Genomic DNA, 115,343 nt, shown 5'->3' on the forward strand with positions numbered 1-115,343 from the left:
AGACAACGATCCGTTGTCGGCTTTGAGCAGAACATCAACTGAAGAGTGTGCTTGTTCGCTCGAAACCATTAGGGTTTCGGTGGTCATAGCGTAAGGGAAACGCCCGGTTACATTCCGAACCCGGAAGCTAAGCCTTACAGCGCCGATGGTACTGCAGGGGGGACCCTGTGGGAGAGTAGGACACCGCCGAACAATCTTTGGAGGACCCCTGGTCCCAGCGACTCGCTGGGACCAGGGGTCCTTTTCGTTTTTCCAGGGCGCGCCGGGTACCCGGCTGCGCGAGAATGATTTGCGGTACCGAAGACAGGAGTCACCGATGTCCCCCAACTCTCCCGACGAGCGTCCCGAGCGCGACCAACGGCGACGGGACAGCGGTGACCGCGGCGGATACCGCGGGGGGCCGCGCCGCGCTGACGAGCGCGGTGGTTACGGCGACCGCGGCGGTTACGGCCGACGTGACGACCGCCGTGGCGACGACCGCGGCGACCGTGGCGACCGCGGCGACCGTGGTGGCTTCCGCCGCGATGACCGGCGTGACGATCGGCGTGATGACCGTCGTGACGATCGTCGTGACGATCGGCGTGATGACCGTCGCGACGATCGTCGTGATGACCGTCGCGACGATCGTCGTGATGACCGTCGTGGCGACGACCGTGGCGGGTTCCGCCGCGACGACAGCCGAGGCGACCGCGGAGGACGGCCGTCCTTCCGCCGTGACGACCGGTCGGCTGGCCCGCGCCGCGACGACCGTGGCGGGTTCCGCCGTGACGGCGACCGCCCCGCCTTCCGTCGCGATGACGACCGTGGTGGCTACGGCCGTCGCGATGACGACCGTGGTGGCTACGGCCGCCGTGACGACGACCGGGGCGGCTTCCGCCGCGAGGAGCGCCGCGACGACCGGCGTGACGACCGGCGCGACGATCGACGTGACGACCGAGACCGTGGCTTCCGCCGTGACGACCAGCGCGGCGGTTACGGCCGACGCGACGATCGGCGTGATGACCGGCGTGACGACCGCCGCGGCGACGACCGTGGCGGCTTCCGCCGCGACGAGCGCCGTGACGACCGCGGTGGTTACGGCGACCGCGGCGGTTACGGGCGGCGTGACGACCGGCGTGACGACCGGCGTGACGACCGCGGCGACCGCGGCGGCTTCCGCCGGGACGACAGCCGCGGCGACCGCGGAGGCTTCCGTGGACGGGACGACCGCGGTGCGCGCGGCCCCCGTCGCGATGACCGTGGCGGCCGCCCCGGTGGCTTCCGTGGGCGTGACGACCGGCGCGGTGACGAGCGGCGCGGTGACGAGCGGCGCGGTGGTGGCCGGTTCCGGGACGAGCGGGACCGCGACCGCGAGCCGATCAAGCGGCTGCCGATCCCCGAGGACGTCACCGGCGACGAGATCGACAAGGACGTACGGCAGGAGCTGCAGAGCCTGCCGAAGACGCTCGCCGAAGACGTCGCCAAGAACCTCGTGATGGTCGCCAGGCTCATCGACGAGGAGCCCGAGCGCGCATACGGGTACTCCAAGGTGGCGCTGCGTCTCGCGTCCCGGGTCGCCGCCGTGCGCGAGGCGGCCGGCTTCGCCGCGTACGCCAACCAGAAGTACGGTGAGGCACTCGCCGAGTTCCGGGCCGCCCGGCGCATGACCGGGAACATCGAACTGTGGCCCGTCATGGCCGACTGCGAGCGCGGTCTCGGCCGGCCCGAGAAGGCGCTGGACATGGCCGGAGCGCCCGAGGTGTACAAGCTCGACAAGGCCGGTCAGGTGGAGATGCGGCTCGTCGCGGCCGGTGCGCGCCGGGACATGGGGCAGCTCGACGCCGCCATCGTGACGCTGCAGAGCCCGGAGCTGGCGTCCAACGCGGTGCAGCCGTGGACCGCGCGCCTGCGGTACGCGTACGCCGACGCGCTGCTTGCCGCAGGCCGGGAGCCCGAGGCGCGCGAGTGGTTCGCCAAGGCCGTCGAGTCGGACAAGGACGGCAGCACGGACGCCTCCGACCGGCTCGCCGAGCTGGACGGCGTGGAGTTCGTCGACGCGCTCGACGAGAGCCATGACGACGCCGAACCCGGCGAGGAGTCCCAGGATGCCTCCACCGGGAGCGCCACCCGCGAGAGCCCCGGCGCCGAGGACGCCGAGGACGACAAGAGCTGACGGCACCGAGTGAAGGGGCGGGGGCGTGACCCCCGCCCCTTCCCGGCCGTCAGGACGTCAGTGCCCGCAGCACCAGTCCCGACGCGGGCTTGGGGCCGAACGACGTCGACTTGCGCGGCATAGTCACGCCCTGCCGGGCCAGTTCGCGTACGACGTCCTCGCGGACCGGGTGCATCAGCACGGCCGTGCCGCCGTCGCGCTCGGCCTTCTCGACCGTCGCGGCGGTGTCGTGGATGTAGGCGATGTGCTCTGGCGAGTCCTCGGGGATGCGCCAGACATGCTCCAGCAGGGTGGCGTGCAGGACCGTCGCGTCCAGGGTGCGCCAGGCCTCCGGGCGGTCACCCGGGACCGTGCGGGCCAGCAGGTCGGGGGACGGCCGGTCGACCAGATGGAAGGCGCCGTCGCCCGCCAGCAGGAAGGCGTTCCCGGCGCAGGCCGCGTCGGCCAGCGCCGCCAGCGCCTGCTCCAGCGGGACACACAGCCGACGTACGCGGAACAGGCCCGTGAGGGCGGGCAACGCCTCGGACACCGGGAGGCGGTGCAGCAGGCGGTGGATCGCGCGGACCCTCAGGGGGTAGCGGGCGGTGTCCACCAGGAGGACCAGGCCGTAGTCCCAGGGGCTGGGGGAGGAGTGCTCCGCGCGCAGACGCACGTACGTCGCCCAGCGGTGGTGGCCGTCGGCGATCAGAGCCTGGTGCCGGGACAGATCCGCCTGGATCTCCGCGAGGTCGGCCGTATCCGTCACCGTCCACAGACGGTGGCTGAAACCGTCCTCCGTGGTGGTGCACAGCAGCGGCGGGCGCTCGGCGGTGCGTTCGATCACGGCGGTCGCCCCGGCCTCGGCGCCGTTGCCGCGGTAGGTGAGCAGCAGAGGTTCGAGGTTGGCCGAGGTGGCCCGCATCAGGGCCGCACGGTCGGCGACCACATGTGGCATGACGTCCTCGTGGGGCAGAACCACACCCTCAGAGGGCCCCGACACGCGGAGGGCTCCGATGATGCCGCGCTGCAGCAGACCGCTGCCGCGCTGCTCGTAGACGTACAGACCGGGCTCGGCGTCGGTGGTCAGGACGCCCTCGGCGAGCCAGCGGTGGAGGGTGTCGGCCGCCTGCTTGTTGCGGGCGGCGGGGGTGTCCGCCTGGGGAAGGATCAGGCGCACGATGTTGTGCGGATCGGCCGACTCCAGATGGAGTAGCCCGTCCGGGCGCACGACGACGTCGTACGGCGGAGAGGTGACCGCGGCGAGGCTGCCGACACGGTCGGGGTCGTAGCGCAGGCCCCGGAAGGGCACCAGTTCTAGGCCCGTGTGCGTCGTTACGTCCCGGCGACCTGCAGTGTTCATTGATGCATCGTAAGTGCGTCGGTGCCATGCGCGATGATCGGGGGAAAGCGAGTCAACGAGGAGCGATGCGGAATGAGCCAGACCGTCAGGACGCGGCCCGAGGGCAGTGCGCGGCCCTTGAGCGAGGGGTACGACACGGCGCTGCTCGACCTGGACGGGGTGGTGTACGCGGGTGGAAGTGCCATCGCCCATGCCGTGGAGTCGCTCGGTGCCGCCCGCGCGGGCGGGATGCATCTGGCGTACGTCACGAACAACGCGCTGCGCACTCCGGACGCGGTGGCCGCGCACCTCACGGAGCTGGGGATACCGGCAGAGGCCTCGGACGTGATCACCTCGGCGCAGGCGGTCGCGCGGCTCATCGGTGAGCAGGTGCCCGCGGGGGCGCGCGTGCTGGTCGTCGGCGGGGAGGGGCTGCGCGTGGCGCTGCGGGAGCGGGGGCTCGTGCCCGTCGAGTCGGCCGACGACGACCCGGTGGCCGTGGTGCAGGGCTATGGCGGCCCCGAGCTGCCCTGGGGGCGCTTCGCGGAGGCCTGCTACGCCATTGCCCGGGGGCTGCCGTGGTTCGCGTCCAACACGGATCTGACGATCCCCGGCGCGCGTGGGATCGCGCCGGGGAACGGCGCGGCCGTGGAGGTCGTCCGGATCGCGACCGGTGCCGAGCCGGAGGTGGCGGGCAAGCCGTTGCCGCCGATGCACCGCGAGACGATCCTGCGGACCGGCGCCGAGCGGCCGCTGGTGGTCGGGGACCGGCTGGACACGGACATCGAGGGCGCGTTCAACGGAGAGGTGGACTCGCTGCTCGTGCTGACGGGTGTGACGGACGGGGCCCAGTTGCTCGCCGCGCCGTCGCACCAGCGGCCGACGTATGTGGACGCGGATCTGCGTGGGCTGCTGACCGGGCAGCCGGACGTGGCAGCGGCGGGCGACGGCTTCCGCTGCGGTGGCTGGACGGCGACGGCGGGGAAGGACCGGCTGGAGCTGGAGGGCGACGGAGAGGCGCTGGACGGTTTGCGGGCCCTGTGCGCGGCGGCCTGGACGGCGGCCGGTGAGGGATCGTGCGAGCTGGACGGGGCGAAGGCGCTGGCGCGGCTGGGACTGTGAGCCACGAGGGCCACCACATCGAGAGGTGAAGCGAGGGTAGGCTAACCTAACCTCGTGTTGGTCGACAGTCCTCCCGAACCGCGCGCGGAGACCGCCCCCGCGCCCTCAACCCCCTGGGCGATACGGGCCGTTGGGCTCCTGGCCTCGGTCCTGATCCTGGCGCTCGTCGCGTCGGCGAGCATCGCGATCGGTGCGAAACAGCTGTCGCCTGCCCAGGTCTGGCACGGCCTTCTGCACGACTCGGGGACGTATGCCGACGTCGTGGTCGGCGACCGGCTGTCCCGTACGGTCCTCGGGCTGCTCGCGGGTGCGGCGCTCGGTCTGTCCGGTGCCGTCCTCCAGGCGCTCACCCGCAACCCGCTGGCCGACCCCGGGCTGCTCGGCATCAACGCGGGCGCGTCCGCCGCGGTCGTCACCGCCATCACGTACCTCGGTGTCACGAGCCTGAGCGGCTACGTCTGGTTCGCCCTCCTGGGCGCGGCCGCCGTCGGGGCCCTGGTGTGGTTCCTGGGCGGCAGCCGGGGTGCGACGCCGGTGCGTCTCGCGCTCGCCGGCACGGCGATCAGCGCCGCGCTCTACGGCTATCTCCAGGCCGTGATGATCACGGATGACGCGGCGCTCGGCAGGATGCGCTTGTGGACGATCGGTTCGCTGGCCTCGGCCACCGACGCGACCATCGCACAGGTCCTGCCCTTCCTCCTGGCCGGTACGGTCCTGGCGCTGGCCCTCGCCCGGCCGCTGAACGCGGTGGCGATGGGCGACGACACCGCCCGGGCGCTGGGCGCGCGCCTCGACCGGACCCGCGCCCTGGCCCTGGCCGCCGCCACCGTGCTGTGCGGGGCCGCGACCGCGGCCTGCGGGCCGATCGTGTTCGTCGGGCTGATGGTCCCGCACGTCGTGCGGTCCTTCACCGGCCCGGACCTGCGCTGGATCCTGCCGTACGCGACCGTCCTGGCGCCCGTGCTACTGCTCGGCGCCGACGTGATCGGCCGCATCGTCGCCCGGCCCGCCGAACTGCAGGTCGGGATCGTCACCGCGGTCATCGGCGGTCCGGTCTTCATCCTCCTCGTACGACGGCGCAGGACGGCGCAGCTGTGAAGACCACCCGCACCTCCGCCACCCGCACCCTCGCCCTCGCCCTCCGTACCGGCGGCGGGCTGTCCGTCCGGTTCCACCCGCGCGCCCTGACGGTCCTCGCCCTGCTGCTGGCCGCCGCGCTCGCCGCGAGCGTCCTGCTGATCGGCACCGGCGACCTCACGATTCCGGCCGGGGACGTCCTCAGGGCGCTGGCCGGCAACGGCCAGCCGGTCCAGGAGTTCGTCGTCACCGAACTGCGGCTGCCGCGCGTGCTCGTCGGTCTGCTGGTCGGCGCCTCGCTCGGGCTGGGCGGCGCACTGTTCCAGTCCATCTCCCGCAATCCGCTGGGCAGTCCGGACGTGCTCGGTCTCGGGCAGGGATCGACGGCCGGCGCGCTCGTGATGATCGTGCTGTTCTCCGGGAGCGCCACCGAGGTCGCCGTGGGCTCGCTCGTCGGCGGCCTGCTGACCGGCCTCGCCATCTACCTGCTGGCCTGGAAGCAGGGCGTGCACGGCTACCGCCTGGTCCTGGTCGGCATCGGCGTCTGCGCCCTCGCCACGGCGGTCAACGGCTATCTGCTCACCAAGGCCGACATCGTCGACGCGGCCCGCGCGGTCGTATGGATGACCGGCTCCCTGGACGGCCGCGACTGGAGCCAGGTCTGGCCCCTGCTCACGCTGTGCGCCCTCCTCGTACCGCTCGTCCTCGGCAATGCGCGGGGGCTGCGGATGACGGAGATGGGCGACGACGTCTCGGGCGCCCTCGGGATACGCGTCGAGCGCGTACGGCTGCTGCTGATGGTGTCCGCGGTGCTGCTCACCGCCGGTGCCACCGCCGCCGCGGGCCCGGTCGGCTTCGTCGCGCTCACCGCGCCGCAGCTCGCCCGCCGACTGACCCGCTCACCCGGACCGAACCTCATGCCCTCCATGGTCATGGGCGCCACCTTGCTGATCGTCGCCGACCTCGCCTCGCAGCGGGTCTTCGGCGCGGACCAGCTGCCCGTGGGCGTGGTCACCGGGGTCCTCGGCGGCGTCTACCTGCTGTGGCTGCTGGTCACCGAGCGCAGGGCCGGCCGCATATGAGCGCCGCGAACGGACCGGACGCCCCCGACACAGCCGGACACTCCAGACGCAGCCGGACGCCCCCGACACAGCCGGACACCCCCGACGCAGCCGGACGCCCCCGACACAGCCGGACACACGACACAAGGAGCACCGTGCACCGCCTCGCCGCCGACCGGGTCACCCTCGCCTACGACCAGCGCGTGATCGCCGAACAGCTGTCCGTGGAGATTCCCGACCGCTCCTTCACCGTGATCGTCGGGCCGAACGCCTGTGGCAAGTCCACGCTGTTGCGCGCCTTGTCCCGGATGCTCAAGCCGTCCCAGGGGCGCGTGCTGCTGGACGGGCAGGTCATCCAGTCGATGCCCGCGAAGAAGGTCGCACGGACCCTGGGGCTGCTGCCGCAGTCCTCGATCGCGCCCGACGGGATCACCGTCGGCGACCTCGTGGGCCGCGGCCGCTATCCGCACCAGGGCATCCTGCGCCAGTGGTCGCGCGAGGACGAGCGGGTCGTCCAGGAGTCCATGGCGCAGACCGGCGTCGCCGAACTGGCCGACCGCTACGTCGACGAACTCTCCGGCGGACAGCGGCAGCGCGTGTGGATCGCCATGGCGCTCGCCCAGCAGACGCCCCTGCTGCTGCTCGACGAACCGACGACCTATCTGGACATCCAGCACCAGATCGACGTGCTCGACCTGTGCGCGGAGCTGCACGAGGAGCAGGGGCGCACCCTGGTCGCCGTCCTGCACGACCTGAACCACGCCGCCCGGTACGCCACCCACCTCATCGCCCTGCGGGGCGGAGAGGTCATCGCCGAGGGCGCCCCGCACGACATCGTCACGGCCGAGCTGGTCGAGGAGGTCTTCGGGCTGCGTTGCCAGGTCGTCGACGACCCGGAGACGGGAACGCCGCTGGTGGTGCCGGCGGCACGCAGGACACGCGGGCGTGCGGCGGCCAAGGAGGCGTCCTGACGGTGGACGGGCCGCCTGGGGCCTACAGGAGCTTCCTGAGCCGGAACAGGTCGAGCAGGGCCGCCTCCAGCCTCACCCGGCCCGAGCCCCAGGCCTTGGCGAAGTTCAGTTCGCCGTCGACCATCGACACCAGGTCGTCGCCGCTCATCGCCAGTCTGATCTGGGCCTTCTCGGTCGGTGGCCCCTGGACCGTGTCGAGCACCTCGATCCGGCCGCCCCTGAGGCGGCCGACGAAGGTGACGTCCAGGTCGGTGACACGGCAGCTGAGCGAGCGGTCCAGGGCCGCCGCCGCACGCACGTCCCCGTCGGCAGCCGCCAGGTTCTCCGAGAGCTTGTCGAGTGCGCTGCGGCACTCCTCAATCGTCGCCATCGTGAGCGACGGTACCCCAGTGCTTCGCGGTAGCGTCGGGGCATGAGTGACTGCGTGCCCGAGGGCGAGCTTCCAGCGCGAGCGGCGGAAGCGGAGCTGGACGTTCCGGGCGATACCGCGTACGAGCAGGAGTACGACCCGGCCGCGCCCACCCGCCTGAACGTTCCCCGGACCCCCACCGGCAACGCCGATGTCGACGCCCAGCTGGAGCGACTGGCCGACGCCGACCACCTCGCCACGGACGGTCATGTGGAGGTGTACGAGGATGTACATCGGGGCCTGCGCGACGCGCTCACCGCGCTCGACGCCCGTCCGGGACCTCCGGAGCCCCCACGCCCGTACGAGAACAGGAGCTGAACCGAACGTGGCAGGAGTCGCACGCCGCCGTCTCGACGCGGAGCTGGTCCGCCGGAAGCTCGCACGCTCGCGCGAGCACGCCGGCCAGCTGATCGCCGCGGGCCGGGTCACCGTGGGCAAGACCGTCGCGACCAAGCCCGCCACCCAGGTGGAGACCGCGGCCGCCATCGTCGTCGCGCAGGACGAGGGCGACCCCGACTACGTCTCCAGGGGCGGCCACAAGCTCGCGGGCGCCCTGACGGCCTTCGTGCCGCAGGGCCTGAAGGTCGAGGGGCGGCGGGCGCTGGACGCCGGCGCGTCCACCGGAGGCTTCACCGACGTCCTGCTGCGCGCCGGTGCCGCCCATGTCGTCGCCGTCGACGTCGGGTACGGACAACTGGCCTGGTCTCTCCGGAGCGATGAACGCGTCACCGTGAAGGACCGTACGAACGTACGCGAGTTGACGCTCGAAGCGATCGATGGGGAGCCTGTGGATCTTGTCGTGGGGGATCTGTCCTTCATTCCGCTGGGGCTGGTGCTGCCCGCCCTGGTGCGGTGCACGAAGCCGGACGCCGACCTGGTGATGATGGTCAAGCCGCAGTTCGAGGTGGGCAAGGAACGGCTGGGCAGCGGCGGTGTCGTGCGCAGCCCGCAGCTGCGCGCCGAGGCCGTGATCGGGGTGGCCGAGCGGGCCGCCGAACTGGGGCTCGGCGTGCAGGGCGTGACGGCCAGCCCGTTGCCCGGACCCTCGGGCAACGTCGAGTACTTTCTGTGGCTGCGAGCCGGAGCACCCGCGCTGGACCCGGCCGACGTTGACCGTGCAGTGGCGGAGGGGCCGCGTTGACACAGAACCGAGCTCGTACTGTATTCCTGCTCGCCCACACCGGACGGCCCGCGGCCATCCGCAGCGCCGAGCTCGTAGTCAAGGGGCTGCTGCGCTGCGGGATCGGCGTACGCGTGCTGGAGGCCGAGGCGGCCGACCTGCCGTTGCCGGACGAGGTGGAACTCGTCAAGGAGGCCACTCCGCAGTCTCTCGACGGATGCGAGCTGCTGATCGTGCTCGGCGGGGACGGCACCCTGCTGCGGGGCGCGGAGTTCGCCCGCGCCTCCGGGGTGCCGATGCTCGGTGTCAACCTCGGCCGGGTCGGCTTCCTCGCCGAGGCCGAGCGCGACGACCTCGACAGGGTCGTCGACCGGGTCGTGATGAAGGCCTACGAGGTCGAGGAGCGCATGACCGTCGATGTCGTCGTCCACAAGAACGGCGACATCGTGCACACCGACTGGGCGCTCAACGAGGCGGCCGTGCAGAAGGTCTCCGCCGAGAAGCTCCTGGAGGTCGTCCTGGAGATCGACGGGCGTCCGGTGACCGGGTTCGGCTGCGACGGCATCGTGTGCGCGACCCCCACCGGGTCGACGGCCTACGCGTTCTCGGCGGGCGGACCCGTGGTGTGGCCCGAGGTGGAGGCGCTGCTGATGGTGCCGATCAGCGCGCACGCGCTGTTCGCCAAGCCGCTCGTGACCTCGCCGAACTCCGTGCTCGCCGTGGAGGTGCAGCCGGACACGCCGCACGGGGTGCTGTGGTGCGACGGGCGGCGGATGGTGGAGCTGCCGCAGGGGGCGCGGGTGGAGGTGCGGCGGGGAGCGGTGCCGGTGCGGTTGGCTCGGCTGCACCACGCGTCGTTCACGGACCGGCTGGTGGCCAAGTTCGCGTTGCCGGTGTCCGGGTGGCGGGGGCGGCCGCACTGACCGCTGTGGGCGGTCCGCCGACCGCGGGCGCGGTCCCCGCGCCCCGGGAGGGCGCGCGGTATACCTCCCGGGGGTGATATGTGCGCTCGGCCCGTTTCTGTCACCTGCGCCTTCTCGCAAGCAGGGCGGGGGCCGTCGCACACCCGCGGTCCGACCTCGTAAGGTCTTGTCCGTGTTGGAGGAGATGCGGATACGGTCGCTCGGAGTCATCGACGACGCGGTCGTCGAACTGTCGCCCGGCTTCACCGCCGTGACCGGTGAGACGGGCGCGGGCAAGACCATGGTCGTCACCAGCCTCGGCCTGCTGCTCGGCGGGCGGGCGGACCCGGCGCTCGTACGGATCGGTGCGAAGAACGCGGTCGTGGAGGGGCGGATCGCCATGCCCCGGGGCGCCTCTGCCGCCGTACGCGCGGAAGAGGCCGGGGCCGAGCTCGACGACGGGGCGCTGCTCATCAGCCGTACCGTTTCCGCCGAGGGACGCTCGCGGGCGCACCTGGGCGGGCGTTCCGTGCCCGTCGGCGTGCTCGCGGAGCTGGCCGACGAACTGGTCGCCGTGCACGGGCAGACCGACCAGCAGGGCCTGCTCAAGCTGTCCCGGCAGCGGCAGGCGCTCGACCGGTACGCGGGTGACGCCGTGGCGGTGCCGCTCGCCAAGTACGGGGAGGCCTACCGGCGGCTGCGGGCGGTCTCCGCCGAGCTGGAGCAGATCACCACACGCGCCCGTGAGCGGGCCCAGGAAGCCGACATGCTGCGCTTCGGGCTCGATGAGATCGCGGCCGTGGAGCCACGGGCCGGCGAGGACGTGGAGCTGGCCGAGGAGGCCGAGCGGCTCGGGCACGCGGAGGCGCTCGCGTCGGCGGCGACGGCAGCGCACGCGGCGCTGGCGGGCAATCCGGAGGACCCCGAGGGCGTCGACGCGGCCACACTGGTCGCGGGCGCGCACCGGGCCCTGGAAGCGGTGCGGTCGCACGATCCGGCGCTGGCGGGGCTCGCCGACCGGATCGGGGAGATCGGGATCCTGCTGGGCGATGTGGCGGGCGAGCTCGCCGGGTACGCCGACGACCTCGACGCGGACCCTCTGCGGCTGGCGGCCGTGGAGGAACGGCGGGCCGCGCTCAATACGCTGACCCGGAAGTACGGCGAGGACGTGGGCGCCGTGCTGGCCTGGGCCGAGCAGAGCGCCGCGCGGCTGACCGAACTCGACGGCGACGACGAGCGGATCGAGGAGCTGACCGCCGAGCGGGATGCGCTGCGCGCCGAACTGGGCGGGCTGGCACAGGCGTTGACGGACGCGCGCGCGGAGGCCGCCGAGCGGTTCGCCGCCGCCGTCACCGCCGAGCTGGCCTCGCTCGCCATGCCGCACGCGCGCGTGTCGTTCGAGATCCGGCAGACGGACGACCCCGAAGGCGTCGAGGTCGGCGGACGTACGGTCGCGTACGGGCCCTCGGGCGTCGACGAGGTCGAGCTGCTGCTCGCACCCCACCCCGGCGCGCCGCCGCGGCCCATCGCCAAGGGCGCTTCGGGCGGTGAGCTGTCGCGGGTGATGCTCGCGGTGGAGGTCGTGTTCGCGGGCACGGATCCCGTGCCGACGTACCTCTTCGACGAGGTCGACGCGGGCGTCGGCGGCAAGGCGGCGGTCGAGATCGGCCGTCGGCTGGCCCGGCTCGCCAAGACCGCGCAGGTCGTGGTCGTCACCCACCTGCCGCAGGTGGCGGCGTTCGCCGACCGCCAGCTGCTGGTGGAGAAGACGAACGACGGGTCGGTGACCCGCTCCGGGGTGAAGGTCCTGGAGGGCGAGGACCGGATCCGTGAACTGTCCCGGATGCTCGCGGGCCAGGAGGACTCGCAGACGGCACGGGCGCACGCGGAGGAGCTGCTGGCGGCGGCCCGGGCGGACGTGTAGGAGGAGACACCGTCGGGCGGCTCTCTCGGGGGCGTGCTCGGAGGGCGTGCTCGGCGGCATGCTCGGAGGGCGTGCTCGGAGGGCATGGGACGGCGGTAACCCCCGCTCACCTGCCCAACGCCACCCGAAAGCGCTGCGCCTTTCACCCATGTGAGTGACCACTTCCCTCCCCGGCCGCCCGGTCCGGCGTCCTCGCGCCCACCCGCCGGTGCCGCAACACCCCCGCACCCTGGCATGCTTGAGTCATCCGCGGAGCTCTCGCGCGGTCCACCCCCACCGCGCGATCCTTCTGTACGTTTCTTCGTGACCGTCCGACGCCGAACCAGGAGCCCCGGCCACGTGAGCCTTGCGAGCAGCCACTCACCGCACGGCCGGTCGCCGCTGCACACCGTGCAGGTGCTCGGCGGGGGCAGCGCGGGCAGCAGCGTGCACGTGCGCACGCTGGCCTCGGGCCTGGTCGCCCGGGGCGTGCGGGTGACCGTGTGCGCCCCCGTCGAGGCCGAGCGCTCCTACGACTTCACCGGCGTCGGCGCCCGGCACGTACCCGTGCCCCGCGACACGGACCCGTCCTCCCTGGCCGCGCTCCGCATCGCCTGCGCCGAGGCGGACCTGGTGCACGCGCACGGACTGCACGCGGGCCTGCGGACGGCGCTCGCGCTCGGCGGGCGCCGCATCCCGCTCGTGGTCACGTGGCACACGCGCGGGCATGCCGAGGGCGCCCGCGCCCATCTGCTGCGCCTCCTCGAACGCCGTGTGGCCCGGGCCGCGTCCGTCGTCCTCGGCACCTCGTCCGACCTCGTCGACCGGGCCCGCCGCCGTGGCGCCCGCGACGCCCGGCTCGCCGCGATCGCCCTGCCCGCACCCCGCAAGCCCGCCGAGCACGACGACCCCGACCGGCTGAGCTCCAAGATCCGTGCCGAACTGGGCGTCACGGACCGGCCGTTGCTCATGGCCGTCGGCGCCCTCGACCGGCACCGCGGGTACGACGTCCTGCTGGACGCCTCCCGCGTCTGGCGCCGCGTCGACCCGACGCCCCTGGTGGTGATCGCCGGGGAGGGGCCGCTGCGGACGGTGCTCCAGCGGCGCGTCGAGGACGAGGAACTGCCGGTGCGCCTGCTCGGGCGGCGCGAGGACGTCGGCGAACTGCTCGCCGCGGCCGATCTCGCACTGCTGCCCAGCAGCTGGGAGTCCCGGTCCGTCCTCGCCCAGGAGGCCCTGCACGCGCGTGTGCCGCTCGTCGCCACCGATGGCGGCGGCATCCGCGAACTGGTCGGCGAGGCGGCCGAACTCGTGCCCTACGCGGACGCGGACGCGCTCGCCGACGCCGTCGTACGGCTTCTCGACGACCCCGAGCGCCGCGACCTGTTGAAGGACAAGGGCACCCAACAGGCCGCCACCTGGCCGACGGAGGACGAGACGGTGACCCAAGTGCTCAGCGTCTACGACGAGTTGACGCAGGCGTGGCCCTACATCTAGGGAACGAGGGCATCCGGGGCACGTGCCCGAGGACGTTCAGGGCACGTGTCGGCGCGCCCGCAGCGCCAGGCTCAGTGCCAGGACCGTCTGCGGGTCGTCGAGGTCCGTGCCCAGCAACTCACCGATCCGGGCCAGCCGGTTGTAGAGCGTCTGCCGGTTCAGATGCAGCTCGCGGGCCGTCTCCGCCTTGCGGCCCGCGTGCGCCAGATACGTCTCCAGGGTGGGCAGCAACGGCGGCTTGGAGCGTTGGTCGTGGTCGCGCAGCGGGCCGATCGCGCGATCCACGAAGGCCGCCAGGTCCGGATGGTCGCGCAGCCTCCACAGCAGGAGGTCGATGTCGAGGCGGCGGGCGTCGTACCAGGGGAGCTCCGGCAGCCCCTGCGCCGCAGCCGCCGTCTCCGCCGCGTGCCGCAGCCCCGCCGACGCCGCGGCCCAGCCGCCCGCGACGCCGACCACCACGACCGGCGGCCGCGCGCCCGGCCGCTGCATGCCCGCCCGCTCCACACCGGCCCGCAACGCCGAAGCCACCCGATCGGCGACCGCGGACCGCTCGGACTCCGAGCGCAGGCCGAGCAGCAGCGGGACCCGGCCCTCCACCGGCCGTACGCCGAGCAGGACCGGCACACCCACCGACGCCAGCTCCTCCGCGACCGCCCGCGCCAGCACCGCCCAGCCCCCGCCGCCCGGAGAGGGGCCGTCCGCCAGCCGCATCACCACCGGCAGCAGCGGAGCGCCGCCCGGTTTGAAGCCCAGCACCCGGGCCTGCGCGGGCGCGTCCTCCGCGTCGATCCGGCCCTCGGCGAGATCGGTGAGGAAGTCGCCGCGCCCGCGCGCCGCGAGCTCCTCCTCCTGCCGGGCCTGCATGAGCACCACGGCCAGGATGCCCGCGGCTCGCTCGGCGGCGATCCGGTGCACCGGCGCCACCGGCGCGCTGACCGGCAGCAGCACCAGCCGGGCGCGTACGGAACCCGTGCCGGGACCGCCGCCCGGTACGTCCACCAGGGTCGTCCCGGCCGGGGGCTGGTCCTTGTGCTGGCCGCGCAGGCCCTCCCACACCTGGAGCGGGTCGGTGTCCGCGGGCCCGGCCCCGGCGGCGTACAGCAACTGTCCGCCGGCGGTCTCCAGGAACACCGGGTTGCCGCTGAAGCCGGCCAGGATGCCGAGGACCTGGGGCACCCCGCCCCCGCCGAGCAGCGCCTCGGTGCAGCGGCGGTGCACCTCCTCGGCCCGCTGCAGCAGCGCGTAGTGGCCATTGACGATCTCGGTGTGGATCTCTTCGGTGACGGCCACGAACGGCACCTCGCGATGCAGCTGGACGAGCGGCAGCCCCGCCGTCCGGGCCGTCTCGACGAGTGCGGCGGGCAGCCGGGAGAAGCGCGGGCCCAGCTCCACCACCAGGGCCGCGATACCGCGCTCGGCCAGCGTACGGACGAACGCGCGCTGGTCGGCGGGGCGGGTGCCGAGGCCGTAGCCCGTGGTCAGGAGCAGCTCGCCGCCCTTGAGCAGCGAGGCGATGTTGGGCACCTCGCCCGCGTGCACCCAGCGCACCGTGCGGTGCAGCCGGTCGGCGCCGGCCAGCACCTCCGGCAGCCCGCTGCGCAGCCCGGGCAGCTCCAGCGCCCGCTGCACGGTGATTCCGGTCCCCTGGGTGCCCTGCGGGGTGAAACGGCTGTCCATGCGGTGACGCTACCTGCGCGGACGCCCCGGGCGCACCGTCGTACCCGCTCAGGCCGGGGGGATGTTGTGGTTGTACCGGAACACGTTGTCCGGGTCGTACCGCCGCTTCACCCGGGCCAGCCGGTCGAGGCTCTCGGTGCTCAGACCGGCCACCACCCGGTCCCGGCCCTCGTCCCCGACGAGGCCGACGCGGACGGCGCCGGTGCGCCAGGGCCGGACACCGCTGTGCACGTCCGCGACCCACTGGACGGCCCGCGCGTCGTCCGCGGGGTCCGCCCACTGGGCGAAGGGGTGCACGGCCCAGGTCGCGTCCCGCTGGGGGACGGGGTACCTGCGGGGCTCGGAGCCGAGCGCGGTGCGAAGCGGGAACAGCAGCTGTCGGCAGGCCATGGGGGCGGGCATCGTACGGAAGCGGGCGCCGAGGACGTCGACCAGTTGGTCGGGCAGATGGGTCAGATACTCGGCCGACCAGTGGGCCCGCATCCCCGGCGGGTCGTCGAACAGGCACTGGAGTTCGGCGTACGGCATCGCGGTCAGGAACCGGGACGTGTGCGGCAGCGCCAGCAGCGGCCTGACCAGCCCGCGCAGATCGTCCTCGCCGCCGGCGTAGGTGATCAGGGCGCCGCACAGCGGGGGGCCGACCCGACGCACGGGGAGGAACGGCGGGGGCCGCCCGGTCAGGTGCAGCACGGCGCCGCTCGCCTCCGGCGGGCCGGCGGCGATGAGCTCGCGGTAGAGCCGGATCGCGTCCGGGCCCCGCTCCGGAGGGAAGGTGACCAGGGCGACGGAGAACTCGGGCAGCTCGTGCAGCCTGAGCGTGAGGGCGGTCGCCACGCCGAAGTTCCCGCCGCCGCCGTGCAGCGCCCAGAACAGCTCGGGGTTCTCCTCGGCGCTCGCATGGACCGTGCCGCCGTCCGCGGTGACCAGCTCGACGCCGAGCAGGTTGTCGACGGCGCGGCCGAAGACCCGGTCCAGCCAGCCACCGCCCCCGCCGAGCACGAAGCCCCCGACGCCGACCGTGGAGGTCCGGCCTCCGGTGGTCGCGAGGCCATGGGGCTGGGTGGCACGGTCAAGGTGGCTCATCAGTGCGCCGCCCTCCACCCTTACCGTGGCGGATCCGGGACACACGGTGACGCCGTGCATCCGGCGCAGATCCACGACCAGGCCGTTGTCGTTGACCGCCATGCCGGCGACGCTGTGCCCCCCGCCCCGGACGGCGATCTTCAGATCCAGTTCCCGGGCGAAGCGGACGGCCCGGACCACGTCGGCCCTCCCCGCGCACTGCGCGATCACGGCCGGACGGCGGTCGATCCGCGCGTTGAAGACCGCCCGGGCGCGGTCGTAGCCCGGATCGCCGGGGGCGAAGACCTCGCCGGCCAGATCCATGCGGAGCGCGGCGAGCGCCGCGCCCGCCTTCGAGAGGGCAGCCATCCCAGCCGCCCCTTCCCGCAGGGGACAGGACTGCCTTCAGCCTAGGGCGCAACGGTCCCGTGCGACGGGCGCGCGAGGTCTCACGGCTCTGGGCCGACGCGTACGGGCCGGGGCCCTGCTGTGCCCGCTGCACGAGGCCGGGATCAGCCGCCCGGCCCGCGCGCCGCCGGTGAGCGTGCTCAGCCCCCGTACGCGCCGGACGCCGTCAGACGCAGGGCGGTGTCGATCAGCGGGACGTGACTGAAGGCCTGCGGGAAGTTGCCGACCTGGCGCTGCAGGCGCGGGTCCCACTCCTCGGCGAGCAGGCCCAGGTCGTTGCGCAGGGCGAGCAGCTTCTCGAAGAGCTTGCGGGCCTCGTCCACGCGGCCGATCATCGCCAGGTCGTCCGCCATCCAGAACGAGCACGCGAGGAACGCGCCCTCGTCGCCGGGCAGCCCGTCCACGCCCTCCTCCTCGCCCGAGGTGGGGTAGCGCATGATGAAGCCGTCCGGTGTGGACAGTTCGCGCTGGATCGCCTCGATCGTGCCGATCACGCGCTTGTCGTCCGGCGGCAGGAAGCCCATCTGCGGAATGAGCAGCAGCGCGGCGTCCAGCTCCTTGGAGCCGTACGACTGCGTGAAGGTGTTGCGCTCCTTGTCGTAGCCCTTCTCGCACACGGCCCGGTGGATGTCGTCGCGCAGCTCGCGCCACTCCTCGAGCGGGCCGTCGGCGTCCCCGGACTCGATCAGCTTGATCGTGCGGTCGACCGCGACCCAGGCCATGACCTTGGAGTGCACGAAGTGACGGCGTGGGCCGCGCACCTCCCAGATGCCCTCGTCCGGCTCGTCCCAGTGCTGCTCCAGATAGCGGATGAGCCTGAGCTGGAGCAGGGAGGCGTAGTCGTTGCGGGCCAGGCCGGTCATATGGGCCAGGTGCAGGGCCTCGGTGACCTCGCCGTACACGTCCAGCTGCAGCTGGTGCGCGGCGCCGTTGCCGACGCGCACCGGGGCCGAGTTCTCGTAGCCGGGCAGCCAGTCCAACTCGGCCTCGCCCAGTTCCCGTTCACCTGCGATGCCGTACATGATCTGCAGGTTCTCGGGGTCGCCGGCCACCGCCCGCAGCAGCCACTCGCGCCAGGCGCGCGCCTCCTCGCGGTAGCCGGTGCGCAGCAGCGAGGACAGGGTGATCGCCGCGTCCCGCAGCCAGGTGTAGCGGTAGTCCCAGTTGCGCACGCCGCCGATCTCCTCCGGCAGCGAGGTCGTGGGCGCGGCCACGATGCCGCCCGTCGGCGCGTAGGTCAGGGCCTTCAGGGTGATCAGGGAGCGGATGACGGCCTCGCGGTAGGGGCCGTGGTACGTACAGTGCTCGACCCACTCCCGCCAGAACTCCTCGGTCGCCTCCAGCGACTGCTCGGGCTCCGGCATCGGCGGCGGCTCCTTGTGCGAGGGCTGCCACGAGACGGTGAACGCGATCCGGTCACCGGGCGCGACCGTGAAGTCCGCGTACGTGGTCAGCGCCTTGCCGTAGGTCTCGGCCTGTGTGTCGAACCACACCGAGTCGGGTCCGGCGACGGCCACCGTGCGCCCCTCGTGCCTGTGCACCCAGGGCACCACGCGCCCGTAGGAGAACCGCATCCGCAGGGCCGACCGCATCGGCACGCGGCCCGTGATGCCCTCCACGATCCGGATCAGCTGCGGGGCGCCGTCACGCGGCGGCATGAAGTCGATGACCCGGACCGTGCCGCGCGGGGTGTCCCACTCGGACTCCAGGATGAGGGACTCGCCCCGGTAGGTCCGCCGGGTGGCCCTCGGCGGACCGGCGTCCGCCGCGTGGGCCGGTCCCAGGCGCCAGAAGCCGTGTTCCTCCGTGCCGAGCAGTCCCGCGAAGACGGCATGGGAGTCGAAGCGGGGCAGGCACAGCCAATCCACGGTGCCGTCCCGGCAGACCAGCGCCGCGGTCTGCATGTCTCCAATGAGTGCGTAGTCTTCGATGCGCCCGGCCAATGCAACTCCAGTCGAACGGCCACGTCGCCCCGGAGGGGCGGTCGCTCTTGCGGTCATGGGATCGGTGAGAACGTTCGTTGTTCACCGACCCATTCGAAAATGAAGCAGTCGATGTTCAACGAACTGACGAGCTCTTGTTGTTCCGGTGACGGGCGGGGGTGGTGCCGTTTGCCGGGAGTGCTCGGCAGCGAGTGTCCGAGCAGGATACGACGCACCTCGATGATCCGCTTGCCCCGCCGGGCAACGAGACTGGTCCGAACGAGTGGGTCACGGGTGACCGCCGCGCGTCCATGGTGACACGTGCGCGGAGTGTGGCCGGAAGCAGTCCTGTCCTGGCGCTGATACGCTGGTAGCCCGTGGACCGGTGGGCTCGAAACCCCCGAACCGCAGCGACGGCACCCCCGGAAAGATCCTTCGGAAGGTCAGCCGTACCGCACCCCAAACCGCGACCACGGGAGCCCCCTCTTGGCCATGCCGCCCAAATCCACGACGACCAAGCACATCTTCGTCACCGGGGGTGTCGCCTCCTCGCTCGGCAAGGGCCTGACGGCGTCCAGCCTCGGCATGCTGCTCAAGGCGCGGGGCCTGCGCGTCGTCATGCAGAAGCTCGATCCGTACCTGAACGTGGATCCGGGCACCATGAACCCCTTCCAGCACGGTGAGGTCTTCGTCACCAACGACGGAGCCGAGACGGACCTGGACATCGGCCACTACGAGCGCTTCCTCGACCGGGATCTGGACGGTTCCGCGAACGTCACCACCGGGCAGGTCTACTCCACGGTGATCGCCAAGGAGCGGCGCGGCGAGTACCTGGGCGACACGGTGCAGGTCATCCCGCACATCACCAACGAGATCAAGCACCGCATCCGGCGGATGGCCACCGACGAGGTGGACGTGGTGATCACCGAGGTCGGCGGCACGGTCGGCGACATCGAGTCGCTGCCGTTCCTGGAGACCGTCCGCCAGGTCCGTCACGAGGTCGGCCGCGACAACGTCTTCGTGGTGCACATCTCCCTGCTGCCGTACATCGGGCCCTCCGGTGAGCTGAAGACCAAGCCGACCCAGCACTCAGTCGCCGCCCTGCGCAACATCGGTATCCAGCCGGACGCGATCGTCCTGCGCTGCGACCGCGAGGTCCCCACCGCGATCAAGCGCAAGATCTCGCTGATGTGCGACGTCGACGAGGCCGCGGTCGTGGCCTGCCCCGACGCCCGCTCGATCTACGACATCCCGAAGGTCGTCCACTCGGAGGGACTGGACGCGTACGTCGTCCGCAAGCTGGACCTTCCCTTCCGCGACGTGGACTGGACGACCTGGGACGACCTGCTCGACCGTGTGCACAACCCCGAGCACGAGGTCACCCTCGCCCTGGTCGGCAAGTACATCGACCTGCCCGACGCGTATCTGTCGGTGACCGAGGCGCTGCGCGCGGGCGGCTTCGCCAACAAGGCCCGGGTGAAGATCAAGTGGGTCACGTCCGACGACTGCAAGACCCCGGCGGGCGCCGAGAAGCAGCTGTCCGACGTGGACGCGATCTGCATCCCCGGCGGCTTCGGCGACCGCGGTGTCTCCGGCAAGGTCGGCGCGATCCAGTACGCCCGTGAGAACAGGATCCCGCTGCTCGGCCTCTGCCTCGGCCTGCAGTGCATCGTGATCGAGGCCGCGCGCAACCTGGCCGGCATTCCCGACGCGAACTCGACGGAGTTCGACGCCGCCACCGCCCACCCGGTGATCTCCACCATGGCCGAGCAGCTCGACATCGTCGCGGGCGAGGGCGACATGGGCGGAACGATGCGTCTGGGCATGTATCCGGCCAAGCTCGCCGAGGGCTCGATCGCGCGCGAGGTCTACGACGACAAGGAGTACGTCGAGGAGCGCCACCGCCACCGCTACGAGGTGAACAACGCCTACCGGGCCGAGCTGGAGAAGAAGGCGGGCATCGTGTTCTCCGGCACCTCCCCGGACGGCAAGCTCGTGGAGTACGTCGAGTACCCGCGCGAGGTGCACCCCTACCTGGTGGCGACGCAGGCGCACCCCGAGCTGCGCTCCCGCCCGACCCGGCCGCACCCGCTGTTCGCGGGCCTGGTCAAGGCGGCCGTCGAGCGCAGGAACGGCAGCAAGAACGGCAAGTGACGCAAGCGCTGTACGGTGACCGGGGTGGGCGTCCTTCGGGAGGCGTACCCCGGTTTTCGTGCAAGGCGTGGGAGGAACAGGGCGACATGACGATCAAGGACACCCCCGAGGAGTGGGAAGTCAGGGCGAGTGAGACCCCGTTCGTCGGCAAGAAGACCTCCGTCCGTGCCGACGACGTGGTCATGCCCGACGGCTCGGTCGCCCGCCGTGACTACCAGATCCATCCCGGATCGGTGGCCGTCGTCGCCCTCGACGACCAGGGCCGTGTGGTGGTGGTGCAGCAGTACCGCCACCCGGTGCGCCACAAGCTCTGGGAGATCCCGGCCGGGCTCCTCGACGTCCCCGGCGAGAACCCGCTGCACGCCGCCCAGCGCGAGCTGTACGAGGAGGCGCACGTCAAGGCCGAGAACTGGCGTGTGCTGGCCGACATCTACACCTCGCCCGGCGGCTGCGACGAGGCCGTGCGCATCTACCTGGCCCGCGATCTGTCCGAGGCCGAGGGGCAGCGCTTCGAGGTGGAGGACGAGGAGGCCGACATGGAGCTGGCTCGGGTGCCGGTGCAGGAGCTCGTCCGCGGGGTGCTGGCCGGGGACCTCCACAACACCTGCCTCGTCGTCGGTGTGCTCTCGCTGGTCGCCGCACAGCAGGGCGACGGACTGGACGCCTTGCGCCCGGCCGAGGCGCCGTGGCCGGCGCGGCCCTTCGAGGCCTGAGAACGCAAGCGCGGCCCGGCTCGGGCGCGATGCCGATGCGCTGCCGCCGGCCGGGGCGCGATGCCGATGCGCTGCCGCTGGCCGGGGCGCGGTGCCGATGTGCTGCCGCTGGCCGGGGCGCGGTGCCGATGCGGCGTTGTCCGTCGGGGGTCGGGACTCGCGGGTTCGGCTTCGCTGGTCGGGTGTGGGGCCAGTGCGCTGCCGCTGGTCGAGGTGTGGTGCCGATGCGGCGCTGTCCGTCGGGGGTCGGGACTCGCGGGTTCGGCTTCGCCGGCCGGGGCACGGTGCCGATGTGCTGCCGCCGGCCGGGGCGCGGTGCCGATGTGGCGTCGTCCGTAGGGGGCGCGCGGATTCGGCATGGCTGGTCGAGGTGTGGTGTCGATGCGGCGCTGTCCGTCCGGGGGTCGGGGGTCTCGGGGGTTCGGCTTCGCCGGCCGGGGCACGGTGCCGATGTGCTGCCGCCGGCCGGGGCGCGGTGCCGATGTGGCGTCGTCCGTGGGGGCGCGCGGATTCGCATGGCTGGTCGGGGCGTGAGGTCGATGTGGCGTCGTCCGTCGGGGCCTGGTGCCGATCCGGCGCCGTCCGTCGGGGCGTCGCGCCCATCCGTCACCACCGGCCGGGGCCTCGCGTCCCATCCGCCCCGGGCCTCATGCCCATCCCATACCTCCGGTCGTACGATCGCCTGATCCGATCGGGGGACTCGTCCGCCGTGCTCGGCCGGGATCGTCGCAGAGCGTGAACTAGGCTCAGGGCACGACCCGCCTTCAAGGCCCGGCGGGCCCGTGGGAGCAGTGGGACGGGAGCGAGGCCCGTGACGGATCAGGCGGTGGACACAGGCGGCAGCGAGCTGTCGGAGGGCATCCGGAGTCCCGCCGCCGCGGACGGTCACTTCCTCGGCCGTACAAGGGAGTTGAAAGAGCTCCTGATCGACATCGAGCGCGCGGGACTCGACACCCTCTCCGGCCGCAAGGCGCCCCGCGCCCGGGTGCTGCTCATCGCGGGACAGCCCGGTTCGGGGCGTACGGCGCTCGCCGAGGAGTTGGTCCGGCAGGTCGCGCACCGTTACCAGGACGGCGTGCTGCGCGCCCGCCTCAGTGAGCCCGACGGCACCCCCGTACCCACCGAGCGCACCGCCCGGGAGCTGCTGACCGCCCTCGGCCTGCCCACCCCGCCCGGCGCCGCCGAGGACGAGCTGGGCCAGACGGTGCGCGAGGCCCTCGGGGAGCGTCGCGCACTGCTCCTGCTCGACGACGCGGTGAACGCGGAACAGGTCGACGCGCTGCTGCCGGACACGCCCGGCTGCCTCGTCGTCGCCGTCTCCCGAGGCCCGCTGACCGGCATCGCGGACGTGCGGCCCTGCACCCTCGGTGGTCTGGACACCAAGTCCGCCCTGGAACTGCTCACCCGGTACACCGGCTCGGTGCGCATCACCGTCGACCCGAGCGCCGCGGAGGGGCTGGTGGAGCAGTGCGCGGGCCAGCCCGCCGCGCTGGTCCTCGCCGGCGGCTGGCTGGCCGCCCGCCCCCAGGCAGCCGTCGCCGATCTGGCCCGGCATCTGCGCAGCCGGGACGACCAGGGGCCGCCGTCGGCCCGCATCTTCCGGCTGTCGTACGCGGACCTGCCGGGCGCCCCCCAGCGGATGCTGCGCCTGCTCTCCCTCGCCCCCGCCGGTGTCGTCGACCCGCACACCGCCTCCGCGCTCGCCGGGTGCTCGGTGGAGGCGGCCGGCACCGTCCTCGACGACCTCACCTCCCTCGGTCTTCTGCGCAGAGCCGATTCGCCTCTGCGGCAGTACGAGGTCCCCGGCTGTCTGCTGACCCTGCTGCGTGCCCTCGCCGACAGCGAGGACCGCCCGGGCGAGCTGCAGCTGGCCCGCGCCAGGATGCTGGAGCGGACCGTACGACTGCTGCAGTCGTGCCGTGCGATCACCGAGACCGACAGCCCGCAGGCCCGTGAGAAGCTCGCCTCCCTGCCCCGGGCCCTGCGCTTCTCGAGCCCGCGGGCGGCCGAGGACTGGCTGCGCGCCCGGCAGCCCGCGCTGCTGGCCGCGGCCCGGCTCGCGGTCGCCGACGGCGAGCTGGACACCCTGGCCCGCCGCCTGATGGCCGCGCTGGTGAGGGCCATGGTCGCCCACTTCGGCACCCGGGCGGCCGCACCCGAGCTGTACGGCATCCACCGGCTCGTCCTCGACATCGCCGTGCGCCGCGATCTGCCCCGCGAGCAGGCCGCGGCCCTGCTGAATCTCGCGGACCTGGACGCGCAGACCGGCCGCACCGCGGAGGCGCTGGCCCGCTACCGGTCCGCGCTGGACGCCGGACGACGCGCGAACGACCCGTATGCGACGGGCCGCGCGATGGAATCCGTAGGCGGCGCCCACCAGGAGCTGGGGGACTACGACCGGGCCACCGACTGGTACGGCCGGGCGCTGGCCCAGCGGCTCGCCCGTGACGAGCGCGCCGAGGCCGCCCGGCTCTACGGTCGCCTCGCCACCGTGCACACCTACGCGGGCCGCTACGGCGAGGCGCAGCGCAACTGGCGCGCGGCCATCGCCGGGCACCGCAGGAACGGCGATGTCGCCGCCCACGCACGGGCATTGAGCGAGCTGGCCCGCGTCCAGGAGTACGCCGGGCGGCCCGAGGAGTCGCTGCGCACCTGCCAGGAGGCGGTCGAGTGGGCGCGGCGCGCGCAGGACACGCGGCTGCAGGCGGCGCTGCAGCTCAGGCTGGCCGACACCCTGGAGCGCCTCGGGGACCCGGCGGCCGCCGGTCTGCACCGCGGTGCGGCGGAGCGATTGCTGGCCGACGGGGCCCAGCAGGGCGACTCCGAGCCGGAACAGAGCGCTAACGCCTGCGAAATCCGCAGTACATCTGCTGAAGATTGATGCAATGGAAGGCTAGACAGCTGGAACGCCTTCATTAGACTGGCTCTGCCGCACCTTCTCCTGCGGTGTCTCCCGGTGTGCCACGCACGCCCGGGTATGTCTTGCAATGCCCCCACATTCCCTGAGCCAAGGACCGTGATCGACGTGAAGGTCGGCATCCCCCGCGAGGTCAAGAACAACGAGTTCCGGGTGGCCATCACCCCCGCCGGCGTGCACGAGCTGGTGCGCAACGGGCACCAGGTCGTCGTCGAGCGGCACGCCGGCGTCGGCTCCTCGATCCCGGACGAGGAGTACGTGGCGGCCGGAGCGCAGATCCTGGAGAGCGCCGACGAGGTCTGGGCCACCGCCGACCTGCTGCTGAAGGTCAAGGAGCCCGTCGCCGAGGAGTACCACCGCCTCCGCAAGGACCAGATCCTCTTCACCTACCTGCACCTGGCGGCGTCCAAGGAGTGCACGGACGCGCTGCTGGAGTCCGGCACCACGGCGATCGCGTACGAGACGGTCGAGCTGCCGAACCGCGCCCTGCCGCTGCTCGCCCCCATGTCCGAGGTCGCGGGCCGGCTGGCCCCCCAGGTCGGCGCCTACCACCTGATGCGCGCCGCCGGCGGCCGCGGTGTGCTGCCCGGCGGTGTCCCGGGTGTGCCCGCCGCCAAGGCCGTGGTCATCGGCGGCGGCGTGTCCGGCTGGAACGCCGCGCAGATCGCGATCGGCATGGGCTTCCACGTCACCCTGCTCGACAGGGACATCAACAAGCTCAAGGAGGCGGACAAGATCTTCGGCACGAAGATCCAGACCGTCGTCTCCAACACCTTCGAGCTGGAGAAGGCCTGCCTGGAGGCCGACCTCGTGATCGGCGCCGTGCTCATCCCGGGCGCCAAGGCCCCGAAGCTGGTCACCAACGAGCTGGTCTCGCGGATGAAGGCCGGAAGTGTCCTTGTCGACATTGCCATCGACCAGGGTGGCTGCTTCGAGGACTCCCGTCCGACCACGCACGCCGAGCCGACCTTCAAGGTCCACGAGTCGGTCTTCTACTGCGTCGCCAACATGCCCGGCGCCGTCCCCAACACCTCCACCTACGCGCTGACGAACGCCACGCTGCCCTACATCGTGGAGCTCGCCAACCGCGGCTGGGTCGAGGCGCTCCGCCGCGACGCCGCGCTTGCCAGGGGCCTCAACACCCATGACGGCAAGGTGGTTTACAAGGAGGTCGCCGAGGCGCACGGCCTGGAGCACATGGACCTGGAGTCCCTGCTCGGCTAGGCCGGCCACGGCCCGGGTTCGATTTCCCGGCGTCACAAGGCGATAGGTCAACTCTCCTCGTCAACACCGCGCAGCCGGCCGGACCTTGCCCGACAAGGTCCGGCCGGATGTGTGTATGGTCACTTTGCGACACTCGTTCAACTCGCGTCGAACGCAACTCTTTAACCGTTTCGCACACCGGTGAAACCTGACGAACGGCGCCCGGACACCCTTGACAGCGGGATGTTTCATTGCCGACACATCGGGCCGGGTCCGGCGGATTGTGTTGCTGCGGACCGCCGACACGCCATAGAGTCGCCAACCGTCGGCATGGTGCCACGCTGACCTATCTAGAAGTTTCCTGGTCACCAAGGAGGTAAGACGACTTGTGAATGAGTCGACATTTACTCCCGGGGGTGGTCAACCAGGAATGCCTGCGCGGGGCACGGGCCCCACGGGGCTCGAGGCTGTCGGCTCCGTCGCTGTCCGTACCTTCGCAGCCCACCAGAGCCAGAGCCCCCACCTGGCTCAGACAGCACCCCAGAGCATGGATGGCCAACACGTGAACGCCATGGCCGGCAACGGAAGTGGCGAGGTCCACACCCACTTCGCCGACTACGACGAACTGCCCGACGGGCACTTCTACGACCCCGACGCCGAGTACGAGCCCGACCCCGAGTACGCGGCCACGCTCGCGCCCGACGCGGCACGCCAGCGCCGCGAGCGCATCGGCCCGACCGGCCGTCCGCTGCCGTACTTCCCGATCCCGGGCCCGCTGACCGACCACGGCCCGGCGAAGATCATCGCGATGTGCAACCAGAAGGGCGGCGTCGGCAAGACGACGTCGACCATCAACCTGGGCGCCGCGCTCGCGGAGTACGGGCGCCGGGTGCTGCTCGTCGACTTCGACCCGCAGGGCGCGCTGTCCGTGGGTCTCGGCGTCAATCCCATGGAGCTCGACCTCACCGTCTACAACCTGCTCATGGAGCGGGGCATGTCCGCGGACGAGGTCCTGCTGAAGACCGCGGTCCCGAACATGGACCTGCTGCCGAGCAACATCGACCTCTCGGCGGCCGAGGTCCAGCTGGTGTCGGAGGTCGCGCGCGAGTCGACCCTCCAGCGCGCCCTCAAGCCGCTGTTGCCCGACTACGACTACATCGTGATCGACTGTCAGCCCTCACTCGGTCTGCTCACCGTCAACGCGCTCACCGCGGCGCACAAGGTGATCGTGCCGCTGGAGTGCGAGTTCTTCGCGCTGCGCGGTGTCGCGCTGCTCACCGAGACCATCGAGAAGGTCCAGGAGCGGCTCAACCCCGAGCTGGAGCTCGACGGCATCCTCGCCACGATGTACGACTCCCGGACCGTGCACAGCCGTGAGGTCCTCGCGCGGGTCGTCGAGGCGTTCGACGACCACGTCTACCACACGGTGATCGGCCGGACCGTGCGCTTCCCGGAGACCACGGTCGCCGGTGAGCCCATCACCACCTACGCCTCCAACTCCGTCGGTGCCGCCGCCTACCGCCAGCTCGCCAGGGAGGTGCTCGCCCGGTGTCACGCCGAGTGAGTCTGCCGGGGGCCGACGAGCTGTTCCGTACCACCGGGGGAATGGGACTGCAGGCGTCCACCCCCAGGCGCCAGGCCAACGGCGAGGCCCGGGTGCCGGCTCCCGCGGGCGAGAGCGACGCCACGGCCGCGGCGGAGGACGCACCGCCGTCGGTGCCCGTGCAGGGCGGCGACGGGGAGGGCGACGAGCACGTCGCGGCGGATGCCGTGGAGGCGGAGGCCGGGGAGTCCCGCTCGCGGTCCACGACCGCCGAGCGGCCGGCGCGCCGCCAGGAGGCGCAGGAAGGTTCTGCCGCGGCCCAGCCGCGCAAGCGGGGACGTGCGGCCGGGCGGCGGCCCAGCGGGCGGGAACGGCACGACGAGAAGATCACCGTCTACGTGTCCGCGGAGGAACTGATGGACCTCGAGCATGCGCGCCTCGTGCTCCGGGGTGAGCACGGGCTCGCGGTCGACCGCGGGCGGATCGTGCGCGAGGCGGTCGCCGTGGTGCTGGCGGATCTGGAGTCCCGGGGGGACGCGAGCATCCTGGTACGTCGGCTTCGCGGGCGGTGAGCAGGTAGCCTGCGACGGCTATGACCTCGTACGAATCCGGCTCCGCCGGGCGCCGCCGTGTGCTGGGACGTGGGCCGGGCGCTCCGCGGGTCGAGCCGCCCGGGTCCCCCGCGGAGGCGGCGCCCGCTCCGACCGCACCGGAGAGCCCGTCGCCGGTCGGGGAGGGCTCGTCGCCTGCGGCCGGCCACTCACCCGTACTGCCCGGCGGCGCGACTGCGCCGAGGGCCGGTGCGGCCGACGAGGCGCCGCCGGCTGTCGCACCCGCGGCCGGTCCCGCACCGGAACCCGCAACCGAGGAGCCCGCGTTCGAGCCGGGCGCACCCCTCCGCGACGAGCCGGAGCCGGCGACCGCGCCCGGCCGGGCGCCCGTCGTCGGGCCGGCCACGTCGGCCGAGGCGGCAGAGCCCGGCCCGGCGAACCGGGTCGGCGGCGTTGACCACCGCCCCGAGCCGGGAGCCCCGGTCGCCGATCGCCCCGTCGCCGAAGTCCCGGTCCCCGAAGTCCCGGTCCCCGAAGTCCGGGTCGCCGAAGCCCGGGTCGCCGAAGTCCCGGGCGCACCCGAGCCCCAGCCGGAACCCGCGGCCGTGGAGTCCGATGGTGACGTGCCCGGGGACGGGGTCTTCAAGGTTCGGCTGGCCAACTTCGAGGGCCCCTTCGACCTCCTCCTCCAGCTCATCTCGCGGCACAAGCTCGACGTCACCGAAGTCGCGCTGTCCAAGGTGACCGACGAGTTCATGGCGCACATCCGGGCCATGGGGCCGGACTGGGACCTCGACCAGACGACCGAGTTCCTCGTCGTCGCCGCGACGCTGCTCGACCTCAAGGCGGCACGGCTGCTGCCCGCCGCCGAGGTCGAGGACGAGGCGGACCTCGCGCTGCTCGAAGCCCGTGACCTGCTGTTCGCACGGCTCCTTCAGTACCGCGCCTACAAGCAGATCGCCGAGATCTTCAACCGGCGGACCGAGGAAGAGGCCCGGCGCTACCCCCGTACCGTCGGCCTCGAACCCCATCACGCCGAGCTGCTGCCCGAGGTGGTCATCAGCATCGGACCCGAGGGGTTCGCCAGGCTGGCCGTCAAGGCGATGCAGCCCAAGCCCAAACCGCAGGTGTACGTCGACCACATCCACGCCCCGCTGGTGTCCGTGCAGGAGCAGGCCCAGATCGTGGTCGAGCGGCTGCGGAAGCTCGGCGAGGCGAGCTTCCGCGAGCTGGTGGAGGACACGGGCGACACCCTCACGCTCGTCGCCCGCTTCCTCGCGCTGCTGGAGCTGTACCGCGAGAAGGCCGTGGCGCTGGAGCAGGAGGCCGCCCTCGGCGAGCTGACGGTGCGCTGGACCGGCGGTGACGGAGACGGGACGCCGAGGGTCACGGACGAGTTCGACCGGCCGCCCGAGGACCCGGACGACAACGCCAGGAAGACGGAGGAGAAGGCGTGAGCGAGGAGACCGCCGAGGTTCCGGCCGGCCTGAACACCGTGGCCGGCCTCGACCTCAAGCCCGCCCTGGAGGCCGTCCTCATGGTCGTGGACGAGCCCGCCACCGAGGAGCACCTGGCGAAGATCCTGGAGCGGCCCCGGCGGCAGATCGGCGATGCGCTGCGGGAGCTGGCCGACGAGTACACCGTGCAGGGGCGCGGCTTCGAGCTGCGGTTCGTCGCGGGCGGCTGGCGCTTCTACACGCGGGCCGCGTACGCCCCCGCCGTGGAGCGCTTCGTGCTCGACGGCCAGCAGGCCCGGCTGACCCAGGCCGCCCTGGAGACCCTGGCGGTGGTCGCCTACCGCCAGCCGGTCAGCCGCAGCCGCGTCTCGGCGGTCCGTGGGGTGAACTGCGACGGCGTGATGCGCACCCTCCTCCAGCGCGGTCTCGTCGAGGAGGCGGGCACGGAACCCGAAACAGGTGCGATCCTGTACAGGACGACGAACTACTTCCTGGAGCGGATGGGCCTGCGTGGCCTGGACGAGCTTCCGGAGCTCGCGCCCTTCCTCCCGGAGGCGGAGGCGATCGAGGCCGAGACCCAGGAGGGCGTACCGTCGTTCGACCCGGACGCTCCCGATGCTCCGGACGCAGACGACGATCACACGACGAACACGACGACGGAACTTTGATGCGAAGCAGCGGCAGCGGCAGCGGCAGGAACGGCGGGCGCGGCAATTACCGCGGTGCCGGCAACGACAGGGACCAGAAGCAGGGGCAGGGCCGCCCCCGCAAGCCCCGCCCGGAGGAGCGCCGCTACGACGTGGGCCCGGGTGCCACCCAGGACGGCCCGAAGTCCGGGCGCGGCGGCTCCGCGCGCGGCGGCGCCAAGGGCGGCCCGAAGCAGTCCCAGCAGCGCGGTGACGGCCGTACGGCCCCGGCGCGTTCCCGTGAGTTCGAGGCGCGGGCGGAGGAGCGCAACAGGGAGCGGTACGCGGGGAAGAAGGAGATCAAGCTCCCCAAGACCTTCCCGGGCGCCGAGCAGGAGGGCGAGCGGCTGCAGAAGGTGCTCGCACGCGCCGGTTACGGCTCCCGGCGGGCCTGCGAGGAGCTGATCGAGCAGGCCAGGGTCGAGGTCAACGGCGAGATCGTCACCGAGCAGGGGCGGCGCATCGACCCGGAGAAGGACGAGGTCAGGGTCGACGGGCTGACCGTGGCCACGCAGTCGTACCAGTTCTTCTCGCTCAACAAGCCCGCCGGTGTCGTCTCGACGATGGAGGATCCGGACGGGCGCCAGTGCCTCGGCGACTACGTCACCAACCGCGAGACCCGCCTCTTCCACGTCGGCCGGCTCGACACCGAGACCGAGGGCGTCATCCTGCTCACCAACCACGGCGAGTTGGCGCACCGGCTGACGCACCCGAAGTACAGCGTCAAGAAGACGTACCTGGCGCACATCGTGGGGCCGATCCCGCGCGACCTGGGCAAGCGCCTGAAGGAGGGCGTGCGCCTGGAGGACGGGTACGTCCGCGCGGACCACTTCCGGGTGGTCGAGCAGACCGGCAAGAACTACCTCGTGGAGGTGACCCTGCACGAGGGGCGCAAGCACATCGTGCGCCGCATGCTCGCCGAGGTCGGCTTCCCCGTCGACAAGCTCGTGCGCACCGCCTTCGGGCCGATCACGCTCGGCAACCAGAAGTCGGGATGGCTGCGCCGTCTGTCGAACACCGAGGTCGGCATGCTGATGAAGGAAGTCGATCTGTAGGCGGCCCGCCCTCGTACAGGCGCGTCCGGCTTCACGACGACGGCCGGTTCCCGTGATTGCGGGAACCGGCCGTCTGCTTGTGCGCGGCACCCGCCGCTGTTTATAGTCAATACGACTATTAAGGGGGTGGGGGCCGTGCAGGGCTATGACAAGCACGCGTTCGAGCCCTTCGCCGTCACCGTGGACCTCGCCGTCCTCACGATCCGCGCGGGCGCGCTGCACGCACTGCTCGTCGAGCGCGGACAGGAGCCGTACGCGGGCCGGTGGGCCCTCCCGGGCGGATTCGTGCGGCCCGATGAGTCCGCGGAGGACGCCGCACGGCGCGAACTCGCCGAGGAGACCGGTCTGGCGGACGTCTCCGGGCTCCACCTCGAACAACTGGGGACCTACAGCGACCCCGACCGCGACCCCCGGATGCGGGTCGTCTCCGTCGCCTTCGCCGCGCTGCTCCCCGACCCTCCCGAACCGCACGGCGGCGGCGACGCGGCGCAGGCGCGCTGGCTGCCGTACGCCGGCGCCGGCCCGCTCGCCTTCGACCACGACCGCATCCTCGCCGACGCCCACGAACGGGTCGGCGCCAAGCTGGAGTACACCTGTCTCGCCACGGCCTTCTGCCCGCCCGAGTTCACGCTGGGCGAGCTGCAGCAGGTCTACGAGACCGTGTGGGGCACCGCGCTCGACCGGCCCAACTTCCGGCGCAAGGTCCTCGCCACCCCGGGCTTCGTCGAACAGGTCCCCGGTGCCGCCCGGCTGACCGGCGGCCGCGGCAAGCCCGCCGCGCTCTACCGCGCGGGCGGCGCCACCACCCTGCACCCGCCCCTGCTCCGCCCCACCACGGAAGGACTCTCCTCATGACCAGTACGGCCCTCGCCAGGAGCGCCGCCACCGGATCCCTGCTCGGGCTCGCCCTCGGGGACGCGCTCGGCCACCCCACCGAGTTCAGTGACGTCGCGTCGATCCTGGCCACGTACGGGCCGTGGCGGGAGATGGAGCTGCCGAGGCGGGCGTTGGTCACCGACGACACCCAGATGACGCTGGCGCTGGGGCGCGGACTGCGGACGGCCATGGACCGCGGGGTCCTGGCGCCACAGCGGATGGAACGGCCGGTGCGCGAGGAGTTCGTCGACTGGTACCGGTCCCCGGACAACAACCGGGCGCCCGGCCAGACCTGTCTGGTCGCCTGCAACCTGCTGAAGGACGAGAGCCGGGCCTGGCAGGACGCCAGTCGGATCGGCTCCAAGGGGTGCGGTGCGAACATGCGCGTGGCGCCCGTCGGGCTCGTACCGGGGCTGAGCGATGAACAGCGGGCCGGGGCCGCCCAGTTGCAGGCCGCGCTGACGCACGGCCACCCCACCGCGCTCGCCGCGTCCGACCTGACCGCCCACGCGATACGCCTGCTGGTGCGGGGCGCCGATCCGACGGGCCTGGTGGGGCTGCTGCGGTCGTACGCGTACGAGAACCGCAGCCGCTACCACGAGCGGTGGCTCGGCGACCTCTGGACGCGCGCCCAGGACCCCACGCCCGAGCACTTCATCGCGCGCGGCTGGGACGAGTGCATGGAGATCCTCGAACGCCTCGAGGCGGCGGTGCGGACCGTGTCGCCGGAGACCGACCCTTGTCTGGCGACCGGCGAGGGCTGGATCGCGGAGGAGGCCCTCGCCACCGGGCTGCTGTGCTTCCTGCTCTTCCCCGACGAGCCGGTCACCGCGCTGCGCCGGGCCGCCTGCACCTCCGGCGACTCCGACTCGATCGCCTGTCTGACGGGCGCCTTCGCGGGTGCCCGGCTCGGTGCGGAGGCCTGGCCGCGGGAGTGGGCGGACCGCATCGAGTACGGCGGCGAGCTGCAGACGCTCGGAGCGCTCTGGGACGCGTGAGGGGTGCGGGCGCGCTCACGCCAGCCGGATCGTGTCGCCCTCCACGGTGATCTTCTTCGGGGGCAGCGGGCGGGTCGCGGGGCCGTGCGCGACCGAGGCGTCGGCGATGCGGAACCTGCTGCCGTGGCAGGGGCAGTCGATCGTGCCGTCGGCGACGGTGCCGACCGTGCAGCCCTCGTGCGTGCAGATCGCGGAGAAGGCCTTGAAGTCGCCCTTCGTCGGCTGGGTCACCACGACCTTCTGCTGTTTGAAGATCTTGCCGCCGCCGACCGGGATCTCTCTGGTCCTCGCCAGCTCGTGCCCGCCGGACGGACTGCCGGACGCGGTGGTGGACGGGCTGCCGGAAGCGCTGGCGGGCCTGCTCCCCGACACGGACGCCGTCATGGAGCTGCTGCTCTTGCCCCCCTTGCCGCCGTTGCCGCACCCGGCCACGAGCACAGCCGCGCTCGTCACGAGAAGCGTGCGCCGCGTCGTGCGGATCGTCATGTCGTCACTCCGTTCAGCCGGGCAGTCACTCCGTGTGAAGCACGGGCATTTTTGCACCGAATGTCCGGAAGGTGAAGCAGCTGGGCCGACGTCTCGTCAGGCGGGCGGCCGGCATCCGTGCGTCGCGAGCTGACTACGCTGGTGACCAGACGTTTCCGTACATGAGCGAGGAGCATCACCGTGGCGGTACGAGCGGTCCGGGGAGCCGTCCAACTGGAGCGGGACGAGGCCGGGCACATGGACGAGCAGGTCGGCGCCCTGCTCACCGCCGTCCTGGAGCGGAACGGCCTGAGCACCGACGATCTGATCAGCATCTGGTTCACCGCCACGCCCGATCTCCACAGCGACTTCCCGGCGGCCGCCGCCCGCAAGCTCGGCATCGTCGACGTGCCGCTGATCTGCGCCCAGGAGCTGGACGTGGAGGGCGCGATGCCCCGGGTCGTGCGCATCCTCGCGCACATCGAGTCCGACAAGCCGCGCGCCGACATCACGCATGTGTACCTCGGCGCCGCTGCCGCCCTCCGCAAGGACATCGCCCAGTGAGGACCGCACTCGTCATCGGTACGGGGCTGATCGGCACCTCGGCGGCCCTGGCGCTCGCCTCGCGGGGCGTCATCGTGCATCTCACCGACCACGACCCCGAGCAGGCCCGCACGGCGGCCGCGCTCGGCGCCGGCACCGACGAGGAGCCCGAGGGCCCCGTCGACCTGGTGATCGTGGCGGCCCCGCCCGCCCACGTGGCCGCCGCGCTCGCCGACGCCATGCGGCGCGGCCTCGGCCGCGGCTACCTCGATGTGGCCAGCGTCAAGGGAGGCCCGCGCCGTGAGCTGGAGGCGCTCGGCCTCGACCAGGCCGCCCTGTCGCAGTACATCGGCACACACCCCATGTCGGGCCGTGAGAAGTCCGGTCCACTGGCGGCCACCGGCGACCTCTTCGAGGGCCGCCCCTGGGTGCTCACCCCGACCCGGGACACCGACACCGAGGTGCTCAATCTCGCCCTCGAGCTGGTCTCGCACTGCCGTGCGGTGCCGGTCGTCATGGACGCGGACGCCCACGACCGGGCCGTCGCCCTCGTCTCACACATGCCCCACCTGGTGTCCAGCATGGTCGCCGCGCGCCTGGAGCACGCGGCGGAGGCGGCCGTACGACTGTGCGGCCAGGGCATCCGGGACGTGACCCGGATCGCGGCCTCCGACCCCCGGATGTGGATCGACATCCTGTCCGCGAACCCGGCGCCGGTCGCCGACCTGCTCTCCGAGGTCGCCGCCGACCTCGACGAGACCGTACGGGCCCTGCGTGCCCTGCAGTCCTCCGACGAGGCCAAGCGGCGTGAGGGGGCCGACGGCATCGAGGACGTGTTGCGCCGCGGCAACGCCGGGCAGACCCGGGTGCCGGGCAAGCACGGCAGCGCCCCGCGCGCGTACGAGACGGTGGCCGTCCTCATCGACGACCAGCCCGGCCAGCTGGCCCGTATCTTCGCGGACGCGGGCGTGGCCGGGATCAACATCGAGGACGTCCGCATCGAGCACGCCACGGGCCGCCAGGCGGGCCTGGTGCAGCTGATGGTGGAGCAGTCCGCGGCCCCGGCGCTGACGGCGGCGCTGCGGGAGCGGGGCTGGACGATCCGGCAATAGGCCGGAGCCGGGTGCCTGGGTGTCTGGGTGCCTGGGGTCCGGGTGGCCGGGTGCCTGGCGGCCGGGCCGCGTGGGGGGCGATCCGGTGGCCGGGCGACGGAGAGCCCACCGTCCGCCAGTCATGGCGGGTCCGGCGAGCCAGTAACCTTGTGCGGGGCGCCCGTGCGTCCCGCCCGCACCCACCACCCTGCACCAGGAAGGTGTTCCCACCGTGGACAACGGCTCCGCCCGGACCGCCCCGGCAGTGATTGTCGCCATCGACGGCCCCTCCGGCACGGGCAAGTCGAGCACCTCGAAGGCCGTGGCCGTACAGCTCGGGCTGAGCTACCTGGACACGGGCGCCCAGTACCGGGCGATCACGTGGTGGATGGTGAACAACGGCATCGACATAGCGGACCCCACGGCGGTCGCCGCGGTGGCCGGCAAGCCGGAGATCGTCTCCGGCACCGACCCGGCGGCGCCCACCATCACCGTGGACGGCACGGACGTCTCCGGCCCGATCCGCACCCAGGAGGTCACCTCCAAGGTCAGCGCGGTCAGCGCGGTGCCCGAGGTGCGGGCCCGGATCACCGAGCTGCAGCGGTCCCTCGCCTCCTCCGCACGGACCGGCATCGTCGTGGAGGGCCGCGACATCGGCACGACCGTGCTGCCCGACGCCGACCTGAAGATCTTCCTCACCGCCTCCCCGGAGGCACGTGCCGCCCGCCGCAGCGGCGAACTGAAGGGCTCGGACGTCAACGCCACCCGCGAGGCGCTGATCAAGCGGGACACGGCCGACTCCAATCGCAAGACGTCCCCGCTCGCGAAGGCGGACGACGCGGTCGAGGTGGACACCACCGACCTCACGCTCCAGCAGGTCATCGAGTGCGTCGTCACCCTCGTCGAGGAGAAGCGGGCGGGGAAGTGAACGCCCCGTCGGCCCGCAGCGCCGAGGTGGGACGGCGCATCGGCGTACCCCTGATGTACGGGCTGTGGAAGCCGCGCGTCCTGGGCGCCTGGAAGGTCCCGGTGACCGGCCCGGTGATCCTCGCGGTCAACCACTCCCACAACATCGACGGACCGATGGTCATGGGGGTGGCACCCCGGCCGACGCACTTCCTGATCAAGAAGGAAGTGTTCGTCGGCCCGCTCGACCCCTTCCTGCGCGGCATCGGGCAGCTGAAGGTGGACCGGGAGAGCACGGACCGCACGGCCATCACACGGGCCCTCGGCGTACTGGGGAACGGGGGAGTCCTCGGTATCTTCCCCGAGGGCACTCGTGGCGAGGGCGACTTCGCCTCGCTGCGCGCCGGGCTCGCCTACTTCGCGGTCCGCAGCGGGGCGCCGATCGTCCCCGTCGCGGTGCTGGGAAGTTCCGGGCGGCACGGACGGTTGATGAAAGCGCTGCCTCCGTTGCGCAGCCGTGTCGACGTCGTCTTCGGCGACCCGTTCGAGGCGGGCGACGGCAGCGGACGCCGTACGCGCAAGGCGCTGGACGAGGCGACCGTGCGCATCCAGCAGCGGCTCACCGCCCACCTGGAAAACGCCAGGCGCCTCACCGGGCGCTAGGCGACACTTGAGTAGTGGATCACCGCAGGTGCGGTGTCCACCGATCACCACGATGAACGAGGTACGGACTTCATGAACGACGACATCCAGCCCGACGGCTCGGCAGAGCACACGTACGAGCACGGGGCGCTCGGCGACGCCGAGTACGCGGAGTTCATGGAGCTCGCCGCGGAAGAGGGCTTCGACCTCGAGGACGTCGAAGGTGCCATCGAGGCGGCCGGACACGGTCCGCTGCCCGTGCTCGCCGTCGTCGGCCGCCCCAATGTCGGCAAGTCGACTCTGGTCAACCGGATCATCGGCCGACGCGAGGCGGTCGTCGAGGACAAGCCCGGCGTCACCCGCGACCGTGTCACCTACGAGGCAGAGTGGGCGGGCCGCCGCTTCAAGGTCGTCGACACCGGCGGCTGGGAGCAGGACGTCCTCGGCATCGACGCCTCGGTGGCCGCACAGGCCGAGTACGCGATCGAGGCGGCCGACGCGGTCGTCTTCGTCGTCGACGCCAAGGTCGGCGCGACCGACACCGACGAAGCGGTCGTACGACTGCTGCGCAAGGCCGGCAAGCCCGTGGTGCTGGCCGCCAACAAGGTCGACGGACCGAGCGGCGAGGCCGACGCGGCGTACCTGTGGAACCTCGGCCTCGGTGAGCCGTACCCCGTCTCGGCCCTCCACGGCCGTGGCACCGGCGACATGCTGGACGCCGTCCTGGAGGCCCTGCCCGACGCGCCCGCCCAGACCTTCGGCACCGCGATCGGCGGACCGCGCCGCGTCGCCCTGATCGGCCGCCCGAACGTCGGCAAGTCCTCGCTGCTGAACAAGGTCGCGGGCGAGGAGCGTGTCGTCGTCAACGAGCTCGCGGGCACCACCCGCGACCCGGTCGACGAGCTGATCGAACTCGGCGGCAAGACCTGGAAGTTCGTCGACACGGCTGGCATCCGCAAGCGGGTCCACCTCCAGCAGGGCGCGGACTACTACGCCTCGCTGCGCACCGCGGCCGCCGTCGAGAAGGCCGAGGTCGCCGTCGTGCTGATCGACGCCTCCGAGACCATCTCCGTCCAGGACCAGCGCATCCTCACCATGGCGGTGGAGGCGGGCCGCGCCCTCGTCCTCGCCTACAACAAGTGGGACACCCTCGACGAGGAGCGCCGCTACTACCTGGAGCGGGAGATCGAGACCGAGCTCGGCCAGGTGGCGTGGGCCCCGCGCGTGAACGTCTCGGCGCGCACCGGACGGCACATGGAGAAGCTGGTCCCGGCGATCGAGACCGCCCTGGAGGGCTGGGAGACCCGTGTTCCGACGGGGCGCCTCAACGCCTTCCTCGGCGAGCTGGTCGCCGCGCACCCGCACCCGGTCCGGGGCGGCAAGCAGCCGCGCATCCTCTTCGGCACGCAGGCGGGCACCAAGCCTCCGCGGTTCGTGCTCTTCGCCACCGGCTTCATCGAGGCGAGCTACCGCCGGTTCATCGAGCGGCGGCTGCGCGAGGAGTTCGGCTTCGAGGGGTCGCCGATCCACATCTCGGTCCGCGTGCGCGAGAAGCGCGGCAAGAAGAAGTAGCAGCGGTACGCGAAAGGGGCGGCCCCATGGTGGGGCCGCCCCTTTCCGCTCTCCGTGTCGGGCTCAAAGGCCCCTGCGCGGTGCGGGCGGCAGCGCCGGGACGTGGTGCATCCCCCTGGCCTGCCGCGCCACCTGCTGCCAGACGGTGGTCGCCACGACGGAGTGGCCGTGCTGGGCGGCCAGGTGCCCGGTCGCGTGCTGCGGGGCGCCGTGGCGTGTGCCGTACGTCCCGGCGCCGTAGGAGCCCGTGTCGTGCGGGGAGTGGGAGAACGCGGTGAAGCCGATGTCCTCCTCGCCGCTGCGGTCGCCCGGGAACGCCCGGAAGGACTTGACGTACTCGGCGTAGAGCTCGTCGTAGATCGGGGTGGCCGATGAGCCGCCCGAGTGGTCCTGGCCCATGTGCCGGGAGAAGACGGGCTGATAGGACTGGCGGCGGGGTACGTCATATGCGTGCACGTAGGTGCCAACGACCCCGCCGCTCAGGGGATGCGGTCGAGTGTGCCGGTTCAGCAGGCCGGCCCAGCACTGCGGGAGACCGTGTGCCCGGCGGGGCTCAGGTGCCGGCCAGCGGCAGCGTGGCGGCCACCAGCTTCCCGTTCGCGGCCGCCTTGTCCAGCGCGCCACGCAGCAGGTCCTCCCGCGGCTGGCGGCCGATGGAACCCACCGGCGCCGCGAACATCAGCACCTGCTGGTGCTTGTTGGCGGCGGCCCGCCACCCCTCGGTGACCTGGAGCGGCAGGTGCGCCTGCCACCAGGCGACCGGTTGTCCGCCGTTCGTGCCCGGCTGCAGTACGGCGTGCAGCTGGCCCATGGCGAGCAGCACCGACCAGCCGTGCAGCACGGGCGGCACCGACTCGATCGCGGTCAGCGGCATGAAGCCCTGCTCGATCAGCAGGGGCAGGAAGTCGTCGCCTGCTCCGGTGGTGCCCGGGCGCACGATGGGGGCGGTCGGCTCCACGACGAGCGCCGGGTGCAACTCCCCGGCGATCAGGACCAGTCCGCTGGTGACGCCCAGCACCGCCTGCTCGGGCACGGCACCGGCCGTGCTCTCTTCGGTGGCGATGGAGCGGACGGCGCCCTGCAGCTGTTCCTCGGTGACCTGGACGACCTGGGAGGGCAGGCAGGTGGCGTGGGCGAAGGCGAGGACGGCGGTCTCCTCGCCGATGAACAGGACGGTGCTGGTGCGCTCCTGTTCGGAGTCGCCCGGGGTGCGGCAGGAGGTGCAGTCGTAACTGCCCGGGGCGTTCTCTCCGGCGAGCAGCCGGTCGGCTTCTTCGTCGCCGATCTCGGCGCGTACAGCGTCGCTGACGTCGAGCATGCGCGGCACGGGTGGCTCCCTCGGGATGCGGTACGTGGCGGTGCCGGGTGGCTCCCGGCCCATGAGCCCGGGGGTCCCCGGCTCATGAAGAAGACAACGGGTGATCTGTGGCCGGAGTCACGCCCGGGAGCGAACGGAATCGAACCATCCGACGCGGAGGGTGAAGCCGTGTGCGGAATCGGTCACTCAACGCCAACTTCTGCGATATCAAGGGAAGTTGGTTCCGTGAGGTGGCTCACAGATCACCGGGCCCGCTGGTCGACAAATCCGGAAATCAGCGAATGAAATGGGTGGCCGAAAATTGCCGATACCCCTGGTAACGGCTAACTGGCCTGGAATGACAGGGAGTCGGTTGATACGGGGCGGCCGACCTGCCTAGATTCCTCCGCCGTGTGCAACGAGCACCGCCCGGACACGTCCACCGGCCGCGCCGCACAGTCGGCGTGCAGCACCACTTCCGGTGGACGGGGCGGCCCGCGACGACCGCGTTCCTGCGCGGCCGGCGCGTACCGCCTTGGGGGACCCCGGGTATGTGGAGAGGGAATTACATGTCCGAATGTGCCGATAACACCCGTAAGACTCGTACGACCCGTACCACGGCGGTCCTCGCCGGCGCGGCCCTGCTCGCACCGCTCGGACTGCTCGCCGCGACCGGCAACGCCGCCGCGGCCGACGGCGGAGTGTGGGACCGCATCGCCCAGTGCGAGAGCGGCGGGAACTGGCACATCAACACCGGCAACGGCTACTACGGAGGACTGCAGTTCTCCGCCGGCACCTGGCGCGCGTACGGCGGCACCGCCTACGCCCCGACCGCCGAACAGGCCTCCAAGGGGGCCCAGATCGCCGTCGCGACCAAGGTGCAGCAGGCGCAGGGCTGGGGCGCGTGGCCCGTCTGCTCCGGGCGCGCCGGAGCGGGCGGAAGCGCGCCCGCCGCGTCGGGCGGCGAGGTGGCCACGAGCTCGTCCTCGGGTTCCGCCACCACCGAATCGGCCCCGTCGAAGCAGTCGTCGCGGGCGGCGGAGCGCTCGACGGCCCACACGGGACGCGGGTCCTCCCGAGGTGACTACACCGTCCGCAGCGGCGACACCCTCAGCGGTATCGCCGAGCGGCACGGGACCACCTGGCAGCGGCTCTACGAGCGCAACAGGGCGGTCATCGGCGGTGACCCCGACGTGATCCTGCCCGGCCAGCGGCTCGCCCTCTGACCGTGTGCTTCGGGCCCTGACGCCGCGCCGCGGCGTCAGGGCCCGCGCCGTTTCGGGGGCAGGGCCCGCCCCGTCGGGGGTCACGGCCCGCGAACTCCGCGGCCTCCCCGCTGAACGCGACCGTCCCGCGGCGCAGTTCGTGGACGAGAACGGTACGGTCCGTCGGCGCCCGCAGCCCCCGGGGGGCAGCCGCTGTTCGGCGAGGACCACACATGCGTCGAGGCCGCCGAGCAGCTCGTAGGTACGGGCCGCGACCGCCGCAGACATCCCCTGGCTTCCGCGGCTTCCGCGCGGCCGTCGCCGACCTGAGGCAGCAGGGCGCCGACCGGGTCTTCGACGCCCGGGACACGCACGGCGACGGTACCCGAAGACACACTCCCGGTGGCGGCTGGAGGGCTGGGCGGCCGCGATGTGGTTCACGGACGCGGCGAAGTCCCCCGGCCCGGACGTCACGCGCGCGTGCGTCGACCGCTTCATGAACGCGGCCGAGCCGTACACGGCCGACGGACTGCCGATCCCCGTCGTGTCCGGGCACCCGGCCACACGCCCGACGACGCGCAGGACCTGCCTCTGCGTGGCACGCTGGGAGGACGCGAAGGGATGGGTCGGACAGGGCGACATGAACGCCACCTGTTTCGACGTGCCGCAGCCGGCGTACGCGCCCTGACGCGTCTCATGACCGGAAGGTTCCCGGTATCGGCTACCAATGGGACAACCGTTGCGGCACAACATGGCCATGGCACCCGACCGGCCACCATACCCCCGGGTCTAATCGACGGGGCGGGGGACGGACAAGGGAATCCAGGGACGCATGCACATCTCTCTCCTGATGCACAACGCGTACGGGATCGGAGGGACGAACCGCACGACGTACGACCTCGCGAGCGCACTGGCCGAGCAGCACGACGTGGAGATCGTCCCGGCCTTCCGCCATCGCGACGCCCCCGTCCTCGCGCCCGACCCGCGCGTCCGCCTGCGCCACCTGGTCGACCTGCGCTCCGCCGACCCCGACCGCGGCCATCCCGACCTGGAGCGGCCCGCCCATTCCAAGGCCCCGCGGCTGGTCCTGAGGGGCGCACATCCGCGTCTGGACGCCTTGACCACGACCACCGAGGCCGACGCCGGCGCCTACCGCGCCCGGATGCGGCTGCCCGGCGTCCGTATCGAGGCCCTGTCCAACCCCGCGCCCGCGCCGCGCCTCGCGCCCGCCGACGGCACGGCCAAGTGGGTGGTGGCGGCCGGGCGGCTTGCGCCCGTGAAGCGGTACCACCTGCTCGTCACCGCCTTCGACCGGGTGCGCACCGAGCGGCCCGACTGGCGGCTGCGCATCTGCAGCGGCGGCGAGCAGAGGGAGGAGCTGATCAACGACGACGCGCTGCGGCAACGGATGGCGGCCGCGGCGCTCCACCATTCCGCGCGCTTCGACCCGGCCCGCATCGCCGAACGGTACGAGTCGCTGTTCGCCGGCACCGCACCGCGCCGCGGCGGGCTGCGCGGCGGCGAGCTGCGCGGCGGCGGGCTGCGCGGCTCGTGGCACCGCGGCCGGGCGGCGCTGCTCGGCGGCGCCGACGCCCTCCGGGACGCCGGACGCAGCGCATGCAGGAAGGGGCGCCCCGCATGATGACCGAGGCCCCGCGGACGGAGCATGAGCACACCGCCACGGCCCTGCAGGCCGACAGCGTCGCCGACGCCGCGGGCGGGCTGACCTTCGACATCGGCGGCACCGGCGAGGCGGGCCCCGCCCATCTGGTGCTGCGCCGCCGCGACGGCGAGGAGGTCGCGCTGCCGCTGACCCCGGCCGAGGGCGGCCGGCTGCGGGCCGCCCTGCCCAGCAGCGTGGAGCTGCCCGAGGGCCGCTGGGAGGCGTACGCCCGGTTCGCCGAGGGCGAGCCCCGCCGCCTGGTGCCCCGCGTCAACGATCTGCGTTCGCTCGTGGACCGCGTACCCGGCGACACGGACGCAAGGATCGCCGTCCGCATCCCGTACACCACCAAGGAGGGCACCCTCGCCGTCCGCAGCTGGCTGCGCGCCCCGCACGCGGAGGCCGGGGAGGTGCACATCGACGAGGGGGAGTTGAGGGTGAGCGGCCGGGTCTACGGCACCGGGCTCGCACCGGAGGCCTACGTCGAGGTCCGTGCGCGGGGTGGCCCGAACGCCGTGCTCCGCGTCGACGTCACCGCGCGGGACACGGAGTTCGGCTTCACCGTGCCGTTCGCGCGGCTGGCACCCGGGATCTGGGACCTGTGGCTGAGCCCGGCCGGGGAGCAGGGGCCGCGGGTGCGGGTCGCGCGGCTGCTGGACGACATCGCGGACAAGAAGCCGATCATCCGCTACCCCAAGGCCTCGGTGCGGGCCGAGCACGGGGAGGTGGAGGCCCGGCCGTACTACACGGTCGACAACGACCTGTCGGTGACCGTCAGCGCCATGGGCTGACCGCTCTTGCGGACAGTCGCTGTCCGCAAGGGCGGGCAGACTTGGGGCCATGCTGGAGACCTCGGCACGACTGCTGCGCCTGCTGTCCCTGCTGCAGGCCCACCGCGAATGGTCCGGAGCCGACCTCGCCGAACGCCTCGGCGTCAGCCCGCGCACCGTGCGCCGGGACGTCGACCGGCTGCGCGAGCTGGGCTACCCCGTCAACGCGAGCCCCGGCACCGGCGGCGGCTATCAGCTCGGCGCGGGGGCCGAGCTGCCGCCGCTGCTTCTGGACGACGACGAGGCTGTGGCCGTGGCGGTCGGGTTGCGTACGGCCGCCGGGCAGGGGATCGAGGGCATCGGCGAGACCTCCGTACGCGCCCTCACCAAGCTCGAACAGGTGCTGCCGAACCGGCTGCGCCGCCGGGTGAGCGCCCTCAACGCGTTCACCGTGCCGATGCTGCGCAGCCCTCGGCCCTCCGCGGTCGACCCGGCCGTCCTCAGCGAACTCGCCCACCTCTGCCGGGACGCGCAGCGACTGCGCTTCGAGTACCACGACCACGGTGGCGCCCCGACCCGGCGTACGGTCGAGCCGCACCGGCTGGTGTGCACCGAGCACCGCTGGTATCTGGTCGCCTGGGACGTCGACCGCGACGACTGGCGCACGTTCCGCGTCGACCGCATCACTCCGAAGCCGCCGCACGGTCCCCGTTTCACCCCGCGGACGCCACCGGCCGACGACCTGGCCGCGTATGTGTCGAAGGGCGTCTCCACGCGCGCGTACGCCGCGCAGGCCGTCGTACGACTGCTGGTGCCCCTGTCCGAGGCGGCCGAGCGGATCTCGCCGTCGGCGGGGACGCTGGAGGCGGAGAGCGACGGCAGCTGTCTGCTGCGCACCGGGGCCGCGAGCCTCGACGTGATGGTGATTCACGTCATGATGATGGGCTTCGAGTTCGAGGTGCTTGAGCCCGCCGAACTGACGGAGGTCCTCAGGACGGCGAGGGACCGGCTCTCCCGGGCTCTCGAACGGAGCCAGCGGCCCCCGGCGCGCGACAGCGGGGCATAAGGGGATTCTGTGCTCAAGCCGTGTATGTGTTATGCGGAGTCAGTCGGCGGGCCTGATCCGGGAATGCGAATGGAAAGAGTTCGGAGTGAAACTGCGTGCCGCGCTTTACCCGGGGTATTAGGCGCCTTTCCGGCGACGGACGAGCCTGCTGAGAATTACGTTCGAATGGTGTCCGGCGGCTGCGGAACCCCTCGTACGTGTGACGCTGTCGGGCCGATACGGGTGTCGTGATCCTGTGACAGAAGCGTGACCGGAGGGGGATTGTGTGGCACGTGTGGCGGGCACGGACTTCCGCGGCGCAGGCCCGCGGCCTAACGTGGCGGCATGGCACCCATTCCCACCCCTGGCGCCGAGCCCGAGGACTCCCCGGAGTCGTACGTCGGCCTGGAGGCCCACGAGGCCGAACGGCTGGCCCGTGAGCGCGGCTGGAGCACGGTCCGCTCGCTGCCGCCGGGCTCGATCATCACCATGGAGTACCGCGTCGGACGGCTGAACTTCGAGGTCGACAACGGCAGGGTCAGGCGCAGCTGGAAAGGCTGACGGGCAGGACGTGCCCCGGGCGCGTCGCGATCACGAGGAAGGCCCCGGCTCGCATCCGAGCCGGGGCCTTCGCCACGCGGGGACATTGTGTGTACCGCTCCCCGTGACTCCGCTGGTCAGCCGCCCGCCAGGGGACGGGCCGAGGGGGTGCCGCGCGACACCCGGTCCGAGTGCGGCGGGCGGCGGCTGCCCGCCGGAGTGACCGGGGTGCGCTCCGCACGCGCCGTGTGCGGGCCGGGGGCCAGGTAGGCCGGCGGACGGGAGGTCCGGCCGACGGCCACCGGCTCCCGCACCGGCGCCTCCTCGCCCACGGCGGGGCGCGGCGGGGTGAGGACCGGAGTGGGCGAGGCGACCGGGGCCGGAGCGGGCGCCGGGACGGCATGGCGGCCGCGCCGGCGGTCCCGCAGCGCGAGGATGCCCGTCTCGGCGCGGGCGATCAGCGGTTCGCACCAGGGCAGCGCCAGCAGGATCAGCAGACCCGCGGCCCAGCCGAGGAGCACATCGCTCAGCCAGTGCGTACCGAGGTAGACCGTGGTCAGACCGACGCCGAGGGAGGTCACCGCGGAGAGCGCGGACAGCCAGCGCCGGGCCCGCGGCGTGGAGGCCAGATAGGCCAGAATCCCCCAGGTCACCACGGCGTTCGCGGTATGACCGGAGGGAAATATATCGCCGCCGCGCCACATCTCGTTCGACCCGATGACGGTCGCGTAGTGCGGTCCGAGACGGCCCATGCCGTACTTGGCCGCGCCGACCGTGACGTTGAGCAGGAGCAGTGCCGCGCCCAGGGAGAGCAGCGGCCGCAGGGTGTGCTGCCGCCAGGAGCGCCAGCCCAGCCAGGCCGCGACCATCACCGCGGTGGGGCCGCGCTGGCCCAGCACCACGTAGTAGTCGAGGAACGCGTGGATCTGCGGCCACTGTTGGTACGGCCGGAAGAACATGACCTGCCAGTCGAGCCGGACCAGCCAGGAGGAGACCACGACGGCCCACACGATCGCCGTGTAGAAGGCCAGAGTTGCCGAGAAGAGAACCACTCGGTGCCGGCTCATCCTGGGCACATCAATGTGGGCCGGTCGCCCCGGCTCACGGTCCAACCGGGCGAAGGCCCGGTCCAGACGGCTCAGCTTTGGTTCGGTACGCACTCAATCGACGTTACAGCGAGTGAGCTGTGGACCCGCCCGAATCACTGGGTTTGTGATGACGATGTGATGTGGGATTCCTCTCAACGGGCGGTTTATTTCCACGGATTCCGCAATCGGAGTGGCACCCGGCCGTCAATTCCATTGATCATCACACGCCCGCGTTTTATGGCGCTTATCTATTCGTTCACCGAATGCTGGGACGCAATTCCCCGGTCGCTCACCGTTGGTCACGAGTGGATCATGGTGGACCGGAGCCGTTCAGCCAGAACGCCCCGTAGACGGCCGATACCGCCGCCAGAGAGCCGAGGACCGCCGCCGACCTCGGTGGACGCCCTTGCGCGAGGGCCCGGGCCAGGGGCAGCAGCAGGGGGAAGGCGGGCAGCAGGAGGCGCGGTTTCGAGCCGAAGTAGCTCGACGCGCACAGGGCGAGCGCGATGACGACGCCCGCGTACACGAGCAACGGCAGCGGCTGGCGCTGTCGTACGCACACCACGTACAGCCAGACGATCAGCGTGACCCCGAGGATCAGTCCGGCGCCGGCCACCGCCGAGGGGAGGGAGGTGAATTTGGCCGCGATGAAGCGGGCGAAGGCGTAGCCGCCGTCGAAGCCGTTGCGCCAGCCCGCCTGCACGTCCAGGTAGCCGAGGGGGCCCTCGCCGGTGCGATGGCCGACCCACAGGACATAGCCGGCGGCACCGAGCGGGGCCAGCAGCATGCCGATCGCCCGGCCGGCGACATGCCCTCCGTCGCCCGAGGCGTGCCGGCTCCGTCGGTGGGAGGCGATCGCCGCCACCCACACGGCGGCGACGACGGCCGCTCCCACCGGCCGGGTCAGGCCCGCCAGCGCGGCGAGCACGCCCGCCGTCACCCAACGGCCCGTCAGTACCGCGTACAGCGACCAGGCGGCCAGCGCCGTGAACAGGGACTCGCTGTACGCCATCGACTGCACGATCCCGACCGGCAGCGCCGCCCACAGCAGCGCCGCGCACACTCCCGCCCGGCGGCCGTACACATGGTCCGCGACGGCGAAGATCCCCCAGGCCGCGGCGAGCGAGGCGAGCGTGGCGACGACGAGCCCCGCGTCGGCGTACGACAGCGGGGTCAGCGCCGCTCCGAGCCGCTCCAACCAGGGCAGCAGCGGGAAGAACGCGAGGTTCGAGTGCACGTCGCCGTTCGGCAGCCGCACCTCGTATCCGTAGCCGAGGGCGGCGACCCGGGTGTACCAGAGCGCGTCCCAGCGGGCGGCCAGCAGGGTGTGCGGGCTCGTGCCCCGGGCCGCGCTCCACAGCGCGAGCACGACGAGGCCCAGGGCACGGACGGCCGCATAGCCCACCAGGCCGGGGGCGGCCCGGCGCACGGCACCGCCGCTGCGGAGCGGCCCCGTGCGCGTTGCAAGATCGGTCACGCGCTCGATTATCGACGCAGTACAGAACCGGAAGCCCGCCTCCGGCGTGGTGGACCGTGGCATGGGTGGCGTACGCCACACCCTCTCGCGGGCAAACGTGAGAGGTCCGCCACGCGACCGTGCCGGGGACTCGCGTACGCTGGCGCCTTGCTCGCTTCGTTGCGTGGGCCCCGGGAGTACCGCTCCTCCCGGCCTGGCCGCGGGACCGTCCCCACCCCCGTGATCCGCCGAAGCGAGGGAGCATCTGGGAGGTACGTACATGTCCGGGACGACCACGGCCGCCGCTGGGCTGCGCCGTCGGGCGGCCGGGGCCGGTGCCAACCGCTGGGTCGTCCTCGTCGTCCTCTGCGTGAGCCTGCTCCTCGTCGCCCTCGACGCCACCGTGCTGCACGTCGCGGTGCCCGCCGTCACCGAGGACCTCAAGCCCGGCGGCATAGAACTGCTCTGGATCGTCGACACCTATCCGCTCGTCTGTGCCTCGCTGCTGATCCTCTTCGGCACGCTGGGCGACCGGATCGGCCGCAGACGCGTTCTGCTGCTCGGCTACTGCATCTTCGGCGTCGCCTCCGGTGTCGCTTCCCTGGCTCAGGACGCGCAGGTGCTGATAGTGGCGCGGGCCCTGCTCGGCGTGGGCGGTGCGATGATCATGCCCGCGACGCTGTCGATCCTGCGCCAGGTCTTCCCCGACCGGCGGGAGCGGGCGCTGGCGATCGGCATCTGGAGCGCGGTGGCCGCGGTGGGCGCGGCGGTCGGGCCGCTGCTGGGCGGCTTCCTGCTGGAGCACTTCTGGTGGGGCTCGGTCTTCCTGATCAACATCCCGCTGATGCTGGTCAGCCTGCCGGTCGGACGGCTGCTGCTGCCGGAGTCCAAGGGCGACCGCGACGGTCCCTGGGACGTGGTCGGCGCGCTCATGGCGGCGTTCGGCCTCTTCGGACTGGTCCTGGGCGTCAAGCGGCTCGGCGCCGGGGAGCCGCCGCTCGGCCCGTTCACGGTGCTGTCGCTGCTGGTGGGGGCGGGTCTGCTGGTCGCCTTCGTCCGGCGTCAGCGGCGTCGCGCGCATCCGCTGGTGGATCTGCGGATGTTCGCCCGCCCCGCCTTCAGTACGTCGGTCGGGTGCATCGTGCTGGCGATGCTCGCGCTGGTCGGGCTGGAGCTGATCGCGGCGCAGTATCTGCAGCTGGTGCTGCACCTCTCCCCGCTCGGGACGGGACTGCGGCTGCTGCCGCTGACGTTCGCGGCCATGGCGGCGGGCCTGGTCGGCTCGAACCTGCTGCATCGCTTCGGCCCGCGGCGCATGGTCGTCTTCGGCTTCTGCCTCACGGCCGCGGCGGTGGTGACGCTGACGGCGATGGGCGGGCACGACAACCCGGCGCTGCTGCTGTCCGGCTTCGTGTTGCTGGGCTTCGGCCTGGAGACGACTCTCTTCGGGGCGTACGAGTCGATGCTGAGCGAGGCGCCGCAGGCGCAGGCAGGCGGGGCGGCGGCGATCGGTGAGACGTCGTACCAGCTGGGTGCGGGCATCGGGATCGCGCTGCTGGGCAGCGTGATGAACGCGGCGTACGCGCCGGCCCTGTCGTCGGTGCCGGGCGTTCCGGAACGGGAGTCCAGGGCCGCCGGCCACTCGCTGGGGGAGGCGTACGAGGTGGCCGGCCGCCTGGGCGGCGCGCGGGGCGAGGCCCTGCGCCACGCGGCGCAGGGCGCCTTCGTCCACGGGCTGCACATGACGCTCGTGGTCAGTGCGGTGCTGTTGCTGCTGGGCGCGGTGATGGCGCTGAGGCTGCCGCGGACCATGCACTGCGAGCCGGCCGCGGCGAGCCCGACCGCGGCGCTCCCGGCACCCCGCGAGGAGACGCACTCCCGCGTATCGGTGTGACAGTAGGGGACCGTCCGCGCGGGCGCGCCCGGTACTGGACGCGCGGCGCGGCGCGTCGTACCGTCGGCCCGTCCAGTAGCGGCTAGCGCTGCTAGTTTTAGGTTCACGGAGGCTGCCCATGTCCGCGTCCCCGACGTCGCCGCCCTTCGACCCCGCCGACCCGCTCGGGATCGACGACCTGCTGGACGCCGACGATTTCGCCATCCGCGACACCGTGCGCAGATGGGCGGCGGAGCGCGTGCTGCCGTACGTGGCCGACTGGTACGAGAAGGGAGAGCTGCCGGGCATCCGGGAGCTCGCCCGGGAGCTGGGCTCCCTCGGTGCCCTCGGCATGTCGCTCAGCGGCTACGGCTGCGCCGGCGCCAGTGCCATGCAGTACGGCCTGGCCTGCCTGGAGCTGGAAGCCGCCGACTCGGGGATCCGGTCCCTCGTCTCCGTGCAGGGTTCCCTCGCCATGTACGCCATCCACCGGTACGGCAGCGAGGAGCAGAAGCAGCAGTGGCTGCCGCGCATGGCCGCCGGTGAGGTCATCGGCTGCTTCGGTCTCACCGAGCCCGACCATGGTTCCGACCCCGCATCCCTGCGCACCCACGCCAAACGCGACGGCGCGGACTGGGTGCTCGACGGCCGCAAGATGTGGATCACCAACGGTTCCGTCGCCGGCGTCGCCGTCGTCTGGGCGCGGACCGACGAGGGCATCCGCGGGTTCGTCGTCCCCACCGACACACCCGGCTTCTCCGCCCCCGAGATCAAGCACAAGTGGTCCCTGCGGGCCTCCGTGACCAGCGAACTGGTCCTCGATGACGTGCGATTGCCCTCCGACGCGGTACTTCCCGGTGTCGTCGGGCTCAAGGGACCGCTCAGCTGTCTCTCCCACGCCCGGTACGGAATCGTCTGGGGGGCCATGGGCGCGGCCCGGTCGTGTTTCGAGACCGCCGTCGAGTACGCGAGGACCAGGGAACAGTTCGGCAGGCCCATCGGCGGCTTCCAGCTCACCCAGGCCAAGCTCGCCGACATGGCGGTCGAACTGCACAAGGGGATGCTGCTCGCCCACCACCTGGGGCGACGCATGGACGCGGGGCGCCTGCGCCCCGAACAGGTCAGCTTCGGCAAGCTCAACAACGTACGCGAGGCCATCGAGATCTGCCGCACCGCACGCACGATCCTCGGCGCCAACGGGATCTCCCTGGAGTACCCCGTGATGCGGCACGCCACCAACCTGGAGTCGGTGCTCACCTACGAGGGCACCGTCGAGATGCACCAGCTCGTGCTGGGCAAGGCGCTCACCGGACTCGACGCCTTCCGGTGACCGGACCCCAAGCGGGCAGGGCCGGTGAGCGGCCCTGCCTCAGCTCTGGTTGAAGAATCCGTCGTGGTGCCGGCTCGCGGCGTCGCCGCTGACGATCTCCGTGTTCGCGGGCGTCAGCAGGAAGACGCGGCTGGAGACCCGGTCGATCGAGCCGCGCAGGCCGAAGATCAGGCCGGCCGCGAAGTCGACCACGCGCTTGGCGTCGGAGGACTCCATGTTGGTGAGGTTCATGATGACCGGGACCCCGTCCCGGAACAGCTCGCCGATGACTCGCGCGTCCCGGAAGCTGTCCGGGGCGACCGTGCCGATCCGGCGGCCCCTCTCCTCGGCCGTGTCGGACGCGACCTTCACCCGCGGGTCGGTCACCCAGGCTTCGCCCTGCTCCTGGCCCTCGACGTACTCGTCGTCGTAGTAACGCTCGTCATCGTTGTCGTCGACGAGGCCGAGCCAGGCACTCGCCTTGCGCACCGATCCCATGGACGCCTCCTCTCACAGCGGTCTTTCATGCCTTCCGCAACCCCATGGTCGTCCATGATGCGGATGTGGCGCCAAGTGGATAGACGCCGCGCGGGGGTTTCGTGACGGTACTGGTGCACAGCAAATCCGTCGAGAGCCCGCGTGTCCCAAGGGTCCTGCCGTAAACCACTGCTGACTGTGAGTGAAATACGATTTCTCGCGGCGTACGGGTGACGGGCGGTGCGTACGGGTGAACGAGGTGGCAGATACCGTGTCGCCCGATGCCTCCGGATCGCCTCAGCCGGTGTGGCAGTTCAATGTCGTACGAGGCACGGGGGAGTGTCGTGTTCGGAATGGTCCGGCCCTGCCGTCACGGGCTGAGTGAGGGCTTGAGGACTCAGTGGATGGCGCACCTGTGCGGGCTGTGCCTCGCGCTGCGCGGGGACCATGGGCAGTTCGCCCGGGTGGTCACCAACTACGACGGGCTGCTCATCTCGGTTCTGACGGAGGCTCAGGCCGAGCGGACCACCGGCTGGCGCCGCACCGCGGGACCCTGTCCCCTGCGCGGCATGCGCACCGCGTCCGTCGCGCAGGGGGAGGGAGCGCGGCTCGCGGCCGCGGTCTCGCTGGTGCTGGCCTCGGCCAAGGTGCGTGACCACATGGCCGACGGGGACGGGCTGTTGGCGCGCCGGCCGGTGGCGCTCGCCGCGCGCCGGGTCGCCGCGAGCTGGGGCCGGGCCGGTGCCCGTACCGGCACGGAGGTCGGGTTCGACACCGCCGTGCTGGTGGACGCCGTGGACCGGCAGGTCGGCATCGAGGCGCTCGCCGGGCCGGGCACCCCGATCCTGTCCGTCACCGAGCCGACCGAGACCGCCACCGCCGCCGCCTTCGCGCACACGGCCCTGCTGGCCGGACGCCCGGGCAACGCCGAGCCGCTCGCCGAGGCCGGCCGGCTCTTCGGGCGCCTCGCGCATCTGCTGGACGCCGTGGAGGACAGGGAGTCCGACGCCGCGTCGGGTGCCTGGAACCCGCTGACGGCCACCGGGACCTCCCTGGCGGAGGCCCGCCGCTTCGCCGACGACGCACTGCACGGGATACGGCTCGCGCTGCGCGAGGTGGAGTTCACGGACGGCCGGCTCGCGCATGTGCTGCTCGCGCACGAGCTGCGCAACTCCGTCGACCGTGCCTTCGGCACGACCTCCTGCTCGCACACGCCCGAACTGTACGGCCCGCCGCCCTCCGGGCCGTACCCGCCGAGCGGACCTCCTGGCCCGTACACGCCGAGCGGACCTCCTGGCCCGTACACGCCCGGTGTGCCGGGGGGTCCGCCGTCGCCCCCGGAACCGCCCCGTCGCAACCGGCGCGGGCCGATCGCGGGTTGCGCCGTGTGGCTGGGGCTCGCCTGCACCTGTCAGATGTGCTGCGGCACCTACGAGGATCCGTGGACGGGGGAGCGCAAGGAGGCGTCCTTCTGCGAGGACTGCGGGGACTGCTGCGACTGGTGTCAGTGCTGTGGCAACTCCTGTGGCGATTGCGACGGATGCGATTGCTGCGACGGATGTGACTGCTGCGACGGATGCGACTGCGGCTGCGACTGCTGACCCCGGCTGATAGGACGCCTGGGGTGGAAATCGCGTTTCCACTCCGTAAAACAAGAACATCATCTGGTGACCGGTGTGCCGTGGGGTCGTTGGCCGGGGCGGAACCCTTTCCGCCCTGCTCCCACGACTCGTCCTCCCCATAAGGCCCTTCAGTGCACGTCACACCGACAACGTGGCCCGCGCGCATGCCCGGTGTCCGCGGCGGGACCGGACGCACGGCATCCCCCACCATCCGCGCCAGGCTTCTGAGGATGCTGGTGCTCGCCCTCGCCGTGCTGCTCGCCCTGCTCGGCGCGGCCGCCGCCGACCAGCTCTCGGCGTACCGCAACGCGGCCGCCACCGCCCGCAACGCCCGGCTCGCGGTCACGCTCCAGGCGCTCGTCCACGAACTGCAGAAGGAGCGCGGTCTGACCACCGGTTACGTCGGCGGCGTGCGCCGGTTCGGCGCCCTGCTGCCCGCTCAGCGCAGAGTCACCGACACCGCCCGCGCGCGGCTCGGCAGGGCCCTCAGGGGCCGCGACGACGCGGCCGCCGCCTCCGTGCGCGCGTCCCTGGCACGGCTCGACGCACTCGCCGTGATCCGCCGGCACGTCGACGAAGGCACCCGTGCCGGTGCCGGTGCCGGTGCGGTCAGGGCCACCTTCGACCGCCTCACCACCACCATCACCGTCCTCAACCGGCTCGCACAGGGCCTCGACGACGTCTACGACCGCCGGCTCCGCGCCGCCTGCCAGACGCTGCAAGTCCTCGGCAACGCCAAGGAGTTCACCGACGAGGAGCGCGCCCTCGTGCTCGGCCCCCTGCGCACCGGCCGCTTCCGCGCCGACGACTACAGCCGCTTCCTGCAGATCCGCGCGGGCAGGTTCGCCGCCCTGGAGAGCTTCCCGCGCACGGCGACCGGCGCCCAGCAACGGCGCCTCGACGCGGCCCTCGCCACACCCGCCGCCCGCCGCGCGCTCGCGTACGAGAACGTCACCGCGCACGGCGACGGCCGGCTCGGCCCGCGTGGCGTCCCGGCGATGTCCTGGTGGCAGTCCATGACCTCCACCGTCGACGGACTGCGCGACGTGCAGATCTCGCTCGGCAGGGACGTGGAGGACCGCGCCGCCGCGCTGGAGGGCACCGCCCGGTGCGATCTGCTCCTGTTCGTACTGTTCGCGCTGGGCACCGTCGTCATACTCGGTCATCTCGCCCTCGACTGCGTCCGCACCGTCTCCACACCGCTCGCCGCGCTCGCCGAGCAGACGCGCGAGGTGGCCGGTGCCCGGCTGCCGCGGGCCGTCGCGGCCGTGCGGAACGGCGCCTTGGGGGAGCCGCCGGGACCACCCGCGCCGCTCGCCGTGTCCGACCGGGCCGGGGCGGAAGTCCGCGACGTCGCCGTGGCGTTCGACCGGGTGCAGCGCCTCGCCTTCGACCTGGCCATCGAGCAGGCGGTGCTGCGCCGCAACGCCGACGGCGTGCTGGTCGTCGCCGGGGAGAGCGGTCCCCCGCCCGAGCCCACCCCGCTGTCCGTCACCGACGTCCTGCGCGCCGCGCTGATGGAGGTCGAGGCGCACCGGCGTGTCGGCGTCCGGCACGTCGAACCGGCGCACATCGTCGGTTGCGTCGTCGCCGAAACCGCCCGTCTGCTCGCCGGGTTGATCGAGAGAGCGCTGACCTCCACGCCGCCGGACTCGGACGGCGAGGTCGAGGTCCAGGGAACGCGCACCGGCACCGGGTATCTCCTCTCGGTCGTCGATCACGGGGGGTCCGGGCCCACCGGATACCTGGGGGACTTCGCCGTCGGCGCCTTCGCCCGCACGGGCGGGGCCGAGGTACGGCTCGCGCAGGCCCCGGCGGCCGGTGTGGTGGCGCGGGTGCTGATCCCGGTGTCACTGCTCACCGAGCCCGTCGCGCCGCGCAGGGCCCCGGTTGCCGGGACGGAACCGGCCCCGCCGGAGCCCGTGCTTCCGGCACCGCGGGCGGCCGCGGAGGACGCCGGCGCGCTGGTGCCGGAGCCCGCGTTGCAGCGATCGCCCTAGGCCCCGAAAGGGCGCGAGGGGAGCGAGCGAAGAGGGGAGGGGTGCGCGTGTGAAGGCGTGGGAGAAGGCGAAGGACACCCCGTGGAACCGGGGCGCGCAGGGGGTCGGCTCAACAGGAAGAGGACCACACGCGACCGAAGTCGATGTGGGAGCGGGTGACCAGCCGCTGCTGTTGATGCATGTGCCAAGTGGAACAGGCATCCGGATCTGCGTCAACCGACTTGAGACACACGGCTCACAGTACGGACGGCCTTGACAGCGAGGGGAAACGCCCCCGTACTCTCGGTGCACGGCCCTGCTGAGGGGCTCGGCCGTACGCGCCACCGTGTGAAGGCATCCACCGTGTTCGACTCGACGCATCACGGAGCCTTCGCATGTCCTCCGACACCCTCGCTCGACCGGCCGCGGCAGCCGAAGAAGCCGCACCGCCGCCCAACTGGCCTGCGGCAGCACGATCCGCCACCAGCGGCGCGGCGAACACGCTGATGGGCACCCTCGACGCTCGTGGTTCGGAGCGCACGCGATGAGCACCGAACGCCGTTCGCTGGTGATCGTGGGAGCCGGGCCGCGAGGGACCGGTCTCCTGGAACGGATCGCCGCCAACGCGCCCGAGCTGTACGCGGGTTCGCAGCTCGACGTGCACCTGGTGGACCCGTATCCGCCCGGCGGCGGACGCATCTGGCGCGAGGCGCAGTCACCGCTGCTGTGGATGAACTCGCATGCCGAGGACGTCACCATGTACACCGACGAGACAGTGGTCATGGCGGGCCCGGTGCGCGAGGGCCCCACCCTGCACGAGTGGGCCGGCGTCGACGGGCGCCTGTTCGCGGGTCGGCAGCGACACGGCGCCTATATGCGCTGGGTGTACGAGCAGACGGTCGCGGCCCTGCCCCCGGGCATCCGCGTCCACCACCACCCACGTCTCGCCGTACGGGTCGAGGGCCCGCGCGAGGGCAGGCAGCGGGTCTGGCTGGAGGGACGGCCCGAGCCCCTCCTCGCCGACCTCGTCGTCCTCACGCTCGGCCACCTCGACGCCGAACTCGACGACGAGCAGCAGGCGTTGGCGTCCTACGCACGCACCCACGGCCTGGTGCACCTGCCGCCCGACTTCACGGCCGACAGCGATCTGTCCCCGCTGAAGGCGGGTGAGCCGGTCCTCGTCCGTGGCTTCGGCCTCGCCTTCGTCGACCTCATGGTGCTGCTCACCGAGGGGCGCGGCGGCCGCTACGAGGGTGACGTGTACGTCCCCTCCGGACGCGAACCGGTCCTGTACGTCGGTTCCCGGCGCGGTGTGCCGTACCACTCCAAGATCGGCTACGACTGGACGGGCGAGAGACCGCCGCTGCCCCGGTTCTTCGGGCCGGCCGAGGTCGACGCACTGCTCGCGCGCCCGGGAGGCTTCGACTTCCGGCGGGACGTGTGGCCGCTGATCGAGAAGGAACTGGGCTTCGCCCACTACCACCGGCTGTTCACCGCCCACCCCGAGCGCACCGCCGTCGCCTGGACGGACTTCGAGGAGAAGTACGCCGTGGCCGGCCCGGCTTCGCTGTCGGCGCTGGTGGCCACCGCCGTACCCGACCCGGCCGACCGGCTCGACCTCACCGCACTCGACCATCCACTGCAGGGGGTGCGCCATCCCTCGCCCGATGCGCTCCAGGACGGTCTGCGCGCCTACATCGAGGCGGATCTGACCAGGCGCCACGATCCCGCCCACAGCCCGGACCTGGCGGTCTTCCTCGGGCTGCTGTCCGTCTACGGACAGCTGGTGCGGCTCGGGGACATCGGGTCCTGGTGGCACGGCTTCTTCAGCTTTCTGGCGTCCGGTCCGCCCGGACCACGGCTGCGGCAGATGCTGGCGCTCTCCCGCGCGGGCGTCCTGAAGTTCCTCGGTGCCGGCATGACCGTCACCGCCGAGGACGGGGTCTTCCGGGCGGCGAGTGCCACCGTGCCCGGCGCGTTCGTCGAGGCACGCGCGCTGGTCGAGGCCAGGCTGCCGCACCCCACGCTCGAACGCACCCGGGACCGGCTGCTGCGGGAGCTGTACACGGACGGCGCCGCCGCCACGGCCGAGGGACTGCTCGCCGTCGACCCCGCGGACGGGCGGGTGCTGGACCGCTCCGGCCTGCCCCATCCGCGGCGCTTCGCGCTCGGCCCGCACACCGACGCCCGGGGCTCCGGCGCGTTCACCCGGCCCCGCACGGGCGGGCTCGCCCTCCGCCAGAACGACGCGGCGGCCCGGGCCGCGCTCACCTTCCTGCGCGAGCGGTCCGGTCGCGCCGCGGCCTGAGCGCGACCCGACCCCTCGCCTTCCGGCCGGCCAAAGAAAGGAGCGTGGACCTCTCGGTGTACGACCCGGACGGGCCCCTTCCCGAGGGCGGACTCGACGAGGTTCGTGGACCGGGTCGTGCCGTTGCTCCAGGAGCGCGGCGTCTGCCGCACGGAACACACGGGAACCACGCTGCGCTCGCACCTCGGGCCGGCGGATCCCGTATGGAAGGGTTGATCACATGACGACGGACGCATCCGACGAGTGGAAGCGGTGGCACGAGCACCGCACCGAGCAGGTGACGGAGCCTTACGGGCCGCTCGCGCTGACCGGCACCTACTGGCTGGAGGACTATCCGGATGGTCGAATTCCGGACATCCCCGGGCGCTGGACCGACGACGATGACGCGGTGGTGCTGACGGCCACCGAGGTGGACGGCCTGAGCGTCGACGGGCAGCCCTTCAGCGGTGAGATCCGCCTCGACGCCGACCCCGGACCCGTGACCGCGGCGCGCGTCGCGGCCGGCGAACGCCGCCTGGTCCTCCTCGTCCGCGAGGGCGTGTGGGGCGTGCGCCACTACGACCCCGCCGCCCCGGCCCGTCGTGCCTTCACGGGCATCGACGTCACGCCCCACGATCCGCGCTGGTCGGTCGAGGGCCACTTCACCCCGTACGGCGAGGACCGCACCGTACGCGTCGAGAACGCCGACGGACGTCACCGCGGACTCGGCCTCGGCGGTGTGCTCGCCTTCACGCTCGACGGGCAGGACCTCACCCTCCAGGTGTCCGTCGAGGCGGACGACTCGCTGTGGGCCGTCTTCGCCGACGCCACCAGCGGGGACACCAGCTACCGCTTCCGGTTCCTGCGGCCGCCGGCGCCCGACGCGGAGGGGCGTACGACGGTGGACTTCAACCGGGCGCTGCTTCCGCCGTGCGCCTTCGCGGACCACTTCATCTGCCCCTTACCGCCGCCGGGCAACACTCTGGGCATCGCGATCGAGGCGGGGGAGCGCACCCTGCTCTGAGTCTTCGTCAGCGCGCTTGAAGCTGAGCAAGTTGAACGCTGCACGGCCGAAAGGCGCCCTTGCGCCGGTCGGTCGTGCGGCCGAATACTCCCCCCACAGCGCTTGTCAGGGGCACGGCTTGTCCGAAATCCGGACAAGCCGCCCTTGGCTGCGCCTCACGGGCCCCAACTCCCCACGTGGGCCCCCGACTTCCCTTGGAGGGAACGAAAAGTGAGGATCAAGCGCACTACCCCCACAAGCGGTATCGCGAGACGGACCCGGCTGATCGCCGTGGCCACCGGATTCATGGCCGCCGCCGCGTTCGCCGTCCCCACCGCGAGCGCGACCGACGCAGGGACCTTCAGCGCCAACCAGCTCACCAAGGCGAGCGACTCGGTGCTCAAGTCCGATGTCGCGGGCACCGCCTGGACCGTCGACCCCAAGACGAACCGCGTCGTCGTCACCGTCGACAGCAGGGTCTCCCAGGCCGAGATCGCGAAGATCAAGAAGGAGGCCGGCAGCAACGCCGGCGCCCTCACCATCAAGCACACCGCGGGCAGGTTCAACAAGCTGATCACCGGTGGTGACGCCATCTACGGCGGCCAGTACCGCTGCTCGCTCGGCTTCAATGTGCACAGCGGGAGCACCTACTACTTCCTGACCGCCGGCCACTGCGGACAGGTCGCCTCCACCTGGTACTCCAACTCCGGCCACACCACGGTGCTGGGCACGAACGTCAGCTACAGCTTCCCGGGCAATGACTACGCCCTGGTGCGCTACACCAACTCCTCCGTCGCCCATCCGAGCGCGGTCGGCAGCCAGACCATCAGCAGCGCGGCCACCCCGAGCGTGGGCCAGACCGTCTACCGGCGCGGCTCCACCACCGGCACCCACAGCGGCCGGGTCACCGCCCTGAACGCCACCGTCAACTACGGCAACGGCGATGTCGTCTACGGCCTCATCCAGACCACGGTCTGCGCCGAGGGCGGCGACAGCGGTGGTCCCCTCTATGCCGGAAGCGTGGCCTACGGTCTGACCTCCGGTGGCAGCGGCGACTGCACCTCCGGTGGTACGACGTTCTTCCAGCCGGTCACCAAGGCCCTCAGCGCCTATGGCGTGAGCGTCGGCTGACCCACCGGCACCCCCCTTACCGCAGCCAGCGGCAGGCGAGCCCCCGTACCCATGTGGTGTGCGGGGGCTCGCCCTTGTCCGAGCACCGGAGTTACCGTCGAAGGGCACGCGGCCCATGTGCGTTCACTCCCCTGAACACGTCCACTTCGGACCCGGGGGCCGCGGGCCCGTGTCATCAACGCCACGCGGTGCCCCAGGTGGAGGAGCAATCGGTGCGGGAGCAACTCCCGTCCGTCGCTCCCGTTCCGGATCCGGACTCCGAGGGGGCGAAATCCGGACAGGACTAGACCTCGCTCTCCGCACAGGGATAACCCTCGCGCGGCATTTGCAGCGGGAATCGAGTCGGGGCGACCAGGTGTGGTCACGGGGTGGGGGGCGCACGCCCGTTGGCATCTGCGCGTCCTGAAGTCGACCTTGTGTGCTCCCTGTGGGCCTCGGAATAGTGGGCGCCGCACGGTGGGCACGGACCGGCTGCGACATGCGCCGATTCCGTGCCCCTACGCCTTCCGGTCGTGGCGGTCCCCACAACCTCTGCGGCCGACCCCCCACAGGAGGACGTGAGTTGAAGCACCGACGCATATCCAGGCGGCGGGCCGCCGTGGCCGGCGCGGGTGTCGCCGCACTGATCGCCGCAGGCGTCACATTGCAGAATGCGAACGCGAGTGAGACAACGGCGGCCGAGGCGCCCCACACTCTCTCGGTCGCCGCGGCCGGAAAGCTCGCCTCGACGCTCGGCAAGGACCTGGGCACCGACACGGCCGGAGCGTATTACGACGCGAAGACGAAGAACCTCGTCGTGAACGTGCTCGACGAGACGGCCGCGAAGACCGTCCAGGCGGCCGGGGCCAAGGCGAGAATCGTCCAGAACTCCCTGGCCGAACTGGCGGGCGCCGGCAACACGCTGAAGAAGGACGCGACCATCCCCGGCACCTCGTGGGCGACCGACCCGCGGACCGACAAGGTCGTCGTCACGGCCGACAAGACCGTCTCGCAGGCCGAGTGGGCCAAGCTCACCAAGGTGGTCGACGGGCTCGGCGGCAAGGCCGAACTCAAGCGCTCGAAGGGGGAGTTCAAGCCCTTCGTCGCGGGCGGCGACGCGATCACCGGCTCGGGCGGGCGCTGCTCGCTCGGCTTCAACGTGGTCAAGGGCGGCCAGCCGTACTTCATCACCGCCGGCCACTGCACCGCGTCGATCTCCAGCTGGTCGGACTCCAGCGGCAACGTGATCGGCCAGAACGAGCAGTCCGACTTCCCGGGCCATGACTTCGGTCTGGTCAAGTACACCGCGAACGTCGACCACCCGAGCGCGGTCGACCTCTACAACGGCTCCACGCAGCAGATCACCAAGGCGGCCGACGCGACCGTCGGCGAGAAGGTGACCCGCAGCGGCTCGACGACCCATGTGCACTCCGGTACGGTCACCGGCCTGAACGCCACGGTGAACTACTCGGAGGGCACGGTCAGCGGTCTCATCCAGACCGACGTCTGCGCCGAGCCCGGTGACAGCGGCGGCTCGCTGTTCGACGGCGACACCGCGGTCGGCCTCACCTCCGGCGGCAGCGGCGACTGCACCTCGGGCGGCCAGACCTTCTTCCAGCCGGTCACCGCGGCGCTGTCGGCCTTCGGCGCCCAGATCGGCTGACCCTCCCGCCGACCCGACGAGGTCCCGTCCCCGGATGTCCGGGGGCGGGACCTTCGTATGGGGGCGCGTCCGAGCGGAAGGGCCCTCGGCCCCCGGCGCCCGGTGTTCGCGCAGGTGGGGCCGGGTCGAACGGATGTCGCACGACAGTTCGAAAATTGGTCTATGGTGGGGGTGAGGGAGATGGGAACGGACGTTCGAGAGCCATGTACGGGGCTCACGGCTACAGGAGGTGCGTGTGCCGGGTTTCACGCATCTGCACACCGTCTCCGGGTTCTCCCTGCGGTACGGAGCCTCACACCCGGAGCGGCTGGCCGAGCGTGCCGGTGAGCGGGGCATGGACGCCCTCGCGCTCACCGACCGGGACACCCTCGCGGGCACGGTCCGGTTCGCCCGGGCCTGCGCGGCGGCGGGAGTCCGGCCGCTGTTCGGCGCGGAGCTGGCGGTGGGGGAGCCCGAGCCGGTACGGCGGGAGCGGCGCCGTATCCCCGTGCGCGGCGGTGCCTTCATCGACGAGTCGACACCCCGCGCGGTCTTCCTCGCCCGGGACGGCGCCCGCGGCTGGGCCGACCTGTGCCGGCTCGTCACCGCCGCCCACTCTCCCAAGCGCTCGGCTTCGCTCAAGCAGGGGGGAGCTCCGCCCGAGGGCCCGCCGCTGCTGCCCTGGGCCGACAATCACGCCGACGGTCTGACCGTCCTGCTCGGCCCCGCCTCCGACGTGGGGCGCGCCCTGGCCGCCGGGCGACCGGACCGCGCGGCCAGGTTCCTCGCGTTCTGGCGGGAGGTCTACGGCGACGCCCTGCGGCTGGAGGCCGTCTGGCACGGCCGTACCGGCACCGGTCCCGGCTCCCTGCGGCTGGCCGCCCGCACCGTCGGCTTCGCCGTCGAGCAGGGTGTCCGTCCCGTCCTCAGCAACGCCGTCCGGTATGCCGACCCCGGTCTGGGCCCGGTGGCCGACGTCCTGGACGCCGCCCGCCGGCTGGTCCCCGTCGACCCCACCAAGGAGCTGGACTCCGGCGAGGCCTGGCTCAAGGACGCGGGCGCCATGCTCAAGATCGCCGAGCGGGTCGTCGAGTCCGCGGGCTACCGCCGCGACACCGCGTACCGCCTGCTGGAGCAGACCCGGGCCACCGCCGCCGAGTGTCTGGTCGGCCCCGAGGACGACCTCGGCATCGGCACCGTCCACTTCCCCGAGCCGCATCTCGTCGGCGCCGACCGCCGCACCGCCCAGCGCACGCTCGCCTCCCGGGCGGCGGCGGGCATGGTGCTGCGCGGCTACGGGACCCGGCGCGCCTACTGGGAGCGGATGCACGAGGAGCTCGACATCATCGCCTACCACGGCTTCGCGTCCTACTTCCTGACCGTCGCCCAAGTGGTCGACGACGTACGGAGGATGGGCATCCGGGTCGCCGCGCGCGGCTCAGGCGCCGGTTCCCTCGTCAACCACCTCCTCGGCATCGCGCACGCCGACCCGGTCGAGCACGGGCTGCTGATGGAGCGCTTCCTCTCCAAGCGGCGCCTGGCCCTGCCCGACATCGACATCGACGTGGAGTCCGCACGCCGCCTGGAGGTCTACCGCGCGATCATCGACCGGTTCGGCACCGAGCGGGTCGCGACGGTCGCGATGCCGGAGACGTACCGCGTCCGCCACGCGATCCGCGACGTGGGCGCGGCCCTGTCCATGGACCCGGCCGACATCGACCGCATCGCCAAGTCCTTCCCGCACATCCGCGCCCGCGACGCCCGCGCGGCGCTCGACGAACTGCCCGAGCTGCGCGAACTGGCGGGGGAGCGGGAGAAGTACGGCCGGCTCTGGGAGCTGGTCGAGGCCCTCGACGCCCTTCCGCGCGGAGTCGCCATGCACCCGTGCGGGGTCCTGCTCTCCGACGACTCCCTCCTCGCCCGTACGCCGGTCGTGCCGACCAGCGGTGAGGGCTTCCCCATGTCGCAGTTCGACAAGGACGACGTCGAGGAGCTCGGGCTGCTCAAGCTCGACGTGCTCGGGGTACGGATGCAGTCCGCGATGGCGCACGCGGTCGCGGAGGTGCGGCGGACGACGGGGGAGCGGCTCGACCTGGACTCCCTCCCGCCGGGCGACCCTGCGACGTACCACCTCATCCGCTCCGCCGAGACGCTGGGCTGCTTCCAGATCGAGTCGCCTGGCCAGCGGGACCTGGTCGGGCGGCTCCAGCCGGCCACCTTTCACGACCTCGTCGTCGACATCTCGCTCTTCCGGCCCGGTCCGGTCGCCGCCGACATGGTGCGGCCGTTCATCGAGGCACGGCACGGGCGGGCACCCGTCCGCTATCCGCACCTCGACCTGGAGGAGCCGCTGAAGGAGACGTACGGAGTCGTCGTCTTCCACGAGCAGATCATCCACATCCTGGACATCATGACCCGTTGCGGGCGCGACGAGGCGGACCGGGTGCGGCGCGGGCTGTCCGACCCGGAGTCGCAGGGGCGGATCCGGGTCTGGTTCGCCCAGCAGGCGGCGGCGAACGGCTACGACGCAGAAACGATTCATCGGACCTGGGAGATCGTCGAGGCCTTCGGCTCCTACGGCTTCTGCAAGGCGCATGCGGTCGCCTTCGCCGTACCGACGTACCAGTCGGCGTGGCTCAAGGCCCATCATCCGGCCGCCTTCTACGCGGGACTGCTCACGCACGACCCCGGGATGTATCCGAAGCGGCTGCTGCTGGCGGACGCGCGGCGCAGGGGCGTGCCGATCCTCCCGTTGGACGTGAACAGGTCGGGAGCCGCGCACCGTATCGAACTGGTGTCTGAGCAGCCTGGTTCTCCCGGGCGGTGGGGCCTGCGGCTCGCCCTCTCCGACGTGCACGGCATCAGTGAGGCCGAGGCGGCACGGATCGAGGCCGGGCAGCCCTACGCCTCGCTGCTCGACTTCTGGGAGCGGGCGCGGCCGAGCCGTCCCATCGCCCAGCGGCTCGCGCAGGTGGGCGCGTTGGACGCGTTCGGTGCCAACCGCCGTGATCTCCAGCTGCACCTGACCGAGCTGCACCGGGGCGCCCGGGGTGCGGGCGGGGGCCAGCTCCCGCTGGGCGGCGGACGGAAGACCGCGTCGGCCGGGCTGCCCGACCTCTCCTCGGCCGAGCGGCTCAGTGCCGAGCTGGGTGTGCTCTCCATGGACGCCTCGCGCAATCTGATGGACGACCACCGCGTGTTCCTCGACGAGTTGGGCGTGGTCTCGGCGCGCCGGCTGCGCTCGGCGCGGCACGGCGAGACCGTGCTGGTCGCGGGCGCCAAGGCGGCGACCCAGACCCCGCCCATCCGCTCCGGCAAGCGGGTCATCTTCACCACCCTGGACGACGGCACGGGCCTGGTCGACCTCGCCTTCTTCGACGACTCCCACGACGCCTGCGCCCACACCGTCTTCCACTCCTGGCTGCTGCTCGTGCGCGGCGTCGTACAACGACGGGGGCCGCGCAGCCTCAGCGTGGTGGGCGCCGCGGCCTGGAACCTCGCCGAGCTGGCCGAGCTGCGCGCCGAGGGCGGACTCGACGTGGTGGCGGCGCGGCTGGCCGAACCCGTCGTGCGGCAGCCGGACGGCGCCGGCGACGGCGACGCGGCGAAGGGCCGCCGTATCCGGATGTCCACGGGGTACGAGATGAACCCCTGGGCCGATCTGCGTCCCGCGGGCGAAGGCCCGGCGGGTGGAAAGAAGTTGTGGCACCAGAGTCCGGGGAGTGCGGGATGACCATCCTCTGCGTACGTTTCCAGCTGCCTCCGCTGTACGAGGCCGCCCTGCCGGGGCTGCTCGGACTCCTGGAGGAGTTCACCCCCGTCGTCGAGGCGCTGCCGCCCGACGGGGCGCTTGCCGATCTGCGGGGTGCCGAGCGCTACTTCGGGCGGGACGCCGTCGAACTGGCCGCGCTGATCCGAGTACGGGCCCTCGCGCACCACGGGGTCGACTGCGCGATCGGAGCCGGACCCGGGCCGATGCTGGCCCGCATGGCACTGCGGGAGGCGGCGCCCGGGGCGGTCCGCGTGGTGCCCGAAGAGCCCGCCGCCGTCGCCGAGTTCCTGGCCGACCTGCCGGTCAGGGCGCTGCCCGGGGTCGGCGGTGTCACCGCCCGCACCCTGTGCGAGTACGGGCTCGACACGGTCGGCAAGATCGCCGCCGCGCCCTCCTCGACGGTGCAGCGGCTCGTCGGTGCCCGGGCCGGCCGCGAACTGTACGAGAAGGCGTCCGGCATCGACCGCGGCCGGGTCGTACCGAACGCCGTCTCGCGCTCCCTGGCCACCGAACGCCCCTTCGACCGAGATGAGTTGGACCAGGACCGGCACCGGCACGCCCTGCTGTCGGCCACCGAGGAGCTGGGCACCCGGCTGCGCGCCCTGGAGCGGGTGTGCCGCACGCTCACCCTCACCGTGCGCTACGCCGACCGTTCGTCGACGACCCGCAGCCGCACCCTCGCCGAGCCGACCGCGCACTCGGCGGCGCTCACCGCCGAGGCGTACCGCATGTACGAGGCGCTCGGCCTGCAACGCGCCCGGGTGCGTGCGATCGCCCTGCGCGCCGAGGGGCTGAGCCCCGCCGAGCACGCGGCCCATCAGCTCACCTTCGACCCGGTGGACGAGAAGGTCCGCCGGATCGAGGAGGTCGCGGACCGCGCACGGGCGAAGTTCGGGCCGCGTGCGGTGATGCCGGGGAGACTGGCCGCGTAGTCCTCTCAGAGCTCCGAACAGAGTGGGAGTCCGATCAGCCGGCGCCGCCAGCCGGGCGCCCATTCTGTTCGGAGCTCTCAGGGGCGATTGGCCCACGGCGGTGCGATCCGGCTGCCGTCGGCGAGCTCCGCCTCCAGGCCGATGGAGGTGGTGACCCAGGAGACGGCCACCTCGTCCGTCGGGTTCTCCACGCCGAGGGTCGCGCCGGGATTGACGATCACCGTGTCCCCCGCGGTGATCCGCTCGGCACGCCCGTCGAGCGTGACCACCAGCTCACCGCTGAGCAGGTGGAAGATCTCCTCCCGGGTCACGGTGTGGAGGGGAGCGCGGGTCCCCGCGGGGATCTCACCGCGCCAGGCGCACAGCTCCTGACTGCCGGTCAGGGGAGTGGCGTACGAGACGAAACGGGCGCCGTGCATCTCATGGGTGACGGCTTGGGACGAGCGGACGACGGGCATGGGTACCCCCAGGGAGAGATGGTCAAGTTGCTTGACTACCTCTCTATGGTCAAGCAACTTGACCATGGCGTCAAGGGTGTTTGAATGCCTCCGTGCACAACTCCGAGGCCATGGCCCTGTCCGCCGCCCTGCTCGCCGTCGCGGGTGAGCTGACGCAACGCATTCACGACGGCGTCGTCGCGCGCGGCTTCGAAGGGCTGCGGCCGGCGCACGGCTTCGCCTTCGCCCGGCTCGCCCCGGACGGTGCGACCGTCACCGAGCTCGCCGCGCACCTCGGGGTCACCAAGCAGGCCGCGAGTCAGCTCGTCGACGAGATCGTGCGCAAGGGGTACGCCGAGCGGCGGCCGCACCCCGGGGACGCGCGGGCCCGGCTGGTCGTGCTGACCGAGCGCGGCCGGGCCTGCACGCGGGCCGCCGAGGAAGCCGCGGCGGACGCCGTACGGCCCTGGGTGGAGCTCCTCGGCGAGCGTGAAATCCAGTCTCTCCGGGGCCAGTTGTCGCTAATGGCGCCGTACGGGCCGATTCGCCCCGCCTGGTGATGGCACGTCACATACGTTCAGGGCGTTACCAGGAATCCTGCCCACTGTTGGCTATCACTGGAAGTTTTTACTGACGCGTAACTTCACACTGCCGCTACTCGTCCGTAACTTGACGAATGAAACAGCATCCCGTGATCCGGATCACAGGTTAAGGCCGTCGTACCTCCCGTGAGCCGCAAGGAGATCACCCGATGCTGCCCTGGAAACGAGTGCTCAGACCGCTGGCAGCGCTGCTGCTGACCACCGCGGTCGCCTTCGTCCCCGCCGCCACCGCCGAAGCCGCCGCGCCGAGCAGCGGCTGGAACAACTACTCCTGCAAGCCCTCCGCCGCCCACCCCCGCCCCGTCGTCCTCGTCCACGGAACCTTCGGCAACGCCGTCGACAACTGGCTGTCCCTCGCGCCCTATCTGGAGAACCGCGGCTACTGCGTCTTCTCCCTCGACTACGGTCAGCTGTCGGGCGTCCCCTTCTTCTACGGGCTCGGCCCCATCGCCACGTCCGCCGAGCAGCTCCAGACCTTCGTCGACAAGGTGCTCGCCGCGACCGGCACCGCCAAGGCCGACATCGTCGGCCACTCGCAGGGCGGCATGATGCCCCGCTACTACCTCAAGTTCCTCGGCGGCGCCGGCAAGGTGAACGCCCTCGTCGGCATCGCGCCCGACAACCACGGCACCACCCTGAACGGGCTCGCCAACCTGCTGCCGTACTTCCCGGGTGCCCAGGATCTGCTCTCCACGGCCACGCCCGGGCTGGCCGACCAGGTGGCCGGCTCCGCGTTCATCGCCAAGCTCAACGCGGGCGGCGACACCGTGCCCGGCGTCCACTACACGGTCATCGCCACCAAGTACGACGAGGTGGTCACGCCGTACAGCTCGCAGTTCCTGAGCGGATCCGACGTGCGCAACGTCCTGCTGCAGGACCTCTGCGCGGTCGACCTCTCCGAGCATGTCACGATCGGTCTGACCGACCGGATCGCCTTCCACGAGGTGGCGAACGCCCTCGATCCCGCGCACGCCACCGCGACCAACTGCGCCTCGGTGTTCAGCTGACCGCTGACAGGCGCCGCAGAACGTCCGTGGCCATCTCCCCAGGGGCTACGGCCGTCGCCGGGGTCTGTCCGGCCTGAGCCGCCGGACAGACCCCGGAGTCTCATCGCCCTTGTCGGCCGCCGCCCGTCGCACGGTGGCGGACCGACGCGAACAGCGCGGCGGCCCCCAGCGCCAGGGCGGCCGCGCCGCCGATCGCCAGGTAGGAGGTCGAGCCGCCGCCACCGGTCTCGGCGAGGTGCTGCGCGCCACCGGCGGCGCTCGGGCGCTTGTCCGGCGTGTTGCCCGACCCGGCGACAGCCGTGGTCGGCGCCGGTGCGGGTGCTTCGGAGCCGCCGTGACCGTGGTGCCCGACCGTCGACCTGCCGACACCTGCCTCGATCCGCCGTTCGGACGGCGCAGAGGCGGACGGCGCCGCGGCCGTACCCGTCGCACCACCGCCGCCGGAGCCGCCGAAGGTGACGTCCGAGCAGGAGTAGAAGGCCTCCGGGCTGTCCGAGCGCTGCCAGATCGCGTACAGCAGATGCCGGCCGGAGCGCTGCGGGAAGGTGCCGGAGAACGTGTAGAAGCCGCCCTGTGCGACCGGGTCGGCGGCCGTGGCGACCGGGTGCGCGAGGTCCAGGTCGGCCCAGGCGAGCGGCTTCGACGGGTCGTAGCCGGACCTGGTGAGGTACACCGTGAAGGTGCCCCTGTGCGGGGCGGTAACGCGGTACCTGAACGTGTACGCGCCGCTGTGCACGGAGGTCGCAGGCCAGTCGGCGCGGGGCAGATCGAGGCCCTTGAACTCGTCGTTGTTCGCACTGCACAGCTTGCCGTCGGGGATCAGCGCCCGGTGCTGTCCGTTCGCGTCGCCGACGCGCACGCCGTTCCAGTCGTAGAGCGCCTGCGTACCACCCGCCGCGACCGCCGCCCGGCACGCGTTCGACCTGGGGTTCTCGGGGCCCTCCGCAGAGCACTGCGACACCCGGCTGACCGGGCCGCCCATCGAGCCGTGCGCGACCGCGGGCACGGCGGCCGGTCCGGCCATCAGGAGCGGGGCGGCTCCGACGGCGGCGACGACGGCTCTACGGCGTACGGGCATGGAGGAACTCCTCGGAGCGGTCCTGGGCGCAGCGGCGGATCCCGTGGGGGCGATCAGCAAGCTAGCCCCACGAACCCGTGAAATCGCCTGCTGAGAGCGGGCCGAGGAGATCCTTATGGCGCCGTTAAGGGAGTGCTGAGACTGCGCTCAGGTAAGTACCAGGAGGTCTGCCCGAAGTTCGGCTACGAGGCCGTGGAGCGCCGGGGCGAGGGGCCGTACGACCGTGTCCACCACCGCAAGCGGCTGGACCGGGATTCTCGTGTCGTCCGTGTCGTTCGTGTTGTCCCAGGGGTGACGGGCGGGCTCAGCCGTCCGGCCACCAGAGGCGTGCGATGTCCTTTCGCACCTCCGAGCGCTCGACGGGGCGCTCGTCGGCCTCTTCCCGCGTCCGGCGGGAGACGGTCCTCTTCAGGGGCTTGGGCACGGTCACTCGGCGCATGGTTGCCTCCTTGCGTCTACCGGGTTCCGCATTTGTGCGGAGGTAGACCGTTTTGGCGAGGGTTCCTTATCCGTAGCGGTCTGTCTGTGGCGGCTGTCACCATTCGGCTGTCAGCGGTGGCTGTCACCCTGGTGCCATGACCAGGTACATGACCAGGAACATGGCCAGCGGCGAGGGAGCCGAAACCTCGGCGGCGCCCGGCGCGGAGGTGGACTGGGACGCCGAGGCCGCCACCTTCGACGACGAGCCGGACCACGGGCTGCGCGATCCCGTCGTGCGCGGCGCATGGGCCGCCCGGCTGGAGGCCTGGCTGCCGCGACACCCCGGTGACGTCCTGGACCTCGGCTGCGGCACGGGAAGCCTCTCACTCCTCGCCGCCGAGCGGGGGCACCGGGTGACGGGGGTCGACCGGTCGGCGGCCATGATCGGCCTGGCCCGCGCCAAGTCGGCGGGCCGTGACGCCGTGTTCCTGGTCGGTGACGCCGTCGCCCCTCCGGTGGGCGAACGGCTCTTCGACGCCGTCCTCGTCCGCCATGTCCTGTGGGCCCTGCCGGACCCGGGCCGGGCCCTGCGGCACTGGCGGGGACTGCTGCGCCCCGGAGGGCGGCTGGTGCTGGTGGAAGGCGTGTGGGGGACGACGAGCCCGGTCGGCATCCCCGCCGACCGCCTGACCGCCCTGCTCGCGCCCCTCGCCGGGGACGTTCGCGTCGAGCGGCTGTCGGACGACGCCCGGCTGTGGGGGAAGGCGGTGGACGACGAGCGGTACGCGGTGGTGGCGGTGCCCTGACCGTGCCGCTCAGGCCGACAGGGCCTCGAAGTCGCCTTCCCGGGCGAGCAGTTCGAGGGTGTCGAGGGCCCGTAGGGCCGCCGCGGCGGCCTCCGGATCGGTCGTCGCGAGGCCGCTGGCCGCGAACTCGTCCTCATCGAGGCGGAGTACGGTCGTGCCGTCCGCGGAACGCCACAGGTCCAGGTCGAGGTCCTCGACGACCAGTTCACCGCCGGAGAGGGTGGCCGGGCGGGTGATGTCGCAGTACCAGCCCTTCAGGACGCCCCGCCCGTCGCGTACCTCCTTCACCGCGTACCAGCGGTCGCGCCAGTAGTGCTCGGTGAAGACGTCACCGGGCGCGAACCGGACGAAGCCGAAGTCGCGGACGCCGTCACCCGCCCAGGGCGCGCGTACGGAGACACGGGTGCCGTCGTCGCGGAGCAGCGTGGCGGAGTAACGGATCTTCGTGCGACCCGCCTTGACCAGGACGACCTCCATCTGGGCCGCGACCTCAGCCGAGTTCACGGACATGGCGCACCTCCGTGGCGCAGATCTCGTAGCCGAACCACTCGTTGATCGCGATCATGGGCCCGTTGCCCGCGTCGTTGCCCGTGAACGCCTCCGTGAACCCCGCGGCGCGGGCCCGGTGCAGGGTGTCGTTCTTGGCGAGTTTGGCGAGTCCGCGGCCGCGGAAGGCGCGCGCGGTCCCGGTCATCACCGTGCCGTAGCGGGTGCCGCCGTCGGTGCGGGCCGCGCTGAAGGCGGCGGGACGGCCGTCGACCAACGCCACCGAGGTCAGCTCGGGGCTGAAGAGGGGGTGCCGCCAGGTCTCCCGTAGCCAGGCCTCGTAGTCGGTGAACTCGTGGTCGATGTCGCCGGGTTCGTCGGACATCGTCTCCGCGTCCAGTTCGAACAGGGGGCGCGGGTCGTCGGCGAAGTCCGCGCCCGTACGCAACTCGACGCCCGGCGGGGGGTCCTGCAGCTCCGGCAGGGTGCCGTGCGCCAGGTCCAGGCGCAGGAAGTGGGCGGAGCGGCTCGCGCGGTAGCCGTGCCGCTCGGCGAAGGCGCGGTTGCCGGGCTCGTCCAGGACCCAGGCGAAGAACCTGCTCGCGCCCACGGCGCCCAGATGCTCCTCCGCCACCCGGACGAGGAGCGATCCCGCGCCGCGGCGGGTGTGCCGAGGGTCCACGTACACATTGACGAAGCCCTGGCCGGGCTCCGGACTGTCGTGGGCGAGCCCGACCTGGGCCGTGCCGATGATCTCGCCGTCCTCCTCGGCGACGAGCGGCCGGTAGTGGGCGTCGGGATGGATGTGGGCGGCGTCGTAGGCGATCGACTCCGGGGTGAACAGGACGAAGGGGAGAGCGAGTCGCCGGACCCGGGCGAAGCCCTCGGCGTCGCGGCGGGAATCGGGGCGCAGGTCGCGCACGATCACTGTCATGACGGCGCACGGTACGCGGGGCCAGGCGCGGGGTGCCTCTCATTTTCCGGTGGGTGCGGGACAATCGCCCCGTGACCTTGAAGATCCACATCGACGGGAGCGCGCCGCCGTACGAGCAGGTGCGGGCGCAGATCTCCGAGCAGGCGCGGGCGGGGGTGCTGCCGGTGGGGTACCGGCTGCCGACCGTGCGCGGACTGGCCGAGTCCCTCGGTCTCGCGGCGAACACGGTCGCCAAGGCGTACCGGGCGCTGGAGGCGGACGGGGTGATCGAGACACGGGGACGCAACGGAACGTTCGTGGCCGCCGCCGGTTCGGCCGCGGAACATGAGGCCGCGTCGGCCGCGCAGGCCTATGCCGAACGGGTCCGGCGGCTCGGACTGGCCGAGGAGGCGGCGCTGGCCGCCGCGCGGGATGCCCTGCGGGCGGCTTACGGGGACTGAGTGGCGCGGTCGGCCACCTGAGGCTCGGCCGCCGGCCGGGTTCGACTGGCTGCCGGGTTGGCCGCCTGCCGGGTTCGCCCACCGCCGGTCGGAGTCGTCGTGCCCAGGGGCCCTGGGCGTCGTTGCGGCGCAGACGAGCGGGCGTCCGGCCCGTCATCGCCCCGCGCGCCCGTGGGCGGGTGCGGTCGGCAGTCGTTCCGGGGTGCGGGTGACCGGCAGGCCCGCTGCCGCCGCCAGCCGCGCGAACACGCTCGCGTCCTCCACCGCCGCCGCGTGCGGGTCGTTGTTGAAGTAGGCATGGACGTCCCCGCCGTCCGGCCATGCCTCCGCGATGCGGTGGACCCAGGACTCCAGGGACCGGCGGCCGTAGCGCGGCCACGGCCGGGCGCGGCCCGCGTGGAAGCGGACGTAGCCCCAGTCCGTGGTCCGCCACAGCGGGGCGACCGGGCGGGACAGCACGTCGGCCCAGCACAGCGCCGCACCCCGGGCCTCCAGCACCTCACGGAGCTGAGGTGTCCACCAGGAGTCGTGGCGCGGTTCGACCGCCACCCTGGTGCCGGACGGGAAGCAGGCCAGACAGCGGTCGAGGAGAGCGGGGTCCGCGCGCAGCGTGGGCGGGAGCTGGAGCAGGACCGGGCCGAGGCGGTCGCCGAGTCCCGCCGCGTGGCTCATCAGCCGGTCCACCGGCTCCTCGGGGTCTCGCAGGCGTTTGATGTGCGTCAGATAGCGGCTCGCCTTCACCGCGACCACGAAGTCCGCCGGCACCCGCTCCCGCCAGCTCTCGAAGGTCTCCCGGGAGGGCAACCGGTAGAAGGCGTTGTTGATCTCGACCGTGGCGAACCACCTCGCGTACTCCTCCAGCCACAGCCGCATGGGCACGTCGGCCGGGTACAGGACGTCGCGCCAGTCCTTGTACTGCCACCCCGACGTGCCGACGAACAGGGTCATACCTCCATCAAAGCATCGGCCCCGGCCGGCTACAGGTACAGCCCCGAGTCGGCCCCCGCCCGCTGGTCCGGCACCGACGCCGGGGACGTCCCCCGCCGCAGCGCGTACAGCTCCGCCAGGGTCGCCCCCTCCCGGCTGACACCCTCCTCCCGGCCCAGCCAGTTCACCGCCTCGGGGCGGGTCAGCGGGCCGACCTCGATCCGGGCCAGACAGCGGCCGGGGCGTACGACGGCCGGGTGCAGGCGCTCCAGGTCCTCGTTCGTCGTGACACCCACCAGCACGTTCCTGCCTTGTCCCAGCAGGCCGTCCGTCAGGTTCAGCAGCCGCGACAGCGCCTGGCCCGCGGTGTGCTTGGCCTCGCCGCGGATCAGCTCGTCGCAGTCCTCCAGCAGGAGCAGCCGCCAGCGGCCCTTGCCCGCGCCGTCCTCCTCGCCGATCGCGATGTCCATCAGATAGCCGACGTCACTGAAGAGCCTCTCCGGGTCCAGGACGCAGTCCACCTGGCACCAGTCCCGCCACGAGCGGGCGAGCGTGCGCAGCGCCGACGTCTTGCCCGTGCCCGGCGGTCCGTGGAGCAGCAGCAGACGGCCCGCGATGTCCTCCGGTGTCGTCTTCATCAGCCGGTCCATGGCGTCCGCCACGGGTGCCGTGTAGTTCGCGCGGACCTCCTCCCAGGTACCCGCCGTGATCTGGCGGGTGGTGCGGTGCGGGCCGCGCCTGGGAGAGACGTACCAGAAGCCCATCGTCACGTTGTCCGGCTGCGGCTCCGGCTCGTCGGTCGCGCCGTCGGTGGCCTGGTGCAGCACCTGTTCGGCCAGCTCGGCGGTGGTCGCGGTCACGGTGACGTCCGCGCCGCGGTTCCAGCGGGAGACCAGCAGTGTCCAGCCGTCGCCCTCCGCGAGGGTCGCGCTGCGGTCGTCGTCGCGGGCGATCCGCAGCACCCGGGCGCCCGGCGGCAGAAGTGTCGCACCGGAACGCACCCGGTCGATGTTCGCCGCGTGTGAGTACGGCTGCTCGCCCGTCGCGAAGCGGCCGAGGAACAGCGCGTCGACGACGTCGGACGGCGAGTCGCTGTCGTCGACGTTGAGCCGGATCGGCAGAGCGTCGTATGGGTTCGCAGACATGCCGCCATGATCCGTCACACGGCCGCCCCATGCACCCGGTTTCCGCAGTGCGCCGGGTGTGTCGGTTGTGCGCCGTACTCCTGTTCCATCCGGTCCGTCGTGTTACCGGGCCGTCGTATGACGGAATCTGTCCTTCGGGTGATTTCCGCCGTTACTGTGGCCCATGATGGGACGTCATGGGTGGGATTCGTGGGCACGGCGGTGGCGGCTCACCGCACTGCTCGGCGTGGGAGTGGCCGCTCTGGCCCTGGTGGTGACCCTGATCAGCACGCTGCCGGGCAACGGCGCGAGCACCAGAGGCACCACGCGCGACGGTGGCACGGTGCACGGCACGCCCGCCACCCCGCCCGAGGTGACGAGACCGGACGTCGGCTGGGGCTTCACCCACACCCAGTACAGCGCCGACGAGGGAAGCTCCGCCGCCACCGCACGCGTCGAGGGGGCCCTGTCGCGGACGGCGCTGCCACAGAACCAGCACATCATGGGCTGGGGCGCGGGCAATCCCGAACCGGCCAAGGGCCGTTACGACTTCACCGAGATGGACCGTCGTATCGACTTCATGCGCGCGTCCGGCGCCACCCCGGTCGTCACCCTGTGCTGCGCCCCGGACTGGATGAAGGGCGGCAGGGCGGGCACCGACGCCACCGACTGGAGCCAGTCCGCCCTGGAGACCGCTCCGACGCCCGACCACTACAAGGACTTCGCGGCCCTCGCCGCGACCGTCGCCAGGCGCTACCCGGACGTACGCCACTTCATCGTCTGGAACGAGTTCAAGGGCTTCTGGAACGACTCCAGGGCCCGTTGGGACTACGAGGGCTACACCGAGCTGTACAACCTGGTCTACGGGGCGCTCAAGCAGGTCGACGACAAGATCATGGTGGGCGGTCCGTATCTCGTCATGGACAGCGTCGACCCGCGTCAGAAGCAGGACGCCTCCACAACCCTGCGCGGCGCCTGGGGCGCCATGGACCAGCGGGTCCTCGACGCCTTCGCCTACTGGAACCAGCACAAGGCGGGCGCCGACTTCGTCGTCGTGGACGGCTCCAGCTACACCAAGGACGACGATCTGCTGCCCGACGAGTTCGCCGCCACCGACAAGTTCACCGCCGTGAGCGCCTGGGTGCGCCGGCAGACCCGGGACCTGCCACTGTGGTGGGCCGAGTACTACGTCGAGCCCGCCGACGGCAACGACAACCGCAAGGGCTGGACCGAGGACCACCGCGTCGCCGTCCAGGCCGCCGGAATGATCGCCATGGTCAGCGGCGGCGCCTCCTCCGGCTTCTACTGGAACCCGGAGGAGCGGAAGGGCACCGGCTGCGCCGGCTGTCTGTGGACCCCGACCGACACCCCGGGCGGCGGCCGGGCCCTGCCCATGTACGACCTGGTCTCCCGCTTCGGCAAGGAGTTCCCGCCCGGCACCACGCCACGGACGGTCCCGATCGCCCGGGACGACGTCCCCAACGTCCGTGTCCTCGCCGGTGACAAGGTCGTCCTGGTGGTGAACACCCTCAACCGGCCGATCAGCGCGCAGGTCGACGGCAAGCGGTTCGACATGAGGGCGTACGAGGTGAAGTGGCTCCAGCGCTGAGCCGCCTCAGGCCCCGCGCCGAGCCACCTCACCTGTCACCCCCTGCGGGACTCAGCCCTTCCCCATGGTCAGGAACCGCTGCACCAGCGCGGCCATGAACACCGCCAGCAGCGGCAGCGAGAACCAGAAGCTGCTCTGCAGCCACCGCAACTGCCCTACGCCCGGCCGCACCGCGACCCGTACCACCTCGCGCGCCATGAGCATCAGGACCAGCGCGACCGCCGCGAGCCCCCCGACCACCGACCAGGGCGTCCAGGTGACCCGCGGTCCGATCGGCCCCGGATGCGGCTTGGCGACCTCGCCCGGGGGCTGCTTGCGCAGCGCGTACATGGTCACGTCGTCGTTGGCGAGGACCTTCTTCAGCTCCTGGCGGTCGTCCAGGTTCCTGATGAGCCGGGACTCCCAGGTCGCCGAGTAGCCCACGTCCATCCGGAGGTAGGTCACCTGACTGCGGTTGATCATGAGGTACGAGTTCGGGCCCGCGTCCTTGAGCGACTTGACCAGGCCCGACACCAGGACCGGATCGGTGGGCGCCAGGGTCGGCACGTACTGCACCTTCTCCATGTCCTTGGTGCCCCACGGCATCGCGGGCGTCACGTTGTTGACCGTGTCGTTGCTCATCCACAGCAGCCGTACGGTCGGGTCGTCGTGCGCGTACACGTAGTCCATGGCCGCGACCTCGCCCGGGCGGATCCGCTCGAACGTCTCATTGCCCCAGCGGGCCACCAGGAAGCCCCCCATCAGCAGCAGTCCCGCCATGAGCGCCGCGAGCGGGGCGAGGCTCACCCGCTCCTTGTCCCGCTCCTCGGCCGTCACGCCGGTGCGCGGGAACAGGGCGAGGCCACCGAGCAGGGCGGCGCCCGGCAGGGCGAACATGAAGACGCGCAGCGCCATCTCGCCGCCGTACGACTGCAGGCCGAAGCCCAGGAACGGCACGAAGGTGAGTACGAGCAGCGACCGCTCGCGGTACCGGTGGTGGCGCCGCCGCCACCAGCCCCAGCACGCGAACGCCATCACACCGCCGGCGAGCAGCACCCGGGTGTAGAGGACGAGCTTGTGCGTGGAGTTGCCGCCCTGGATGCGCCCGGAGACGGACGTCGACACATTGCTGCCGACGCCGCCGACCCCGCCGAAGAGCTCGTTGAAGTGCCCGGACCAGTACGGCTCGGCCATGAAGCCGACCCAGAACGCCACCAGCACCGCGAACAGGACGGGCAGGCCGCGCAGTTCACAGCGGCCGGCCAGGACGAGCACCGCGAGCACGCCCAGCATCACGAACGGGGTCAGCTGATGGGCCGGGACGCTCGCCGCGTACAGGCCGATCAGCACCATCAGCAGGACGGCCCGCTGCCCGCGGTCGGTCGGCTCGACCTCCGCCTCGCCCGGGCGTGCCTTCGTCCAGATCACGCGCGGCGCCCGGAACCACACCAGCAGGATCGCCACGAACACCAGGTAGAGCAGATAGGTGAAACCCTGCGGGGAGAAGTAGTCCTGGCCGACCCAGCCGCTGAGCACGAAGATCCAGATGCCGGTCCACTTGGCGCGCCAACTCGCGCGCAGGGAGCGCACCAGCAGGAACATGGGCGGCAGACAGAGGAGCTGGATGGTCAGCGGCCACCAGCGGATGACCTCGGTGAGGTCGGTGACCCCGCAGGCCCTGGCGACGAACGCGGCCGCGGCGAAGAAGCCGGGCCAGCTCCAGCGCGCGTCCAGGTCCGGTACGGCCGATCCGGTCCGGTCGATGTAGTCGAGGAACCCGAGGTGCTGCCACGCCGTCGCGAACCGTGGCTCGGTCTCGATCACCGCGGGCAGCGCGTGCAGTGACACCACCGTGGCCACCAGGGTCACCAGCAGCAGCGCCCGGTGCTCACGGCCGCGCCACAGCAGCGCGGCGAAGACCACGACCAGCAGCGCGGCCCCGGCCAGCGTCGGCAGCGGCAGGACCGAGATCAGTCCCAGACCGCCCATCCGGTCGAGGGACCCGTCGTCGAGCCCCAGCGCGGGCACCCAGTACAGGACCAGCGCGGACAAGAGCAGACAGCCGAGCAGAAGCACTCCGCCGGGAGAGCCGGACGAGTGCGGTTCGTCAGTCGGCTGCGGGCTGCCGGTGGCTTGCCGCGCCTGCGCGGCGGAGCCGCCTGAGGTCACGTCCCGCGCCCCTGACGGCGCGCGGTGCTCCTGCTCCTCCACCGGGGGCCCCACCGCACCCTTCGGCGGCGGCAGCCCTGGCGCCCGCGTCGGCCGGTCGAGGTCCCCGTACACCGCGGGTGTCCCGGTGGGCGGTGTGCCCGGGCCGGGGCGTACGTCCGGTCGGCGCTCCACGTGGTCGAAGTCGACATGGATACCGAGCGCGAGCGTGTCGGCGTCGAGCTTCTTCGCCCAGGAGGGGCCGCTCCTCGGCGCGGGGACCTCGCGCGCCCCCAGGTCGGCGAGGTCCCCGTCCGGTGCCGTGTCCTCGGGCACGGCGTTCGCTGGCGCCGCGCGCACGATCCTGAACAGCTTCGGTGCGGCGATCGACACGATGACCGCCAGGCTGGAGATCTCCGCGACGCCCGCGCCGGTCAGTCCCATGCGGGGGAGCAGCAGCAGTGTCAGCCCGAGCACCAGGACGCACAGCAGGCCCTGGAGACACGCCAGTCCCAAGGTGCGGCTCTGGGCGCGCAGCACCGCGAAGTACGTCTCCATGACGACCCGCAGCAGCGCTCCGACCGCGAACCAGCGCAGCAGCGGGGTCGCCGCGTGGGCGTACCCGTCGCCGAAGACGTGCAGGATGAGCGGCGCGCCGAGGAACAGCAGTCCGCACACCGGCAGCATGATCCGGGCCATGCGCCTGAGCGCGGCCCGGGTGTTGGCGGCGAGCCGCGCGGGGTCGTGCGAGCCCTCGACGGTCAGCGACGCGCCCATGTTGATGGCGAGCAGATTGACCGTGCCGCCGATGGTGGTGGTGATGTAGAAGTACGCGTTGTCCGCGGAGCTGACCTGCGAGGCCACGATCACCGGTACCAGGTAGACCACGGCGAGCGAGAACAGCGATCCGGTGTAGTCGCCCGCCAGGAACCGTCCGATCTCCTTCAGGGACGGCGGCTTGGCGTGGCCCCGGGTCGCCTCCACGTGCCGGGGCGCCAGGCGCCGGAACACCAGCCAGCCCAGCGGCAGCACGGATGTGGCGATGGCCGCGACCCAGGAGACGAAGACACCCATCATGGGAATCGCGGCCGCGAGTCCGACCAGCAGCACCAGCTTCACCGCGGAGAACACGGTGTTGCCGACGGGCACCCACGGAGCACTGCGCAGCCCGGTCAGCACACCGTCCTGGAGGGTGAGCAGGTTCCAGGCGATGACGGCCACCACGAAGACGAGCGCCGGGCCCGGCCCGTGCAGGAAGCGGTACGAGGGCCCCCATACGTCCAGCGTCAGCAGGAAGACCCCCGCCGCGAGCGCCACGACGACCGAACTGCCCGCGTACGTACCGAAGATGAAGCGTCCGGTGGTCGGTCCCGCGACCGGGATGAAGCGGGCCAGGGCACCCGTCAGGGTCACCGCGGTGAGCCCGGCGAGGAGCTTCATCGCGGCGATCGCGGCCGAGCCCTGGCCGACCGCGGCGTCGGAGTAGTAGCGGGCCGCCACCAGCCAGTAGCCGAGGCCGAGCACCGCGGAGATACCGGTGTTGAGCATCAGCGCATAGGCGTTGCGGAACAGCTGGTTGCCGCCGCCGCCCCCGCCGCTCCGCGGCAGACGGAGGCGGCGGCCGGCCTGTTCGGGCGCCGCGGTCGTGGCTTGTGCGGTCTGGGGTGTGGTCGTCGTGTCAGACACGGGAACGGATGGCCTTCCGGCGGAGCTGTCGTGCTCTTCGGACCACGGCGTACCCCTTGGTGAGGGCGCGGTCCCTGGCGAAGTTGCGGGCGATCGCGTGGCCCTGGACGAGCCGCTCGAACTCCTCGACACCGGTGCTGCGGCGCACGGTGACCCGTTGCAGCGCGTACGGGCCCTGGCGGCGGCGCGCGAGACCGTTGCCGACGGCGAGCGACTGGCGGTAGCCCGCCTCGCGCACCGTGCGGCGCACCCGGCGGCTGGAGTAGCCGTACGGGTAGGCGAACGAGACCGGGCGGCCGCCCAGCTCGTCGGCGACGATCTCCGTGCAGCGCCGCAGCTCGAACCGGAGCGTGTCCTCGTCCAGCTGGTCCAGCTGCGGATGCGTGTGGCTGTGGCCGCCGATCTCGGCCCCGGCGCCCGCGAGATCACGGACCTGGTTCCAGTCGAGCATGGTGTCCAGGCCCCCGCCGGTGTCGTGGGCGCCCCGGATCCAGCCGGTCGAGACGAACAGCGTGGAGGCGAAGCCGTGCTCGGCGAGCACCGGGAGGGCGTGCCGGTGCACACCCTCGTAGCCGTCGTCGAAGGTGATCAGGACGGGCCGCTCGGGCAGCGGACCGCCCTCCCGCCAGCTCCTCGCCAGATCCGCGGTGGTGACCGGCGTGAAGCGCAGGTCACCCAGCCGAGCCATCTGCTCGGCGAAGGCCTCGGGCGCCACCGACAGGTCCCGCGTCGCGTCGTTGGGCTCCGTCGCGACCGAGTGGTACATGAGGATGGGCACGGCCTGTTCGCTCATGCGCTCTTCCCCTCTGCGTCCGGGATCTCCACGATCGAGAAGCTGACGCCGCCCCGGCGCGCCCGGACGCTTCCGAGGACGTATCCGCCCGCCGCGGTGAGCACCCCGGCCACGATCGCGCCCGCCCGGCCCGCGCCCCCGGGGCGGGCCAGCAGGGCGTCGCGCAGCCCCCGGGCCACCCCGGCGGGCAGCACCCGGGTGGTGTAGCGGCGCTCCGACTCGAGTCCCTTGCCGGCGCCGACGCTGCGGGCCACCAGCGCCTTGGACAGGCCCTCGGCGTAGGTACGGGTGCGGAAGTACGCGAAGTGCTCGCGCGGCTCGGGCACCCGGTGGTGGATCACCGCGCGGTCGTCGATCAGCACAACCGCGTCGGGTCTGGCCCGGGCCAGCCGGATGCACAGCTCGGTCTCCTCGCCGCCCAGCGGACGCTTGTCGCCGTCGCGCCCGATGCCGGTGGCGAAGCCGCCCGCCACCTCGAACGCCGTACGACGGAAGGAGGCGTTGCCCCCGAGGACGTTGCGTACCCGGACCCGGCCGGGCGGCAGCCCCTTGTACGTGCAGCCCACCACCCAGTCGAACTCCTCCGGGAACCAGGCCGGGCGGCGGCCCGACGCCCAGACCGGCATCGTACGGCCGCCGACGGCCAGGACACGCGGATCCTCGTACGCCGAAGCGAAGTGCCTCAGCCAGTCGCGCTCGGCCACCGCGTCGTCGTCGAGGAACGCGATGATCTCCCCGCACGAGGCGGCGATCCCGGTGTTGCGGCCCGCGGACAGGCCGCGGGGGCCCGCGTTGGCGAGCACACGGACCTCCTCGACCTCCTTGTACTCCCTGGTCAGCCGTTCCAGCAGGGTCTCGTTGTGGTCCACGACCAGCAGCGTCTCGCGGGCCGGCCGGGACTGCGTCCGCACCGAGGCGACCGCCGCGAGGATGTCCTCCCAGCGGTCCTCGGTGTAGACGCAGATCACCACGGAGATGTCCGGGTCGCTCAAGACACCTCTCCCTGGCCCGAGTTGAGCGCGACCACGCGCGGGCGGCGGCGCAGCGCCCGCCGGTTGGAGCGCTCCTTGAGGATCACCTTCAGCACCCGCAGCCCGTCACGCACCGCGCGCAGGTTGCTCGCGCCGTGGATGCGGAGGTACTCGTGGCTGGGTATCTCCTGCACCTTGAGGCCGGCCTTGACCACCCGGATGTTCATCAGCGTCTCCACCTCGAAGCCCGTGCAGTCGAGGTCGATCTGCTCCAGGCAGTGCCGCCAGAACGCGTTGTAGCCGTAGCAGAGGTCGGTGTAGCGGGCGCCGAACTTGGCGTTGACGATCGCGCACAGCACCCGGTTGCCCAGCTTGCGGATCGGCGTCATGTCGGAGGTGCCGCCGCCGTTCGCGAAGCGCGAGCCCTTCGCGAAGTCGGCGCCGGACACCAGTGCGGAGACGTAGCTGACGATCTCGTGTCCGTCCGCCGAGCCGTCCGCGTCGACCATCACGATGATGTCGCCGGTGCAGGCCTGGAACCCGGTGATCAGGGCATCCCCTTTGCCCTTGCCCCGCTGTTCCACGACCTTCACCTCCGGCCACAGCTCCCGCGCGACCCGGACGGTGTCGTCGGTGGAATTCCCGTCGACGAGAACGACTTCGTGAATCCACCCGGGCAGCGTCTTGAAGACGTAGGGGAGATTCTCGGCCTCATTCATGGCGGGAATCACCACGCTCACCGGTGGCGTAATGGCCAGGTGAGAGGAGATGGGCCGGTACTTCCCCGGCATTAACGGATCTTGTCCCGAAACTGCCGGGCGCAGTGCAGAACTCATGAGTCTGGTCCCTCTCGTCCGGTGGACCGCCCGCCCCTGGGCGGTCCGGCAATGTGTCCGGTTCGAAAGGGGGGTTCTCACTCACGGCATGCCGAAATGGATCTCCGTGCAAGCCGGGTGAGCTGGCAAAGCTGGCCGTCTGCCGCAATGACGGCAGCCGGTCGCGCGGCACGACTCGGTGCGCATGTGGTCACCGAGCACGGCACCCCCCTACCGCGCCCCGCGCCGGAACCATCGCGGTACCTGAGCCCTCCCCTGGAGCCGCTTGATGATGGACCGATGCGGGTGGATGTACGACGGTATTGACGATTGCGTCTTTATGGCAAGACCTGGGACGTGTCCCTCGTTTTCTGTTGGTATGGCCGTAACTCAATCCCTCGAACGGATTTTCCCCATCCGTTTGAGGATGCGATCGGCCGGTTCGAACAGTTCCGGCCGAGACAGCACCGCATTACGCAGTGCCCGGACCGGGGCGCGGCGCGCCCTGTGTCCGAATGCGATGGGGTGACGACGTGTCACCCACCCTTCCGACACCCAAAGTTCCCGTGTCTTCAGGGAGTCCTTGTATTCCTTCTGGCCCCGCCCGAGATCCAGATAGGCGATGCCGTCGGCGGCGGCGGCCTCGGCCATCCGCAGATGCAGGATCAGCCCGGGCGAGTATTTCGCGAACGCCGTGTCGTAGGCAGGGAACCAGCAGGCGAGCACCCGCTCGGTGCGCAGGCCGAAGTGCGCGGCCACCGGCCGGCCGTCCGCGTAGAGGACCGACAGCACCCCCGCGAACGGCTCCGAGCGGGTGTGGAAGAGCTGCTGCACCAGCTGGTTGATCCAGGGGTGCGCGAAGCGGTCGCTGCGCCCCGTCCTGCGGTACTGCGCCGACTTCCAGCCCATCAGCGTGCGCAGGGCGGACAGGTCGCGCTCGTCATGGACGTAGCGCACCCCTCCGGCGTCGCGCCCGAGCTTGCGCTCCTTGGCCAGTGTCGTGCGGGTGAACTTCGGCGACTGGGTGCGCAACTGGCTCAGATACGCCTCGTACCCCTGGTCGACGTCCATGACCGGGGAGGGGAAGGTGCCGGAGGCTCCCGCCTCGAACGGCGTCTGCCCTTCCACCAGGTGGTCGAACTCCCAGACGGCGAGCCCGCAGGCCCGCAACAGCTCCTGCGCGTCCCAGGTGAAGCCCGGCCGGTGCACCAGGCCCTGGCTGTCGGAGAGGCCGAGGCCGACGGCCCGGCCGACACCGGAGTGGGTCTTCTGGAAGGGGAAGAACGCGGCCGGCTCGCCGTCCTCACGGACGACCGCGATCCGTACGCCGCGTCTCGTCCGGCCCACCGCGAGCGCGAACTCCGGGGAAAGGAAGGGATTCGCCAGCCCGGGCGAGCCGTTCAGATGTGCCTTCGACTGCAAAGCCGTCCACGCTGCCCGGTCGGCGGAGCTGAGTTCGCCTGGGCGGTACACGCTGATGTCCACGTCTTCAGGCCCGTCTTGTCGCCGTACGGCGGCGCCGCCGTCGTACCGGTACCAGCAGGAGAACGAGGGAGCTGATCACGGTCACCGCGACGATCCCGCCGGTGACCGACCACCGGTGCACCGCCAGCATGCCCTGGGCGATGAGCAGGTCGATGGCGATCGCTCCCGCGACGGACACCACCGCGCGGGCGAAGGGATCCAGCCTCCGCAGGGCGGCGCCGACGGCGGTGGCCGGCGCGGCGAGCAGGAAGAACAGCGTGAACGGGCCGCGCAGCGGCGAGCCGGCGTCGAGGAGCGCGAGGATCGCGCCGACCCCCGCGACGACGACCGCCACGCCCGCGAGCACGGGGAACAGGTCCCTCCCCGGACCCCGCCCCGACCACCCGTCCCCGCCTGATGAAGGCGGCTTGATGCCTAAGGTCTGCATTGGCGACTTTGCCCCCCGAAGCGCCGGATGCCGGGCTTCAATGTCGCGCAGCCACCAGGGGGCCGTCAAGACGCGGAGGCGGTGCGGCCGGCTTCTTGGCCGGCTCTAAGGCGTCCTTGCACTATGAGCGCCCGATGAGGTCGCGTGGTCTGGTGCCGTGCATCGCAAGGCGCCGAAGAGCCCTTGTAGCGGAGCTACCAGGGCTCTTCGGCAACGCGGCGAGGTGCGGTGCCAGACCACGCGACCCGGGCGGGCATAGTGCAAGGACCCCTAAACATGTGTTCCCCGGAGGCGGTACCGGCTCCGGGGAACCGTCGTTCGGGTCGGGCGGGTCCTACGGGACGATCCGCAGGAGCTTGTTCGGCGAGCCGCTCCCCGGGCTGGTGACCACGCCCGAGGTGGCGCCGTTCACCAGGGCCGTGGCGACCTGGGCCGGGGTGGCCGAGGGGTGGTTCGCCAGATAGACCGCGGCCGCGCCCGCGACGTGCGGGGTCGCCATCGACGTGCCCGAGATGGTGTTGGTCGCGGTGTCACTGGTGTTCCAGCCGGCCGTGATCGAGGAGCCGGGGGCGAAGAGGTCCAGCACCGAGCCGTAGTTGGAGTAGCTCGCCCTGGCGTCCGAGCTGGTGGTGGCGCCGACCGTGATCGCCTGGGTGACCCGGGCCGGCGAGTAGGAGGAGGCGTTGGCGCTGCTGTTGCCCGCGGCGACCGCGTAGGTGACGCCGCTGGATATGGAGTTGCGCACCGCCGTGTCCAGCGAGCTGGAAGCGGAGCCGCCCAGCGACATGTTGGCGACCGCCGGGCTGGTGTGGTTCGCGGTCACCCAGTCGATGCCCGCGATGACGCCGGCCGTCGTGCCGGAGCCGTTGTTGTCGAGCACGCGGACCGCCACGATCTTCGCCTTCTTGGCGACGCCGTAGGTCGAGCCCGCGATGGTGGTGGCCACGTGGGTGCCGTGGCCGTTGCCGTCGGACGCGATGGTGTCGCCGTCCACGGCGTCGTAGCCGTACGAGGCGCGCCCGCTGATCTGCTGGTGGGTGATGCGGACGCCGGTGTCGATGACGTAGGCGGTCACGCCGCTGCCCGCCGAGTCCGGGTAGGTGTACGTGCCGGAGAGCGGGAGCGCCGCCTGGTCGATGCGGTCCAGCCCCCAGGGCGCGTTGGACTGCGTGGTGTCGGTCAGGTGGACCGTCTGGTTCTGTTCCACCGAGGCCACCGCGGGGTCGGCCGCGAGTCTTCTGGCCTCGGTCGCGGAGAGGTTCGCCGTGTAGCCGTTCAGCGCGCTGCCGAACGTCTTCTTCACCGTGCCGCCGTACTGGTTGATCAGGCTCCTGCCCTTGCCGGACGCGGCCTTGTAGCCCGCGCTCTTCTTGAGCGTGACGATGTAGCTGTCCTTGACCGCGGTGGGGGAGCCGGCGGCGAGCACGGTGCCCTCGGCCGGGGCGGCCTGGGCGGGAAGTGCGGTCAGGCCGCCCAGGAGGGCGGCGGTCGCCACGCCGGTGAGGGCGGCGAAGCGGATCTTCCTGCTACGCGGTTGTGCCATACGAGGGAGTCCTCCTCGGGCAAGCGCGCCTGGGCGGGGCGCGCGACTGTGGGGGTGCGCGCGGCATCGCGCACACGACCCTGGAGCGTTGCGTTCCGCGCCCAGGGGTGAGTAAAGGGTGGGTCAACAGGCGCTGGGACTCAAGGGTGTTGACGGCCTGTCATATACCTGTCACATGCACGTAATCGTCCAGTACCGGTTGCGATGTTGATCCCGTTGAATGTCGAAATGGTCTTGGCATGGACACTTCCTGTCAACACGCGTAGCTGCTACGACAGTTGTGGCAGAGATCCTGCTAAAGGGAGGTTCCATGAGACGTTCCCGATTTGCGGCATACGTGACCTCGCTCCTCCTCGCCGTCGGCCTCACCCTCACCGGTGCCGCCGCGGCGCAGGCGTCCCCCCTCGCCGCGGCCGGCGGCTATGTGGCCCTCGGCGACTCCTACTCCTCCGGCGTCGGCGCCGGCAGTTACATCAGCTCGAGCGGCAGCTGCAACCGCAGCACGAAGGCCTACCCGTATCTGTGGCAGGCCGCCCACGCACCCGCCTCGTTCAGCTTCCTGGCCTGCTCGGGCGCCAAGACCGGCGATGTCCTCAACAACCAGCTCGGCACTCTCGGTTCGGCCACGAGCCTCGTGTCCATCACCATCGGCGGCAACGACGCCGGCTTCTCCGACGTCATGACGACCTGTGTGCTCCAGTCCGACAGCGCCTGCCTCTCGCGCATCGCGACGGCCAAGGCGTACGTCGACTCGACCCTGCCCGGCCAACTGGACAACGTCTACTCGGCGATCAGCGCCAAGGCCCCGTCGGCCCATGTGGTCGTGCTGGGCTATCCCCGGTTCTACCAGCTCGGCACCACCTGCCTCGGCCTGTCCGAGACCAAGCGGTCCGCGATCAACGGCGCCGCCGACTACCTGGACGCCGCGGTTGCCAAGCGGGCCGCCGACCACGGCTTCACCTTCGGCGACGTCCGCGGCACGTTCAGCGGCCATGAGATCTGCTCCGGCGACTCCTGGCTGCACAGCGTCAACTGGCTGAACATCAGCGAGTCCTACCACCCGACCGCGGCCGGCCAGTCCGGCGGCTATCTGCCGGTGCTGACCAGCGCGGCCTGACGGTCACGAACTGGAGGGGGAGGCCCCGCCCGACGGGGTCTCCGTCTCACACGTCACGGAGAACGGCACGGAGTTCGACGTGGCCCGCACCGGACCGCGTACCTCCACACCGATCTCGTTCCGGACCGAACCGCCCGCCTCGTACGTGGTGACGACGACCTGCCGCCGCATGGTCCGGCCGCCGCCGGCGGGGAACGCCAAGGTCTTCCAGCCGGGGTCCGACACCTGTCCCGTCCTGGTGACCCAGCGGTAGGACACCTCGACCGGGACGCTGCCCACCGTGAACGTCGCCGTGAACGTGGGCGCCTGAGCGTCCGGCGGCGGACAGGTGCCGTCGTAGTCGGTGTGCGCACCCGTCACCGTCACCTGGACGGACTGGGCGGGCGGGCTCGACGGACGACCGCCCCCGCTTCCGCCGCCGGCCGTCGATCCGCCGGACGGGGTGGTGCCCGCTCCGGTACTCCTGCCGGGGCCGCTCGAACTCCCGCCGCTCGCCCCGCCGCTCGCCCCGCCGCCGTGCGTGGCCCCGCTGCCCGTGGTGCTGGTGCCGCCGCCGCTGCCGTTGTCACGGTTCGCCAGCGCGTACGCCAGTCCCGCCAAGGCCAGCGCGAGCACGGCCAGGCCCGTGATCAGGACGACGACGGCACGGCGGTTGCGCGGCACCGGCCCGGTGGTGGCGGGGTACTCGGGCCGGGTCGCGGCGGTGGGGGCGGGCGCGGGCAGCGGGGGAGTGGACGGTCCGCCGGGGTACGCCGTGACCGTCGGGCTGTACGCGGGGGAGCCCGTGCGCGGGGTGCCGCCCGCTCCGATGATCCGCAGGTCCCGCTCTGCCTGTTCGGCAGGGAGGCGCTCCGCCGGATCCTTGCGCAGCAGCCCCTCGATCACGGGGGCCAGCGGCCCGGCCCGGCGCGGTGGCGGCAACTCCTCGTCGACCACGGCCCGCAGCGTGTTCAGCGGTGTGTTCTGCCGGAACGGCGAGTTGCCCTCGACCGCCGCGTACAGCAGCACGCCGAGCGACCACAGGTCGGACTCGGGGCCCGGTGTGCGTCCCAGCGCCCGTTCGGGGGCGAGGAACTCGGGCGAACCGATGACCTCGCCGGTCATGGTCAGCGCCGAACTGCCCTCGACCGTGGCGATGCCGAAGTCCGTGAGCACCACCCGGCCGTCGTTCGCCAGCAGGACGTTGCCCGGTTTGACGTCGCGGTGCAGCACCCCGGCCGCATGTGCGGCGCGCAGGGCGGACAGTACCTCGGCGCCGATGTGCGCGGCCCGCTGCGGGGAGATCGGTCCCTCCGCGTCCAGCAGGTCCGACAGGGCGATGCCACGGATCAGTTCCATCACGATCCAGGGGCGGCCGTCCTCCTGGGCCACGTCATAGACCGTCACGACATTCCGGTTCGCCACCCGGGCCGCCGCCCAGGCCTCGCGCTCCAGCCGGGCGTACATGCGCTGCACCTCGGTCGAGGGAAGCCCGGCCGGGGCGCGCACCTCCTTGACGGCCACCTCCCGGTGCAGGACCTCGTCACGCGCCCGCCACACCGTCCCCATGCCGCCCTGGCCGAGGGGGGAGAGAAGACGGTAGCGACCCGCGATCACACGTTCACGGCCCGGTTCTTCGGACACGGGCGTCCCCCATTCGCATCCGCGCGACGTATCCACTCCGCGTGATTTCTCCCCAAAAGTAGCTCAACCGAGTGCGGATGCCGCCCCCTTGAACACCAGTCCGGCCCCGAGGACCACGACGACGAAGGCGGACCCCAGCGGCGCGGTCCTGCGTACCAGCGCCGCCGCCGGGCCGCGGGTCCAGCGCGGGCGCCGGTCCAGCACGCGGTTCATCCCGCTGCCCAGCTTGACCACGGCGACCCCGGCCGCCGTCAGCGTCAGGGCGAGCCCGGCGCCGTACGCCACGACGAGCAGGAGGCCGAACCAGGCCTGGCCGAGCGCGGCGGCGCCGACGAGGACCACCACGGCGGAGGGGCTGGGCACGAGCCCGCCGGCGAAGCCGAGGAGGAGCGTGCCGCGGAGCGTGGGGGCGGTGGGGTGGGTGTGGGTGAGGCCTCCGTGGGTGTGGGGGATGCCGTGGTCGTGGTCGTGATCACGGCCGTGTTCGTGGTCGTGTTCGTGGTCGTGGGTGCGCGGGTGACCGTGGTCGTGCGTGTGGTCCGTGTCGTGGTGTGAGTGCTCGTGCTCGTGCTCGTGCCCGTGCCCCTGGGTGTGCTGGTGCCCGTGGGTGTGCCCCCGGGCGCGCCATGCGCGTCGTACGAGGGACGCGCCCGCCAGAGTCACCAGGACCCCGCTCGCCAGGCCCAGCCACGCGATCACCGAGGGCGCCGCCGCCGAACCGGCCGTGACCAGCAGGCCCAGGGCGACCACGCCCAGGGTGTGGGTGACCGTCACCGACGCGGCCAGAGGCAGGACGTCGCGGAGCCTCGCCCGGCCCCCGCGGGCGGCCGCCGTCGCCGCCATCAGGGTCTTGCCGTGGCCCGGGGCGAGCGCGTGCATCGCGCCGAGTCCGACCGCGATGACCAGGGCGAGCGCGGCGAAGCCAGGGGTGAGGTCGTGACGGGCGACCAGATCGTCCAGCGCCCGGGTCCAGCGGTCGGCGCCGCGCGGCAGGATCGCGGAGGCCGGCGCGTCCGAGCGGTCGTCGGTGAGGGCCGGGCCGCCGGGGCGCACGCGCAGCGAGGCCTTGACCGTGTCGGCCGGTGAGGCGAGCAACTCCTTGGGATAGCTGGTCAGTTCACGGGACACGGATGTCTTCGGCACGTCCGACGCCGTCAGCGTCATACGGTCGCCGCGCGCGGTGATCTCCCGCCAGCCCGGCCCGGTGGCCGCGCCCGCGCTGTGGAAGCCGAGGGTGACGGCCTCCCCCGTGGGCAGCGGTGCGGTCAGCCGGCACTCCACGCGCAGGGTGTTCAGCCCCGCCTGGCCGGGGCGCAGTCGTGCCCGGCCGGACTCGACGGTGAGCGCGGCCGGGTGTCCGCCGACGGTGAACGTGCCGCCCTCGGCGGCCTTCGCGCACCGCCGGCGGGCCCACTCGGTGAGACCGAGCCTCGTGATGTCGGGCTTGGCCTGGGTGGCCGGGATCTCCGCGAGGTCCTCGAGGTGGTCGATCCGCAGCTGCCCGGGGGCGGCGACCAGGCCGTCGTACCGGTTGACGGTGAAGTTGCCGAGCGGGTGGGCGCTCGCGGGGCCGGAAGGGACGAGGACGAGCGTGCAGGCCGCCGCGAGGACGGCCGCGCCGGAGGCGGCGAGGCGACGGAGGTTCACTTCATCGCCTCCAGTGCCGTACGGGCCTCGCGCGCACCCAGCGGTGAGAAGCCGGGGTTGAGGCCGAGGGCCGCGGTGAGCGAGGCGCGGGCCTCGTCGGTGTGACCGGTGGCTCGCTCGATGACGCCGCGGTGGTACAGGAACGCGGCGTTGCGGTAACCGGTGGCCGTGGCCTGCCGGGCGTAGCGGAGGGCTTCCTGGTCATGGCCGTTGACGTGCAGGGCCCAGGCGAGGGCGTCCGCCGTGTGCACGGTGTGGCGGCGTGCCCACTCGGCTCGGGCGGCCCTCAGCGCGGACTCGTGGTCGCCGTGGTCGGCCGCGGCGAGGGCCGTGTCCAGGTCGGCGTCGACACCGTTGGCGCGGGCGAGCGAGACCCAGGCGTCGACGAGGGCGTACTGGTCGCGGGCCTTGGCCGGATCGCCCTCCTTGCCCCGTGCCTCGTACAACTCGCCGAGCTCCACGAGGGGCTGGGGGAGCGGATAGCGGTCGACGACCTGCTCCATACCGCGGATCGCGTCCGCGGTGTCGCCCTGGGCGGCCTGGGCGCGGGCACGGCCCTCCAGCGCGGGGAGATAGGTGTCGTCGGCGGCCAGGGCGCGGGCGTAGTGGGTGAGGGCCGTCCCGTAGTCGCCCTGGTTCCAGGCGAGTTGGGCGAGCGCCGTCGCCACGTACGCGATGTCGCCGCGGGCGGTGGCCGTGGCGAGGGCCTGTTCCAGGACGCGGCGCGCGGTCCTCACGTCGCCGCGCAGTTCGTGGACGTAGGCGTAGCGCGTGAAGACGGGGACGCCGGGGTGGCGCGAGTCGGCCAGGTTCGCGGCCTTGGAGGCGTCGGCGTAGCGGCCGAGTTCGACCAGCGCGTCGATACGGGAGCACAGCGCGCGCTCGCTGTACGGGTTCTGCCGCAGGGCCAGATCCGCGTACTTCAGGGCGCCGGTGAAATCGTGGCGGGCCGCGGCGAGAGCGGCCCGGCCGGCGAACGCGGCGTCGTCGTCCGGGCGGAGCCCGAGGGAACGGTCGAGCGCGCGCTGCGCCTGCGGGTACCGGGACGGGTCACCCTTGGTGCGGGCCTGTTCGACGTACGCCAGTCCGAGGGTCGCCCAGCTGCCGTGGTCCCGTGGCTGGGCGCGAAGATGAGCCTGCAGGGCCCGGATGCTCGTGTCGAGGTCGCCACCGGCGAGCAGCTCCGGCGAGACCCCGCTCGGCGCGGAGGCGACGGGCGCCGTGTCGTTGTCCCGCGCGGCGCCGACGACCACGGCCCCGGCGGTGAGCGCGACGGCCAATGAGGCGACACAGAACCCCAGCCGCGCGGCCCGCCACCGCCGCCCCGCCGCGGCGAACCTCCGCAACGCGAGGACCCGCTCACCCCGGCCACCGGCCGCTTCGGCCGGTGAACTCGGCGTCGGGTCGTCGATCGGCTCGTCACGCGTGCCGGAGTCTTCGGCGCGGGCGGGAGCCGGTGCCGTACGGTCGGCGCGCTCGCCGGACGCCTCGGCGGTCCGCGCCGGGCCTGCGGCCGCCGGGCCCTCACGGCGCGGCGGCTCCTCGGAAACGCTCGTGGGCCTCGCGTCGGCGCTACCCACGCCCTCCTCGGCGCACCGGCCGCGCTCCCGGGAATCCGTGACGGCGCGGACGCCGTGCTCCTGGGAATCCGTGACGGCGTCGACGCCGTGCTCCTGGGAATCCGTGATGGCGCGGACGCCGTGCTCCTGGGAATCCGTGATGGCGCGGACGCCGTGCTCCTGGGAATCCGTGATGGCGCGGACGCCGTGCTCCCGGGAACCCGTGACGGCGCGGACGCCGTGCTCCCCGGAATCCGTGACGGCGCGGACGCCGTGCTCCCCGGAACCCGTGACGGCGCGGACGCCGTGCTCCCCGGAACCCGTGACGGCGTCGACGCCGTGCTCCCGGGAATCCGTGACGGCGCGGACGCCGTGCTCCCCGGAACCCGTGACGGCGTCGACGCCGTGCTCCTCGGCGCTCGTGGTGCCCTCCCGGACGCCCGTGGTGTGCTCCTCGGGCATCGTCTCCGCCGCGCGGGGCGTCGGCCTCGGTGGCCCGGCCTTCGGCCGGTCGCCGTGCCCGCTCTCCGGCGCGCTCTCGTTCGTACGCGGGGGCATGCCCTCTCCTCAGTGTGCTGGGCGGAAACGGTCGGGCGGCGCGGCCCGCGCCGTGGGGGACGGGGAGGTACGGGCCGCGCCGGTCGAGGGGACGAGACCGGTGGGCGGGCCTCGTCCGGTGGGTGGATCAGTACGCCCGGTAGCGGGTGCGCCGACGCCACCACATCACCGCGGTGCCGATCAGCAGGACCCCGGCGACGCCCGCCGCCGCGGATGTCGCGATCAGCGTGGTGTCGGGGCCGCTCGCACCGGTCGCCTGCAGCCCGTCACCCAGCTGGTTGCGTACGTTGTTACCGGTGCCCTTCGCCAGCGGACCGCGCGAGCCCGAGGTCGGCTGCGCCAGATAGGGGAAGGAGTTCCCGAACTTCTGGTCGTTCGCGTCGACCCCGTCACCGAGGCCGGTCTTCTGACCGACCAGGAAGCCCTCCATCACCTGCAGCGCCTCGTCGATCACGTCGTCGGTGAGCCGACGCCCGTTCGGGAAGCCCGCGTTGTCGCCGTCGAGCACACCGAGCCGCTTCGGCGTGGCGCTCGGCTTGATCGAGGTGTTGAGCCGCAGCTCCTCCGCCGGCCGTACGTTCGGCGGCTGGTTGAGGCCCTTCACGCCCTTCAGGAAGACGTCCACCAGGTCGTTGCGGGGCTCGGCCGGCGCCTTGATCTTGTAGATCGCCTCGATGAGCTTCGGCACCTCCGGGTTGGTCACGTTCTTCAGGAACTGCGCGTCGTACCGCGGCGAGGACGCGTTGAACCTGTCCTTGTCCTTCTGCGGGTTGACCACCTCGTTGACGAGCGGGTTGCCGAGGCGGGAGACCTGCGTCCAGTCGCCGTGCGCGTCCTTGCGCTGGACCGTCGACCAGATGCCGACGACCGGCTGGTACTTCGACTGCCGGATCAGGTCGTTCGGCACCTGCAGGGCGAGGGAGTTGACGTTGTAGCCCTTGAGGGTGTCGTTGCCGACCTCCGAGAGGTTCCCGCCGTAGAGCAGGTCGAAGACGCGCAGATCCGCGAAGAAGGGGTCTTCCGCCTGTCCGGCGAACGTCTGCGCGCCGCCCGTGAGCTTGTACACGGCCTGGTCGCGCAGCTTCCCGTAGTCCGGCATCGACGCCTTGCCGACGTTCGACGGCGCGACCGGAACGTTGTCCGCGACCCTCGTCCGCGCGACGACCTTCTCGTCGCGCAGCTTGAGCAGGTCGATGTTGTAGGTCTGAGTGATGTTCAGGTTGGGGTCGCCGAGGCTTTTGACCGCGCCGGTGTTGTACAGGAAGGTGTTCCCGTTCTTCCTGTGCGTCTTGAACGTGTAGCGGAAGACCAGGTCGCTGCGGGCGTCACCGTTGCTGTCGATGTGGATGTCGTACTGCGCGTCGTCCGCGAAGGTGTAGAAGTTCGGCCCGCCCGCGGGCTCCTCGAAGGGGATGAAGTTCGCGATGACCGTCGTCGTGTCCGGCTTGTCGGGGCTCACGAACGCATACAGGTCGGTGTTGTCGTACTGCGGCTGCCCGGAGATCAGCGGGGCCTCCCGGTGGGAGGAGGCGGAGGCCGCCCGCGGTTCCAGCGCGGACACGCCGGCGGCCGCGAGCCCCCCGGCGGCCAGCGCGCCACAGATGAGGGCCGCGATGCTCCTGCGCCCCACGCCGCTCCTGGAGATAGGTGTCATGCCGTCCGTCCTCAGTGCCAACTTGCCTGACACACCGGGATTCGGAGCGGCCGCCGAAGCGGATTGGTCGAATCTGAGAAATCATTTCGTGCCTGCTCGACCCGCGTTTTCGCGCCGCTGATCCGTAACACCGTCCGAGAGCGTGAGCGCGAAGAGCGCCACAGTGACGCGAGCGGGCCGTGCCGACGGCGCAGAGGAGGGTACGAGTGGGGGCGGACGAACTTCTGGTGCTCGTGGCCGGAGGCGACCAGAAGGCCTTCGAGGAACTGTACGGAATGGTGTCCGGGCCGGTGTTCGGCCTGGTGCGGCGGGTCGTACGGGACCCGGCGCAGTCGGAGGAGGTGTCCCAGGAGGTGCTGCTCGAACTGTGGCGCTCGGCACCGCGGTTCGACCCCGGCCGCGGCAGCGCACTGGCGTGGATCCTCACCCTCGCGCACCGACGTGCCGTCGACCGGGTGCGCAGCGCCCGCGCGGCCGGCGAACGCGAGCAGCGCGAGGCCCGGCGCGCCCACCACCCCGCCTTCGACCACGTCGCCGAGGAGGTGGAGGCGGGCCTGGAGCGCGAGTGGGTGCGCCGCTGCCTGGACCGCCTCACCGCACTGCAACGCCAGTCGGTCACGCTCGCCTACTACGACGGTTACACGTACCGTGAGGTGGCCGAGCGGCTCTCGCTGCCGCTCGGCACGGTCAAGACGCGGATGCGCGACGGACTCACCCGGCTGCGCGAATGCCTGGGAGGAGTCGCATGAGCCTGTTCTCCCGCCTGCGCTCCGGCGATCTCCACTCGCTCGCCGCGCCCTACGCTCTCGACGCCCTCGAACCCGACGAGCGGCGCCGCTTCGAGAGGCATCTCAAGGGCTGCGACCACTGTGCCGCCGAGGTGCGCGCCCTGTCCGAGGACGCCGTCCGCCTCGCCTGGTCCACCACGGCCCTGGCCCCGCCCGGCCTGCGCGACCGCGTCCTGACCGCCGTACGGAACATCCCACAGGACCCCGCGCCCGCGCAGGACGCTCCCCGCGCCCGCGCACCCCATCTTCCGCCGCACGTCTGGGGCACCGCACCGCCGCCACCGCGCGCCCGTGCGCCCCGGCTGCGCCCCCTCTTCGCCCCGCTGGCCACGGCCACGGCCGCGGCGGCCCTCGTCGTCGCCGCGCTCTTCGCCGTACAGGCCACCCAGACCCAGGACAGACTCGACGCGGAGCGCGCGCAGGCGCGTGAGATCGCCCACGTTCTCGCCGCCCCGGACGCCCGTGCGACCAGCGATCAGGGCGCCGGCGGCCGAGGAATCGGAGTGGTTGCCTCCGTATCCGAGGGCCGCGCCGTCGTCACCCTCAGCGGACTCGGTGCACCGCCCGGCGGCCGGGTGCACCAGCTCTGGCTCATGCGCCCCAACGCCCAGCCGCGCTCCCTCGGGCTCTTCAGTGGCGACACGCCCTTGGTCGCGAGCGGTCTCGGCAGGTCCGCGACGTCACTCGCCGTAACCGTCGAACCCGATGGCGGCTCAGCACAGCCGACCAGCCGACCGGTTGTCCAACTCGCCCTGCGATCCGTCGGATTCGGACAGTAGCCGTCAACCCCCTTACAGGGAAGGTGAATCCTGTGCCCGCGATACACGAGTGCCACGGGGGAGCGATAGGGTTACTCTGCCCGGGCCGGGTGGACTCGTACGGGTGGGGAGTGACATGGAACAGATAACAGTGCGCAGCAGGGCCAGGGTCCCTGCGATCACCTGCGGAAGCAGCGCGACCAGTTCGCGCCTCGACCGCCATCTCTCGGTGCTGGCAGGTCCTGCCATCCCGCAGCGCGAGACGGCCGAGGCGACTTCGCTGATGCGTGAGCTGACCGCGCGTGACACCGTGCGCCAGCGGAGCGGCAGGAGTGCGCGCGTCAGCAAGGTCTCGCTCTTCGCGCCGCTGCGCCGACTGCGCCGATCGCTGTTCGGCGGGCGCTGAGCGGCACCTGCGTTCCTCACGGCGCCCGCGAGCGGGCGTTCCACAAGGGCCCGCGCTCAGGCCGCCACACCGTCCCGGCGCAGCGCTGCGATCTCGTCGTCCGTCATCCCCACGGCACGCAGCAGCACCTCGGTGTGCTCCCCGAGCGCGGGCACGTCCCCCATCCGTGCGTCGGTCCCGCCCGGCAGCGTGATCGGCGGCAGCAATGCCCTCAGCGGTCCCACCGGCGTCCCCACCTCCCGCCACCGCTCCCGGGCCGCGAGCTGCGGATGCTGCGCCACGTCCCATAGGTCCCTGAGGCGCGCGCAGGCGATGCCGGCCGCCTCCAGGCGGGCCACGGCCTCGTCCGTCGCGAGCGCTTCCAGCGCCTTGCCGACCAGCGCGTCCGTGTCCTCCCGGTGGGCGACCCGCGCCGCGTTGGTCGCGTACGCGGGATCGGTCCCCAGCTCCGGCCGGCCGAGCACCTGCTCGGCGAGCCGCCGCCACTCCCGGTCGTTCTGCACGGACAGCAGCACCCGTCCGCCGTCCGCCGTCGGATAGGCGTCGTACGGCGCGATGACGGCGTGAGCCAGGCCCGTGCGCGCCGGTGGAGTGCCGTCGTGCATCGCGTGGTGCAGCGGATGTCCCATCCACTCGGCGAGCGACTCCAGCATGGAGATCTCGACCGGCCCGCCGCGCCCGGTCGTGCCCCGCCGGACGAGCGCCGCCAGCACCCCCGAGAACGCGTACATGGCCGACGCGATGTCCGCCGCCGGGATCCCCGCCTTGACCGGCTCCCGCGGCGTCCCGGTGACCGACACCAGCCCCGCCTCGCACTGCACGAGCATGTCGTACGCCCGCTTGTCCGCGTACGGTCCCGACGCCCCGTAGCCCGAGATGTCCACGGCGATCAGCCAAGGGTGCGCCGCGCACAGCGTGGCCGCGTCCAGGCCGAGCCGGGCGGCGGCGCCGTGGGCGAGGTTCTGCACGAAGACGTCCGCGTCCGCGACCAGCCGGCGCACGACCTCCAGCCCCCGGGGGTCCTTCAGATCCAGTGCGATCGACTCCTTGCCGCGGTTGCACCACACGAAGTGTGAGGCGAGACCCCGGGCGGCGGTGTCGTAGCCACGGGCGAAGTCACCGCCGTCGACCCGCTCGATCTTGATCACCCGTGCACCCAGATCGGCGAGCTGGCGGGTGGCGAAGGGCGCGGCGACGGCCTGCTCCACGGCGACGACGGTGATGCCCTCCAGGGGCAGGGGAAGTGGCTCCATGCCGTGGATCATGTCCCCTGCACCACGCCTTTGTCAGTACCGGGCAGTGCTCTCCGCGTGCGGAGCGGCGGCACTACGTCCCCCGCAAGGAGGATCTGTAGGAGCCGGCGGTCGACGCCGTCAGCGGGGAGCACGAGCCGTGCGAGCCCACTGCCTAGAGCAGCGCGAACTGGCCTTCCGGGCCCTCCTCGTGGTGGTCGAGCACCGATGCGGGGCGGCGAGCGGCCTCCGGCACCGGAAGGACCCCCGCCGTACGCAGCCCGGCGGCCGTGATGGGCGCGGTCGTCACCGTCAACTCCTCCTGCTGCGGCCGGAGTTCGGCGAGCAGCGCCAGGACGGTGATCAGTTCCAGGAGCTCGGAGGTCCAGGCCTGCGGCCAGATCGCCGGGCGGATCGCCGCCAGCGTGCCCGGCTCGGCCTGCACGGTGCGGGACGTGAACCACTGCTCCAGCACACGGACCCCGCTCACCTCGAAGTCCCAAGCGGCGGACGGCACCGGGGAGACGCGGCCCTCGTCGAGATGGAGGGTCTCCTCGTCCCGGTCGTAGTGGAGGGCGAGCGGGAGGGAGGGGAGGGGTGCGCGGACGTAGGGGCGGCGGCCGCCGGGGAGCTTGGGACGTTCCCCGTCGCGGCGCATCAGCCAGAGCATCCGGCGGCCCAGCTCGACACCGCGCGCCCAGAGCCCGGTGTCCTCGGTGAGCGGGACGACGAGGCCGTGGGGGCCGGGGCGTACCGTCGCCGTGCTCCAGGCGAGGACGTCCATGGGGCCGGGGGACAGGCCCAGACGTTCGCCCAGGTGCTCCAACAGTCCGGGGGCCAGATTGGGTTCCTCGCCGCCGGGCCGCCGGTACAGCGGGCGGATGCGGCCGGCCCGGAGCACGGGCGGCAGGGAGGTCGCGAGCAGGAGGGGTCCGGGGGAGTCGGGCACGGCGGCCGTCTCCACGGCGAAGACCTGGTGCTCACCCGCCACGCGCCACAACTCCGGCCGTGCCACGTCGATCAGACGGTGGTCGGGGATGAGCCACTGCTCGTCGAAGGGCGCATGCAGCACCCGCAGCGGCTCCGGGCAGGGGCCCGAGGCACGGATCAGCTTCTCGGTGCCGGTGGACTGTCCGGGCAGCTGACCGACCGCCGAGTGCAGCGTGCGCGAGCGCGTCGGCTCGAACAGTGTCTCCCGGTCGGGGCCGTGGGCCTTCACCAGGGTGTCCCAGCGCGCCCTCAGGGAGGCCGGGTCGGGCGCCGACGGCCAGGCCCGGCCCGGCCGCAGGGGTGCGACGGACCACGGCATGAGGTCCGCGAGCAGCGGAGCGTCGTCGTGCGTCACGGTGGGCATCGTACGACGTGATCAGGTGGCCTCGAGGGTGACCGTGAACGAGAAGCGGTCCCCGCGGTAGTGGATCACCGCCACATCCAGGGGCCTCCCGGCGGTGTCATAGGTGACGCCCGTGTAGCGCAGGATCGGGCTGAGCAGCGGGACGCGCAGCAGCCGCGCGGTCTCCGGGTCCGCGAGCCGGGCCTCGACCGTGTCGGTGATACGGCTGATGTCCGCGCCCACGACGTCCCGCAGCACCTTGGTCATCGGCCAGCGGACCAGGACGTCCAGGTCGATGAGCTCGGCCAGCTCCGGGCGGACGTAGTTGAGGGCGTGGTTGGTCGGCTCGCCCGTCTTCTCGTCGCTGCGCAGCCGGTGGTACGTCGCCACCTCCTCCAGGCCCGGGAAGTGCTCGGCGAGTTCGGCCGGCACCGGCGCCCTGCCGTGGTCCAGCAGCTCGGTCGTCATACCGGACTGCTGGGCCACGATCGCGTCCACCGAGCCCAGCAACCGCACCGGGGCGCCCCTTCGCGCACTGGGCTCGATGAACGTGCCGCGCCGCCGGTGGCGAGTGATCAGCCCCTCGTCCTCCAGCTCCTTCAACGCCTGCCGCATGGTCAGCACGCTCACCCCGTAGTGCCCCGCCAGCTGCTCCTCGGTGGGCAGGCGCAGCGGGTCCTGGGGCGAGCGGCCGAGTATCGAGGCGCGCAGCGACTGCGACACCTGGTACCACAGCGGCAGCTTGCGGTTCAGGACGATGGAGTCGGGGGCGAAGGAGGTCACGGGCTATCCGTACCGGTCGTCGGCGTTCGGTGCAACGGGCGGAAGTGGCGTTCGAGGCCCCGCCACACCTCGTCGTAGCCGCGCTGGAGATGCTCCGCCCGCGCCGCCTGTGGCGTCAGCGTCACGGGCCAGCGCGTCTCGAACATGAACGCAAGGCCGTCGTCGACCTTGTGCGGCAGCAGTTCGGCCGCGCTCGCCCGCTCGAACGTCTCCCGGTCCGGACCGTGCGCCGACATCATGTTGTGCAGCGAGCCCCCGCCCGGCACGAAGCCCTCCGCCTTCGCGTCGTACGCGCCCTCGACGAGGCCCATGTACTCGCTCATCACGTTCCGGTGGAAGTACGGCGGGCGGAACGTGTCCTCGCCCACCAGCCAGCGCGGCGCGAACACCACGAAGTCGACGCCCGCCAGACCGGGGGTGTCGCTCGGCGAGGTCAGCACCGTGAAGATCGAGGGATCCGGATGGTCGTAGCTGATGGTGCCGAGCACATTGAAGCGTCGAAGGTCATAGGTGTACGGCACATGGTTGCCATGCCAGGCGACGACATCGAGCGGCGAGTGGTCGTACGTCGCCGTCCAGAGGTTGCCGCAGAACTTGTTCACCACCTCGACCGGGCCCTCGACGTCCTCGTACGCGGCGACCGGGGCCCGGAAGTCCCGAGCGTTCGCCAGGCCGTTGGCGCCGATCGGGCCGAGATCGGGCAGACGGAAGGGCGCGCCGTAGTTCTCGCACACATAACCGCGGGCCGTCGGGCCCGGGCCGCCCTCCGACGCGGCGTCCAGCAGCTCCACTCGGAAGCGCACCCCACGAGGAATCAGCGCCACGTGGCCGGGCTCCACATGCAGCAGCCCGAACTCGGTGCGCAGCAGCAGCCCGCCGCGCTCCGGGACGATCAGCAGCTCGCCGTCGGCGTCGCTGAAGACGCGGTCCATCGAGGCGTTGGCGTGGTAGAGGTGCACGGCCATGCCGGTGCGCTGGGTGGCGTCGCCGTTGCCGCCCAGGGTCCACAGGCCCCCGAGGAAGTCCGTCCCGGCCGCGGGCTCGGGCAGCGGATCCCAGCGCAGCCGGTTCGGATCGGGCACCGTCTGCGTGAACGGTGCCGAGCGGATGGCGCCGTTGTCGGTGCGGGTGAACTCCGGGTGCGCCGCCGAGGGCCGGATGCGGTACAGCCACGAACGCCGGTTGTGCGACCGGGGTTCGGTGAACGCCGTGCCGCTCAGCTGCTCCGCGTACAGCCCGAGCGGTGCGCGCTGGGGCGAGTTGCGGCCCTCCGGCAGTGCGCCCGGGACCGCCTCCGAGCTGTGCTCGTTGCCGAAACCGGAGAGATAGGACAGCCCCTCCGCGATCTTGCGCGCGTCCCCGTTCATCACCGCTCCCTCGTCGCTGATTCCTATGCATCACCGTAGGATTCGGGAGTCGGGTGCGCAAGAGGGAGCGGAGCACGGCACTACCGTGAGGTCGAGGGCAAGGGTGCGCCCCAGGTGGCGGTCGAGGTCCAGCCGGACCCCGGCGACACCGGGGACGTGCGACTGACGGTCCGCCACTTCCGCTTCTCGCCGCCGGGTGCGCGTCCCATGGCCGAGGCAGGCCGCGGCGTCGCACGGCTCTACCTGGACGGCCGCTCCCTCACCCGGCTGCGCACGGTCGACCACCACCTGCCCGGACATCACGGCGTCGGCGACCGAGGCGAGGCGGCCTCCCACGGTGAGAGGTGACGCGTGGCAGCCCGATGAGTGCAGGGGCCATCGGCTTCCGTACAGACGGGCAAGGTTCACCGGCCCCCGGCGGAGAGGCATTATGAAGCCCGTGCCCCACGCGACATCGCTGCGCCGCGCGCCCGTCCAGCGCCGTAGCGCGGAACGACTGACCAGGATCCTCGACGCCTGCGCCGACCTCCTCGACGAGGTCGGCTACGACGCCCTGAGCACCCGGGCCGTGGCCCTGCGCGCGGGCGTGCCCATCGGCTCCGTGTACCGCTTCTTCGGCAACAAGCGGGCGATGGCCGACGCCCTGGCCGAACGCAACCTGGAGCGCTACACCGAGCGCGTCACCCGTCGGCTGGCCCGGGCGGAGGGTGAGGGCGGCTGGCGCGCGGCCGTGGACGCGGTGCTCGACGAGTACCTGGACATGAAGCGCACCGCGCCCGGCTTCTCCCTCGTCGACTTCGGCAACCAGATCCCGGTCGGCGCCCGCCACGCCGAACCCAACCACCGGGTTGCGGAGCGTCTGACGGACCTCCTCTCGGCGTACCTCGACCACGAACCGGACGAAGACCTGCGCCGTACGTTCCTGGTCGCGGTGGAAACGGCCGACACCCTGGTCCATCTGGCCTTCCGGGTGGACCCGCAGGGCGACGAGAAGATCATCGAGGAGACACGGGTGCTGCTGCGGGCTTACCTGGTGCGGGTGCTGGACTAGATGTACCAGCGCTTCTGACCGATCTCCGTGTGACAGCGCGGAGATCCAGAGCGGCTCCTGGGCGGGCGCCGGGGGTGGTTTCGGGGGAAGTGTCCGAACTGCTCCTCGACTCCTCGCTGATTTGCGACCTGTGCCCCGTTGGCCCTCCCCACCCTTCATACCGGTCGGTATGCTCGGCTCCGTTCGTGCGTCACCGCTGCCGCCACCCCTCCGGGAGGACTCGTGTCCCGCACCGCTCTGCGTATCTGCCCCCTGTGCGAGGCCACCTGCGGGCTCACGCTCACCATCGAGGGCACCCGTGTCACCGGTGCCCGCGGCGATCGTGACGACGTGTTCAGCAAGGGGTTCGTCTGCCCGAAGGGCGCCTCCTTCGGGGCCGCCGACTCCGATCCCGACCGGCTGCGCGTGCCCCTCGTGCGCCAGGACGGGGAGCTGCGCGAGGCCACCTGGGAGGAGGCGTTCGACGCGGTCGCCGCGGGGCTGCGGCCGGTCGTCGAGCGCTACGGGCCGCATGCCGTCGGCCTCGTCCTCGGCAACCCGACCGTGCACACGATGGCCGGTGGCCTCTATCCAGCCGTTCTGCTCGCCGGCCTGCGCACCCACAGCCTGTTCACGGCCTCGACGCTGGACCAGATGCCCAAGCACGTCTCCAGCGGGCTGATGTTCGGGGACGCGGGCGCCATCCCCGTGCCCGACCTCGACCACACGGACCATCTGCTGCTGATCGGCGCCAACCCCCTCGAATCCAACGGCAGTCTGTGCACGGCCCCCGACTTCCCGGGCAAGCTCAAGGCCCTCAAGGCCCGCGGCGGCACCCTCACCGTGATCGACCCGCGACGCACCCGGACCGCCCGGCTCGCCGACCGGCATGTCGCCGTCCGCCCCGGCACCGACGCCCTGCTGCTCGCGGCCATGGCGCACGTCCTGTTCGAGGAGGACCTCGTCGACCTCGGGGACCTCGCACCGCACGTGCGGGACATCGACGAACTGGCCGCATCGCTGCGGGACTTCACTCCCGAAGCCGCGGCCGGGGCATGCGACGTCGAGGCGGACACCATCCGCGCCCTCGCCCGCGAGCTGGCGGCCGCGCCCACCGCCGCCGTCTACGGCCGCATCGGCAGCTGCACCGTGCCGCACGGCACCCTGGCCAGCTGGCTCGTCGACGTGCTCAACGTCCTCACCGGCAACCTCGACCGGCCCGGCGGCGCCCTCTTCCCGCTGTCGGCCACGGACAGGACGCCCAGGCCCGCCGGGCCCGGCCGCGGCTTCGCGCTCGGACGCTGGCACTCGAGGGTGCGCCGGCACCCCGAGGCCAAGGGCGAGCTGCCGATCGCCGCGCTCGCCGAGGAGATCGACACCGCCACGGACGAGGGCAGCCCGGTCCGCGCCGTCATCGTCGTCGCGGCCAACCCCGTGCTCTCGGCCCCGGACGGCGACCGCCTCGACAAGGCGCTCGGTTCGCTCGACTTCATGGTCAGCGTCGACCCGTATCTGAACGAGACCTCGCGCCACGCGCACGTCGTCCTGCCGCCGCCCCCGCCCTCCCAGGCGCCGCACTTCGACTTCGCCTTCAACACCCTCGCCGTGCGCAACCAGGTCCGCTACAGCCGCGCCGCCGTCCCTCTGGAGCCGGGGCGCATGGCCGAGACCGAGATCCTCGCGCGGCTGGTCCTCGCCGCGACCGGCATGCACGGCGCCGACCCGGCCGCGGTCGACGACCTGGTCATCGACCAGACCCTGGGCAAGGCGGTCACCGAGGCCCACTCACCCGTCCACGGCCGAGATCCGCGCGAGGTGGCCGCGCAGCTCACCGGCGAGAGCGGTCCCGAGCGGCGGCTGGACATGATGCTGCGCCTGGGCCCGTACGGCGACGGGTTCGGCGCACGGCCCGATGGGCTCACCCTGGAGAAGCTTCTCGCCCACCCGCACGGCATCGACCTCGGTCCGCTCCGCCCCCGCCTGCCACAGCCGCTGAGGACCCGCAGCGGGAAGGTCGAACTGCTGCCGGGACCGATCGCGGACGATCTGCCACGGCTGAAGCGGGCGTTGAGCGAGCGTGCGGTTGGGCTCGTGCTCGTCGGGCGGCGCCATCTGCGGTCCAACAACAGCTGGCTGCACAACGTGCCCGCCCTGACCGGCGGTTCCAACCGCTGCACCCTGCACATCCACCCCGACGACGCCGAGCGGCTCGGACTCCGTGACGGAGCGCCGGTACGGGTCAAGGGCGCCGGGGGAGCGGTGACCGCGCCCGTCGAGGTCACCGACGGAATCCGGCGCGGGGTCGTCAGCCTTCCGCACGGCTGGGGCCACGACCGGCCGGGCACCAGGATGAGCCATGCCGCCCTGGACCCCGGCGTCAACGTCAACCAACTCCTGGACGGCAGTCTGCTCGACCCGTTGTCGGGCAACGCGGTGCTCAACGGCATACCCGTTGACCTCACACCACTCGACACGCCGAGCTGACGGGGGAGGCCCCTGGCGCGGCAAAACTAACATCGCTAGTTTGGTGCCGATCGCCAGTGTGGGCGTGGACGACGTCGCCCGGCCCGGGAGGATGACGATGAAGGCACATGACGGCATGTACATCGAGGGTGTCTGGCGCCCCGCAGCCGGGGCGGACACCATCGAGGTCGTGAATCCGGTCGACGAGCAGGTCATCGGCCGGGTCCCGGCGGGTACCGCCCAGGACGTCGACGCCGCCGTACGCGCCGCCCGTGCCGCCCTTGCGGCCTGGGCCGCCACCGCGCCCGCCGAGCGGGCCGCCCGGCTGACCGCCCTGAGGGACGTGCTCGTGGCCCGCAAGGACGAGATCGCCGAGACGGTCACCGCCGAGCTGGGCGCACCGCTTCCGTTCTCCCAGGCCGTCCACGTGGGCCTGCCGATCCTGGTCGCGGGCTCGTACGCCGAACTGGCCGCGACGCACGCCTTCGAGGAGAGGGTCGGCAACTCCACCGTCTACCAGGAGCCGATCGGGGTCGTGGGCGCGATCACTCCCTGGAACTACCCACTCCACCAGATCGTCGCCAAGGTCGCCCCGGCACTGGCGGCGGGCTGCACGGTCGTCCTCAAGCCCGCCGAGGACACCCCGCTGACCGCCCAGCTCTTCGCGGAGGCGGTCCACGAAGCGGGCGTACCGGCCGGGGTGTTCAACCTCGTCACCGGTCTCGGCCCGGTCGCGGGCCAAGCGCTCGCCGGGCACGAGGGCGTCGACCTGGTCTCCTTCACCGGCTCCACGGCGGTGGGCAGGCAGATCGGCGCGACGGCCGGAGCGGCCGTCAAGAAGGTCGCCCTGGAGCTGGGCGGCAAGTCCGCGAACGTCATCCTGCCCAGCGCGGACCTCGCCAAGGCGGTGAACGTCGGCGTCGCGAACGTGATGTCCAACTCCGGCCAGACGTGCAGCGCGTGGACACGGATGCTGGTGCACCGGGAGCGCTACGAGGAGGCGGTGCGACTCGCCGCCGGTGCCGCGGCGAAGTACGGCGACCGCATCGGCCCGGTGGTGAACGCCAAGCAGCTGGCCCGGGTGCGTGCTTACATCGACAAGGGCATGGCGGAAGGCGCGCGCCTGGTCGCGGGCGGCCCGGACTCCCCGCACGAGCGGGGCTACTTCGTGCGTCCCACCGTCTTCGCCGACGTGACTCCCGAGATGACGATCGCCCAGGAGGAGATCTTCGGCCCGGTGCTGTCGATCCTTCCCTACGAGGACGAGGAGGACGCCCTGCGGATCGCGAACGGCACGGTGTACGGCCTCGCCGGCGCCGTCTGGGCGGGTGACGACGCCGAGGCGGTCTCGTTCGCGCGCAGGCTGGAGACCGGGCAGGTGGACATCAACGGAGGACGCTTCAACCCCCTTGCCCCGTTCGGCGGTTACAAGCAGTCGGGGGTGGGCCGTGAGCTGGGTGCGCACGGGCTCGTCGAGTACCTGCAGACCAAGTCCCTCCAGTTCCAGGAGCGTTGAGCGAGATGGTCCGTGCCGCTGTCCTGCCCGCCGTCGGTGCCCCGCTGCAGGTCACCGAGATCGAGCTTCCCGAGCCCGGACCCGGCCAGGTCCGGGTCCGGCTGGCCGCCGCCGGGGTCTGCCACTCCGATCTGTCGCTGTCCAACGGCACCATGCGGGTGCCGGTGCCCGCGGTCCTCGGCCACGAGGGCGCGGGAACGGTGGTGTCCGTCGGCGAGGGCGTCACCCATCTCGCGCCCGGCACCGGTGTCGTCCTCAACTGGGCCCCCTCCTGCGGGAGTTGTCATGCCTGCGGGCTGGGGGAAGTGTGGCTGTGCGCCAATGCGCTGACCGGCGCCGGAGAGGTCCATGCCCGCCGCGGGGACGACGGCACGGAGCTGCACCCCGGTCTGAACGTCGCCGCGTTCGCGCAGGAGACGGTGGTGGCGGCGTCCTGCGTGCTGCCAGTGCCCGACGGCGTGCCGCTGACCGACGCGGCTCTGCTGGGCTGTGCCGTGCTGACGGGATACGGGGCCGTGCACCACGCGGCGCGGGTGCGGCCGGGCGAGACGGTGGCTGTCTACGGGGTCGGCGGAGTGGGTCTGGCGACACTCCAGTCGGCACGGATCGCGGGCGCGGAGCGCATCATCGCGGTGGACGTGTCCCCCGAGAAGGAGGAACTCGCACGACGGGCCGGGGCGACGGACTTCGTGCTCGCCTCCGACACCACCCCCCGGGAGATCCGCGGCCTCACGGACAAGCAGGGCGTCGACGTGGCGGTGGAGTGCGTGGGCCGTGCGGTCACCATCCGCGCGGCCTGGGACTCCACTCGCCGCGGCGGCCGTACGACGGTCGTCGGCATCGGCGGCAAGGACCAGCAGGTCACGTTCAACGCCCTGGAGATCTTCCACTGGGGCCGTACGCTGTCGGGCTGCGTCTACGGCAACGCGAACCCGGCGCAGGACCTGCCGGTCCTGGCCGAGCACGTGCGGGCGGGCCGCCTGGACCTGGGCGCGCTGGTGACGGAACGCATCGCGCTGGAGGGGATCCCGGCGGCGTTCGAGAACATGCTGGCAGGCAAGGGAGGCCGGGCGCTGGTGGTGTTCTAGGACTCACCAGCCGGTGCCCGTTCGTCCTACGCCGTCCGCCCGAGCCGCTCGTACTGCCGCTCCAGCCCGTCCAGCAGTGCGGTCAGCCCGGTCTCGAAGGCCCGTTCGTCGATCTTCTCCTGCTGTTCGGCGAGGCGGTGGGCCTGGCCGAGGTGGGGGTAGTCGGCCGGGTCGTAGGCCGTCTCGTCGTCGACGAAGCCGCGCGCGAACGAGCCGAGCGCGGAGCCCATGACGAAGTAGCGCATCAGCGCGCCGATGGACGTCGCCTGGGCGGGCGGCCAGCCCGCGTCGACCATCGCGCCGTACACGGCGTCCGCGAGGCGCAGCGCGGCCGGGCGGCGGCCGGGGCCGCGGGCCAGGACCGGCACGATGTTCGGGTGGTCGCGCAGCGCGGCCCGGTAGGAGACCGCCCAGTCGTGCAGTGCCGTCCGCCAGTCCCGGCCGTCCTCGAACATCGACAGGTCGACCTGCGCGCTGACCGAGTCCGCCACCGCCTCGAGGATCTGGTCCTTCGTACGGAAGTGGTTGTAGAGGGACGGGCCGCTGACCCCGAGTTCGGCGGCGAGCCGACGGGTGGAGACGGCAGCGAGACCCTCCGTGTCCACCAGCGCCCGCGCGGTGTCGACGATACGGGCGGTGCTGAGGAGGGGCTTGCGCGGTCGGGCCATGGCGCACATAGTAGGGCTGCGCTGTTAAACTAGCAGTGCTAATTTAAATGTGCGGCTTTCAAAGACCTTCCCTGGGGTGACGCGTCGTGAATCTGGAGCTCAGTGACGAGCAGGGCGCGGTCCGGCAGCTGGCCGAGGACTTCGTGGCCCGTGAGATCGCCCCGAACGCCGTCGAGTGGGACCGGGCCGAGGAGGTCGACCGGTCGATCGTCAGGAAGCTGGGCGAGGTCGGGTTCCTCGGGCTCACCATCGACGAGGAGTTCGGCGGTTCGGGCGGCGACCATCTCGCGTACTGCCTGGTGACCGAGGAGCTGGGCCGGGGTGACTCGTCCGTGCGCGGGATCGTGTCCGTCTCGCTCGGCCTCGTCGCCAAGAGCGTCGCCGCCTGGGGGAGCGAGGAGCAGAAGCGGCGGTGGTTGCCCGGGCTCACCTCGGGTGAGCTGGTCGGGTGCTTCGGGCTCACCGAGCCGGGCACCGGCTCGGACGCCGGCAACCTCGCCACGAAGGCCGTCCGTGACGGTGACGACTTCGTGATCAACGGCACCAAGATGTTCATCACCAACGGCACCTGGGCCGACGTCGTCCTCCTGTTCGCCCGCTCCACGGACGCCCCCGGCCACCAGGGCGTCTCCGCCTTCCTGGTACCGGCCGACACGCCCGGACTGAGCCGCCGTCCCGTCCACGGCAAGCTCGGCCTGCGCGGCCAGGCGACCGCCGAGCTGGTCCTGGAGGACGTCCGCGTGCCCGCCTCCGCGATGCTGGCGCCCGAGGGCAAGGGCTTCTCCGTCGCGATGTCCGCTCTCGCGAAGGGGCGCATGTCGGTCGCGGCGGGCTGCGTCGGCATAGCCAGGGCCGCCCTGGACGCGGCCGTGCGGTACGCGGGTGAGCGGGAGCAGTTCGGGAAGACCATCGCCCACCACCAGCTCGTCCAGGAACTCATCAGCGACATCGCCGTCGACGTGGACGCGGCGCGGCTGCTGACCTGGCGGGTCGCGGATCTGGTCGACCGCGGTCTGCCCTTCGCCGTCGAGTCCTCCAAGGCCAAGCTCTTCGCCTCCGAGGCGGCCGTGCGCGCCGCGAACAACGCCCTGCAGGTCTTCGGCGGCTACGGCTACATCGACGAGTACCCGGCGGGCAAACTCCTGCGCGACGCCCGGGTCATGACCCTCTACGAGGGCACGAGCCAGATCCAGAAGCTGCTCATCGGCCGCGCCCTGACCGGGGTTTCGGCGTTCTGAGTACGCCCGTGAGCACGCGCGCGGATGCGGCGGCGGCCTTTCGCGGCCGACCCGGCCCGTATGAGTGAGACTCGGGCCGGACGGCAGAGCACGGCCGGGAGCCGGGAGCCGGGAGCCGCGAGCGCGTGCGCTAAGCGCCCGCTCACCTTCGGGGGTATGGTGTTCGTCCTGCCAGTGGAAGGGGCGAGCGATGAGTACGGCGGAGGAGACGGCCGGCGGCGAGATGCAGCCGTGGGGCGAGGTCACCCCTGACGCGGCCCGGCGGCTGCTGGTCGCCGCCGTCGAGGCCTTCGCCGAGCGTGGCTACCACGCCACGACGACACGCGACATCGCCGGCCGCGCCGGCATGAGCCCGGCCGCGCTCTACATCCACTACAAGACCAAGGAGGAGCTGCTCCACCGCATCAGCAGGATCGGGCACGAGAAGGCGCTGCAGATCCTGCGCACCGCGGCGCGGGGCGAGGGCACGGCCGCCGAGCGGCTCGCCGACGCCGTGCGCTCCTTCGTCCGCTGGCACGCGGCGCAGCACACGGTCGCCCGGGTCGTGCAGTACGAACTGGACGCGCTCGGACCCGACTCGCGCGCGGAGATCGTCGCCCTGCGCCGTCAGGTCGACGCCGAGACGCGCGGGATCATCGAGGACGGCGTGGCGGCGGGCGAGTTCGACGTTCCCGACGTGCGTGGCACCACCCTCGCCGTGCTCTCGCTCTGCATCGACGTGGCCCGCTGGTTCAAGGTGGACGGCCCCCGCACCCCCGACGAGGTCGGCGCGCTCTACGCCGACCTCGTGCTGCGGATGGTGGGCGCGGGGAAGCAGCCGCGCCGGGGCCGCTCAGAAGTGGGGGAGTAGCCGCGCCGGGCCGCCCAGAGGTGGGGGAGTAGCCGCGCCGGGCGGCTCAGAGGTAGTAGCGCGACACCGACTCGGCCACGCACACCGGCTTGTCGCCGCCCTCGCGCTCCACGACGAAGGCGACGGTCACCTGCACCCCGCCCTGCACGTCCTCGACGCCGCTGATCGTCGCGGTCGCGCGCAGCCGGGAGCCGACCGGGACCGGGGCGGGGAAGCGCACCTTGTTCGTCCCGTAGTTGACGCCCATCTTCACGCCCTCGACCCTGATCAGCTGCGGTCCGAACAGCGGAAGCAGCGACAGCGTGAGGTAGCCGTGCGCGATGGTCGTGCCGAAGGGTCCGGCGGCGGCCTTCTCCGGGTCCACATGGATCCACTGGTGATCGCCCGTGGCGTCCGCGAACAGGTCGATCCGCTTCTGGTCGATCTCCACCCAGTCGCTGTACCCCAGCTGCTCGCCCACCGCCGCCTTCAGCTCGTCGGCGGACGTGAAGGTCCTCGGCTCTGCCATGTTCCCGGCCTCTCGCGTCACGAAGTCACCAACCCTAAGCAACTGCTTAGCATGGTCGGGTCGGGGAGCCATGTCAACGGACCGGGCGTGCGGCGTCGTGGGTAGGCTCCGAGGGGTGCCCCAGATTCCCGAGAAGATCCACGAGCTGACCGTCGGCCAGTTGTCCGCCCGCAGCGGCGCCGCGGTCTCCGCCCTGCACTTCTACGAGTCCAAGGGCCTGATCAGCAGCCGCCGCACATCGGGCAACCAGCGCCGCTACCAGCGTGACGCGCTGCGCCGGGTCGCCTTCGTGCGCGCCGCGCAGCGCGTCGGCATCCCGCTGGCCACCATCCGTGAAGCCCTCGCCGAACTCCCCGAGGAGCGCACCCCGACCCGGGAGGACTGGGCCCGGCTCTCCGAGGCGTGGCGCTCCGAACTCGACGAGCGCATCAGGCAGCTGAGCCGTCTGCGCGACCACCTCACGGACTGCATCGGCTGCGGCTGCCTCTCCCTGAAGACCTGCGTCCTGTCCAACCCGGACGACGTCGTCGGGGAGCGGCAGGCGGGCTCGCGGCTGATGGTGGAGCGGGGCGGGGACCGCCGGAAGCGGACCCGGACGCCCGAGGGGCCCGAGAACCGCTGTTGAGCAGGCCGCACCTGGCGGGCGCGGGCGCGCGGCGCCGGCGCCCGCCCAACCGCGCCCCCGGGCCCCTCTCATCCCCGGCTCACTCGTACTCCGTGCCGCCCTTGCGCGTCAGATAGGCCGGGCTCACCGCCTTGGCGATCGCCCTGCCCCCGGTCACCGGGCTGTAGCGCTCGGCGACCGGCCGGATCACCACACCCTCGCGCAGATGCAGCTCACGCCCGGACACGGTCTCCCGTCCCGAGGCGACCTCCAGCACGCGCCCGATGTCGAAGGGCCCCTCGTACAGCCGTGGCACCAGCGGCAGTTCCCCGGCGAGCGCCTCCGCGGCGTCCAGCCAGCGCACCGCCCCGTCGATCTCCGCGGACACGTCGAAGACGGCGTACCCCAGGGTGTCGCGCCGGCCGTCGGCGCCGTACGTCAGATCCTGGACGCCCGCGCCGTACACCTCGGCGAAGATGCCCACCCGGCGCGCGCCGAGCCGCTCGGCGAGCCGGGCCGCTGCCTCGGGAGCGCCGTGGCCGCGTACCGCCCGCCAGTAGAGGTTGCGTGGATCCTCCTCGAGCGCCAGGGACCTGGCCCCGAAGCCCTTCGAGGAGACGAGCACGCGGTCCTCGTCCGCCACGTAGGTCAGCAGGCACGCCGAGCCGTGCAGCTTCTCCGTCAGGACGACGGGCTCGCCCGGCTCGAAGACGTCCGGGTAGCGCTGGATGTTCTCGATGTCGACCCACGGCAGCAGCTCCGGCGCGGACTCCACCTCGCCGCTCATGGTGGGTGGGATCGGCGGCACCCACTTGGTGATGCCGAGTACCTCCGCGAAGTCGGTCCCGTCCGCCGCGGCCTGCGCGAGGTCGACGCCCGCCAGCACCCTGGGGCGGCACACGATGCCCTGCGACAGCTCGCCCCGCAGCCGCACCGCCTTGACCCGGTCGGACCTGCCGCCCGCCAGCCGACCGGTCAGCCCCAGCTCCTCGATCAGCCCGGTCGGCAGTACGGACTGCTCGGGGATGTAGACGGCGGTGTCACCGGAGCGGTACTGGCCCTTGGCGACGACGGCTCGATACAGGCCCACCTGGGCCAGTTCGAGCGCGTCGGCGTTCGGATGCTCGTGGACGGTCAGCACTTCGGCGGTGACGCGCAGCGTCGACATCGGGACTCCTCGGGTTCCTCAGCTGTGTTTCATCGCCCCCAACTGTCCTTGGGGCAAAGGGCTGGAGCCACCGGATTTGCGACTGGTAGCGTCGCTGCCTCCGACCGGCGGCCGGGCCGAAGTCCGCGCGCTCCCTCACGAGCCGTGCTGGAACCGTCTGTACTGAGCCAGTCCCTCGGTCACCAACTGGGCGTTCGAAACCGCCCAGTGGCCGTCGGGAAGGACCAGGGTGTCCCCCAGGCCGACGCGGGTCGCGAGACCGAGGCGTCCGGCCAGGCGCAGCACCGGCCAGGCGCCGCCCTCCTCGCCGTGCAGGAGTACCGGGCGGCCGGGGTGGCCGTGCGGGCGGCCGAGGGCGCACAGCAGGGCGTGCGCGGTCTGTTCGGCCGTGTGCGCGGCGGGGTCCGTCACCTCCGCGAGCAGCCGCAGCACCGTGCCCCGCAGCGGGGACACCGCGAACCGTGCGGCGCCGTCCGTGCCGGAACGGATGCCCGCCTCCACCCCGATCCCGCGGTCCAGCAGCGCCGCCGCGACCTCCTCCGCGCCCGGCTCGTGCCAGTCGACCGAGGCGTGGTCGGGCAGCACGGTCCATGAGCGGATGCGTGACACGCGGGCCGCCGGGTCCGGCTCCGCCCGGGCAGCCGTGGTCACACCGACGGGGACGCTGACGCGCGCCCGTATCTCCCGCAGCACCGCCGCGACCGCCCGTGCGGACAACGTGTCCTGTCCGCACGGTGTCTTGGGATGGACATGTACCTCCGTCGCGCCCGCCGCCACGGCGGCCGCCGCCGATTGCGCCATCGCGCCCGGCGACATCGGCACCACCGCGCTGTCGGCCGGTGAACGGGCGCCGTTCAGACACACCTGGACCATGTCATCGATGGTGCCGGACTCCACCGACAGTTGGGGGTGCGGCATCCCCGGCGCACCCCCGTGCCCTCAGGCCGACACCAGCAGCCGTGCCCGCCTGGCCTCCCCCAAGGCCTCGGGCGTCAGTACGGGCCGCGGCACCACGATCCCGCAGTCCGTGCAGACCGGGCCCGACGAGGGCTCGTGAGCCAGGTCGTACTTCCAGATGAGGTGCTCACCGGCGCACACCGGGCACGTCGAGCCCGGCTCGCGCTCCAGCGCGGCGATGAGCCGGCGCAGCACCTCCGCCAACGGTCCACGAGGGTGGACACGAGGGTCGTCGCACCAGGCGACCCCGAATCCGCCCCAGGTCAGCCGGTGCCAGTCGTCCACACTGCCCGGCCTGCGCAGTCCGTCGTGCTTCTCCTTCTTGCGGCGCTGCGTGAACTCGGCCTCGTAGCCGAGCCAGACGGAGCGGGCCTCCTCCAGCTCCTCCAGTGCGGCCACGAGCCGCGCCGGATCGGGGGATCGGTCCTCGGGGCCGAACCCGGCCCGTGAGCACAGATGGTCCCAGGTCGCCCGATGCCCGTAGGGGGCGAACTTCTCAAGGCACTTGCGCAGCGAGTAGCGCCGCAGCGCCAGGTCGCACCTGGGGTCGCGCACCTGTCTCGCCAGACTCCGGAAACCGGCCATCGCCCTGCACCTCCGTCACACCTGCACCTGTACTTCGGTCACTTCGGCGTCGTCGTACGGACGTCGCCGAATAGACGTATCGACACGCGATTCGGCTCCATCTGTTTTCCGCTGACCTCCACAAGCCGCTGCCTAACGGTTGAAAACTGACGCATGTTCAATTTCAATCGCAGGGATACCGGCGGTAACGCCTGTCTGCCCCCATCCGTCGGGAGGAGCTGCCATGCCACGGCGCACCCCACGCAACGTCCTCGACAGACTGAGAACTCCCCGCAGATTTCCGAAGTTCCTCAAGGCGGCCGCGATATGCGCCCTCGTGGGGGGTCTTTTGTCGCCAATCCCCCAGGCCGCCGCTGCCGGTACCGCGTCCGCCGGCGACTACTGCGGCGGCCGGTGTTCGGACATCCTCCCGCCGGGCGAGAACGGCAACGCGACCCTCGTCGAGATCATCCTCAACCAGGCCTTCGGCACCCAGCCCGGCCACGCCGAGGACCAGCTCGGCCCCTACGCCAACCTGGCCACGGGCTACTCCGCCCTCACCGACGCGAAGATCAACACCTTCTTCGACGACGCGTCGTTCGGGGTCCCTTCCGATCAAGTCGCTTCCACCGAGAAGCCCGCGGGCCGCGGCGACGTGGCGATCGTCCGGGACAAGAAGACGGGCGTCCCGCACATCACCGGTACCACTCGATACGGCACCGAGTTCGGCGCCGGTTATGCCGCGGCCGAGGACCGGCTGTGGCTGATGGACGTCTTCCGGCACGTCGGACGCGGCCAGCTGACCTCCTTCGCGGGCGGCGCGCCCGCCAACCAGGGCCTGGAGCAGCAGTTCTGGCGCAACGCTCCCTACACCGAGGCCGATCTGCAGGCCCAGATCGACAACGCGGTGGCCGCCGCCGGTGACCGCGGCAAGCAGGCCCTCGCCGACGTGGGCGCCTATCTGAACGGCGTCAACGCCTACATCGACGCCTCCGACGGCGGCCGCTACTTCCCCGGCGAGTACGTCCTGACCGGCCACAAGGACTCCATCACCAACGCCGGCACCATCGACCACTTCAAGGTCACCGACCTGGTCGCGCTCGCCTCCGTCATCGGCGCGCTCTTCGGCTCGGGCGGTGGCGGCGAGGTCAACAACGCGATCTCCCTGCTGGCCGCCCAGTCCAAGTACGGCGTGGCGGAGGGCACCAGGGTCTGGGAGTCCTTCCGTGAGCGCAACGACCCCGAGGCCGTCCTCACCGTCCACAACGGCGAGAGCTTCCCGTACGCGTCGAGGCCCGACAGCCCGCAGGGCGAGGCGCTGCCCGACGCCGGTTCGGTGACCCAGGAGCCGCTCGTCTACGACCGCACCGGCAGCGCGACCACCTCCGGTGCCACCCGCGCGTCCACCACGGCGGCCACCACCGCACTGACCTCCGCCCGGCGCGGGATGTCCAACGCCCTCGTGGTGAGCGGCAAGTACACCGCGAGCGGCCACCCGATCGCCGTCTTCGGCCCGCAGACCGGCTACTTCGCACCCCAGCTGCTCATGCTCCAGGAGATCCAGGGACCGGGCATCAGCGCGCGCGGCGCCTCCTTCGCGGGGCTGAGCATGTATGTCGAACTGGGCCGTGGCCAGGACTACTCGTGGAGTGCCACGACCTCCGGCCAGGACATCATCGACACCTACGCGGTCGAACTGTGCCAGGACGACTACCACTACCTGTACCACGGCACCTGCACGGCCATGGACAAGGTCGAGCAGAAGAACTCCTGGTCACCGACGACCGCCGACTCCACCGCGGCCGGCTCCTACACGATGCGGGCCTGGCGCACCAGGTACGGGCCCGTGGAGTACCGCGCCACCGTCGGCGGCAAGAAGGTCGCCTACACCACCCTGCGCTCGTCCTTCCTCCACGAGGCCGACTCGATCATCGGCTTCCAGATGCTGAACGACCCCGACTACGTCAAGGGCCCGCAGGACTTCCAGAGCGCCGCGCAGCACATCAACTACACGTTCAACTGGTTCTACGCCGACTCCCAGCACACCGCGTACTACAACAGCGGCGACAACCCGGTGCGCTCGAGCGGCGTCGACGCCGACTTCCCGGTCTGGGCGCAGCCGGCCTACGAGTGGAGGAACTGGAACCCGGCGACGAACACGGCCGACTACACGCCGGCGTCCGAGCACCCCAACTCCATCGACCAGGACTACTACGTCTCCTGGAACAACAAGCAGGCCAAGGACTACACGACCGCGCCCTGGGGCGACGGGTCGGTCCACCGCGGCAATCTGCTGGAGGACCGGGTGAGGAAGCTGGTGGCCGCCGGTGGGGTGACCAGGTCCTCGCTGGTGAAGGCGATGGCGGACGCGGCGCTGGCCGACCTGCGCGCGGAGGACGTGCTGCCGAGGCTTCTGAAGGTCGTCAACAGCTCGACGGTGACCGACTCGACGGCCGCGGCGGCGGTGAGCAAGCTGTCCGCCTGGGTGTCGGCGGGCGCTAGGCGCACGGAGACCTCGGCGGGCTCGAAGACCTACGCCGACGCCGAGGCGATCCGCATCCTGGACGCCTGGTGGCCGCTGCTGGTGAAGGCCGAGTTCGAGCCCGGTCTGGGCAGCGACCTCTACACGGCCATCGGTGGCAACCTGCCGGTCGACGAGTCCCCGTCGGCCGCGCACGGCCCGACCGGCGCGCACGCCGGAAGCTCCTTCCAGTACGGCTGGTGGAGCTATGTCGACAAGGACATCCGGGCGGTGCTCGGGGAGACGGCGCAGGGTCAGCTCGCGCGGCAGTACTGCGGCGGCGGCAGCCTCGGCTCGTGCCGCGACGTCCTGATCGGCACCCTCAAGCAGGCGGCCGGTATGACGGCGTCCCAGGTCTATCCGGGCGACGACCAGTGCTCGGCCGGTGACCAGTGGTGCGCCGACTCGATCGTCCAGCGCACCCTGGGCGGTATCAAGCACGGCAGGATCAGCTGGCAGAACCGGCCGACGTTCCAGCAGGTCGTGGAGTACACGTCGCACCGGTGAAACGTACGAACGGCGGCGGGTCAGCCCACCCGGCCCGCCGCCAGCACCACCTGGGCCAGCTCCGGATGCAGGATGT

At 72.0% G+C, this 115,343-nt stretch carries 100 protein-coding genes, 1 rRNA gene and 3 pseudogenes (1 of these 104 running past the window's edge); 64 read left to right on the top strand and 40 right to left on the bottom strand.

The window, feature by feature from the left end; all coding sequences use genetic code 11:
* Positions 1–75: 75 nt before the first annotated feature.
* The 3 genes from rrf (at position 76) to ASC56_RS41225 (ending at position 2,152) form a co-directional block, all read left to right on the top strand.
* Positions 76–192 (top strand): 5S ribosomal RNA (gene rrf, locus ASC56_RS18600).
* A gap of 182 nt (positions 193–374) precedes the next feature.
* On the top strand, positions 375–1,475 hold the full coding sequence (locus ASC56_RS41220; RefSeq protein ID WP_199836035.1) for a hypothetical protein: 1,101 nt from the start codon (positions 375–377) through the stop codon (positions 1,473–1,475).
* Positions 1,367–2,152 carry a tetratricopeptide repeat protein gene (locus ASC56_RS41225; RefSeq protein WP_199836034.1) on the top strand — a complete coding sequence of 262 codons (786 nt, stop codon included), beginning with the start codon at positions 1,367–1,369 and terminating at the stop codon, positions 2,150–2,152. Before ASC56_RS41220 ends, ASC56_RS41225 begins: the two co-directional genes overlap by 109 nt.
* A gap of 49 nt (positions 2,153–2,201) precedes the next feature.
* Here ASC56_RS41225 and ASC56_RS18610 read toward each other — a convergent pair whose 3' ends face one another.
* Positions 2,202–3,491 carry a DUF1015 domain-containing protein gene (locus ASC56_RS18610; protein WP_055492589.1) on the bottom strand — a complete coding sequence of 430 codons (1,290 nt, stop codon included), beginning with the start codon at positions 3,489–3,491 and terminating at the stop codon, positions 2,202–2,204.
* Between the two features lie 72 nt (positions 3,492–3,563).
* Here ASC56_RS18610 and ASC56_RS18615 point away from each other — a divergent pair, with 72 nt between their 5' ends.
* The 4 genes from ASC56_RS18615 (at position 3,564) to ASC56_RS18630 (ending at position 7,701) form a co-directional block, all read left to right on the top strand.
* Positions 3,564–4,592, top strand: coding sequence for an HAD hydrolase-like protein (locus ASC56_RS18615; protein ID WP_055492590.1), 1,029 nt, complete (start codon positions 3,564–3,566; stop codon positions 4,590–4,592).
* Positions 4,593–4,646: 54 nt separating this feature from the next.
* Positions 4,647–5,690 (top strand): iron ABC transporter permease, encoded by a 1,044-nt coding sequence (locus ASC56_RS18620; RefSeq protein WP_055492591.1) that lies wholly within the window; start codon positions 4,647–4,649, stop codon positions 5,688–5,690.
* Positions 5,687–6,751 (top strand): iron chelate uptake ABC transporter family permease subunit, encoded by a 1,065-nt coding sequence (locus tag ASC56_RS18625; protein ID WP_055492592.1) that lies wholly within the window; start codon positions 5,687–5,689, stop codon positions 6,749–6,751. Before ASC56_RS18620 ends, ASC56_RS18625 begins: the two co-directional genes overlap by 4 nt.
* Positions 6,752–6,885: 134 nt before the next feature.
* Positions 6,886–7,701 carry an ABC transporter ATP-binding protein gene (locus ASC56_RS18630; protein WP_055492593.1) on the top strand — a complete coding sequence of 272 codons (816 nt, stop codon included), beginning with the start codon at positions 6,886–6,888 and terminating at the stop codon, positions 7,699–7,701.
* 22 nt (positions 7,702–7,723) lie between these two features.
* Here the strand turns inward: ASC56_RS18630 and ASC56_RS18635 are convergent, their stop codons facing one another.
* Positions 7,724–8,071, bottom strand: a complete 348-nt coding sequence (locus tag ASC56_RS18635) for an SCP2 sterol-binding domain-containing protein (RefSeq protein ID WP_055492594.1) — start codon at positions 8,069–8,071, stop codon at positions 7,724–7,726.
* 42 nt (positions 8,072–8,113) lie between these two features.
* On the opposite strand from ASC56_RS18635, the gene ASC56_RS18640 reads away from it, so the two are divergent.
* The 5 genes from ASC56_RS18640 (at position 8,114) to ASC56_RS18660 (ending at position 13,532) form a co-directional block, all read left to right on the top strand.
* Entirely contained in the window at positions 8,114–8,428 is a 315-nt protein-coding gene (locus ASC56_RS18640; RefSeq protein ID WP_107309290.1) for a hypothetical protein, read from the top strand.
* 7 nt (positions 8,429–8,435) lie between these two features.
* A complete protein-coding gene (locus ASC56_RS18645; RefSeq protein WP_055492595.1) occupies positions 8,436–9,251 on the top strand; it encodes a TlyA family RNA methyltransferase in 816 nt (271 codons plus the stop codon).
* Positions 9,248–10,153, top strand: coding sequence for an NAD kinase (locus ASC56_RS18650; protein WP_055492596.1), 906 nt, complete (start codon positions 9,248–9,250; stop codon positions 10,151–10,153). Before ASC56_RS18645 ends, ASC56_RS18650 begins: the two co-directional genes overlap by 4 nt.
* Before the next feature lie 184 nt (positions 10,154–10,337).
* Positions 10,338–12,056, top strand: a complete 1,719-nt coding sequence (gene recN, locus ASC56_RS18655; protein ID WP_055492597.1) for a DNA repair protein RecN — start codon at positions 10,338–10,340, stop codon at positions 12,054–12,056.
* A gap of 339 nt (positions 12,057–12,395) precedes the next feature.
* The gene (locus tag ASC56_RS18660; RefSeq protein ID WP_055492598.1) at positions 12,396–13,532 is read left to right on the top strand and encodes a glycosyltransferase family 4 protein; all 1,137 of its coding nucleotides are present in this window, start codon (positions 12,396–12,398) and stop codon (positions 13,530–13,532) included.
* Between the two features lie 36 nt (positions 13,533–13,568).
* On the opposite strand, the gene ASC56_RS18665 is transcribed toward ASC56_RS18660, so the two are convergent.
* The 3 genes from ASC56_RS18665 to ASC56_RS18675 all read right to left on the bottom strand — a co-directional run bounded on the left by ASC56_RS18665 (position 13,569) and on the right by ASC56_RS18675 (position 18,622).
* Entirely contained in the window at positions 13,569–15,209 is a 1,641-nt protein-coding gene (locus tag ASC56_RS18665) for a PucR family transcriptional regulator (protein ID WP_055492599.1), read from the bottom strand.
* Between the two features lie 48 nt (positions 15,210–15,257).
* Positions 15,258–16,640, bottom strand: a complete 1,383-nt coding sequence (locus ASC56_RS18670) for an FAD-binding oxidoreductase (RefSeq protein WP_055492600.1) — start codon at positions 16,638–16,640, stop codon at positions 15,258–15,260.
* 179 nt (positions 16,641–16,819) lie between these two features.
* Positions 16,820–18,622, bottom strand: a complete 1,803-nt coding sequence (locus ASC56_RS18675; protein WP_055492601.1) for a glycoside hydrolase family 15 protein — start codon at positions 18,620–18,622, stop codon at positions 16,820–16,822.
* A gap of 471 nt (positions 18,623–19,093) precedes the next feature.
* Here ASC56_RS18675 and ASC56_RS18680 point away from each other — a divergent pair, with 471 nt between their 5' ends.
* From ASC56_RS18680 to ASC56_RS18730, 11 genes are all read left to right on the top strand, one after another.
* Positions 19,094–20,755 (top strand): CTP synthase, encoded by a 1,662-nt coding sequence (locus ASC56_RS18680; RefSeq protein WP_055492602.1) that lies wholly within the window; start codon positions 19,094–19,096, stop codon positions 20,753–20,755.
* An 86-nt stretch (positions 20,756–20,841) separates the two neighbouring features.
* A complete protein-coding gene (locus ASC56_RS18685) occupies positions 20,842–21,468 on the top strand; it encodes an NUDIX hydrolase (RefSeq protein WP_055492603.1) in 627 nt (208 codons plus the stop codon).
* 811 nt (positions 21,469–22,279) lie between these two features.
* The gene (locus ASC56_RS18690) at positions 22,280–24,349 is read left to right on the top strand and encodes a tetratricopeptide repeat protein (protein WP_055492604.1); all 2,070 of its coding nucleotides are present in this window, start codon (positions 22,280–22,282) and stop codon (positions 24,347–24,349) included.
* Between the two features lie 135 nt (positions 24,350–24,484).
* Positions 24,485–25,609: an alanine dehydrogenase gene (gene ald / locus ASC56_RS18695; protein WP_055492605.1), complete on the top strand. Its 1,125-nt coding sequence runs from the start codon at positions 24,485–24,487 to the stop codon at positions 25,607–25,609.
* 409 nt (positions 25,610–26,018) lie between these two features.
* The gene (locus ASC56_RS18700; RefSeq protein WP_079102600.1) at positions 26,019–27,152 is read left to right on the top strand and encodes a ParA family protein; all 1,134 of its coding nucleotides are present in this window, start codon (positions 26,019–26,021) and stop codon (positions 27,150–27,152) included.
* On the top strand, positions 27,137–27,703 hold the full coding sequence (locus tag ASC56_RS18705) for a hypothetical protein (RefSeq protein WP_055492607.1): 567 nt from the start codon (positions 27,137–27,139) through the stop codon (positions 27,701–27,703). The genes ASC56_RS18700 and ASC56_RS18705 overlap by 16 nt, the downstream gene beginning before the upstream one ends.
* A gap of 20 nt (positions 27,704–27,723) precedes the next feature.
* Positions 27,724–29,139, top strand: a complete 1,416-nt coding sequence (locus ASC56_RS18710; RefSeq protein ID WP_055492608.1) for a ScpA family protein — start codon at positions 27,724–27,726, stop codon at positions 29,137–29,139.
* On the top strand, positions 29,136–29,807 hold the full coding sequence (gene scpB / locus ASC56_RS18715; RefSeq protein ID WP_055492609.1) for an SMC-Scp complex subunit ScpB: 672 nt from the start codon (positions 29,136–29,138) through the stop codon (positions 29,805–29,807). The genes ASC56_RS18710 and scpB overlap by 4 nt, the downstream gene beginning before the upstream one ends.
* Positions 29,807–30,880 carry a pseudouridine synthase gene (locus ASC56_RS18720; RefSeq protein ID WP_055492610.1) on the top strand — a complete coding sequence of 358 codons (1,074 nt, stop codon included), beginning with the start codon at positions 29,807–29,809 and terminating at the stop codon, positions 30,878–30,880. The genes scpB and ASC56_RS18720 overlap by 1 nt, the downstream gene beginning before the upstream one ends.
* 126 nt (positions 30,881–31,006) lie before the next feature.
* Positions 31,007–31,735 carry an NUDIX domain-containing protein gene (locus ASC56_RS18725; protein WP_055492611.1) on the top strand — a complete coding sequence of 243 codons (729 nt, stop codon included), beginning with the start codon at positions 31,007–31,009 and terminating at the stop codon, positions 31,733–31,735.
* Positions 31,732–32,754: an ADP-ribosylglycohydrolase family protein gene (locus ASC56_RS18730; RefSeq protein ID WP_055492612.1), complete on the top strand. Its 1,023-nt coding sequence runs from the start codon at positions 31,732–31,734 to the stop codon at positions 32,752–32,754. Before ASC56_RS18725 ends, ASC56_RS18730 begins: the two co-directional genes overlap by 4 nt.
* Positions 32,755–32,769: 15 nt before the next feature.
* On the opposite strand, the gene ASC56_RS18735 is transcribed toward ASC56_RS18730, so the two are convergent.
* On the bottom strand, positions 32,770–33,240 hold the full coding sequence (locus ASC56_RS18735) for a Rieske (2Fe-2S) protein (RefSeq protein ID WP_055492613.1): 471 nt from the start codon (positions 33,238–33,240) through the stop codon (positions 32,770–32,772).
* Positions 33,241–33,420: 180 nt separating this feature from the next.
* Between ASC56_RS18735 and aroH the strand changes: the two genes are divergently transcribed.
* The 5 genes from aroH (at position 33,421) to der (ending at position 37,973) form a co-directional block, all read left to right on the top strand.
* Positions 33,421–33,783: a chorismate mutase gene (gene aroH, locus ASC56_RS18740; protein WP_055492614.1), complete on the top strand. Its 363-nt coding sequence runs from the start codon at positions 33,421–33,423 to the stop codon at positions 33,781–33,783.
* Positions 33,780–34,874, top strand: coding sequence for a prephenate dehydrogenase (locus tag ASC56_RS18745; protein ID WP_055492615.1), 1,095 nt, complete (start codon positions 33,780–33,782; stop codon positions 34,872–34,874). The genes aroH and ASC56_RS18745 overlap by 4 nt, the downstream gene beginning before the upstream one ends.
* Positions 34,875–35,085: 211 nt before the next feature.
* Complete coding sequence (gene cmk, locus ASC56_RS18750) at positions 35,086–35,781, top strand: (d)CMP kinase (RefSeq protein WP_055492616.1); 696 nt, start codon at positions 35,086–35,088, stop codon at positions 35,779–35,781.
* Positions 35,782–35,834: 53 nt separating this feature from the next.
* Positions 35,835–36,422, top strand: a complete 588-nt coding sequence (locus ASC56_RS18755; protein ID WP_055492982.1) for a 1-acyl-sn-glycerol-3-phosphate acyltransferase — start codon at positions 35,835–35,837, stop codon at positions 36,420–36,422.
* 72 nt (positions 36,423–36,494) lie between these two features.
* The gene (gene der / locus ASC56_RS18760) at positions 36,495–37,973 is read left to right on the top strand and encodes a ribosome biogenesis GTPase Der (RefSeq protein WP_055492983.1); all 1,479 of its coding nucleotides are present in this window, start codon (positions 36,495–36,497) and stop codon (positions 37,971–37,973) included.
* A 63-nt stretch (positions 37,974–38,036) separates the two neighbouring features.
* Here der and ASC56_RS18765 read toward each other — a convergent pair whose 3' ends face one another.
* Positions 38,037–38,429: a hypothetical protein gene (locus ASC56_RS18765; protein ID WP_055492617.1), complete on the bottom strand. Its 393-nt coding sequence runs from the start codon at positions 38,427–38,429 to the stop codon at positions 38,037–38,039.
* Positions 38,430–38,526: 97 nt separating this feature from the next.
* Positions 38,527–39,300, bottom strand: a complete 774-nt coding sequence (locus ASC56_RS18770) for a hypothetical protein (RefSeq protein WP_055492984.1) — start codon at positions 39,298–39,300, stop codon at positions 38,527–38,529.
* A gap of 539 nt (positions 39,301–39,839) precedes the next feature.
* Here ASC56_RS18770 and ASC56_RS18775 point away from each other — a divergent pair.
* Positions 39,840–40,496: a transglycosylase family protein gene (locus tag ASC56_RS18775; RefSeq protein WP_055492618.1), complete on the top strand. Its 657-nt coding sequence runs from the start codon at positions 39,840–39,842 to the stop codon at positions 40,494–40,496.
* Here the strand turns inward: ASC56_RS18775 and ASC56_RS43135 are convergent.
* Positions 40,444–40,772: pseudogene (locus tag ASC56_RS43135) on the bottom strand (hypothetical protein); the annotation flags it as partial. The gene ASC56_RS18775 and the pseudogene ASC56_RS43135 overlap by 53 nt on opposite strands.
* A 133-nt stretch (positions 40,773–40,905) precedes the next feature.
* Between ASC56_RS43135 and ASC56_RS18780 the strand changes: the two are divergent.
* The 5 genes from ASC56_RS18780 to ASC56_RS18800 all read left to right on the top strand — a co-directional run bounded on the left by ASC56_RS18780 (position 40,906) and on the right by ASC56_RS18800 (position 44,514).
* Complete coding sequence (locus ASC56_RS18780) at positions 40,906–41,163, top strand: hypothetical protein (RefSeq protein WP_055492619.1); 258 nt, start codon at positions 40,906–40,908, stop codon at positions 41,161–41,163.
* A gap of 144 nt (positions 41,164–41,307) precedes the next feature.
* Positions 41,308–42,117: a glycosyltransferase gene (locus ASC56_RS18785; RefSeq protein ID WP_055492620.1), complete on the top strand. Its 810-nt coding sequence runs from the start codon at positions 41,308–41,310 to the stop codon at positions 42,115–42,117.
* Positions 42,114–42,929 carry a hypothetical protein gene (locus ASC56_RS18790; protein ID WP_055492621.1) on the top strand — a complete coding sequence of 272 codons (816 nt, stop codon included), beginning with the start codon at positions 42,114–42,116 and terminating at the stop codon, positions 42,927–42,929. Before ASC56_RS18785 ends, ASC56_RS18790 begins: the two co-directional genes overlap by 4 nt.
* A 49-nt stretch (positions 42,930–42,978) precedes the next feature.
* The gene (locus tag ASC56_RS18795) at positions 42,979–43,974 is read left to right on the top strand and encodes a YafY family protein (RefSeq protein WP_055492622.1); all 996 of its coding nucleotides are present in this window, start codon (positions 42,979–42,981) and stop codon (positions 43,972–43,974) included.
* 324 nt (positions 43,975–44,298) lie between these two features.
* Entirely contained in the window at positions 44,299–44,514 is a 216-nt protein-coding gene (locus tag ASC56_RS18800) for an I78 family peptidase inhibitor (RefSeq protein ID WP_055492623.1), read from the top strand.
* 116 nt (positions 44,515–44,630) lie between these two features.
* Here ASC56_RS18800 and ASC56_RS18805 read toward each other — a convergent pair whose 3' ends face one another.
* Positions 44,631–45,653 carry a phosphatase PAP2 family protein gene (locus ASC56_RS18805; RefSeq protein WP_055492624.1) on the bottom strand — a complete coding sequence of 341 codons (1,023 nt, stop codon included), beginning with the start codon at positions 45,651–45,653 and terminating at the stop codon, positions 44,631–44,633.
* A 238-nt stretch (positions 45,654–45,891) separates the two neighbouring features.
* On the bottom strand, positions 45,892–47,058 hold the full coding sequence (locus ASC56_RS18810) for a glycosyltransferase family 39 protein (protein ID WP_055492625.1): 1,167 nt from the start codon (positions 47,056–47,058) through the stop codon (positions 45,892–45,894).
* A 259-nt stretch (positions 47,059–47,317) separates the two neighbouring features.
* On the opposite strand from ASC56_RS18810, the gene ASC56_RS18815 reads away from it, so the two are divergent.
* The gene (locus tag ASC56_RS18815; RefSeq protein ID WP_055492626.1) at positions 47,318–48,931 is read left to right on the top strand and encodes an MFS transporter; all 1,614 of its coding nucleotides are present in this window, start codon (positions 47,318–47,320) and stop codon (positions 48,929–48,931) included.
* Between the two features lie 118 nt (positions 48,932–49,049).
* Positions 49,050–50,240: an acyl-CoA dehydrogenase family protein gene (locus ASC56_RS18820; protein WP_055492627.1), complete on the top strand. Its 1,191-nt coding sequence runs from the start codon at positions 49,050–49,052 to the stop codon at positions 50,238–50,240.
* Positions 50,241–50,279: 39 nt separating this feature from the next.
* On the opposite strand, the gene ASC56_RS18825 is transcribed toward ASC56_RS18820, so the two are convergent.
* Complete coding sequence (locus ASC56_RS18825; protein ID WP_055492628.1) at positions 50,280–50,717, bottom strand: cell division protein SepF; 438 nt, start codon at positions 50,715–50,717, stop codon at positions 50,280–50,282.
* A 323-nt stretch (positions 50,718–51,040) separates the two neighbouring features.
* On the opposite strand from ASC56_RS18825, the gene ASC56_RS18830 reads away from it, so the two are divergent.
* The 9 genes and pseudogenes from ASC56_RS18830 (at position 51,041) to ASC56_RS18865 (ending at position 65,043) form a co-directional block, all read left to right on the top strand.
* Positions 51,041–52,297, top strand: a complete 1,257-nt coding sequence (locus ASC56_RS18830; RefSeq protein ID WP_199836025.1) for a DUF5685 family protein — start codon at positions 51,041–51,043, stop codon at positions 52,295–52,297.
* A gap of 251 nt (positions 52,298–52,548) precedes the next feature.
* A complete protein-coding gene (locus tag ASC56_RS18835; protein WP_159039676.1) occupies positions 52,549–54,318 on the top strand; it encodes a nitrate- and nitrite sensing domain-containing protein in 1,770 nt (589 codons plus the stop codon).
* Between the two features lie 523 nt (positions 54,319–54,841).
* A complete protein-coding gene (locus tag ASC56_RS18840) occupies positions 54,842–56,605 on the top strand; it encodes an FAD/NAD(P)-binding domain-containing protein (protein ID WP_055492631.1) in 1,764 nt (587 codons plus the stop codon).
* A gap of 77 nt (positions 56,606–56,682) precedes the next feature.
* A pseudogene (locus ASC56_RS43140) lies at positions 56,683–56,821 on the top strand (F420-dependent methylene-tetrahydromethanopterin reductase); the annotation flags it as partial.
* 4 nt (positions 56,822–56,825) lie between these two features.
* Positions 56,826–57,608 carry a DUF1684 domain-containing protein gene (locus ASC56_RS18845; RefSeq protein ID WP_055492632.1) on the top strand — a complete coding sequence of 261 codons (783 nt, stop codon included), beginning with the start codon at positions 56,826–56,828 and terminating at the stop codon, positions 57,606–57,608.
* 210 nt (positions 57,609–57,818) lie between these two features.
* Complete coding sequence (locus tag ASC56_RS18850) at positions 57,819–58,718, top strand: S1 family peptidase (RefSeq protein WP_055492633.1); 900 nt, start codon at positions 57,819–57,821, stop codon at positions 58,716–58,718.
* Between the two features lie 562 nt (positions 58,719–59,280).
* Entirely contained in the window at positions 59,281–60,360 is a 1,080-nt protein-coding gene (locus tag ASC56_RS18855; RefSeq protein WP_055492634.1) for a S1 family peptidase, read from the top strand.
* A 235-nt stretch (positions 60,361–60,595) separates the two neighbouring features.
* On the top strand, positions 60,596–64,072 hold the full coding sequence (locus tag ASC56_RS18860; protein WP_055492635.1) for a DNA polymerase III subunit alpha: 3,477 nt from the start codon (positions 60,596–60,598) through the stop codon (positions 64,070–64,072).
* Positions 64,069–65,043, top strand: a complete 975-nt coding sequence (locus tag ASC56_RS18865) for a DNA polymerase (protein ID WP_055492636.1) — start codon at positions 64,069–64,071, stop codon at positions 65,041–65,043. Before ASC56_RS18860 ends, ASC56_RS18865 begins: the two co-directional genes overlap by 4 nt.
* A gap of 77 nt (positions 65,044–65,120) precedes the next feature.
* Here ASC56_RS18865 and ASC56_RS18870 read toward each other — a convergent pair whose 3' ends face one another.
* The gene (locus ASC56_RS18870) at positions 65,121–65,501 is read right to left on the bottom strand and encodes a cupin domain-containing protein (protein WP_055492637.1); all 381 of its coding nucleotides are present in this window, start codon (positions 65,499–65,501) and stop codon (positions 65,121–65,123) included.
* Between the two features lie 92 nt (positions 65,502–65,593).
* Between ASC56_RS18870 and ASC56_RS18875 the strand changes: the two genes are divergently transcribed.
* Positions 65,594–66,040 carry a MarR family winged helix-turn-helix transcriptional regulator gene (locus ASC56_RS18875; RefSeq protein WP_055492638.1) on the top strand — a complete coding sequence of 149 codons (447 nt, stop codon included), beginning with the start codon at positions 65,594–65,596 and terminating at the stop codon, positions 66,038–66,040.
* Between the two features lie 191 nt (positions 66,041–66,231).
* The gene (locus ASC56_RS18880) at positions 66,232–67,089 is read left to right on the top strand and encodes a triacylglycerol lipase (protein WP_055492639.1); all 858 of its coding nucleotides are present in this window, start codon (positions 66,232–66,234) and stop codon (positions 67,087–67,089) included.
* A gap of 100 nt (positions 67,090–67,189) precedes the next feature.
* Here the strand turns inward: ASC56_RS18880 and ASC56_RS18885 are convergent, their stop codons facing one another.
* Positions 67,190–68,167 carry a lytic polysaccharide monooxygenase gene (locus tag ASC56_RS18885; protein ID WP_055492640.1) on the bottom strand — a complete coding sequence of 326 codons (978 nt, stop codon included), beginning with the start codon at positions 68,165–68,167 and terminating at the stop codon, positions 67,190–67,192.
* Positions 68,168–68,326: 159 nt separating this feature from the next.
* Here ASC56_RS18885 and ASC56_RS41975 point away from each other — a divergent pair.
* Positions 68,327–68,413: pseudogene (locus ASC56_RS41975) on the top strand (GNAT family N-acetyltransferase); the annotation flags it as partial.
* 58 nt (positions 68,414–68,471) lie between these two features.
* Here ASC56_RS41975 and ASC56_RS42805 read toward each other — a convergent pair.
* A complete protein-coding gene (locus ASC56_RS42805) occupies positions 68,472–68,606 on the bottom strand; it encodes a hypothetical protein (protein WP_267887629.1) in 135 nt (44 codons plus the stop codon).
* 160 nt (positions 68,607–68,766) lie between these two features.
* On the opposite strand from ASC56_RS42805, the gene ASC56_RS18890 reads away from it, so the two are divergent.
* A complete protein-coding gene (locus tag ASC56_RS18890; RefSeq protein ID WP_055492641.1) occupies positions 68,767–69,393 on the top strand; it encodes a bifunctional 2-polyprenyl-6-hydroxyphenol methylase/3-demethylubiquinol 3-O-methyltransferase UbiG in 627 nt (208 codons plus the stop codon).
* Between the two features lie 9 nt (positions 69,394–69,402).
* Here the strand turns inward: ASC56_RS18890 and ASC56_RS18895 are convergent, their stop codons facing one another.
* Together ASC56_RS18895 and ASC56_RS18900 are read right to left on the bottom strand one after the other, a co-directional pair.
* The gene (locus ASC56_RS18895) at positions 69,403–69,903 is read right to left on the bottom strand and encodes a DUF402 domain-containing protein (protein WP_055492642.1); all 501 of its coding nucleotides are present in this window, start codon (positions 69,901–69,903) and stop codon (positions 69,403–69,405) included.
* The gene (locus ASC56_RS18900) at positions 69,884–70,813 is read right to left on the bottom strand and encodes a GNAT family N-acetyltransferase (protein ID WP_055492643.1); all 930 of its coding nucleotides are present in this window, start codon (positions 70,811–70,813) and stop codon (positions 69,884–69,886) included. Before ASC56_RS18900 ends, ASC56_RS18895 begins: the two co-directional genes overlap by 20 nt.
* Positions 70,814–70,884: 71 nt before the next feature.
* Between ASC56_RS18900 and ASC56_RS18905 the strand changes: the two genes are divergently transcribed.
* On the top strand, positions 70,885–71,253 hold the full coding sequence (locus ASC56_RS18905) for a GntR family transcriptional regulator (protein ID WP_055492644.1): 369 nt from the start codon (positions 70,885–70,887) through the stop codon (positions 71,251–71,253).
* Between the two features lie 153 nt (positions 71,254–71,406).
* On the opposite strand, the gene ASC56_RS18910 is transcribed toward ASC56_RS18905, so the two are convergent.
* Both ASC56_RS18910 and ASC56_RS18915 read right to left on the bottom strand, forming a co-directional pair.
* Positions 71,407–72,201, bottom strand: a complete 795-nt coding sequence (locus ASC56_RS18910) for a DUF72 domain-containing protein (RefSeq protein WP_055492645.1) — start codon at positions 72,199–72,201, stop codon at positions 71,407–71,409.
* Positions 72,202–72,230: 29 nt separating this feature from the next.
* Complete coding sequence (locus ASC56_RS18915; protein ID WP_055492646.1) at positions 72,231–73,325, bottom strand: DUF5925 domain-containing protein; 1,095 nt, start codon at positions 73,323–73,325, stop codon at positions 72,231–72,233.
* A gap of 166 nt (positions 73,326–73,491) precedes the next feature.
* Here ASC56_RS18915 and ASC56_RS18920 point away from each other — a divergent pair, with 166 nt between their 5' ends.
* Positions 73,492–74,913 carry a xylan 1,4-beta-xylosidase gene (locus ASC56_RS18920; RefSeq protein WP_055492985.1) on the top strand — a complete coding sequence of 474 codons (1,422 nt, stop codon included), beginning with the start codon at positions 73,492–73,494 and terminating at the stop codon, positions 74,911–74,913.
* 51 nt (positions 74,914–74,964) lie between these two features.
* Here the strand turns inward: ASC56_RS18920 and ASC56_RS18925 are convergent, their stop codons facing one another.
* The 7 genes from ASC56_RS18925 to ASC56_RS18955 all read right to left on the bottom strand — a co-directional run bounded on the left by ASC56_RS18925 (position 74,965) and on the right by ASC56_RS18955 (position 84,760).
* The gene (locus ASC56_RS18925) at positions 74,965–78,726 is read right to left on the bottom strand and encodes a lipopolysaccharide biosynthesis protein (protein WP_055492647.1); all 3,762 of its coding nucleotides are present in this window, start codon (positions 78,724–78,726) and stop codon (positions 74,965–74,967) included.
* Positions 78,719–79,519, bottom strand: a complete 801-nt coding sequence (locus ASC56_RS18930) for a polysaccharide deacetylase family protein (protein ID WP_199836027.1) — start codon at positions 79,517–79,519, stop codon at positions 78,719–78,721. The genes ASC56_RS18925 and ASC56_RS18930 overlap by 8 nt, the downstream gene beginning before the upstream one ends.
* Positions 79,516–80,511, bottom strand: a complete 996-nt coding sequence (locus tag ASC56_RS18935; RefSeq protein ID WP_055492648.1) for a glycosyltransferase family 2 protein — start codon at positions 80,509–80,511, stop codon at positions 79,516–79,518. Before ASC56_RS18935 ends, ASC56_RS18930 begins: the two co-directional genes overlap by 4 nt.
* On the bottom strand, positions 80,508–81,326 hold the full coding sequence (locus ASC56_RS18940) for a glycosyltransferase family 2 protein (RefSeq protein WP_055492649.1): 819 nt from the start codon (positions 81,324–81,326) through the stop codon (positions 80,508–80,510). The genes ASC56_RS18935 and ASC56_RS18940 overlap by 4 nt, the downstream gene beginning before the upstream one ends.
* A gap of 369 nt (positions 81,327–81,695) precedes the next feature.
* The gene (locus ASC56_RS18945) at positions 81,696–82,790 is read right to left on the bottom strand and encodes a GNAT family N-acetyltransferase (RefSeq protein ID WP_055492650.1); all 1,095 of its coding nucleotides are present in this window, start codon (positions 82,788–82,790) and stop codon (positions 81,696–81,698) included.
* A 4-nt stretch (positions 82,791–82,794) separates the two neighbouring features.
* Complete coding sequence (locus ASC56_RS18950) at positions 82,795–83,136, bottom strand: hypothetical protein (protein WP_371330115.1); 342 nt, start codon at positions 83,134–83,136, stop codon at positions 82,795–82,797.
* 415 nt (positions 83,137–83,551) lie between these two features.
* Positions 83,552–84,760 carry a S8 family peptidase gene (locus ASC56_RS18955; protein ID WP_055492652.1) on the bottom strand — a complete coding sequence of 403 codons (1,209 nt, stop codon included), beginning with the start codon at positions 84,758–84,760 and terminating at the stop codon, positions 83,552–83,554.
* Positions 84,761–85,070: 310 nt separating this feature from the next.
* On the opposite strand from ASC56_RS18955, the gene ASC56_RS18960 reads away from it, so the two are divergent.
* Positions 85,071–85,877, top strand: a complete 807-nt coding sequence (locus tag ASC56_RS18960) for an SGNH/GDSL hydrolase family protein (protein ID WP_055492653.1) — start codon at positions 85,071–85,073, stop codon at positions 85,875–85,877.
* Between the two features lie 3 nt (positions 85,878–85,880).
* Here ASC56_RS18960 and ASC56_RS18965 read toward each other — a convergent pair whose 3' ends face one another.
* From ASC56_RS18965 to ASC56_RS18980, 4 genes are all read right to left on the bottom strand, one after another.
* Positions 85,881–87,500, bottom strand: coding sequence for a serine/threonine-protein kinase (locus ASC56_RS18965; protein ID WP_055492654.1), 1,620 nt, complete (start codon positions 87,498–87,500; stop codon positions 85,881–85,883).
* 63 nt (positions 87,501–87,563) lie between these two features.
* The gene (locus ASC56_RS18970; RefSeq protein ID WP_055492655.1) at positions 87,564–89,147 is read right to left on the bottom strand and encodes a nickel transporter; all 1,584 of its coding nucleotides are present in this window, start codon (positions 89,145–89,147) and stop codon (positions 87,564–87,566) included.
* Positions 89,144–90,727, bottom strand: a complete 1,584-nt coding sequence (locus ASC56_RS18975; protein ID WP_371330204.1) for a tetratricopeptide repeat protein — start codon at positions 90,725–90,727, stop codon at positions 89,144–89,146. Before ASC56_RS18975 ends, ASC56_RS18970 begins: the two co-directional genes overlap by 4 nt.
* 664 nt (positions 90,728–91,391) lie before the next feature.
* Positions 91,392–92,918, bottom strand: coding sequence for a DUF4331 domain-containing protein (locus ASC56_RS18980; protein ID WP_055492656.1), 1,527 nt, complete (start codon positions 92,916–92,918; stop codon positions 91,392–91,394).
* 206 nt (positions 92,919–93,124) lie between these two features.
* On the opposite strand from ASC56_RS18980, the gene ASC56_RS18985 reads away from it, so the two are divergent.
* The 3 genes from ASC56_RS18985 (at position 93,125) to ASC56_RS18995 (ending at position 94,870) form a co-directional block, all read left to right on the top strand.
* Positions 93,125–93,667: a sigma-70 family RNA polymerase sigma factor gene (locus ASC56_RS18985; protein ID WP_055492657.1), complete on the top strand. Its 543-nt coding sequence runs from the start codon at positions 93,125–93,127 to the stop codon at positions 93,665–93,667.
* Positions 93,664–94,485: an anti-sigma factor domain-containing protein gene (locus tag ASC56_RS18990; RefSeq protein ID WP_055492658.1), complete on the top strand. Its 822-nt coding sequence runs from the start codon at positions 93,664–93,666 to the stop codon at positions 94,483–94,485. The genes ASC56_RS18985 and ASC56_RS18990 overlap by 4 nt, the downstream gene beginning before the upstream one ends.
* A 115-nt stretch (positions 94,486–94,600) precedes the next feature.
* A complete protein-coding gene (locus tag ASC56_RS18995; RefSeq protein WP_055492659.1) occupies positions 94,601–94,870 on the top strand; it encodes a hypothetical protein in 270 nt (89 codons plus the stop codon).
* A gap of 56 nt (positions 94,871–94,926) precedes the next feature.
* Here the strand turns inward: ASC56_RS18995 and ASC56_RS19000 are convergent, their stop codons facing one another.
* The 4 genes from ASC56_RS19000 to hmgA all read right to left on the bottom strand — a co-directional run bounded on the left by ASC56_RS19000 (position 94,927) and on the right by hmgA (position 99,585).
* Entirely contained in the window at positions 94,927–96,135 is a 1,209-nt protein-coding gene (locus ASC56_RS19000) for a CaiB/BaiF CoA-transferase family protein (RefSeq protein ID WP_199836028.1), read from the bottom strand.
* A gap of 142 nt (positions 96,136–96,277) precedes the next feature.
* Entirely contained in the window at positions 96,278–97,456 is a 1,179-nt protein-coding gene (locus tag ASC56_RS19005; protein WP_055492660.1) for a type ISP restriction/modification enzyme, read from the bottom strand.
* Between the two features lie 12 nt (positions 97,457–97,468).
* On the bottom strand, positions 97,469–98,218 hold the full coding sequence (locus tag ASC56_RS19010) for a GntR family transcriptional regulator (RefSeq protein ID WP_055492661.1): 750 nt from the start codon (positions 98,216–98,218) through the stop codon (positions 97,469–97,471).
* Positions 98,215–99,585, bottom strand: coding sequence for a homogentisate 1,2-dioxygenase (hmgA, locus tag ASC56_RS19015; protein WP_055492662.1), 1,371 nt, complete (start codon positions 99,583–99,585; stop codon positions 98,215–98,217). The genes ASC56_RS19010 and hmgA overlap by 4 nt, the downstream gene beginning before the upstream one ends.
* Before the next feature lie 114 nt (positions 99,586–99,699).
* On the opposite strand from hmgA, the gene ASC56_RS19020 reads away from it, so the two are divergent.
* The 5 genes from ASC56_RS19020 (at position 99,700) to ASC56_RS19040 (ending at position 105,682) form a co-directional block, all read left to right on the top strand.
* Complete coding sequence (locus tag ASC56_RS19020; RefSeq protein ID WP_055492663.1) at positions 99,700–99,933, top strand: hypothetical protein; 234 nt, start codon at positions 99,700–99,702, stop codon at positions 99,931–99,933.
* Positions 99,934–100,015: 82 nt separating this feature from the next.
* Positions 100,016–100,636 (top strand): TetR/AcrR family transcriptional regulator, encoded by a 621-nt coding sequence (locus ASC56_RS19025; RefSeq protein WP_055492664.1) that lies wholly within the window; start codon positions 100,016–100,018, stop codon positions 100,634–100,636.
* 222 nt (positions 100,637–100,858) lie between these two features.
* The gene (locus tag ASC56_RS19030) at positions 100,859–103,099 is read left to right on the top strand and encodes a molybdopterin oxidoreductase family protein (protein WP_055492665.1); all 2,241 of its coding nucleotides are present in this window, start codon (positions 100,859–100,861) and stop codon (positions 103,097–103,099) included.
* Positions 103,100–103,196: 97 nt separating this feature from the next.
* A complete protein-coding gene (locus ASC56_RS19035) occupies positions 103,197–104,594 on the top strand; it encodes an aldehyde dehydrogenase family protein (RefSeq protein ID WP_055492988.1) in 1,398 nt (465 codons plus the stop codon).
* A gap of 5 nt (positions 104,595–104,599) precedes the next feature.
* Positions 104,600–105,682, top strand: coding sequence for a Zn-dependent alcohol dehydrogenase (locus tag ASC56_RS19040; protein WP_055492666.1), 1,083 nt, complete (start codon positions 104,600–104,602; stop codon positions 105,680–105,682).
* A 26-nt stretch (positions 105,683–105,708) separates the two neighbouring features.
* Here the strand turns inward: ASC56_RS19040 and ASC56_RS19045 are convergent, their stop codons facing one another.
* On the bottom strand, positions 105,709–106,350 hold the full coding sequence (locus ASC56_RS19045) for a TetR/AcrR family transcriptional regulator (RefSeq protein ID WP_055492667.1): 642 nt from the start codon (positions 106,348–106,350) through the stop codon (positions 105,709–105,711).
* A gap of 86 nt (positions 106,351–106,436) precedes the next feature.
* Between ASC56_RS19045 and ASC56_RS19050 the strand changes: the two genes are divergently transcribed.
* Positions 106,437–107,588, top strand: a complete 1,152-nt coding sequence (locus ASC56_RS19050; protein WP_055492668.1) for an acyl-CoA dehydrogenase family protein — start codon at positions 106,437–106,439, stop codon at positions 107,586–107,588.
* A gap of 190 nt (positions 107,589–107,778) precedes the next feature.
* Positions 107,779–108,438: a TetR/AcrR family transcriptional regulator gene (locus ASC56_RS19055; RefSeq protein ID WP_055492669.1), complete on the top strand. Its 660-nt coding sequence runs from the start codon at positions 107,779–107,781 to the stop codon at positions 108,436–108,438.
* Positions 108,439–108,484: 46 nt separating this feature from the next.
* Here ASC56_RS19055 and ASC56_RS19060 read toward each other — a convergent pair whose 3' ends face one another.
* Positions 108,485–108,946 (bottom strand): MaoC family dehydratase, encoded by a 462-nt coding sequence (locus ASC56_RS19060; protein WP_055492670.1) that lies wholly within the window; start codon positions 108,944–108,946, stop codon positions 108,485–108,487.
* A 115-nt stretch (positions 108,947–109,061) separates the two neighbouring features.
* Between ASC56_RS19060 and soxR the strand changes: the two genes are divergently transcribed.
* Positions 109,062–109,571 (top strand): redox-sensitive transcriptional activator SoxR, encoded by a 510-nt coding sequence (soxR, locus tag ASC56_RS19065; RefSeq protein ID WP_055492671.1) that lies wholly within the window; start codon positions 109,062–109,064, stop codon positions 109,569–109,571.
* A gap of 79 nt (positions 109,572–109,650) precedes the next feature.
* Here the strand turns inward: soxR and ASC56_RS19070 are convergent, their stop codons facing one another.
* The 3 genes from ASC56_RS19070 to ASC56_RS19080 all read right to left on the bottom strand — a co-directional run bounded on the left by ASC56_RS19070 (position 109,651) and on the right by ASC56_RS19080 (position 112,260).
* On the bottom strand, positions 109,651–110,718 hold the full coding sequence (locus tag ASC56_RS19070; RefSeq protein ID WP_055492672.1) for an RNA ligase (ATP): 1,068 nt from the start codon (positions 110,716–110,718) through the stop codon (positions 109,651–109,653).
* A gap of 135 nt (positions 110,719–110,853) precedes the next feature.
* Positions 110,854–111,591 (bottom strand): 3-keto-5-aminohexanoate cleavage protein, encoded by a 738-nt coding sequence (locus tag ASC56_RS19075; RefSeq protein ID WP_055492989.1) that lies wholly within the window; start codon positions 111,589–111,591, stop codon positions 110,854–110,856.
* A gap of 66 nt (positions 111,592–111,657) precedes the next feature.
* On the bottom strand, positions 111,658–112,260 hold the full coding sequence (locus ASC56_RS19080; RefSeq protein WP_055492673.1) for a hypothetical protein: 603 nt from the start codon (positions 112,258–112,260) through the stop codon (positions 111,658–111,660).
* Between the two features lie 223 nt (positions 112,261–112,483).
* Between ASC56_RS19080 and ASC56_RS19085 the strand changes: the two genes are divergently transcribed.
* Complete coding sequence (locus ASC56_RS19085) at positions 112,484–115,267, top strand: penicillin acylase family protein (protein WP_055492674.1); 2,784 nt, start codon at positions 112,484–112,486, stop codon at positions 115,265–115,267.
* Between the two features lie 20 nt (positions 115,268–115,287).
* Here ASC56_RS19085 and ASC56_RS19090 read toward each other — a convergent pair whose 3' ends face one another.
* A protein-coding gene (locus ASC56_RS19090) for a hypothetical protein (protein WP_055492675.1) crosses the window boundary here: on the bottom strand, positions 115,288–115,343 show its final stretch. The gene runs 1,261 nt beyond the window's last position; only the last 56 of its 1,317 coding nucleotides appear in the window; the start codon falls outside the window, past its right edge; it ends in the stop codon at positions 115,288–115,290.

Origin of the sequence: Streptomyces sp. TP-A0356 (genome assembly GCF_001417775.1) — a bacterium.
Classification (GTDB): domain Bacteria; phylum Actinomycetota; class Actinomycetes; order Streptomycetales; family Streptomycetaceae; genus Streptomyces.

Coding starts and splice junctions, on each gene's coding strand:
- ASC56_RS18990 (WP_055492658.1), top strand. CDS start 93,664: ATGAGCCTGTTCTCCCGCCTGCGCTCCGGCGATCTCCACTCGCTCGCC.
- ASC56_RS19075 (WP_055492989.1), bottom strand. CDS start 111,591: ATGGTCCAGGTGTGTCTGAACGGCGCCCGTTCACCGGCCGACAGCGCG.
- ASC56_RS18795 (WP_055492622.1), top strand. CDS start 42,979: ATGCTGGAGACCTCGGCACGACTGCTGCGCCTGCTGTCCCTGCTGCAG.
- ASC56_RS18915 (WP_055492646.1), bottom strand. CDS start 73,325: ATGTCTGCGAACCCATACGACGCTCTGCCGATCCGGCTCAACGTCGAC.
- ASC56_RS18960 (WP_055492653.1), top strand. CDS start 85,071: ATGAGACGTTCCCGATTTGCGGCATACGTGACCTCGCTCCTCCTCGCC.
- ASC56_RS18635 (WP_055492594.1), bottom strand. CDS start 8,071: ATGGCGACGATTGAGGAGTGCCGCAGCGCACTCGACAAGCTCTCGGAG.
- ASC56_RS18825 (WP_055492628.1), bottom strand. CDS start 50,717: ATGGGATCGGTGCGCAAGGCGAGTGCCTGGCTCGGCCTCGTCGACGAC.
- ASC56_RS42805 (WP_267887629.1), bottom strand. CDS start 68,606: ATGCGCCGAGTGACCGTGCCCAAGCCCCTGAAGAGGACCGTCTCCCGC.
- ASC56_RS18785 (WP_055492620.1), top strand. CDS start 41,308: ATGCACATCTCTCTCCTGATGCACAACGCGTACGGGATCGGAGGGACG.
- ASC56_RS18920 (WP_055492985.1), top strand. CDS start 73,492: ATGGGACGTCATGGGTGGGATTCGTGGGCACGGCGGTGGCGGCTCACC.
- ASC56_RS18780 (WP_055492619.1), top strand. CDS start 40,906: ATGTGGTTCACGGACGCGGCGAAGTCCCCCGGCCCGGACGTCACGCGC.
- ASC56_RS19060 (WP_055492670.1), bottom strand. CDS start 108,946: ATGGCAGAGCCGAGGACCTTCACGTCCGCCGACGAGCTGAAGGCGGCG.
- ASC56_RS18835 (WP_159039676.1), top strand. CDS start 52,549: ATGCTGGTGCTCGCCCTCGCCGTGCTGCTCGCCCTGCTCGGCGCGGCC.
- ASC56_RS18800 (WP_055492623.1), top strand. CDS start 44,299: ATGGCACCCATTCCCACCCCTGGCGCCGAGCCCGAGGACTCCCCGGAG.
- ASC56_RS18610 (WP_055492589.1), bottom strand. CDS start 3,491: ATGAACACTGCAGGTCGCCGGGACGTAACGACGCACACGGGCCTAGAA.
- ASC56_RS18910 (WP_055492645.1), bottom strand. CDS start 72,201: ATGACCCTGTTCGTCGGCACGTCGGGGTGGCAGTACAAGGACTGGCGC.
- ASC56_RS18995 (WP_055492659.1), top strand. CDS start 94,601: ATGGAACAGATAACAGTGCGCAGCAGGGCCAGGGTCCCTGCGATCACC.
- ASC56_RS18880 (WP_055492639.1), top strand. CDS start 66,232: ATGCTGCCCTGGAAACGAGTGCTCAGACCGCTGGCAGCGCTGCTGCTG.
- ASC56_RS18755 (WP_055492982.1), top strand. CDS start 35,835: ATGTACGGGCTGTGGAAGCCGCGCGTCCTGGGCGCCTGGAAGGTCCCG.
- ASC56_RS18955 (WP_055492652.1), bottom strand. CDS start 84,760: ATGGCACAACCGCGTAGCAGGAAGATCCGCTTCGCCGCCCTCACCGGC.
- ASC56_RS19005 (WP_055492660.1), bottom strand. CDS start 97,456: ATGCCCACCGTGACGCACGACGACGCTCCGCTGCTCGCGGACCTCATG.
- ASC56_RS18640 (WP_107309290.1), top strand. CDS start 8,114: ATGAGTGACTGCGTGCCCGAGGGCGAGCTTCCAGCGCGAGCGGCGGAA.
- hmgA (WP_055492662.1), bottom strand. CDS start 99,585: ATGAACGGGGACGCGCGCAAGATCGCGGAGGGGCTGTCCTATCTCTCC.
- ASC56_RS18615 (WP_055492590.1), top strand. CDS start 3,564: ATGAGCCAGACCGTCAGGACGCGGCCCGAGGGCAGTGCGCGGCCCTTG.
- ASC56_RS18775 (WP_055492618.1), top strand. CDS start 39,840: ATGTCCGAATGTGCCGATAACACCCGTAAGACTCGTACGACCCGTACC.
- ASC56_RS19080 (WP_055492673.1), bottom strand. CDS start 112,260: ATGGCCGGTTTCCGGAGTCTGGCGAGACAGGTGCGCGACCCCAGGTGC.
- ASC56_RS18895 (WP_055492642.1), bottom strand. CDS start 69,903: ATGTCCGTGAACTCGGCTGAGGTCGCGGCCCAGATGGAGGTCGTCCTG.
- ASC56_RS19025 (WP_055492664.1), top strand. CDS start 100,016: ATGAAGCCCGTGCCCCACGCGACATCGCTGCGCCGCGCGCCCGTCCAG.
- ASC56_RS19070 (WP_055492672.1), bottom strand. CDS start 110,718: ATGTCGACGCTGCGCGTCACCGCCGAAGTGCTGACCGTCCACGAGCAT.
- ASC56_RS18865 (WP_055492636.1), top strand. CDS start 64,069: ATGACCATCCTCTGCGTACGTTTCCAGCTGCCTCCGCTGTACGAGGCC.
- ASC56_RS18710 (WP_055492608.1), top strand. CDS start 27,724: ATGACCTCGTACGAATCCGGCTCCGCCGGGCGCCGCCGTGTGCTGGGA.
- ASC56_RS18700 (WP_079102600.1), top strand. CDS start 26,019: ATGCCTGCGCGGGGCACGGGCCCCACGGGGCTCGAGGCTGTCGGCTCC.
- ASC56_RS18735 (WP_055492613.1), bottom strand. CDS start 33,240: ATGACGATCCGCACGACGCGGCGCACGCTTCTCGTGACGAGCGCGGCT.
- ASC56_RS18840 (WP_055492631.1), top strand. CDS start 54,842: ATGAGCACCGAACGCCGTTCGCTGGTGATCGTGGGAGCCGGGCCGCGA.
- ASC56_RS19040 (WP_055492666.1), top strand. CDS start 104,600: ATGGTCCGTGCCGCTGTCCTGCCCGCCGTCGGTGCCCCGCTGCAGGTC.
- ASC56_RS18790 (WP_055492621.1), top strand. CDS start 42,114: ATGATGACCGAGGCCCCGCGGACGGAGCATGAGCACACCGCCACGGCC.
- der (WP_055492983.1), top strand. CDS start 36,495: ATGAACGACGACATCCAGCCCGACGGCTCGGCAGAGCACACGTACGAG.
- ASC56_RS18930 (WP_199836027.1), bottom strand. CDS start 79,519: ATGAGCGAACAGGCCGTGCCCATCCTCATGTACCACTCGGTCGCGACG.
- ASC56_RS18980 (WP_055492656.1), bottom strand. CDS start 92,918: ATGACACCTATCTCCAGGAGCGGCGTGGGGCGCAGGAGCATCGCGGCC.
- ASC56_RS18685 (WP_055492603.1), top strand. CDS start 20,842: ATGACGATCAAGGACACCCCCGAGGAGTGGGAAGTCAGGGCGAGTGAG.
- ASC56_RS19045 (WP_055492667.1), bottom strand. CDS start 106,350: ATGGCCCGACCGCGCAAGCCCCTCCTCAGCACCGCCCGTATCGTCGAC.
- recN (WP_055492597.1), top strand. CDS start 10,338: ATGCGGATACGGTCGCTCGGAGTCATCGACGACGCGGTCGTCGAACTG.
- ASC56_RS18680 (WP_055492602.1), top strand. CDS start 19,094: ATGCCGCCCAAATCCACGACGACCAAGCACATCTTCGTCACCGGGGGT.
- ASC56_RS18890 (WP_055492641.1), top strand. CDS start 68,767: ATGGCCAGCGGCGAGGGAGCCGAAACCTCGGCGGCGCCCGGCGCGGAG.
- ASC56_RS18900 (WP_055492643.1), bottom strand. CDS start 70,813: ATGACAGTGATCGTGCGCGACCTGCGCCCCGATTCCCGCCGCGACGCC.
- ASC56_RS18845 (WP_055492632.1), top strand. CDS start 56,826: ATGACGACGGACGCATCCGACGAGTGGAAGCGGTGGCACGAGCACCGC.
- ASC56_RS18820 (WP_055492627.1), top strand. CDS start 49,050: ATGTCCGCGTCCCCGACGTCGCCGCCCTTCGACCCCGCCGACCCGCTC.
- ASC56_RS18720 (WP_055492610.1), top strand. CDS start 29,807: ATGCGAAGCAGCGGCAGCGGCAGCGGCAGGAACGGCGGGCGCGGCAAT.
- ASC56_RS19000 (WP_199836028.1), bottom strand. CDS start 96,135: ATGATCCACGGCATGGAGCCACTTCCCCTGCCCCTGGAGGGCATCACC.
- ASC56_RS19085 (WP_055492674.1), top strand. CDS start 112,484: ATGCCACGGCGCACCCCACGCAACGTCCTCGACAGACTGAGAACTCCC.
- ASC56_RS18885 (WP_055492640.1), bottom strand. CDS start 68,167: ATGCCCGTACGCCGTAGAGCCGTCGTCGCCGCCGTCGGAGCCGCCCCG.
- ASC56_RS18870 (WP_055492637.1), bottom strand. CDS start 65,501: ATGCCCGTCGTCCGCTCGTCCCAAGCCGTCACCCATGAGATGCACGGC.
- ASC56_RS18670 (WP_055492600.1), bottom strand. CDS start 16,640: ATGGCTGCCCTCTCGAAGGCGGGCGCGGCGCTCGCCGCGCTCCGCATG.
- ASC56_RS18665 (WP_055492599.1), bottom strand. CDS start 15,209: ATGGACAGCCGTTTCACCCCGCAGGGCACCCAGGGGACCGGAATCACC.
- ASC56_RS18815 (WP_055492626.1), top strand. CDS start 47,318: ATGTCCGGGACGACCACGGCCGCCGCTGGGCTGCGCCGTCGGGCGGCC.
- ASC56_RS19035 (WP_055492988.1), top strand. CDS start 103,197: ATGAAGGCACATGACGGCATGTACATCGAGGGTGTCTGGCGCCCCGCA.
- ASC56_RS19055 (WP_055492669.1), top strand. CDS start 107,779: ATGAGTACGGCGGAGGAGACGGCCGGCGGCGAGATGCAGCCGTGGGGC.
- ASC56_RS18730 (WP_055492612.1), top strand. CDS start 31,732: ATGACCAGTACGGCCCTCGCCAGGAGCGCCGCCACCGGATCCCTGCTC.
- ASC56_RS18940 (WP_055492649.1), bottom strand. CDS start 81,326: ATGAGTTCTGCACTGCGCCCGGCAGTTTCGGGACAAGATCCGTTAATG.